This is a genomic window from Aquisalinus luteolus, from assembly GCF_009712425.2.
Taxonomy (GTDB): Bacteria; Pseudomonadota; Alphaproteobacteria; order Caulobacterales; family Parvularculaceae; genus Aquisalinus; species Aquisalinus luteolus.
This window is the reverse complement of record NZ_VCJR02000001.1, coordinates 113,885-229,227: the sequence shown is the minus strand read 5'-3', so window position 1 is coordinate 229,227 and position 115,343 is coordinate 113,885. Positions and strand designations below refer to the sequence as shown.

General features: G+C 59.2%; 79 protein-coding genes (2 of these 79 running past the window's edge). 32 read left to right on the top strand and 47 right to left on the bottom strand.

Annotation, left to right across the window (positions count from 1 at the left end; all coding sequences use genetic code 11):
* A protein-coding gene (locus FF098_RS00935) for a glycoside hydrolase family 95 protein (protein ID WP_166426262.1) crosses the window boundary here: on the bottom strand, positions 1-156 show its start. The gene continues 2,298 nt to the left of window position 1, outside the view; 156 of the gene's 2,454 nt are visible here — the first part of the coding sequence; the start codon lies at positions 154-156; its stop codon lies off the left edge, out of view.
* A 241-nt stretch (positions 157-397) separates the two neighbouring features.
* Between FF098_RS00935 and uxaC the strand changes: the two genes are divergently transcribed.
* The 5 genes from uxaC (at position 398) to FF098_RS00910 (ending at position 6,452) form a co-directional block, all read left to right on the top strand.
* Positions 398-1,816 carry a glucuronate isomerase gene (gene uxaC, locus FF098_RS00930; protein ID WP_155136049.1) on the top strand — a complete coding sequence of 473 codons (1,419 nt, stop codon included), beginning with the start codon at positions 398-400 and terminating at the stop codon, positions 1,814-1,816.
* Between the two features lie 169 nt (positions 1,817-1,985).
* Positions 1,986-3,479, top strand: a complete 1,494-nt coding sequence (locus tag FF098_RS00925; protein ID WP_155136046.1) for a mannitol dehydrogenase family protein — start codon at positions 1,986-1,988, stop codon at positions 3,477-3,479.
* Positions 3,476-4,423 carry a sugar kinase gene (locus tag FF098_RS00920; protein ID WP_155136043.1) on the top strand — a complete coding sequence of 316 codons (948 nt, stop codon included), beginning with the start codon at positions 3,476-3,478 and terminating at the stop codon, positions 4,421-4,423. The genes FF098_RS00925 and FF098_RS00920 overlap by 4 nt, the downstream gene beginning before the upstream one ends.
* Positions 4,420-5,628 carry a D-mannonate dehydratase ManD gene (gene manD, locus FF098_RS00915; RefSeq protein ID WP_155136040.1) on the top strand — a complete coding sequence of 403 codons (1,209 nt, stop codon included), beginning with the start codon at positions 4,420-4,422 and terminating at the stop codon, positions 5,626-5,628. Before FF098_RS00920 ends, manD begins: the two co-directional genes overlap by 4 nt.
* Before the next feature lie 80 nt (positions 5,629-5,708).
* Positions 5,709-6,452, top strand: coding sequence for a hypothetical protein (locus FF098_RS00910; protein WP_155136038.1), 744 nt, complete (start codon positions 5,709-5,711; stop codon positions 6,450-6,452).
* Here FF098_RS00910 and glpK read toward each other — a convergent pair.
* Positions 6,449-7,948, bottom strand: a complete 1,500-nt coding sequence (glpK, locus tag FF098_RS00905) for a glycerol kinase GlpK (RefSeq protein ID WP_155136035.1) — start codon at positions 7,946-7,948, stop codon at positions 6,449-6,451. The two genes, FF098_RS00910 and glpK, sit on opposite strands and share 4 nt — an antisense overlap.
* 87 nt (positions 7,949-8,035) lie before the next feature.
* The gene (locus FF098_RS00900; protein ID WP_155136032.1) at positions 8,036-10,732 is read right to left on the bottom strand and encodes a family 20 glycosylhydrolase; all 2,697 of its coding nucleotides are present in this window, start codon (positions 10,730-10,732) and stop codon (positions 8,036-8,038) included.
* Between the two features lie 273 nt (positions 10,733-11,005).
* On the opposite strand from FF098_RS00900, the gene FF098_RS00895 reads away from it, so the two are divergent.
* Positions 11,006-11,746, top strand: a complete 741-nt coding sequence (locus FF098_RS00895) for a GntR family transcriptional regulator (RefSeq protein ID WP_166426261.1) — start codon at positions 11,006-11,008, stop codon at positions 11,744-11,746.
* An 8-nt stretch (positions 11,747-11,754) separates the two neighbouring features.
* Here the strand turns inward: FF098_RS00895 and FF098_RS00890 are convergent, their stop codons facing one another.
* From FF098_RS00890 to ptsP, 3 genes are read right to left on the bottom strand one after another with little or no spacing between them, the layout of a single operon-like run.
* Positions 11,755-12,888, bottom strand: coding sequence for an acyltransferase family protein (locus FF098_RS00890; protein WP_155136029.1), 1,134 nt, complete (start codon positions 12,886-12,888; stop codon positions 11,755-11,757).
* Positions 12,885-14,636 carry an N-acetylglucosamine-specific PTS transporter subunit IIBC gene (gene nagE / locus FF098_RS00885; protein WP_155136026.1) on the bottom strand — a complete coding sequence of 584 codons (1,752 nt, stop codon included), beginning with the start codon at positions 14,634-14,636 and terminating at the stop codon, positions 12,885-12,887. Before nagE ends, FF098_RS00890 begins: the two co-directional genes overlap by 4 nt.
* A gap of 27 nt (positions 14,637-14,663) precedes the next feature.
* Complete coding sequence (ptsP, locus tag FF098_RS00880; protein WP_155136023.1) at positions 14,664-17,237, bottom strand: phosphoenolpyruvate--protein phosphotransferase; 2,574 nt, start codon at positions 17,235-17,237, stop codon at positions 14,664-14,666.
* Between the two features lie 214 nt (positions 17,238-17,451).
* On the opposite strand from ptsP, the gene FF098_RS00875 reads away from it, so the two are divergent.
* Positions 17,452-18,507, top strand: a complete 1,056-nt coding sequence (locus tag FF098_RS00875; RefSeq protein ID WP_155136021.1) for an SIS domain-containing protein — start codon at positions 17,452-17,454, stop codon at positions 18,505-18,507.
* Positions 18,504-19,655 (top strand): N-acetylglucosamine-6-phosphate deacetylase, encoded by a 1,152-nt coding sequence (nagA, locus tag FF098_RS00870; RefSeq protein ID WP_155136018.1) that lies wholly within the window; start codon positions 18,504-18,506, stop codon positions 19,653-19,655. Before FF098_RS00875 ends, nagA begins: the two co-directional genes overlap by 4 nt.
* A gap of 13 nt (positions 19,656-19,668) precedes the next feature.
* On the opposite strand, the gene FF098_RS00865 is transcribed toward nagA, so the two are convergent.
* Positions 19,669-20,373, bottom strand: coding sequence for a GntR family transcriptional regulator (locus FF098_RS00865; protein WP_155136016.1), 705 nt, complete (start codon positions 20,371-20,373; stop codon positions 19,669-19,671).
* A gap of 179 nt (positions 20,374-20,552) precedes the next feature.
* On the opposite strand from FF098_RS00865, the gene FF098_RS00860 reads away from it, so the two are divergent.
* Positions 20,553-22,112, top strand: a complete 1,560-nt coding sequence (locus FF098_RS00860) for a serine hydrolase (protein ID WP_166426260.1) — start codon at positions 20,553-20,555, stop codon at positions 22,110-22,112.
* A 102-nt stretch (positions 22,113-22,214) separates the two neighbouring features.
* Here FF098_RS00860 and FF098_RS00855 read toward each other — a convergent pair whose 3' ends face one another.
* The 9 genes from FF098_RS00855 to FF098_RS00815 all read right to left on the bottom strand — a co-directional run bounded on the left by FF098_RS00855 (position 22,215) and on the right by FF098_RS00815 (position 41,661).
* Complete coding sequence (locus FF098_RS00855) at positions 22,215-24,221, bottom strand: serine hydrolase domain-containing protein (RefSeq protein WP_155136010.1); 2,007 nt, start codon at positions 24,219-24,221, stop codon at positions 22,215-22,217.
* Positions 24,222-24,330: 109 nt separating this feature from the next.
* Positions 24,331-26,595, bottom strand: coding sequence for a TonB-dependent receptor (locus tag FF098_RS00850; RefSeq protein WP_155136007.1), 2,265 nt, complete (start codon positions 26,593-26,595; stop codon positions 24,331-24,333).
* A 236-nt stretch (positions 26,596-26,831) separates the two neighbouring features.
* Positions 26,832-27,932, bottom strand: a complete 1,101-nt coding sequence (locus tag FF098_RS00845; RefSeq protein ID WP_205967326.1) for a Glu/Leu/Phe/Val family dehydrogenase — start codon at positions 27,930-27,932, stop codon at positions 26,832-26,834.
* Between the two features lie 21 nt (positions 27,933-27,953).
* Positions 27,954-29,501 (bottom strand): amidohydrolase family protein, encoded by a 1,548-nt coding sequence (locus tag FF098_RS00840; RefSeq protein WP_155136005.1) that lies wholly within the window; start codon positions 29,499-29,501, stop codon positions 27,954-27,956.
* A 50-nt stretch (positions 29,502-29,551) separates the two neighbouring features.
* Positions 29,552-30,685 (bottom strand): YkvI family membrane protein, encoded by a 1,134-nt coding sequence (locus tag FF098_RS00835; protein WP_155136002.1) that lies wholly within the window; start codon positions 30,683-30,685, stop codon positions 29,552-29,554.
* Positions 30,682-31,776, bottom strand: coding sequence for a DUF1611 domain-containing protein (locus tag FF098_RS00830; protein WP_155135999.1), 1,095 nt, complete (start codon positions 31,774-31,776; stop codon positions 30,682-30,684). The genes FF098_RS00835 and FF098_RS00830 overlap by 4 nt, the downstream gene beginning before the upstream one ends.
* Entirely contained in the window at positions 31,704-32,741 is a 1,038-nt protein-coding gene (locus FF098_RS00825) for a dipeptide epimerase (RefSeq protein WP_205967325.1), read from the bottom strand. The genes FF098_RS00830 and FF098_RS00825 overlap by 73 nt, the downstream gene beginning before the upstream one ends.
* 269 nt (positions 32,742-33,010) lie before the next feature.
* Complete coding sequence (locus FF098_RS00820; protein WP_155135996.1) at positions 33,011-39,145, bottom strand: autotransporter domain-containing protein; 6,135 nt, start codon at positions 39,143-39,145, stop codon at positions 33,011-33,013.
* Positions 39,146-39,243: 98 nt separating this feature from the next.
* A complete protein-coding gene (locus tag FF098_RS00815; RefSeq protein ID WP_155135993.1) occupies positions 39,244-41,661 on the bottom strand; it encodes a serine/threonine-protein kinase in 2,418 nt (805 codons plus the stop codon).
* Between the two features lie 168 nt (positions 41,662-41,829).
* Between FF098_RS00815 and FF098_RS00810 the strand changes: the two genes are divergently transcribed.
* Entirely contained in the window at positions 41,830-42,357 is a 528-nt protein-coding gene (locus FF098_RS00810) for an ECF-type sigma factor (RefSeq protein WP_155135992.1), read from the top strand.
* Positions 42,358-42,365: 8 nt separating this feature from the next.
* On the opposite strand, the gene FF098_RS00805 is transcribed toward FF098_RS00810, so the two are convergent.
* Together FF098_RS00805 and FF098_RS00800 are read right to left on the bottom strand one after the other, a co-directional pair.
* The gene (locus FF098_RS00805) at positions 42,366-43,445 is read right to left on the bottom strand and encodes a LacI family DNA-binding transcriptional regulator (RefSeq protein ID WP_229714495.1); all 1,080 of its coding nucleotides are present in this window, start codon (positions 43,443-43,445) and stop codon (positions 42,366-42,368) included.
* A 109-nt stretch (positions 43,446-43,554) separates the two neighbouring features.
* On the bottom strand, positions 43,555-44,889 hold the full coding sequence (locus FF098_RS00800) for a pectate lyase family protein (protein WP_155135989.1): 1,335 nt from the start codon (positions 44,887-44,889) through the stop codon (positions 43,555-43,557).
* A gap of 164 nt (positions 44,890-45,053) precedes the next feature.
* On the opposite strand from FF098_RS00800, the gene FF098_RS00795 reads away from it, so the two are divergent.
* From FF098_RS00795 to FF098_RS00770, 6 genes are all read left to right on the top strand, one after another.
* Positions 45,054-45,872, top strand: a complete 819-nt coding sequence (locus FF098_RS00795) for a 2-keto-4-pentenoate hydratase (RefSeq protein ID WP_155135986.1) — start codon at positions 45,054-45,056, stop codon at positions 45,870-45,872.
* Between the two features lie 52 nt (positions 45,873-45,924).
* Entirely contained in the window at positions 45,925-47,508 is a 1,584-nt protein-coding gene (locus FF098_RS00790; protein ID WP_155135983.1) for a carboxylesterase/lipase family protein, read from the top strand.
* Between the two features lie 28 nt (positions 47,509-47,536).
* Entirely contained in the window at positions 47,537-48,100 is a 564-nt protein-coding gene (locus FF098_RS00785; protein ID WP_155135980.1) for a PepSY domain-containing protein, read from the top strand.
* A 12-nt stretch (positions 48,101-48,112) separates the two neighbouring features.
* Complete coding sequence (locus FF098_RS00780; protein ID WP_155135977.1) at positions 48,113-49,765, top strand: family 43 glycosylhydrolase; 1,653 nt, start codon at positions 48,113-48,115, stop codon at positions 49,763-49,765.
* Positions 49,766-49,893: 128 nt separating this feature from the next.
* On the top strand, positions 49,894-51,456 hold the full coding sequence (locus tag FF098_RS00775; RefSeq protein ID WP_413228461.1) for a pectate lyase: 1,563 nt from the start codon (positions 49,894-49,896) through the stop codon (positions 51,454-51,456).
* Positions 51,453-52,847 carry a DUF4861 family protein gene (locus tag FF098_RS00770; RefSeq protein ID WP_155135974.1) on the top strand — a complete coding sequence of 465 codons (1,395 nt, stop codon included), beginning with the start codon at positions 51,453-51,455 and terminating at the stop codon, positions 52,845-52,847. The genes FF098_RS00775 and FF098_RS00770 overlap by 4 nt, the downstream gene beginning before the upstream one ends.
* A gap of 40 nt (positions 52,848-52,887) precedes the next feature.
* Here the strand turns inward: FF098_RS00770 and FF098_RS00765 are convergent, their stop codons facing one another.
* Positions 52,888-54,066 carry a sialidase family protein gene (locus FF098_RS00765; RefSeq protein ID WP_155135971.1) on the bottom strand — a complete coding sequence of 393 codons (1,179 nt, stop codon included), beginning with the start codon at positions 54,064-54,066 and terminating at the stop codon, positions 52,888-52,890.
* Positions 54,067-54,178: 112 nt separating this feature from the next.
* The gene (locus tag FF098_RS00760) at positions 54,179-56,926 is read right to left on the bottom strand and encodes a TonB-dependent receptor (protein ID WP_166426259.1); all 2,748 of its coding nucleotides are present in this window, start codon (positions 56,924-56,926) and stop codon (positions 54,179-54,181) included.
* A 525-nt stretch (positions 56,927-57,451) separates the two neighbouring features.
* Between FF098_RS00760 and FF098_RS00755 the strand changes: the two genes are divergently transcribed.
* Together FF098_RS00755 and FF098_RS00750 are read left to right on the top strand one after the other, a co-directional pair.
* Positions 57,452-58,579 carry an endo-1,4-beta-xylanase gene (locus FF098_RS00755; RefSeq protein WP_155135965.1) on the top strand — a complete coding sequence of 376 codons (1,128 nt, stop codon included), beginning with the start codon at positions 57,452-57,454 and terminating at the stop codon, positions 58,577-58,579.
* Between the two features lie 19 nt (positions 58,580-58,598).
* On the top strand, positions 58,599-60,110 hold the full coding sequence (locus FF098_RS00750) for a UxaA family hydrolase (protein WP_155135962.1): 1,512 nt from the start codon (positions 58,599-58,601) through the stop codon (positions 60,108-60,110).
* A 42-nt stretch (positions 60,111-60,152) separates the two neighbouring features.
* Here FF098_RS00750 and FF098_RS00745 read toward each other — a convergent pair whose 3' ends face one another.
* The 4 genes from FF098_RS00745 to FF098_RS00730 form a co-directional block, all read right to left on the bottom strand.
* Positions 60,153-61,121, bottom strand: a complete 969-nt coding sequence (locus FF098_RS00745; protein WP_205967323.1) for a glycoside hydrolase family 43 protein — start codon at positions 61,119-61,121, stop codon at positions 60,153-60,155.
* Positions 61,122-61,164: 43 nt separating this feature from the next.
* Positions 61,165-63,513 (bottom strand): glycoside hydrolase family 65 protein, encoded by a 2,349-nt coding sequence (locus tag FF098_RS00740; protein WP_205967322.1) that lies wholly within the window; start codon positions 63,511-63,513, stop codon positions 61,165-61,167.
* Positions 63,514-63,659: 146 nt separating this feature from the next.
* Positions 63,660-64,469 carry an IclR family transcriptional regulator gene (locus FF098_RS00735; protein ID WP_155135959.1) on the bottom strand — a complete coding sequence of 270 codons (810 nt, stop codon included), beginning with the start codon at positions 64,467-64,469 and terminating at the stop codon, positions 63,660-63,662.
* Between the two features lie 112 nt (positions 64,470-64,581).
* Complete coding sequence (locus FF098_RS00730; protein ID WP_155135956.1) at positions 64,582-65,343, bottom strand: SDR family NAD(P)-dependent oxidoreductase; 762 nt, start codon at positions 65,341-65,343, stop codon at positions 64,582-64,584.
* A 145-nt stretch (positions 65,344-65,488) separates the two neighbouring features.
* On the opposite strand from FF098_RS00730, the gene rhmD reads away from it, so the two are divergent.
* Genes rhmD through FF098_RS00690 form a run of 8 tightly spaced genes read left to right on the top strand, consistent with a single transcriptional unit; the run spans position 65,489 to position 74,445 of the window.
* On the top strand, positions 65,489-66,673 hold the full coding sequence (rhmD, locus tag FF098_RS00725; protein WP_155135953.1) for an L-rhamnonate dehydratase: 1,185 nt from the start codon (positions 65,489-65,491) through the stop codon (positions 66,671-66,673).
* Between the two features lie 31 nt (positions 66,674-66,704).
* Positions 66,705-67,580, top strand: a complete 876-nt coding sequence (locus FF098_RS00720; RefSeq protein WP_155135950.1) for a fumarylacetoacetate hydrolase family protein — start codon at positions 66,705-66,707, stop codon at positions 67,578-67,580.
* The gene (locus FF098_RS00715; protein ID WP_166426258.1) at positions 67,577-68,323 is read left to right on the top strand and encodes an SDR family NAD(P)-dependent oxidoreductase; all 747 of its coding nucleotides are present in this window, start codon (positions 67,577-67,579) and stop codon (positions 68,321-68,323) included. The genes FF098_RS00720 and FF098_RS00715 overlap by 4 nt, the downstream gene beginning before the upstream one ends.
* A gap of 52 nt (positions 68,324-68,375) precedes the next feature.
* Positions 68,376-69,275 carry an amidohydrolase family protein gene (locus FF098_RS00710; protein WP_155135944.1) on the top strand — a complete coding sequence of 300 codons (900 nt, stop codon included), beginning with the start codon at positions 68,376-68,378 and terminating at the stop codon, positions 69,273-69,275.
* A 28-nt stretch (positions 69,276-69,303) separates the two neighbouring features.
* Positions 69,304-70,455: an FMN-dependent L-lactate dehydrogenase LldD gene (lldD, locus tag FF098_RS00705; RefSeq protein ID WP_155139277.1), complete on the top strand. Its 1,152-nt coding sequence runs from the start codon at positions 69,304-69,306 to the stop codon at positions 70,453-70,455.
* A 15-nt stretch (positions 70,456-70,470) separates the two neighbouring features.
* Positions 70,471-71,595, top strand: a complete 1,125-nt coding sequence (rhaT, locus tag FF098_RS00700) for an L-rhamnose/proton symporter RhaT (RefSeq protein ID WP_155135941.1) — start codon at positions 70,471-70,473, stop codon at positions 71,593-71,595.
* A 51-nt stretch (positions 71,596-71,646) separates the two neighbouring features.
* Complete coding sequence (locus tag FF098_RS00695; RefSeq protein ID WP_155135938.1) at positions 71,647-73,248, top strand: rhamnogalacturonidase; 1,602 nt, start codon at positions 71,647-71,649, stop codon at positions 73,246-73,248.
* Between the two features lie 54 nt (positions 73,249-73,302).
* Entirely contained in the window at positions 73,303-74,445 is a 1,143-nt protein-coding gene (locus FF098_RS00690) for an alpha/beta hydrolase family protein (RefSeq protein ID WP_155135935.1), read from the top strand.
* Positions 74,446-74,454: 9 nt separating this feature from the next.
* Here the strand turns inward: FF098_RS00690 and FF098_RS00685 are convergent, their stop codons facing one another.
* From FF098_RS00685 to FF098_RS00635, 11 genes are all read right to left on the bottom strand, one after another.
* On the bottom strand, positions 74,455-75,849 hold the full coding sequence (locus tag FF098_RS00685; protein WP_155135932.1) for a glycoside hydrolase family 28 protein: 1,395 nt from the start codon (positions 75,847-75,849) through the stop codon (positions 74,455-74,457).
* A gap of 108 nt (positions 75,850-75,957) precedes the next feature.
* Positions 75,958-79,053, bottom strand: a complete 3,096-nt coding sequence (locus tag FF098_RS00680) for a TonB-dependent receptor domain-containing protein (RefSeq protein WP_205967321.1) — start codon at positions 79,051-79,053, stop codon at positions 75,958-75,960.
* A gap of 444 nt (positions 79,054-79,497) precedes the next feature.
* Positions 79,498-80,532 (bottom strand): LacI family DNA-binding transcriptional regulator, encoded by a 1,035-nt coding sequence (locus FF098_RS00675; protein ID WP_155135926.1) that lies wholly within the window; start codon positions 80,530-80,532, stop codon positions 79,498-79,500.
* A gap of 124 nt (positions 80,533-80,656) precedes the next feature.
* Positions 80,657-82,525: a TonB-dependent receptor plug domain-containing protein gene (locus FF098_RS00670; protein ID WP_155135923.1), complete on the bottom strand. Its 1,869-nt coding sequence runs from the start codon at positions 82,523-82,525 to the stop codon at positions 80,657-80,659.
* 41 nt (positions 82,526-82,566) lie between these two features.
* Positions 82,567-83,661 carry a 3-keto-disaccharide hydrolase gene (locus tag FF098_RS00665; protein WP_205967320.1) on the bottom strand — a complete coding sequence of 365 codons (1,095 nt, stop codon included), beginning with the start codon at positions 83,659-83,661 and terminating at the stop codon, positions 82,567-82,569.
* Between the two features lie 88 nt (positions 83,662-83,749).
* Entirely contained in the window at positions 83,750-85,252 is a 1,503-nt protein-coding gene (locus tag FF098_RS00660) for a DUF7133 domain-containing protein (protein WP_205967319.1), read from the bottom strand.
* Positions 85,249-86,685: a c-type cytochrome gene (locus FF098_RS00655; protein WP_155135920.1), complete on the bottom strand. Its 1,437-nt coding sequence runs from the start codon at positions 86,683-86,685 to the stop codon at positions 85,249-85,251. The genes FF098_RS00660 and FF098_RS00655 overlap by 4 nt, the downstream gene beginning before the upstream one ends.
* A 363-nt stretch (positions 86,686-87,048) precedes the next feature.
* A complete protein-coding gene (locus FF098_RS00650; protein ID WP_155135917.1) occupies positions 87,049-87,924 on the bottom strand; it encodes a formylglycine-generating enzyme family protein in 876 nt (291 codons plus the stop codon).
* A gap of 297 nt (positions 87,925-88,221) precedes the next feature.
* Positions 88,222-89,277 carry a galactokinase gene (galK, locus tag FF098_RS00645; RefSeq protein ID WP_155135914.1) on the bottom strand — a complete coding sequence of 352 codons (1,056 nt, stop codon included), beginning with the start codon at positions 89,275-89,277 and terminating at the stop codon, positions 88,222-88,224.
* A gap of 2 nt (positions 89,278-89,279) precedes the next feature.
* A complete protein-coding gene (locus tag FF098_RS00640) occupies positions 89,280-90,359 on the bottom strand; it encodes a galactose-1-phosphate uridylyltransferase (protein ID WP_155135911.1) in 1,080 nt (359 codons plus the stop codon).
* A gap of 503 nt (positions 90,360-90,862) precedes the next feature.
* Positions 90,863-91,906 carry a sodium:calcium antiporter gene (locus FF098_RS00635; protein WP_155135908.1) on the bottom strand — a complete coding sequence of 348 codons (1,044 nt, stop codon included), beginning with the start codon at positions 91,904-91,906 and terminating at the stop codon, positions 90,863-90,865.
* 183 nt (positions 91,907-92,089) lie between these two features.
* Here FF098_RS00635 and FF098_RS00630 point away from each other — a divergent pair, with 183 nt between their 5' ends.
* The 3 genes from FF098_RS00630 to FF098_RS00620 all read left to right on the top strand — a co-directional run bounded on the left by FF098_RS00630 (position 92,090) and on the right by FF098_RS00620 (position 95,949).
* A complete protein-coding gene (locus FF098_RS00630; RefSeq protein WP_155135905.1) occupies positions 92,090-94,546 on the top strand; it encodes a vitamin K epoxide reductase family protein in 2,457 nt (818 codons plus the stop codon).
* A 195-nt stretch (positions 94,547-94,741) separates the two neighbouring features.
* Positions 94,742-95,440 (top strand): cytochrome c oxidase assembly protein, encoded by a 699-nt coding sequence (locus tag FF098_RS00625; RefSeq protein WP_155135902.1) that lies wholly within the window; start codon positions 94,742-94,744, stop codon positions 95,438-95,440.
* Complete coding sequence (locus FF098_RS00620; RefSeq protein ID WP_155135899.1) at positions 95,437-95,949, top strand: CopD family protein; 513 nt, start codon at positions 95,437-95,439, stop codon at positions 95,947-95,949. The genes FF098_RS00625 and FF098_RS00620 overlap by 4 nt, the downstream gene beginning before the upstream one ends.
* On the opposite strand, the gene FF098_RS00615 is transcribed toward FF098_RS00620, so the two are convergent.
* Positions 95,919-96,434, bottom strand: a complete 516-nt coding sequence (locus FF098_RS00615) for a DUF2231 domain-containing protein (protein ID WP_155135896.1) — start codon at positions 96,432-96,434, stop codon at positions 95,919-95,921. The two genes, FF098_RS00620 and FF098_RS00615, sit on opposite strands and share 31 nt — an antisense overlap.
* Before the next feature lie 45 nt (positions 96,435-96,479).
* On the opposite strand from FF098_RS00615, the gene coxB reads away from it, so the two are divergent.
* Genes coxB through FF098_RS00600 form a run of 3 tightly spaced genes read left to right on the top strand, consistent with a single transcriptional unit; the run spans position 96,480 to position 99,918 of the window.
* Positions 96,480-97,121 (top strand): cytochrome c oxidase subunit II, encoded by a 642-nt coding sequence (coxB, locus tag FF098_RS00610; protein WP_205967318.1) that lies wholly within the window; start codon positions 96,480-96,482, stop codon positions 97,119-97,121.
* Positions 97,118-99,598 (top strand): cytochrome c oxidase subunit I, encoded by a 2,481-nt coding sequence (gene ctaD / locus FF098_RS00605; RefSeq protein WP_166426257.1) that lies wholly within the window; start codon positions 97,118-97,120, stop codon positions 99,596-99,598. Before coxB ends, ctaD begins: the two co-directional genes overlap by 4 nt.
* Entirely contained in the window at positions 99,595-99,918 is a 324-nt protein-coding gene (locus tag FF098_RS00600; protein ID WP_155135886.1) for a hypothetical protein, read from the top strand. Before ctaD ends, FF098_RS00600 begins: the two co-directional genes overlap by 4 nt.
* 300 nt (positions 99,919-100,218) lie before the next feature.
* Here the strand turns inward: FF098_RS00600 and FF098_RS00595 are convergent, their stop codons facing one another.
* The 11 genes from FF098_RS00595 to FF098_RS00545 form a co-directional block, all read right to left on the bottom strand.
* Positions 100,219-101,031 (bottom strand): formylglycine-generating enzyme family protein, encoded by an 813-nt coding sequence (locus FF098_RS00595; RefSeq protein ID WP_205967317.1) that lies wholly within the window; start codon positions 101,029-101,031, stop codon positions 100,219-100,221.
* Positions 101,032-101,236: 205 nt separating this feature from the next.
* Complete coding sequence (gene galK / locus FF098_RS00590; RefSeq protein ID WP_155135880.1) at positions 101,237-102,292, bottom strand: galactokinase; 1,056 nt, start codon at positions 102,290-102,292, stop codon at positions 101,237-101,239.
* A 2-nt stretch (positions 102,293-102,294) separates the two neighbouring features.
* The gene (locus FF098_RS00585) at positions 102,295-103,374 is read right to left on the bottom strand and encodes a galactose-1-phosphate uridylyltransferase (protein ID WP_155135877.1); all 1,080 of its coding nucleotides are present in this window, start codon (positions 103,372-103,374) and stop codon (positions 102,295-102,297) included.
* Positions 103,371-104,453: a UDP-glucose 4-epimerase GalE gene (gene galE / locus FF098_RS00580; RefSeq protein WP_229714494.1), complete on the bottom strand. Its 1,083-nt coding sequence runs from the start codon at positions 104,451-104,453 to the stop codon at positions 103,371-103,373. Before galE ends, FF098_RS00585 begins: the two co-directional genes overlap by 4 nt.
* Before the next feature lie 37 nt (positions 104,454-104,490).
* Complete coding sequence (locus FF098_RS00575; RefSeq protein WP_155135874.1) at positions 104,491-106,062, bottom strand: sodium/sugar symporter; 1,572 nt, start codon at positions 106,060-106,062, stop codon at positions 104,491-104,493.
* Between the two features lie 321 nt (positions 106,063-106,383).
* A complete protein-coding gene (locus FF098_RS00570; RefSeq protein WP_155135871.1) occupies positions 106,384-108,411 on the bottom strand; it encodes a sialate O-acetylesterase in 2,028 nt (675 codons plus the stop codon).
* Positions 108,396-109,826, bottom strand: coding sequence for a sulfatase-like hydrolase/transferase (locus FF098_RS00565; RefSeq protein ID WP_155135868.1), 1,431 nt, complete (start codon positions 109,824-109,826; stop codon positions 108,396-108,398). Before FF098_RS00565 ends, FF098_RS00570 begins: the two co-directional genes overlap by 16 nt.
* A gap of 72 nt (positions 109,827-109,898) precedes the next feature.
* The gene (locus FF098_RS00560) at positions 109,899-111,455 is read right to left on the bottom strand and encodes a hypothetical protein (protein WP_155135865.1); all 1,557 of its coding nucleotides are present in this window, start codon (positions 111,453-111,455) and stop codon (positions 109,899-109,901) included.
* Positions 111,456-111,590: 135 nt separating this feature from the next.
* Positions 111,591-113,045 carry a sulfatase family protein gene (locus tag FF098_RS00555; RefSeq protein ID WP_155135862.1) on the bottom strand — a complete coding sequence of 485 codons (1,455 nt, stop codon included), beginning with the start codon at positions 113,043-113,045 and terminating at the stop codon, positions 111,591-111,593.
* A gap of 67 nt (positions 113,046-113,112) precedes the next feature.
* The gene (locus FF098_RS00550; RefSeq protein WP_155135859.1) at positions 113,113-114,927 is read right to left on the bottom strand and encodes an alpha-1,3-galactosidase-related protein; all 1,815 of its coding nucleotides are present in this window, start codon (positions 114,925-114,927) and stop codon (positions 113,113-113,115) included.
* Positions 114,928-114,940: 13 nt separating this feature from the next.
* Positions 114,941-115,343, bottom strand: the end of a protein-coding gene (locus FF098_RS00545; RefSeq protein ID WP_155135856.1) for a TonB-dependent receptor. The gene runs 2,309 nt beyond the window's last position; only the last 403 of its 2,712 coding nucleotides appear in the window; the start codon falls outside the window, past its right edge — the gene reads right to left on this strand; its stop codon occupies positions 114,941-114,943.

The window sequence follows — 115,343 nt, the reverse complement described above, 5'->3', positions numbered from 1 at the left end:
GTACCAGAGCGTCACGTCGCCTTCGCCTTGCGGCGCTGTCTGCGAAGTCGCCGCATCGACGCGTCCATCACTGGCAGCGCCATCGACAGGGCGTTCACCGCATCCGCCCGCCAGACACACCGCGACGGCAAGGCTGAACACTATTTTCGATTTCATTGCGCTCCAGTCCCTATACATGCTGTCAGCTTGAAGCCCTGCGGCCATTTCATTGCCGCCACGATTGCCGATCACACCTTCCCTGTCCAGTCCGCAAAATAGTTTTTACATATGAAACGATATTATTTGATATCGATTGCCCATTTTAGTCGTATTTCTTGCGGACAGCGTGTTGCCTGCGCTAAGTCGGGCCACTAGCATGTGCCAACAGCTTGCAAATGCCAGAAAAGCAGAACCATCAATGGACAATAAACTGACCCTCAATCCGCATCGCCTGTTCTCCTCGGACCCAATCCAGCGGGATATCGCTGCGAAACTCTATGACGGGGTCAAGGACCTGCCGATCATTTCGCCGCACGGGCATACGGATCCTGAATGGTTTGCCAAAAACGAGAAATTTCCCGACCCGGCGCATCTGTTCATCACACCGGATCACTACGTTTTCAGGATGCTCTATTCTCAGGGGATCGCGCTTGAAGACCTGGGGGTACCCCGTGTCGATGGCGGCGAGACCGAGCAGGACCCCCGCAAGATCTGGAAGCTTTTCGCTGAACACTATCACCTGTTCCGCGGCACCCCTTCGCGGGGCTGGCTCGATTACGTATTTGCCACCGTCTTCGACCTGAAGGTCGCGCTGTCTGCCGAGACCGCTGACCATTATTACGAAGTCATCGACGAGCAGCTGAAGACCGATGCCTTCCGCCCGCGCGCGCTGATGGACCGGTTCAACATCGAGAAAATCGCGACGACCGAGATGGCGACCGATCCCCTGACCTATCATGCCAGCATGAAGGAAGACGGATACCTGTCGCGGGTCGTTACCACCTTCCGTCCGGACGATGTCGTCGACCCGGAGAAGAAGGGCTTTCTCGAGGCGCTGGAAAAACTCGGCGAGATCACCGGCGAGGACATCTCGACATGGGACGGCTATCTCGCCGCCCTGCGCAATCGCCGCGCCTTCTTCAAGGCCCATGGCGCCACTGCGACTGACCACGGTCATGTTACCGCTAACACCGAAAATCTCGATACCGCAGCATGCAAGGCGCTCTACGAGAAAGTGCGTACGGGCAAGGCCACCCCGGCTGAGGCCGAGACGTTCCGCGGACAGATGCTGACCGAAATGGCCGGCATGAGCCTGGAAGACGGGCTGACCATGCAGATCCATGCTGGCTCCTGCCGCAATCATAATGCCCAGCTTTTCGAGAAGTTCGGGGCCGACAAGGGCGCGGATATTCCTCTGCAAACGGATTATGTCAATGCGCTGAAGCCGTTGCTGGCGCGCTATGGCAACGAGCCGGACCTGACGGTCATCCTGTTTACGCTGGACGAGACGGTTTATTCGCGTGAGCTGGCGACATTGGCCGGGCATTACCCCTGTCTTCGCCTCGGCCCACCCTGGTGGTTCCACGACTCTCCCGAAGGGATGCTGCGTTTCCGTCATCAGGTGACAGAGACCGCAGGCTTCTACAACACCGTCGGGTTCAACGACGACACCCGTGCTTTCCTCTCCATCCCGGCGCGCCATGATGTCGCCCGGCGGATTGATTGCCGCTTTCTTGCTCAGCTGGTTGCCGAGCACAGGCTGGGAGAAGACGAGGCTGCACAAGTCGCAAAGGACCTCACTTACAACCTCGTCAAGAAAGCCTATCGCTTCGACTAACCGGTTGGCCGCAGGTCGCTGGCAGATTCATTCACACCACTGGAACATGCTGCGCCCACCGGGAAGCGATGCGGGAAACCGCCTATCAGATGAGAGACTTCCCGGTTGATCGCCAACAAATGCATGGTCTATAGCACAGGCATTCTTACGACAGAATGATCGGGATTTCATGAGCCTTTCACTGCAAGATGCTCTCCGCAGCGAGAACAAAACGACAGCGGCCCTGCCCGCCTATGACCGCAACAAGGCAGGTGTCGGCATCGTCCATCTCGGCCCCGGTGCCTTCTTTCGTGGACACCAGGCGGTGTATACGGACGATGCCATGGCTATCGATGGCGAGGAAGCTGATGGTCGCGACTGGGCTATTTGCGGGGTCTCCCTGCGCTCTGCATCGGTCAGGGACGGTCTTGAAAGCCAGGATGGCCTCTATACGCTGGCGACACTCGACCATGAGGTTTCCTATCGCATTATCGGCTCCTTGAAGGAGCTGATGGTAGCGCCGGAGAACCCCGCCGCCGTCATCGACCGCCTTGCCGACCCGGCTATAAGGATTGTGACGCTGACCATCACGGAGAAGGGCTATTGTCTCACGGCCGATGGCGCGCTGAATGAAGACAACAAGGATATCGCTCACGATATCGACAATCCCGAAGACCCGCGCTCGGCCATCGGCTATCTCGTCGCGGGGCTTGCGAAACGCCATTCAAGCGGCGCAGCGCCGTTTGCCTGCATTTCCTGCGACAACCTGCCTGACAACGGGCACAAGCTGCGCGATGCCGTCATTGCCCTTGCCGCGAAGCATGATGCGGCCCTGTCGGAATGGATCAGGTCAAGCGTCGCCTTTCCGCGCACGATGGTCGATTCCATTACGCCAGCAACGGATGACGCGCTGATAGATCGCGTGCGCGAAGAAGCAGGCATCGAGGATGCCTGGCCGATCCAGCGCGAGGCCTTCAAGCAATGGGTGATCGAAAAATTCGACGGCCCCCGCCCTGCCTGGGAAAAGGCAGGCGCGACCTTCACCGACAATGTCGCCGCCTTCGAGCACGCCAAGCTGAAGCTGCTCAATGGCCCGCATTCGGCGACCGCCTATCTCGGTTATCTGGCTGGCTATGAAACGGTTTACGAAGCAGTCAGTGATGACGCCTTCACGCGGTTCATCCGTACCATGACGGACAATGAAACGATACCGGGCTTGCACGCGCCGGAAGGGCTGGACCTTGTCGAATACCGCGATGCCATCATAGGCCGCTTTAAGAACCCGGAGATTCGCCACCTGCTCTCGCAGATCGCGTGGGATGGTACCCAGAAGCTGCCTGTCCGGATCATTTCCACGATACGGGAGAACGTTGCGGCTGGCCGCCCGATCACCGCCCACTGCCTTGCCCTCGCGGGCTGGCGACGATTCATCATCAGGGCGCTGCAGGAAGGCCGGGAGATCGTCGATCCGATGAACGACACCCTGGGCGAGCAGCCCTGGGCAGCCGAGTCCGATCCGGTCGCTGCAACGGAGAAATTCCTCGCCTTCCGCGCCCTGTTCGACAGCGAACTGGCCAAAAGCATGGCCCTGAGAGACAGCCTGCAGCTGGCCATCGAAGCCATCGGCGATGGCTCGACAGAGGCTGTACGCAACGCGATCATTTCCCATGGAGCGGTAGCATGAAACGCGTCCTGGTGATCGGCGAGGCCATGGTCGAGATGCGGCCCGCAGGCGACAAGCCGGACCATTATGCCAGCGCCATCGCCGGGGATGTCTACAACACCGCCGTCTACCTCAAGCGCCTTGCAGGCGAAGATGCGCAGGTGTCTTTTCTCACGGCCCTTGGCGATGATGCCCTGAGCCAGCGCATGCGCGACACCTTCGAGGATGAGGGTATCGATACCGGGTATGTGCGCACCATCAAGGGGGGCACTCCAGGCCTCTACATGATCCATACGGATGATCAGGGCGAGCGTTCCTTCACGTATTGGCGCTCTGCCGCTGCGGCCCGGCGCATGCTGGAATGCGACAGTATAGAGGGACTTGCCGACCTTCTATCCGGTTTCGACCTCGTCTATTTTTCGGGCATCACACTGGCGATCCTGCCGCCGGACCACGCTGCCTTGCTGATCGCCGCTGCCGAGGCCGCGCGACCGAACGGAACGACCATCGCTTTCGACCCGAATTATCGTGCCCGCCTCTGGTCTGCACCGGAACTGGCGATCGCCGCCTTCGACAATGCCTTTGCCGTCAGCGACATCCTGCTGCCCGGCATGGATGACGAACACGACCTTTATGGTTCGCAGAGTCCGAAGGACACGATCAACCGCCTGCAGAATGGGCACCCTGCGCATATCGTCCTGAAGGCTGGAAAGCATGTCCATCTTTACACGAACGGACAGGAAACCGGGATACTGACGGTCACCCCGGTCGAGCGCCCGGTCGATACGACGGCTGCAGGCGACAGTTTTGCCGCCGGCTTCCTGTCCGGCTGGCTCGATGGCCTTGCCCCTGCCGACAGCGTTGCCCGCGCCGCCCGTGTCGCGGCCTTCGTCGTCACCCAGCCCGGCGCCATCTGCCCGAAAACCATTTTTTCCAGCGTACTGAAACAAGAGCAACAATCATGAAAATCACCAATGCCAAGGTCATCGTCACCTGCCCCGGCCGCAATTTCGTAACGCTGAAAATCGAGACCGATGAGGGACTGACCGGCATCGGCGATGCGACGCTGAACGGCCGCGAGCTGTCGGTCGCGTCCTACCTGACCGATCACTGCATTCCGAACCTGATCGGCAAGGACGCGGGCCGAATCGAGGATATCTGGCAGTTCTTCTATCGCGGTGCCTATTGGCGTCGCGGCCCGGTGACGATGTCTGCCATCGCGGCGATCGACACGGCGCTGTGGGATATCAAGGCGAAAGCAGCCGGCATGCCACTCTACCAGCTGCTCGGCGGGCGCTCGCGCGATGGCGTCATGGTTTATGGCCACGCCAATGGCACCGATATCGAGGACACGGTCGATGCTGTTTTGAAATACAAGGAGCTGGGCTACAAGGCGATCCGCGCCCAGTCGGGCATTCCGGGGCTGAAATCGACCTACGGCGTCTCCAAGGACACGATGTTCTATGAGCCTGCCGACGCGGCCCTGCCCAGCGAGAACGAGTGGGACACGGTGAAATATCTCAACCACGCGCCGAAACTGTTCGAAAAGGTGCGCGAGGCAGTCGGTCCGGACATTCACCTTCTGCACGACATTCACCACCGCCTGACGCCGCTGGAGGCCGGCCAGCTCGGCCGCTCGCTGGAACCGTACAAGCTGTTCTGGATGGAAGACCCGACACCGGCGGAAAACCAGGAAGCGCTGAAGCTGATCCGTCAGTACACGACGACACCGATCGCCATCGGCGAGATCTTCAATACAATCTGGGACTGCAAGGACCTGATCCAGAACCAGCTGATCGACTATATCCGCACGACCGTCGTTCATGCCGGCGGCATCACGCACCTGCGGCGCATCGCCGATCTCGCCTCCCTTTATCAGGTACGCACCGGCAGCCATGGCGCGACCGACCTGTCACCGGTCTGCATGGGCGCTGCGCTGCATTTCGACACCTGGGTGCCCAATTTCGGCATTCAGGAATATATGCACCACACTGAGGAAACTGATGCCGTCTTCCCGCATGACTATACGTTCAAGGACGGGTTCCTGTATGCGGGCGAAACGCCAGGCCATGGCGTGACCATCGACGAGGATCTGGCAGCGAAATATCCCTATTCACCTGCCCAGCTGCCGGTCAACCGCCTGACTGACGGCACGATGTGGAACTGGTAGGCAAGTGGAGCACCCGCTCCAGCTGCTGATATTTTTAAGCGAACTCTGTGCGCCTTGAAATTCCTTCCTATATGGATTGAATGAACGAAATCAAGCGCATAACCCTATCCGGCTACATCAGGCTGATGCTTGGCCTGTTGTTGCCGTTTCTGATCCACCTGCCAGCCCATGCACAGAATGTCAGTGGTGTCAGCGGGCCTGTCGTCGATGGCGATGAGCACGCTGTTGAATATCGGTTTGGCATTGTTCCCGACGGTTCGGGATCCGCATACTCGCACCGCTTTCACTATGAAAAAGCGCTTTCCAATGCCGTGAAGGCCCGCGGGGTCTTCATGGCCCGGGACGGCGTCAGCGAGGGCCTCTCTTTTTCATCGGTGCGTGCCGAACTGACATGGCAAGCCACGCCTGATGGCCAGCAATGGCAATCCGGATTGCGAACAGAAATACAATACACCGAGAGCGGTCCGGTCGTGTTTGGCGCACGCTGGCTGAATGAGTTGGCTCTCGGCGACGTGTGGTCAACACGCTTCAACCTTATTGCCCAAACGGAAACCGGAAGCAACGCAGCTGACGGCCTGTTTGTTGAAACACGATCGAGCATCTCCAGAGAGATTGGTGAGGGGAGAGAAATCGGGCTGGAGCTGTTCAATGACTTCGGCAGTGCGGATGATATGCCGGGATTTGATGAGCAGGACCATCAGGCAGGTCCTTATGTAGAGTTCCCTGTGGGTGAGAAGCTCTCCCTGAAGGCAGGCGCCCTATTTGGGCTATCCAGAGCAGCCGACAACACAACTTTCCGCCTGTCTATCGGACGGGATTTTTAGGTATTTCGCCCCTCCGTCAGCGTCCGGCTGACCGCATCGCGCCAGCCGTCGAGGTTCCTTTTGCGTGTCGGCGCATCCATGGCAGGCTGGAACGACCTGTCGAGCTGCCAGCGTCCGGCGATATCCTCAAGCGAGTTGTAGAGGCCGGCCTGCAAGCCCGCGAGGCACGCTGCGCCGAATGCCGTGGTCTCGGCAATGACCGGCCTGTCGGTGCGCATATCGAGTATGCCTGCGAGGAATTGCATCATCCAGTCGTTGGCGACCATGCCGCCATCAACACGCATTGCCTCCGGCATACCGCCATCGGCGACCATGGCGCCGACCAGGTCCGACAGCTGATAAACCGTGGATTCCAGGGCCGCGCGGACCATCTCGGCCTTGCCGGCCCCGCGTGTCAGCCCGAACACGGCGCCGCGCGCCTGCGCATCCCACCATGGTGCCCCGAGCCCGGCAAAGGCCGGGACGATATAGACGCCATTGTTACTGTCGATGCTGCTCGCCAGCGCCTCGGTTTCTGAGGCCGATTTGATGATGCCGAGCCCGTCACGCAGCCATTGCACGGTTGTGCCCGCCGCAAAGATCGACCCCTCCAGGGCATAAAACGCCTTCCCGTCCAGCCGATAGGCTACGGTGGTGAGAAGCTTGTTCCTTGAGCGGACGATATGTTCGCCAGTATTCAACACGACGAAACAGCCCGTGCCGAAAGTGCTCTTGACCATGCCGGGGCTGAAACAGGCCTGGCCGATCAGGGCTGCCTGCTGATCACCGGCGACACCGCAAATCGGGATTTCACGCCCGAACAGGGCTTTTTCCGTGTTGCCGAAATCAGCCGCGCTGTCGCGCACATGAGGCATCAGCGCGGCCGGGATGTCGAACAGAGAGAGCAGTTCTTCATCCCAGTCCTGACGCTCGATATTGAACAGGCAGGTGCGGCAAGCATTGGTCGCGTCAGTGGCGTGGACTTTACCACCGGTCAGCCGCCACAGCAGGAAGCTGTCAATCGTGCCGAAGGCCAGCTTGCCAGCTTGCGCGCGGGCGCGAACCCCGTCCACATTTTCCATTAACCAGTTGACTTTCGTGGCCGAGAAATAGGGATCGAGTACGAGGCCAGTTCGTTCCGTCACCATTGCCTCATGGCCAGCCTCGCGCAACGTCCGGCAATACTCGGCAGTGCGCCTATCCTGCCAGACAATCGCATTGTGAACGGGCTTGCCAGTCTCCCTGTCCCAGACAAGTGTCGTCTCGCGCTGGTTGGTCACACCCACAGCGATGACCTCGAGATCGTCAGCCTCCGCCTTTTCCAGCACTTCGCGGCAGACGGCCACGACCGTCTCCCAGATCTCTTCCGGGTCATGCTCGACCCAACCGGCTTCAGGGTAATGCTGGGTGAATTCGCGCTGGGCGAGGCCGCGTATCGTGCCCTCCCCGTCGAACAGGATCGCGCGCGAACTCGTAGTGCCCTGATCTATCGCCAGGATGCAGGGTGTGCCAGTCATGTCGTTTCCTCGTGCTCCGTGAAGGCGGAGGATAGCACAGGTCAGGCATGGGTCAGGCGAAGATTTTCCGCAGGCAGGGCCCGCTCGCTACTCCTCGCCAACAAGGATGGCACGTCCGGGGCGGCTGCCATCGGCAGAACGCGCCCTGACCTCGACAGGAGCCGAGACGTCGACCGGTCCGTCGACATGCTGCCACGCCCCGCCGGGCTCGCGCATCTCGACCTGCAGCCCCGGGAAGATCGTGTTGGTCTCCAGGGTGCCCTCGTCAAGCGTCGCACCCGCCGTGGGAATGCGATACGGGATACCGGCAAGGTCGAGCTTGGGCAATTCCTTCTGCCCCAGTACCGTGGCGAAGCGGGCCCAGTCTGCCTCCAGTGACGCTCGCATGTCGTCGGTAAAATTGCCTGTGTCCGGCCCATAGACGGCGCCGTCATACTGGTAGGGCACCTCCCAGTCCGCCTTGTGCCATGCCCGTTCGGCAAGCGCGATCAGGCGCGGGAAGATCATGTACAGGACCATGTCATCACTGGACAGGGTTTCGCTCCATACCTGCCCCTGCATACCGGCGAACGTCACTCCGGCGTCGAGCGGCGCATGAGTGACAGTGCCATTTTCGTCTGTCTGCAGACGATCATCGATGGTAAAGGGCTGCTCATTCGGATCTTTCCAGAGTTCGGCGTGGGCAGGCAGGTTTTCCGGCATGAACTCGAACACCTTGCGCGTATTCAGGCGCCGCGATGCCCAGTAATAGCCGCCTTCCTTCGGATCGGCCTCGTAAGGGAAATCGAAATAGAGCGCGTCGGGCGTCGAGAGGACGACCTCCCAGCCATAATTGGCCTGCTGGTGCGCTGATGTCGTCCCGCCCCATGGCAACACACCCCAGGCATTGGTTTGTACCCGGTCCGGCATGTTGTCAGGGTTGGTGTGCCCCATCCCGTCATTCCAGCCACCGGGGATGACGCCCATATCCGCGACCATATTAGCGACACGCTCGATGAAGTACCCGCCAAGATCGCTGGCCGAGTCCAGCCCGTTGCCGGGTTCGTCGAACAGCTGCTGGCAGATCGGCGATTCCACCCATGCCCCCGCGGTCTCATCAGCACCGATATGATAGCGGCGCAGCGGAACGCCTGCCGCCTCGTGCATCTGCGCGATTTCAGTGACCACCTTGTCGATGAAGTGATAGGTGGAATCCATGCACACATTCAGCGTATTGTCCGTATAGAACTGAATGCTCTCATACTCTGTCGTGTCGTCGAAATCCGTCAGGAGGTAGTCGCGAGCTGCTTCCGGCTCACCCGCCTCCATGAGACGTCGATAACGCGCTTCCATCGACTTGATTGCTGCGCGCGAATGCCCAGGCATGTCCAGCGACGGAATAACCTCTATATGACGAGCCTTTGCGGCTTGCAGGATCGTCGTATAGTCCTCGACCGAGAAATAACCATCGACAGCCGTCTCACCCGTCGGGCCGCTGCCAAGCTGCATCAGCAGGCACTCATCCTCGGCAGGGTCGTGACAACGCCGTGCGCCGACATCCGTCAGTTCCGGCAGGCCGGGTATCTCCAGCCGCCAGCCTTCATCATCAGCCATGTGCAGGTGCAGCTTGTTCAGCTTGTACGCCGCCATCTGGTCCATGACGGCGAGCACCATGTCGAGCGAATGGAAATTTCGTGAAAGGTCGATATGCATGCCGCGGAAGCCAAAGCGCGGCGCATCTTCCACGCGCATCTGCGGCACGCTTGTCTCGCCTGGCGTGACGAGCGATGCCAGCGAATAGAGGCCATAGGCAGCACCGGCTGTATCAGTGGCATTGATAGCAATGCTGTCTGCACCGATATCGAGGATATACGACTCTACGGCCTGCGATGGATCGCCAGCCACCTCGATGGAAACGGGCACACCGCCGGTCGCCTCTGCGATACCAAGCTCGGCAAGTCGCTCGAGTGGCGCATCGAGCATGTCGCGCCCTGCACCGTCAATCGTGACATTCAGGCCACGGGCCAGATCGAGTGCACCATCGCGAAGTGTCATGCCCTGAGGCGTGGGAATGATCGCGGCATCGACGACATCATCAGCCACAGGATCGATCCCGCTGTTCGCCTCATAAAGAAACCCTGCCGTGGCCAGCGGCGTTGCATCGCCCTGCCCTTTTCTATAATGCGTCACTTCACCCGGAAACTCGACGATCCATGGCCGTACCGGCAGACCGGTCTCATCATCGACTTCCATGCGTGTACTGTCGATCGTCTTCGCATCGAGGCCATCAGCGACGACATACCAGTTCGGCATCAGCTTGGCTTCGCTCAGCACCTGTCCGCGTACCACGAAGTCGATACTCACCGCCACGCCGGCCTCGAAGCCTCCGAACGCAGTATCCGGTCGCAGAACGTGCAAGTCGCCATTGATATGCTCGAGGGTCAAGGGCCCCGGAGCGGCAAAGGCAAGCGGATCCGGCTGGCTGAAGTAGATCTGCCAGCCTGTCGCATCCAGTGTTTCATCCGTCTCAAGAGTGATACTCGCCTCGTAACATGACATACCCCCGGCTGAACTGTCGCCTGCTTCGCAGTCAGCGGATTTATTCGCGATCACCCGGTAGGTGACGTCAAGGGACCGGGCGAGCGTATCAATATCGCTCTGGCTAGCCTGACCGGCACCCGCTGTCTCCGCCGCCTCCGATGCTTGCTCGCCGGCCGAAACGACCGGTTCATTTCCACAGGCAGAAAGTGCCAGGATGGCTATCAGGCTCGCTGTCGTCTTGATTATACCGGTCGTCTTTTTCATGATTCTGTCCTTGAGGTGTTCACGCGATAGCCACGATACCAAATGTCTTATTGGTATTAATACTCACATATCCAATAGTTCAGTCAACATCGAACGATAGCTTTCCCACTCTTTCCCAATTCCCCGATTTCACTGGAATATACAATATTAACGAGCGACGGGCTTATCGGCTTGCAGGAATGGCTGAATGGTATTATCAAAACCTATCCGCCGCCATGTTCCCTCCAGTGCAATATGGCTTTGTTCAGAGCATGTTAGCAGGGCAGAACCATCGTGCAGCAGCTTTCGGAACTGATTGGTCCGCTCGATCCGGAGGATCGCACGGCGCTGTATCTGCAACTGCAGAAAAAGCTGCGCACTGCGATCGTGGAAAACATGCTGCCCCCTGAGAAACCATTGCCGGCCGAACGCGACCTTGCGGAGGAATACGGCATTTCCCGCATCACCGTTCGCAAGGCGTTGCAGGCGCTTGTCGATGAAGGGCTGCTCAATCGCCGTCAGGGCTCGGGCACTATCGTTGCCCGCCGGGTCGAGAAGGTCTTCTCGCAGCTGACATCCTTTTCGGAGGAGATGAAGGCCCGCGGCCAGACGCCCGGCAGCCGGTGGCTGCGGCGGGCGGCGAGCCGCATCACGCCCGATGAGGTCATGAATTATGGTCTGAGCCCGGACCTGAGGGTCTATCGGTTTGACAGGGTGCGCCATGCTGACGGCGCACCGATGGCACTGGAATATTCGATCGTGCCTGCCTTTGCCCTGCCGTCACCGGATGCTGTCGAGGACTCCCTCTATGTCGCGCTGAATGAGGCAGGCTACCGGCCCGTCCGGGCGTTGCAGCGCCTGAGGGCCGTCTTGTTTGAACATCAGCAGGCAGAGCTTCTGGGTGTGCCGGAGAAAAGCGCCGGCCTGCTGGTCGAACGGCGCGCCTTCCTGCAGGATGGCAGGATCGTCGAGATCTCTCGCTCCTTCTATCGCGGCGACACCTATGATTTCGTTGCCGAGTTGACCGCCGGCTAGAACCGCCATCAGATCTTGATGAAGATCTGCCGCTTCCACAGCCACACGGCAAAGACCCAGTTCATCGCAAGATAGACCGCCACCGGCACCAGTGAGGCGAGACTGTCCGGCAGCACATGCCCGCCGAGATTATACAGCCCAACGCCAGTTGCCGAGACGACCAGGAATGACGTGACGAAATGGAACGTATAGGTCGCAATGGCATTCACCCCGAAAACCCGGAAGAAATGGGAGACAGGCCCGTAGCGCTTCGCCACATCATTGACCAGCCATGCGACCGACAGGATCAGCATGGCGATCCCGGTCGAAACGAAGACGAAAGTCACCGTCCACAGATCCTTGATGATCGGATGCACGAAACCGAGCACGACACCGAGGACAAGCAGGATCACGGCGGCCGCCGCCAGCTTGCCCCCGACCGCCATCGTCCTGTCCTGCCGCTTCAGCCACAGGCCGGTCAACACGCCCATCAGGCACTGCGCAACACCGGGCAAGGTGGAGAGGATGCCCTCCGGGTCATATCCCAGCTCCCGGTCGTAATAGGCATGGCTGCCCAGCACCACATGATCGACCCAGGAGACGATATTCAGTCCGGCGACAGACAGGTCCGCCGCCTGCCCGTCGGGCAGCGGGACGTAAAGCAGGGCGGTATAGAGCACGAGGACTGCACCGGCAACGATCGCCATCGTGCGGGCTGATGCGTAGAGAAAGATCAGTGCCGTGAGGAAATAGACGATACCGATGCGCTGCAGGACACCGAAATAGCGCGCTTCAGACCAGACAATCTCATTGTACCAGAGATTGATATTGCTCAGGAAAAAGCCGAGCAGCACCAGTTTCAGCGCGCGCCAGCCGATATGGCGGATCGTGCCACCCTTTGCCCCTGCCTCTGCGGCGCGCCCCAATGACAGGGCAATGGAGATGCCGACAATGTAAAGAAACGCCGGAAAGACGAAATCGGCCCCCAGAAAGCCGTCCCAGTTCGCATGCAACAGGAATGGCGGCACCGGTGCGGGCATGGCGTAGTGCACATAGGCCGTGGCATTGACGAGGATCATGCCGAAGATCGCCACGCCCCGCGCGACATCGACCGACAGCATCCTGTCATTCAGGGCCGTACCACCTGTTGCGTCATGCGTCATGGGTTTTTCCTTCCCTCGAGAATATCGCCGATCGCCGTGCCGACCGCAGCGGCCTGCGGGCCCAGCAGCAAGTGGACCGTATCCGGACCAGTGTCCACGACGCCGCGAGTAGCCAGCGCTTTCAGTGCCTGATCGTCAGCACGGGACCTGTCGCTCAGCGAAACCGTGATGCGCGAGGCAAGCGCCTTCACGGCCCGGACATTATCCGCCCCACCCAACGCAGTGAGGATCGGATCGACAACCGCGCGGGGCACTGCCCCTGCCTGCTCACTTTCTGCCATGCCTTGCAACTGATTATCCCTCTGCATACCGAGTTCCGCACGAATATCGGAGGCTGTCTGGTCGGCTATCGGGCCAAGAACCACCTGCATGGTGGTCGCAGACGGACGGATAACACCCTTTGCGCCCAGCGCCTTGAGCTGGGATTCATCGACCTTCGAAGGTTCCGCCAGCACCAGCCTCAGCCGTGTCATGCAGGCATCGACACTGACGAGATTGTCCGCCCCGCCAAGGGCCTTGATATAACCTGCCGCCTGTCCCGCCTTTGACGGTGTCGCCGGACCCGCCGGCGCTGCTATTGTCGCATCGCGCCCCGGCGTTTTCAGGTTGAAGCGGGCGATGCAGAAACGGAACATGCCATAGTACAAAAGCCCGTAGGCCAGCCCGACCGGCAACAGCAACAGTGGCCGGGTCGAGAGGTTGAAGTTCAGCACATAGTCGATAAGCCCTGCGGAGAATCCGAAGCCGAGCTTCACGTCCAGAATATCCATGATCACCATGGACAGGCCGGTCAGCACCGCGTGAATGGCATAGAGAACCGGTGCCAAAAACATGAAGGTGAATTCGATCGGCTCGGTGACGCCCGTCAGCAACGAGGTCAGGCCGAGCGACAGATACATGCCGCCGACTTCGGCCCTCCGCTCGCGCGGCGTCGCGTGATACATGGCAAGGCACGCCGCCGGCAGGCCGAACATCATGACCGGGAAGAAGCCGGCCATGAAGCGCCCTGCCTCCGGGTCACCGGCAAAGAAACGGTTCAGGTCACCCGTCACACCCCCGAAATCGCCGACGATGAACCACGCGACGTTGTTGAGGATATGGTGCAGACCGGTGACGATCAGTATACGGTTCAGAACACCATAGATGAATAGGCCGATTTCGCCCGACGCGACGACAGCGCGCGAGAAGGCATCCATCGCCCCCTCGATCCCGACCCAGCCGAAGCCGACAATGGCCGCCAGCATGACGCCGACGCAGCCGGCCGCGATGGGCACGAAGCGCCGGCCGCCGAAGAAGGCGAGGAATTCCGGCAGGCGGATATCATGGTAGCGATTGTAGAGAATGCCCGAGACGATACCCGCCAGGATACCGACCGGCACGCCAAGCTTGCCGATCTCACGATCGAGCCAGGCATTCTCTGCCAGCACACGGGCACTTTCCTCGACCCCGGCAAGCACGTCGGGGGGCACGGCGATCAGCGTGCGGGCACCCTGCGTCGCGACGAAATAGCAGACGGCCCCGGCAAGACCCGCTGCGCCGTTGTTGTCCTTCGCGAAGCCCACGGCGACGCCAATGGCGAACAAAAGCCCGAGATTGGAAAAAATCGCCGCCCCTGCCGCCGCGATGAAGGGCACATCGAACAGGTCCGGCTGGCCGAAGCGCAACAACAGGCCCGCAACGGGCAGGACAGCAATCGGCAGCATCAGTGTACGACCGAGATTTTGTACATTCGCCATCAGGGTTGCCATTGAATTCTCCTCATCACGGCGTCCATCTCATATCCAGTCCTGCAGGTGTGGCCAGGTTGCCATGAGATGCTTTCGCACCGCGTCGGCACTCTCCATTTCCATGGCCGTTTCCGCCGCTTTCCTGCAGTCTGCCATGGTGACGGAACGCAGCACGGCCTTGACCATCGGCACGGCACTGGCAGTTGCCGATAGCTCCGTGACGCCAAGCCCCGCCAGCAAGGGGGCTGCCAGCGGCTGGGAGGCCATTGATCCGCACACGCCAACCCATTTTCCATACCCGGCCCCTGCCTCGGCCGTCATGGCGATCAGGCGCAAGACAGCCGGGTGGAAACTGTCTGCTTTCGCGGCCAGCTGGGGGTTCCCCCTGTCCATGGCGAGCGTGTATTGGGAGAGGTCATTCGTGCCAATGGAGAAGAAGTCTACATGCGGGGCCAGCGTTTTCGCGGTTACGGCGCTCGCCGGTGTCTCCACCATGATGCCCAGTGGCAGACCGGCGCTGACGCCCATCTCTTCACCAAGCCTGCCGAGCATGGCCCTGACCGCGATGACTTCATCGGCCGAGGTCACCATGGGAAGCATGATAGAAATCTGCGACTGCGTCTTCACGCTAAGAATGGCCCGCAGCTGTGTCTCGAACAGGTCCGGTCGGTGCTGCATGAGGCGGATACCGCGCATGCCCAGCGCCGGGTTTTCCTCCTTGTCGAAGTGTACAAACGCCGCCGGCTTGTCACCGCCGATATCCAGCGTGCGGATCACGAGCGGCCGGCCTGCGAGACTGTCTGCGATTGCCTGATAGATGGCTGTCTGCCCTTCCCGAGAGGGCGGCGTGGCACGACCGATATACAGAAACTCCGTACGCAGCAGGCCACAGCCCTCCGCCCCGTTGCTGACGGCCTGCTCGGCACCCTGATCGCCGCCCAGATTGGCGAAGACCTCCATTGCCGTGCCGTCCTGCAGGTGCGCAGGGTTGGCCGCCTCTGCCAGCGCTGCTGCATAGTTTTGCTTCCGGCGCTCAACGGCCTTTCGTGTTTCTGATACAACTTCCGGCGCGGGGGCGACATGCAACTCGCCCCTGTCAGCATCAAGGATGACAGGTGTGCCGTCGGCAATGGTCATGGCACCCGGGCTCACGGCGACCAGAGCAGGCATGCCCTTTTCGGCCGCCAGGATCGACACATGGGACGTCGCTCCGCCGCCGATCAGGCAGATGCCGGCCGCGCCTACCTCTGCCAGCCGCAGGAATTGCGACGGGTAAAGCTCGCGCGCAATGATGATGGCACCTTCGCAGGACAGTTCTTCATTTGCTTCACCGTTCAGCCGGGCAATCACCTGCCGCTCCAGGTCAGCAAGATCGTCCGCCCTTTCTGCGAGCAATGGCGCGTCCAGCGCCTTTAACGCGCTGATTTGCTGCTCGATCGCACGCTGCCAGGCAAAGCCAGCCGACTTGCCCTGCCCAATCAGCTGCATTGCGTCGCCTGTCAGCGTCTCGTCTTCCAGCAAGACCAGATGTGCACGGAGGATTTCTTCTTGTTGTGATTTGGCCTGCCCCTGCGCCAATTCCAGCTTCCGCTTTATGTCGGCCTTTACTACGGCGAGGGCCTGCGACAGGGCAGTGCCTTCTTGCTGACTGCCCTTGCCGTCTTCATCGAAATCGCCCATTGCCTCATCGAGACGCATTACAGGGCCTATGACGAGGCCCGGCGCCGCCGTGACGCCTTCCAGACGCGCGCTGCCATCCAGCGCGATCGGCTTGATCACGCCTTGCGCGCTCGCATCAGCCTTGCTGGCGGCAGCGCTCCTTACGGGAACAATCTCCTCCCCCAAACCTGCGGTAATCGCCTGCATCAGGGAAGTCAGCAGCCTCTCGGCATCCTCGCCTGATGCCTCGACTGTCAGGGTGTCGCCATGGCGCACGCCCAGCGTCATGATCGCGACAGGGCTGCGGGCGCTTGCCCGCTTGCCACCCAGACAAAGCCAGCCAGTAGCATCGAACTGTTTTGCCAGATCGGCGAGGCGCGCTGCAGGTCTGGCGTGCAGGCCATTGCCCAGCAGGACCCGGACCTCGCTTGTGACGCCTTCGCCGCCAACCATATCCGGCGATGGCACAACATCCGGCGCATCGACAGCGACGACCCTGAAAAGCACCTCGCCAATGGCAACCGGCCCTGGCTGCCTCAGGTCGGCGACGCGGTAGCCCTCACTGGCGACGATCACAGGCGTTTGCAGGCTGGTCGCCTGATCGGCCAGAATATCGAGATCGAAAGAGAGGAGCAGGTCACCTGCGGCGACGACACTTCCTTCCTCGACATGGGCAGTGAACCCCTTGCCCTGCAATCCCACAGTCTCGATTCCGACATGGACCAGCACTTCGGCACCATTGTCCGCCCGCAGGGTGAGGGCATGCAGGCTGCCGGGCAGGTTGAGGATGACGCCATCGCAGGGTGCCCGCAGCTCGCCAGCGACCGGATCGATGAGCCCGCCCGGCCCCATCATGCCACCAGCGAAGACTGGATCGGGTGCTTCTTCCAGCGGGCCGAACCACCCGGCCACAGGTGACAGCACCGTCAGGCCTTCACCGCCTTTTGCCTCGACCTTGTCCATCCAGTCTTTTCGCCCCTCGCCAAATTGGTATTATACCTGTTATAGATTATCCTGAAATTTATGGGAATATAACCCGAAATGTAGACATTTTCAAAAAAATAAGATACCATTGTATAACTTTTTGAGTTAAGGGCTCATGGCGTTCTCCGCGGAGAGACTCTGAAACTCTCCGGCGCACGCAATCTGCCGGACCAGACCGTATGGACAGTACCTGATGACTTTCCCCCTGGAACAGACCGATCCTTCGATCCGCAATAGCCTGATGTACCGGGAGGCAGGTGAAACCGCCCACGTCGTCAGCGCGCAGTTCGCACGCAACGCTGATACAATAGGCCGGCTTGGCGGCCTGCTGCGTGATCTTGACCCGCCGCTTGTGTTCACCTGCGCCCGTGGCAGCTCCGACCATGCGGGAGTGTACGGAAAATACCTGATCGAGACACGCCTCGGCATACCGGTCAGCCCTGTCGGCCCATCGGTCTGCTCGCTCTATGGCGACAGCCTGAGGGCCAAGGGGACTGTCTGCATCGCCATCTCCCAGTCAGGACAGAGCCCGGACCTGCTGGCATCGGTCGAAACGCTGAAGGCGGGCGGTGCCTATGTGATCGCGCTTGTCAACGCCGAGAACTCACCGCTTGCCGCAATGGCCGATACCACCTTGCCCCTGTGCGCCGGCGCCGAGAAAAGCGTTGCCGCGACGAAATCATATCTCGCTTCCCTTGCGGGGCTCGCAAGCCTCGTTGCAGCGTGGTCGGAAGACAAGTCGCTGGCCGCATCGCTCGAGCTTCTGCCCGAGCAGTTCGCACAGGCATGGGACCTTGACTGGTCGACCGCCGCAAAGGCCCTGCAACCGGCAGGCAGCACCTTCGTTCTTGGCCGCGGCATCGGCTATGGCTGTGCGCGGGAGGCAGCGCTGAAACTGAAGGAAACATCCTCTCTTCACGCAGAGGCCTATAGCGCCGCAGAAGTTCTGCATGGCCCGGCGGCACTGGTCCGGCAGGGCTATCCGATCCTCGCCCTGTCGCAGCGCGACGCGACACAGGGCGCGATGAGGGACGTGCTGACGCGGCTTGCAGGCTATGGTGCTACCGTTTTCGCGGCAGGCGTCAGCGGCGAAGGGATCACAAGCCTGCCCTCGATCAAGGCTGATCCGGCGATAGAGCCCATGGTGATGATCCAGAGCTTCTATCGCATGGCCAATACGCTCTCCATCCTGCGCGGCCATCACCCGGATGCACCGCCCCACCTGTCAAAGGTGACGGAGACGGTATGATGCAGGCGCTGATCAACGGCACGATCCTCGCCGACCGGGAGTTTCTCAGCGGCATGGCGGTTCTGGTTGAGGATGGTGTCATCGCGGCAATTTTGCCTGAGGGCGAATTATCGCCCGGTATTGAGCGGCATGACCTGTTCGGAGCAACGCTCTTGCCGGGTTTCATCGACATTCAGGTCAATGGCGGCGGCGGCGTCCTGTTCAACGATGCCCCAAGCGTAGAGACGATCCGCCAGATCGGTGCTGCGCACCGCCAGTTCGGGACCACAGGCTTCCTGCCGACACTGATCAGCGATGACCTCGACGTGGTTACGGCCGCCCTTGCCGCAACGGAGAAGGCCATTGCCGATGGCGTGCCCGGTGTTCTCGGCATCCATCTGGAAGGCCCCTTCCTCAGCAGCGACCGCAAGGGTATCCATGACCCGGACAAGTTCCTTGTGCTGCAGGAAGACCTGCTGGATGTCCTCCCCCCCCTGACCAATGGCGTCACAATGATGACTGTGGCACCGGAACAGGTCAGTCCTGCCCTGATCCGGAAATTGACTGAACGGGGCATCATCGTCAGCCTCGGCCATACCAATGCCGATCATGCAATGACCCGCGCGGCCATCGACCATGGCGCGACGGGCTTTACCCATCTGTTCAATGCCATGTCGCCCTTCACGGCGCGGGAACCGGGGGTCGTCGGCACCGCCCTCGACGACCAGCATTGCTGGTCCGGGCTTATCATCGACAATGTCCATGTCGCACCTGCCATCCTGCGTATCGCGTTTCGCGCAAGACCGTTGGAGAAATATATCCTCGTGACCGACGCCATGCCCACTGTCGGCATGCCCACAGACAAGGAAAAGACTTTTGACCTGCAAGGCCGCACGATCCGTGTGCAGAACGGTGTCTGTGTGAACGCAGAGGGTACCCTCGCCGGCTCCGACCTGTCGATGGACGTCGCCGTTCGCAATTGCGCGGCCTTTGAGGAGGTCGGGCTGGTCGAGGCGGTGCGGATGGCTTCGTCAAACGCGGCGGCATTTCTCGGTATCGCCCGGCAGGTCGGCACCATCGCGACCGGCAAGAAGGCCAGTTTCGTCGCCGTCGATGAAGACCTGAATGTCCTTGAAACCTGGATAGACGGCGTACCGGTCGGCACCTGATACCGCCTACGAACTAGTCCTTTTTTCCGGTCGGCAAGCGAAGGTCCTGCGTATAAAGCTGGTCGTGCATGAACAGCGCCTTCATCACCCGTTCTTCGGATGCCGTCAGGATGGTCAGGGTCTGTTTTTTCACATCATCCGCCTTGTCCTGACGCAACGCCTCGACCAGTTCACGCTGGTGATCCCAGGTGTAGGGCATTGCCCGCATCATCTTGATATAAAGCCAGTAGATGCGCATCGTCGTGTCTTCCAGCTGGCGCACCCACTGGATCAGCAACGGGTAATTCACCTTTTGTGCGACGTATACGTTGAATTCCTTGTTCGCCTTCAACAGGCGCAGCGCGGTTTCATCGTCATCGATCGGACCCTTGTGCGACACGGCCTCGTTCAGATGGGCGATCTCCTCATGGTCGATCTGGGGAGTGGCCATGGAAAAGATGGCCGGCTGCAGGATCTTCCGCATGGCAAAGTTCTGCTTCACATCGATCAGCGTCAGCGGCGCAACGCGCGTCACACGCGGCGACAGCGACACCAGGAATTGCTGGACCGTCAGCTGCTCCATGATATTGCGTGCCATGGTGCGGCTGATGTCGAACATGTCGGTCAGAATGTTTTCGGAAACCTTCTGGCTCGGCTCCAGCCGCTGGGTGACGATGGCATCCATGAGTATTTCATAGGCCGCCGCAGAGTCCGATCCGTTTACGCCTTTTCCTGTCATTTCCGGCTTCGCCCTTATTGTTTTTGAGACGCTTAATGTGATCAGAATCTGATTTCGTGTCCAGAAAGAAGAAATTATGGATGCCTTGCTCTATAATAAGGCTGTTATGTATGGTTAAATACGAAAGAACACTGTGTTCTTTCCCCGTCGCAGGACGGGTTAACCGGAGGGAAATCATCATGAAACCAGGACATTTGCTCTTGTCGGCCTGCATGGCCTGTTACGCCACCGTGGCCTCCGGCCAGGAAGCAAGTATTTCACCGGACTATGAAACACGGGCGCAGGAAGCGATCGAAGCGCTGGGCCTGACGGGCCTTGCAGTGACAGTCGTAAACGGCGACGAGGTCCTGTACCAGGAGACGTATGGTGTCCGCGATATCACCACCGGCGAGGCGATAGACCAGGAAACGCTGTTTCCCTTCGGCTCCATCGGCAAGGCCTTCACCACCACGGCATTCGCCATGCTGGTCGATGAAGGCACGGTTGGCTGGGACGATCCGGTCAAGGACTTCATCCCGGATTTCGAGATGTCCGATCCCTATATCACGCGGGAATTCACCATCAGGGATCTGGTGACCCATCGCTCCGGCCTGCCGCTCGGTGCCGGTGACCTTCTGTTCGTGCCTGATGGCGACCCGGATATCGACAGCATCCTCGCCGTCTTGCGCACGATCCCGCCATCGACCAGCTTCCGCGCCGACTACGCCTATGACAACCTGCTTTATATTCTGGCGGGCGAAGTCCTGTCACGCATCGAAGGCAAGCCATGGGACCAGGTGATCCGGGAGCGGATCTTCTCACAGGTCGGCATGGACGACTGCGAAGCCCTGCCCTCCAAAGGGGCAGCCGCGGAAAACTCGATCACCCAGCACATGCGCACGCCGGGCGAACCGACACCGAAACCGGTCGATCCACGCTATGTGCTGTCCGACCTGTCGGCACCGGCAGGCGGGCTCAGCTGCTCCATCACAGATCTCGCCAAATGGGCGCAGTTCTGGCTGAACGAGGCGACAACCGCCGACGGCGAAAAGCTGCTGTCAGACGAGCAGTTGCAGGAAGTCTGGTCGGGCGTGACCATCACCAATGTCAACCCGATCTATGCTGAGCAGGGCGGCAGCAATTTCTCACAATATGCGCTCGGCTGGTCGCTGACGGATATTCACGGCGAGAAGATGATAAGCCATGGCGGCGGGGTGCTCGGCTCCGTTGCCCATTTCGCCCTGGTGCCTGAAGAGGATATCGCCGTCTTCGTCATGGCGAACGATTACGTGCCGGGCATCAGTTCGCTCGCCCTGCAGATCCTCAGCGATACGATCGCGCCGGAAGATGATGCCAGATGGATCGAGGCGATTGGTGCCTTCTATGATAATTACATCCAGACCTCTGTCAGCGACAACGCCAAGGACGTCGAGAACGAAGATACCTTCGAACCGGTCCGTGAGCTGACGGCCTATACCGGCACCTATGAAGACCCGTGGTATGGCACCTCGACAGTCTCGATGAAGGATGGCGCGCTTTATCTGGACATGGGCCGGTCGGAAGTGCTGGACACAGCCCTGATACCGGTTGCCGCAGACAAGTTTGTCGCCCGCTGGCCGGACAGCACATTGAACGCCGATGCTTATGTAATGTTTGAGGTAGAGGGCGATGCTGTGACAGGCATGACGATGGAGGCGGTCTCCTCGACCACTGATTTCTCCTTCGATTTCCACGATCTCGACTTTACCCGTACGGAGTAATAAAAAACCGCCCGGCATTGTCAGGTGCCGGGCGGAAGTCCATGGGTGAACAGAACCGATGGAAATTTCAGGCCCCGGCATGACCGCCGGGGCTTTTTAGTGTCAGAAATCTGCCCTGAAAGTCAGCATGCCATTGACGGCAGCAAACCAGATGAAGATCACGAAGGCGACCGGCAGCAGGACGCTCCAAAGCCTGGCAAACCAGCTGCTCTTGCTGGTCCAGACCGTCGCCACGTTCCACAGCGAGATGGCAAGCCCTGCATAGAGAAGCAGCTGGCTGAGTTGTGCCATGCGTAGCTGGACCGTAAAGGAATCCGACAATGCCGTCAGATCGCTAGTCAGGGTCATGAAGGCCCATAGCCACAGGACCATCCAGACGACGACAAATACGGTTCCGAGCCGAACGAGGCGATAACTCAGCGCCTCTTTGCCGGACAGAGGGAAAGTGCTGCCATAGCGCCAGCGGACGACCGCCCGCACCGGCCAGAACAGCAGCGTCAGCAGGATAATACCAAGCGCCAGCATGATCAGCGGATTGAGAAGTGCCGAGGACTTCCATGCCGGTACCGGCGTATAGACCGTAAACGGAGAGATGAACTCGAACGCCAGGATCTCGACATTGCCGTCATCATCCAGCCTTACCGACAGGCGTTCATAGCTGTCTTCCTTTTGCCAGACCCATGGCTCGACCTCGCGCCAGACGGCCTGTCCGCCCATGAACGGGAAGGTCAGGTCGTTATCGGCATCGAGAGCGACCGTCAGCTGACCTTGAAACCGTAACAGGGCAATGAAGTTCGTGATACCTGCCCGCGACGTCTCGTAAACGCCAGCAACCTTCGCGCCATGCTCGGCCGCCGTATCGAGACGTGGTGGCAGCTCGCCGCGAGCCTCGGGGAAGTAGCGCATGGCAAACTCATTCACGACCTCCAGACGGATGGGAGAAGCGCCCTCGCCGGAACTGTTCACCGAAACATAGATACCAACATCCTTATCGAGGAACAGCGCCAGGTTGGAATGGAAATACATCGTATCCCCCGCATGACCGAGGCTGCGCAGTCCACGAATATTCTGCTCAAAGAAGCCGAGCGCCATGGCGTTGAGCGGCGGGGTTTTCTGGTCGAGAGTTTCCAGCATCTGCCGAGAGGTTTCCGGCTGCAACAGCGGACCACCTTCGTTCAGATGGGCGATCATGAACCGACCCATATCAGAGCCTGACGCGGCGAGGGAGCCCGCCGGGCCAGCCGGGATCAACTCATATCCTTGCGCTGTGCCATCGGCCGCATTGGTATAGCCAACAGACATGTTGGCCTGGAACTCTTCGGGCAGCGGCTGGGCAAATGTCGAGCTCTCCATACCAAGGGGCTGGAAGATGTTCTCATTCACATAAGCCTCGAACGACAAGCCTGAGACACGCTCGACGATGTAGCCAGCAAGACCGGTTGCGTAGTTCGAATAGGCGGGGATCGTACCCGGCTCAAACACGACACCGGGTACGGCGCTTTTCAGATAGTCTTCGAGCGACATGAACATTTCTTCGTCTTCAAGAATCAGGTTCTTGACCACTTCCTCAAAGCCCGCCGTATGCGTCAGAAGGTGGCGTACCGTGATCGGTGTGTCGAAATCGTTCGGGATGTCGTAATCGATATAGGTCGCAACCGGTTCGTCCAGGTCGACCTGCCCCTGTTCCACCAGCTGCATGATTGCCGTCCAGGTAAAAAGTTTGGACACGGAACCCGGCCGGAACAGTGTTGCATCGCCGTCGACCTTCACGCCGTTTTCAATATCGGCATAGCCGAAACCACGGGAGGTCAGGATTTCACCATCGGCAACCACTGTGACAACCGCACCGACGATACCGCCATCCTTCAGGGCATAGGGCATGAAGCCATCAAGCCATGTATCGACATCCGACTTTGTCAGAACGCCGGTACCGGGATCGAGCGAAACAGGGGCAGGTTCCTGCGCGGCAGGAAGAACGTCTTCCATCACCGCCTCAGCCGGCAGGTCCGATACAGGGTCCACCATTGGATCCTGAGCGAGTACCGTAGTCAATCCAAAGCCGACCAGTGCGGCTGCAATGCCGGCGACAGCATGTCTCATCATATTCATAAGCCTCGCCTTACCTTCCTCTATCTACGCCCTCTATTACGAAGGGATCAGGCGAAGCCACAAGGCATCCCCCGATCCCGGTATTGTCGTCACTCTCTGCGCAGTAGCGTCAGAACCGTGCCGTCAGTGTCGCCCCGATCGTGCGTGGACGGATGACACCGGCATTACTGATGCCCGGAGGGGCAGTGGTCGACGGGTTACCGCCATTGGTCAGGCCTTCCGAGTTTGTAGCGTTATCGACATAGACGTCGATCGAATAATTATCGAACAAGAGCCCGGCCCTCAGGTCCAGCGTCTCGTAATCCGGCAGTGTGCGGCGGCCAAAACCGAACGCCTGTGCCGTCGGTGCGGAGACATAATTGCCTTCCATCTCCGATTGATAACTCAGTGTCGCCCCGACGAAGGCCGTCACCTGAGGCGACAGCGGCCATTGATAGTCGCCATTGAGCGCAAGTGTCACCTCCGGTGTGAATGGCAGGGAGTCGCCCTCTTCGCCACCGACAGCCAGCGGATCAGTATCTTCCGTCAGCTCGGTGTCGGTGAAGGCACCATTGACAGAAAGGCTGAGCCCGTCCAGCGGCGTCCAGTTCGTGGCAAATTCGATACCCTTGCTGGTCGCGCCGCCGCCATTGGTATTCAGGCCGAAGTCGTTGATAACAGCCAGCAGCTGCACATCCGTCCAGTCGATATAGAAGACCGCTGCATCGAAGGTGACGTTGTCCAGTTCCGCCTTGATGCCAGCCTCGTAGTTGGTGGTGGAGTCGGACTCGTATGTACGCGGTGTATCTGCCGGCACATCAGGTGGCAGGATATTGGGACCACCGGGGCGATAGCCCGTTGCGACGCGTGCATAGGCCGTCACCTGATCGTTTATCTCGTAACGTGGTGCAATCGAGTAGGTGAAGACACTCTCGTCGGAGGACACTTCAGGCAGCTCTTCAAACCCGGCAACGAACAGCCCCGGCAAACCGTCAGTGATCTGGATGGCGCCCTGCTCGTTCTGGCTGAGGCGCCCGCCAAGCGTCACATCGAACCGGTCACTGAGATAGAAGGTGACGTTACCGAATGCAGCATATTCCTCATAGTCGGACGTGATCGAAAGATCGGCCAGCACCGGAATGCCGGCAGGCGTCGCGGTGCCAGGCTCGACCGCCTGGACCAGCTGGTGAATGACACCCTCTTCCTTGGTATAGTAACCACCGATCAGCCAGTCGAAGCCTTCCCCGCTGGAGGCAACACGCACTTCCTGTGTGAACTTCTCGTTGTTAGTTTCCTGGTCGAGATTGATCTCGATAGGTGGCAGCGACAGGATGCTGGAGATCAATGGTCCGTAAGCGAATGTATCGAAATCGGAATAGATCGTCTGTTCCAGCGTCGAGTAACTGGTGGAAGACGTCAGCTCCCCAAAGCCGAGATCCCAATCGACCGTGCCATTATAGACACGATACTCAACGTCATTGGTTGCATCGGTAAATCTGCCCCGCGTCAGGTCGCCATCAATCGGCTCGAGAGTTTCAGAGTCGACATTGATCGTCGTTCCCTCTTCCGTTTCCAGATCCTGCGCAATCGCAGAAAGACGGATCGACAGCACATCGCTCGGCGTATAGAGCAGCGATACTCGCGCCCCGGATGACGTCGTCCCGTTGATATCTTCAGCCATATCAGATCCAAAATTCCCGACAGAGTCGATGAAGCCCGGAATCTCGCGGTAGAACCCGCTGCCGCGCACGGCCAGATTGTCACTGAGCGGAATATTGACGACACCGGCTGTAGAATAGCCTGTCTCCCCGCCATCGACGCTTTCAACACCTGCCCGGACCTTGGCCATGAAGCCTTCAGTCGACGGTTCGGCTGTGACGAATTTCAACACGCCACTCAAGGAGTTGGCGCCATAGAGCGACCCCTGCGGCCCGCGCAGCACCTCGATTCGCTCGACATCGAACGTATCGAAATCGCCTGCCAGGATCGCACCATTGACGAGACCGGAGCTGGAGCCGAACGGCGTCTCGTCGATATAGGTGGACACCGTGGAGGCAACGCCACCGGTGTTCACGCCGCGCAGGATCAGGCGGCCCACACCCGGCGTGCTCTGCTCAAGCTGCAGGCCGGGAACGAGGGCGATATAGTCCTGGAAATTCGTGGCGTTCAGGCGTTCCAGCGTTTCACCGCCGACCACGCTGACCGATTGGGGAATATCAAGCAGCCCCTGTTCGCGCTTTTGTACCGTCACGACAAGAACGTCGCATCTCTCATTGGAAGCATCCCGGCAGCTCTCTTCTTCCGCAGGAGCCTCCTCGGTTTGGGCATAGGCCGGTGCCGTCAAGGCAATGGCCGCAGCACCGGCAAGCAGTAATTTCAGATTGTAACCAGACATAGAATGTCTCCCTCTTTCCCAAGCCCTGAAAGCTAACTAAACAGCCTTAAATTATAATAAGACACTTTTATGAATCTTGAAACCTGCCAAATTACCCCGAATATCATGTTGTATTTTTGTGTTGCGACAAAAGCACATGACTGCATGCAACTGCCATGCGCATTCCCGTGACACGGAACATTCGCATACTGCAGATTGCGCTTTCATTGTCTGATAACTCAACGTGGCACGTACCATCAACGCCTCGCCAATCGTTGTTCGACCATCTCATTGGCGACCGCGACAGTGGAAACATCCCTGCGCAAGGCAGTCGAGACTATTTCCTCCGTGCGCTGGTAAATCCTGTCGATTTCATGTCGTACATAGGTCGGATCGAACTGTCCGCGATACTCCGCGGCGACCATGATGATCCCGCCGGCGTTGATCACGTAATCGGGTGCATAGGCGATATGCCTGCGCCGCAAGATGTCTTCCACCTCCCGGCTGGCGAGCTGGTTGTTCGCTGCCCCGGCGATGACTTTTGCCCGCATGTTTTTCGCGACCATGCCTGTGATCGCCCCGCCAAGCGCACATGGCGCAACGACCTCGACATCTTCCAGCAAGATCGTTTCCAGCGATGCCCTGCTTGCACCGTGCCGGGCCTGCAAGCGGGCCGCTCGCTCCTCATCGATATCGGCGACGACTAGCCTTGCCCCTTCCGCGGCGAGAAGATCGCACAGCTTCGCCCCGACGCTGCCCAGCCCCTGAACGGCAACACGGGCCCCTTTCAGGCTGCCGGCCTGATATCGCACCTTCATTGCGGCCTTCATGCCCTGCAGAACACCGCGAGCCGTAAAGAGAGACGGATCGCCACCGATACCGTTCTTCTCCTTCAGCCCACAAACGAATTTCGTTTCGCGCGAAACCTGTTCCATGTCGCTGACGGCGACGCCGACATCCTCTGCCGTGATATACTTGCCGCCAAGCATGTTCACCGCCCGGCCGAAACTGCGGAACACATCCTCGCGCCGCGTCTTCGGTACAGGCCCCAGGATAACAGCCTTGCCGCCCCCGAAACCAACATCGGCCAGCGCATTCTTGTAAGTCATGCCACGTGACAGGTTCAGCACATCAGCAATTGCCTCCCCCTGAGACCGATAGGTCCACAGGCGACACCCACCACCAGCAGGCCCGAGGGCCGTCGAGTGTACGGCGATGATCGCCCTCAGACCGGACCGGGTGTCTTCCACCCGGACCACCCGCTCGTGGCTGTCATATCCCTCCAGCCTGTGCAGGCGCAGGCGGGACGCGCCATCACGAACGCCTGTCGGCTCTTGCACTGTGTGATGCTGCATCATGTCAGCCTTCCTCAACTCGCCTTATTCACTGGCAACAGTGCCGCGGATCGGTTGCCCCGGCATGGCATCGACATCGAGCTCGCCATCGCGCACGACGATCTCGCCACTGACGATGACGTAATCGAACCCGACCGAGCTCAGTCCGGGCGTCTCGAATGTCGCCCGGTCTGAAACCGCTTCAGGATCGATGACGATGATGTCGGCAATCGCGCCTTCCTGTACCCGGCCGCGTTCGCGCATTTGCGGCACGGACTTGCCGAGAATTTCCGCCGGATAATAGCTTGCCTTGGCAATCGCCTCCGGCCAGGTCAGCATGCTCCGTTCACGAACATACTGCCGCAGGAACCGGCCATAGGTCCCGGCACTGCGCGGGTGGCCCTTGGCCCCCTCCGGTAGAGGCCATGTGTCGTCGAGGATCAGCTCTCCATCGACAGCCCAGTCACCGCCATCGGACGCGATCACGCCACCGGGAAACAGGATCGACCGGTCAAGGAACGCCTGATGCTGTGCATCGTTTGCCGGGTCGAGAAAGTGGATGATGATCTCCGTACCCGGTGCCTCGGCCTGCAGGCGGTCGAATGTCTCCTTGTCGAGCGGCTTCCCGGCAAGGGTGAAGTTGGAATAATCGACGCCACCGATACGCTCCTTCCAGCCTTCGCCGCGGAACATCGCTGCACCAACGCCGGTTGCCCCGGCGCCATAGGGATAGGCCTCGACAGACAGGTCGACACCCGTTGACTGCGCCTCGGCCACCATATCGGCGATCAGCTCGATATCGGTAACACTGAGACTGTTGAGATGGCTGATATGCATCTGCGCACCGGTTGAGGCGGCAACGGCGATCATCTCCTGGAAGCCTTCGAAAGAGCTGTGCGGCTCCAGCATGTTCAAATAGCGGGCATGGGTGAAGGTCGGCACGCCCTTGTCCGCTGCCAGCTGGTTGACCGCATAATACTCCTTGTGCCCCGTTTCCGGTGCATAGCCGAGCAGTACGCCGATGCCGATGGCGCCTTCATCGAGGCCCTCTTCCAGCCGGGTGAGGATGGCCGCCGTCATGTCCTCATCGGCAATCGTCTTTTGCCAATCAGGCAGGGAAAACTGTTCCAGGAACCATTCGACATTGGCTGCCGGGTCGACATCCTCCAGCACGGCGATACGGGCGTGGGCCCAGCCCGCCGCCGCGCCGTAATTGATCGGTCGGCCCTCGGCGGCGATATCGTCATAGAACTGGGCGACAGGCAGCACGCCTGATTCCAGCTCCAGCGCTGTCGTCACGCCATCCAGCGCCTTCATCCGCGCAGCCGGGATATTCTGTCCGTGGGCATGCAGGTCGATAAAGCCCGGCGCGACGATAGAACCACTAACATCGAGTACCGTCTCGCCGTCCAGCGCCTCTTCGGAGATTACAGCAATACGATCGCCGTTTATGGCGACATTGCGCACGGCATCGAGGCCCGTTTCCGGGTCGATCACCCGACCGCCGGTGAGCACTATATCGTAAGGCTGGGCGCAGGCTGCCGCCAGAGCGGTTATCGCCCATGCAATTGCGGTATGGATCAGGATCTTCATCAGTCTACTCCTTTTCCGCCGCTCCCGCGGCAGCACTTGTCATGTCAGTCTTATGCCGTCTCGCCAGCCCCGTCTGTGCTACCACCTTCTCGCGAGCGCAACCGGTAGAGCTGCCAGGCGCCCACCGTGAACAGCGGCAGGATGAAGACGGCGATAAACGTGTACCCCAGGAACCTGTAGCCGCTGGCAATCAGCGCGATCAGGCCGAACCGCGTTGCGACGACCATGGCGAATGCGATCAGTATGACGGTGATGCCGGTGCGCAGGCGCGGCGTCATCACCCTGCCCTTGCTCTCCATTGCCTTGGCGATGCGTTCGTTGAGCGCGTTGACGCAACCGACACTCGTCTCCAGCAAGGCCAGCAGGATCATCAGCTGGAAGGCGAAATAAAACAGCGGCTGGCCCAGCTGTGCGAGGATATATTCCGCGGGCAGTGCTTCATCAGCAATGGCCGGATAGAAGGCAGTCATCGCGGCAAGGAAGATCATCGCCGGTATCGCCGCCAGCGGGCCGGAGAGCATGCCCGCCACCACCGCGTCGCGGCTCTTCGTGAAGTGACGCACTACCGGCAGGACCACGACCGCGCCGACCACATTATAGCCGGCATAGGTCCAGGCATCGCCCAGCCAAGGGCCGGTCGTACCGGCACTCGACAGGGCGTCACCCACTTCACCCCCGAACTTCATGTAAACGAGAACTGCGAAAACAACGTACACCGCATACAGAAAGAGCGCGGCATAACGAAACAGCCCCTCGACCGACTCATTGCCAAGTGCCGTGATACCGAGGATCATGGCGGCAAACACCGCAGTGCCGACCCAGACCGGCACCGGCGCGAAGCTCGCGCCTATCTCGCCCGCCGCCGCGCCGAACACGGCGAGGATCAGCAGCAGGAAAAGGATGTAGGCCAGCTCGAATACCCGCCAGAACGGCCCGAGCATTTTCTGGAAGAAGGACTTGTAATCATAGGTCCGCCACGCATAGGCGAGCAGGAACGTCATGGTACAGATGACACTCCACAGCAGTGCCACGAAGGCGAGCGCATAAAGCCCGCCGCGCGGCCCGGCATCGAAGAAGAACTCGATCAGCTCCCGCCCCGTTGCATAGCCACCGCCGATCACCACCGCCTTGAAGGCGAGACCGGGCAGGACAAACCGCCTGAAGGGGGAAGCGCCGGTGTTCATGATGTCAGGCAAGCCTCCACCAGGGCGTCGAACCGGGCACCGCCACGGATCGGGTCAGCACAGGGCAATCCCGTTTCCTGGCTGACCCTCTCTATAGCGGCGTCCGCCTCCCCGTCGGAGAGGTGGGCCGTATTCAGGCTGATCCCGGCACAGCGTGCGGCTGCATTGGTGCGACGGGCATGGACAAGGTTGAGGTCGATGACGCTGGCAAGGTCCGGCAGCAGGAAGTCTTCTTCCAGCCCGAGGATCTTCTCGCGTCCGGCCTGATGACAGAGGACCAGCACATCCGGTTGCGAGCCATGCAAGAGGCCGAGCGAGACGCCGGCAAAGGTCGGATGCAGCAGGGAGCCCTGCCCCTCGATGACATCCCAATGGTCGTCATGGGCATCGGGGCTCAGCACCTCGGCTGCGCCTGCAAGAAAGTCGGAGACCACCGCGTCCATCGGCATGCCGCCGCCACCGATGATGATGCCGGTCTGCCCGGTCGCGCGGAAATCCGCATCGAGGCCTTTTTCGGTGAACGCCCGCGTCAGGGCCAGTGCCGTATATTTCTTGCCGAGTGCGCAGTCCGTGCCGACGGTCAGCAGCCGCTTGCCGCTGCGCTTGCGCCCGGTCGCCGTAGGCAAGTCCTTCGGTGGTGTCCGGATATCGATCAGCCTGGAGCCCTTTGCGGCGGCAGCATCGGCAAGGCCCGGCACGCTGGCCAGACGGTGATGCAGGCCGTTGACGATATCGAGCCCTGCCTCGACCGCCTCGAACAGTTGCGAGTGCCAGGACTGCTTGATCCGGCCGCCCATGGAGGCAACACCGATCACCAGCGCCCGAGCGCCCTTTGCCCTTGCCTCCCGCGGCGACATGAATGGCAGGTCCAGCGACAGCGCGTTGCCTTCGCAGGCATACTCGCCGACGCAGCGCTCCGGCGCCCAGTCGCGGATGCCGAAGGCGGTCTTGGCGAACGGCTTCTGGTCGACATCGCCCAGAAACAGAAGATAGGGCGATGGCAGGTCCAGCGCTGTCGTCAGGTCGCTGTGAGTGTCGCGGGGGCGGGCTGATTGGTCGAGCGGCGCGATCCCCAGATTTCCGGTGGGCATATGACATATCCATCTTTGTAAAGAACAGGTGGTTTTCGGTCGGACCCGAGCATGAACGGGCTGTCGAGATCGACGACATCGCAAAGCTGGCCGAGCAGATAGGCAGGCCCGACCGACAGGGCCGTGCCGACCATATTGCCGACCATGACCTTCATGCCGCGCTCGCGCGCAGCCCCTGCCATTTTCAGCCCCTCGGTCAGTCCGCCGCATTTGTCGAGCTTGATGTTGATGTAATGATAATACGGTGCAACGGCTGCGATATCCGGCAAGCTCTGGACGCTCTCATCGGCAGCCAGGGGGATCGGGCACTCAAGCCCCTCGAGGTCCTGGTCCTGCCCCATGGGCAGCGGCTGCTCGACCAGCGCCACACCCGCCTCGGCAAAGTGAGGTAGCGCCTTTTCCAGCGAGGCGCGGGTATAGCCCTGATTGGCATCTACACCGATCCACACATCCGGGCAGGCCTGCCGCACGGCGTTGACCCGATCGACATCGACCGGCTCGCCGGTCAGCTTGATCTTGATCGCCTGCGCACCCTTGAAGGAGAGCGCGGTCCTGCCGACAGTCTCCGGATCACCGGCGCCGATGGTGAAGGTGGTGACGAGCGGCTTCGGCTCATCCAGCCCGGCCAGCTGCCAGGCAGATTTGCCGAGGCGCTGGGCATCGAGATCCCAATAGGCGCTGTCGAGTGCATTGCGGGCACCGCCCGGCGGCAGGATAGACTGGATCTCCTCACGCCCCGGATCGGCCTCGACGGCATCGCGGATGGCGTTGAGCGTTTTTTCCATGCCCGCCGACGTATCCTTGAAGTAATAGACACCGACGCCTTCGCCACTGCCGGTATGTGTGCCGTCACTTAAACGTACAACGACGATATCGATGTCGACAAAGGTGTGCCCGGTGATGGCGAAGGGCTCGCGCAGGGGCCACTTCTCCCGTTCGACAGTCATGGTCAGTCGTGCTGGCACTCTCCACCTCTCTCAAATCCCGCGGCGCGATCGCTGCCGCTGAGGACAGGCAATCAAGCTTTTCATGTCGTCGAGGATTTGCCACTTGGCCTAATTAGTCAAGCCAATTCATCAATTATAACAGCCTTATTTTCGTTTTTGATATTCTTGCCACAGGCTTCCGCACGCATGGGCGCACAATTCCGGCCTCACAATCCGAAACTCGCGCACAAAAAAACGGAAGCGGGGGATGCCCGCTTCCGCCTGTTTTTCCCGATGAGAAGACCTGCCTATCCGCCAAAATCGACGGACAGACCGATCATGGCGCTGGTGGAGCGTGTGTCGTCTCCCATACGCGTCTTGACCGATCCAAACAGGTTCGCCCGTTCGCTGACCTGCATGCTCAGGCCGGCAGAACCGACAAAGGCACTCTTGGGTTCAGTGATACCGCGATTGAGATAGATCGCCCCTTCCACCGGCGCGATACGCGACAGGCTTTCCACGGCCCGGTCACCGAAGCCATGTTCGTAGCGGGCATCGACATAGGTCGTCACCGGCCCGTTGCGGCCTGTCGAGGCATACTCGACGCTGGCACCGGCACTGACGAAGGTCGCATCCATGTCGGCATCGTCGAAGGTATGGCTGAGGATACCGAGGCCGGTTTCCTCATAGCCGTCGCGCTCGCCCTTCACGGTTTCCACCCCGAAGACCGGCCCGGCGCGCCATGAGGATGTGCCGTTCTCCCCGGCCGGAACCAGGTTGATCGCCGCATCGATACGCGCCGTCATCGACTGGCCATCCGCCTCACCGTAGCCTTCGACGGTATAGGGCGCGATCGCGACGCCCCGCACGAACTCATAGTCGTCGGCACTGTAGACAGCTGCCGCAGACAGGCGCAGGCGCGGGGTGGTCATGCTGCCATAAGCACCAAGACGCAGGCTCTCGACATCAGCCTCGCTCAGGCCGGACGAGACCTCGTTCGACCCGAAGCCGAGGGCGACACCGGCAGTCAGCGTCTGGCCGGGCCGTTCACTGGAATACTCAACCCCGAGGGTCGCACCGTAATTCTGCGACTCATAAGGGCTCGTCTCCTGCGCATCGCCATTGCCATCGGCATTGATCTGCTGAACCTCACCCTGTGCCCATGCCGTCACTTCTGCACCATCTGCTGTCTCGTAGGTCGAGACCGTGCCGGGCTGGACAAGCCCTTCGCGGGTGCGCTGGATCAGCCCGTCGGAGAAGGCACGTGCCAGCGAGACCTGGGATTGCAGGGCGTCTGCAACGATCGAGGTGTCGGAGAATTTCGGCTCGTTCTCCACTTCCGTATCCGGCTCTTCGCCTTCCGGGTCTGTGTCCGGATCGGGATCTGTATCCGGATCCGTATCGGGGTCCGGATCAGTGTCCGGATCGGGATCGGTATCCGGGTCCGGGTCAGTATCCGGATCTGGATCGGTGTCCGGATCGGGATCGGTATCGGGGTCTGGATCAACGTCCGGATCAGGGTCCGTGCCTGATGCCCTGAGGGCCAGAAGCACGGTGTTTGCAGTGCCAAGATCCACGACGGCATCAAGATCGGGCAGGTTGTCCATGATGCTTTCGAAGGCACCGGAGATACCGCCGGCACTTTCGATGATCGTGTATTCGGTATCCGCCATGTAGGAGGTCAGGATATCGATCGCATCGACCTGCAGCATGCCGCCCAGGCTCGTCTGGCCACCGGCGGAGATCAGGTCCGATGTCCCATCGGCGGCAATCTCGATTTCCAGCGTGCTGCCGCTTTCAAGGACCACATCGCCGCTCACCGTCAAGGTGCCGATGGAGTTGCCCGGTGCCAGCACGCCACTATTGGTGATGCTGCCGACAGTGCCGGTCCCCTCCAGTCGGCCATCGGGTCCGATGGAGATGGAGTTGCCGGCTGTCGCGTTGAACCGCATTGTACCGGACTGGACCATCATCATCAGGCCCGCCAGCGGCCCCTCCATCCCGTCGAGGATATCGAGGCGGCCTTCCCCATCGAACATGAAATTCTCTGCACCGGAAACTGCGGTGGCGGCTGTCAGGAACTGGTCCAGCATCCGCGTTTGCCCGGCGCTGACGGAAACGGCGATCGTGTCATCGCCATCGCCAAACTCGATCGGCCCGGTGACGGAGCCGTCATCGACAAGGGTCAGCCTGTCGTCACCACCGCCAAAATCGATGGAGCCTTCTGCCGTCCCGGCCATCCACAGATGGTCGTTTCCAAGCCCGCCAATATAGGCCTTCCCGGATTCTGCGTTCAGGACCGAGCCGTCATCGAAGCGGAAGATAGCCGCCGACCCGGCTTCGCTGAGGACAGTGGTGATGCCAGCCGCATCATCGCCGGTACCACCGCTGACAGTCGCGCCGGTGATCATAAAATCCGCCGTTACGCCTTCAGCGTTGGCTACCCTGATACCGGAGCCGTTCGTGCCGGAACTAATGATGTCTCCTGTAGTGGAGATAGTCGCGTTCGCCGTGTTCAGCTCGAGCCCGTCAACCTCGTACGCATTCTCGCTGGTTGTGCCGATGTAGAGACCATGGGCGTCCTGCCCGCCAGCGGTGATCGTACCGCTATTGTCAAAAGTGATCGTGCCATTGGTGCCGGTATGCCCTATCTGAACGCCGCCGGACGTTGGCGAGAATCTGCTGGGAACAGGCGGCGTTCGCGTAATATCGCCAGTATTGATGACCACGATGTCTGTCGATCCATCCTTGGTCTCGGATTCGCCGGAAGACGTAATCTTGAATCCGAAATCATCAGCTGTGCGGGTACTTTCCATATTGCCGGAATTGGTGACTTCCACGCGGCCATCAGCCTCGATCTTGAGCAGTTCGCGGAAGCCGTAGATGTCGGCTGTATTGGAGAAGGTAACATCACCGCCTTCTCCTGCCTCGTTACGCTCTACACGAAGCCAGATTGTGGTTCCTGTATGACCATAGATGTCGCCACTATTGTCGAAGCTTATGTCACCGCCATTGATGCCCATATAGATTGCACCATCATCGCCGGTAACGAGTGCCGAATTCTCCAGCGTGGCTGACCCGTTCGCGGTTCTGAGTTCGATAGCTTGACTGAAAGCTCCCCAGGCCGTTGCATCGAGTGCTGATTCATTGATGATTCCGGTATTGACGATATCGATATCCCCGGTGCCGTTGACGCGGGTATATATCGCCGTACCGTTCGTCTCGAACGTGGCGGAGTTGTCGACGTTTATATTGCCATTTCCATCGATGATGAATTGCACCGCCCCATCCTCGAAACCGAAATAAGCGTCGATTTCGTTCGAAAGAACGGCATCTATATTGCCATCACCCGAAACGAGTGCATCGATGGCGATGTCATTGTCGATAAAGATGTCGGCATTACTGTCGAGATTGATGTCTCCATTGACCGTGCGCAGATACATGCCGATGGTCTGGACACCCTGACCGTACAGCGTGCCGTCGGCATAATTGATATTGATGTCACCATCGTCGGTTTGCGCCCTGATACCGACGGAGCCCTGATACTCCATCGTGATTGCACCGGACATGTCGATGTTCACATCGCCATCCTCGTAAGCAAAGCCTACAATGCCGAGGCTGTCAGGATTGGCCGTGTAGATAGAACCATCATGGGAGATGCTGACATTGCCACCTTCGCGCGACGACGCGTTGATGGCGCGACCGGTCCGGTTCATCCGGATGTTGCCGGACGAATTGACGGTGACATCGCCATCGGAAATGGCGCCGATCCCCCAACTGCTATTGCCCTGCATCGTCAGGCTATTACCGCCAAGATCGATATCGAGGACCAGTGGATCAGACTGCCTCAGGTTCAGGCCGAGACCGACAGAACCCGCAGTCGCAATCGAAATTGGCGCAGCCAGGTCGCTGATGGTGAGCCCATTCACCTCATAGGCAGTCGTATTCCGGTTAGCGCCGAAGTTGGTAACACCGCCATTCAGAGTGCCGGCACAAACGATGATCCCGCCAGAGGCTGTACAGCCGACGGGTGCCGACACGGCGTCCTGCGGCGCAAGCAGCCTCAGGATGACGGCAGTACCGTTATTGGCAGAGATCGGCAGGAAGTTCAGGTCGGGGATATTGTCGATAATGTCGAGAAAGAACCCGTCAAATCCTTCCGTTGTCAAGATGATGCCGAAGTCGGTGCTGGCCGTGTAGTCAGTCAACAGGCTCAAGGCGTTGATGACGAGTGTACCACCGAGCTGGATACTGCCGATAATATCCAGAATATCAGCGGTGCCATCGGGCATGATGTCGACGAAGAGAGTCCCTTCCGGCTGCAGAACGAGGTCGCCGCGCATGACGCTGGTGCCGATCACGCCATCACCGAAGGGTGACAGGGTGCCGAAATTGTTCAGCACGCCTTCATCGCCCAGATCGATTGAGTCGCCGGGCTCATAGCGCGCACCGATCAGGTTCTCCAGCAGGCTCTCGCCATCGCTCATGATGATGTTGCCAAGGATCGTGCCCCGGTTCGTGATCACCTCATTGCCGCCTTCGCCATAGATGGCGAGCCCTGACAGGGCAGAGACCGTGCTGCCCGTTCCGATGCTGATGAGAGCATCGGGATCGTCATTGTCGGCATTGCCATAGACGGCGATGGCCGAGCCGGTGCCGCTGCCGCCTGTGACCGTAACATCCGGACCGACGCCAATGCTAACCATGGCACCCTCACTGGCCTGACCGACAAGGGCGTCTGTGCCATCGCCCGTCGCCGAGATATCGCCACTGGTGTAGATCGTGATATCACCCCCCAGTGACGTCGCATCGATCGCTGCGGCATTGGCACCGGTCGTGGTTATCGTACCGTAATTGTATCCCAGTATCTCACCGGTGCCATTCTGAAGGAGCAACATGCCCTGAAGGCCGTCATTGCCTGAGGTCAGTGTGCCCTGATTGAAAACGCCGACCAGACCCGCACCATTGCCTTCTACCCCGGCCAGCGCAGAGGCATTTGCCCCGGGCAGCGAAGTGATCGTGCTGTCCTGCGAAATATCGACGACCGCACTACCCTCACCCCTCGCAACTGCCCCAACGACGTTCTGCCCTGATCCCGCTGATCCGGTGACAGACCCGTCGAGCAGGATGGTCGCATCGCCATCGCCAGTGTTCGTCGCAAACAGCCCATAGCCATCGGCGACGGATACTTCGCCGGTCTGGTTGATATAGGCGAGATCACCGCCGCCCTCGACCACGATGCCACCCGATGCGGATCCTGACACTGTCACGTTCCCGGTCGAGACCACAGCGGCCTGACCCACGGCGCTGTGGGCAAAGATGCCAGCGGCCTGATCGCCGCCAATGGTGATGTCTCCTGTCGATACGACACCGGCATCGCCGCCATCGCCTGACCAGGCATAGATGCCAAAGCCTTGGGTACCGCTTGTACTTATGTCGCCCTCGGAAATAATGCCGACGCTGCCGAACTCGGTATCACCATAGAGACCGGGGCTTTCCTCGCCCTGTGTAGTCACATTGCCGATGGAATTGATATTGATGCCACCGCCCCCCAGTCCGGTTGCATAAATCCCGGCAGATCTGATGCCGCTGGTATTGATGGTGGCGGTGCTATCGATATCGATCAGGCCGGAATAGATCCTGGAGAAAATACCGACGGAGTCCTCGCCATACGTCGTGATGCTTCCATCGAAAGTGATCCTGCTTTCGCCATTGCCAAGTTCGGACATGACCGCATGGCCGTTATCGCCGTTCGTCGTTACCGTTCCGGTATGCTTCAGGGTGATGTTCGCATCGCCCAGCGGGAACCGGTCCGGCGAGATGATGGTAATGGTGTCGCCGTCGACCTCGACATATTCGAAGGTACTCATCGCGACACCATAAATACCCCTGCTTCTTTCACCGGTCACATTGATCAGGCCCTCTGAGACCAGATCGATATTCCCGCTTTTGGCCGTGCCCAGGACGATACCGTGGCTACCAAGGAACGAGCCGGCAAAGATGTCCGCCTTGATATCGGCGAAGAGGTTGCTGTTCTCCCCGAGAAAAATAACACCATTGCCGGGCCGGTCTATGCCGTTCGTGCGAATGGCGAAGTCGCCTAGATCGACGGTCAGATAGAGATTTTCTGCACTGCTGAAGGGGGCGTTGAACTCGATGCCCTCGCTGGCATTACTGCCATGCAGGTCCGTATCAGGGGTTATATCACCCGTGACATCCCTGATGACCAGCCGCTCGACCGGCGGCACCGTGAAATCGTTGGGGTTTCGCACCCCCCGGGTCAGATCGCCGGTACAGACAAGCTCGTTGTCTACCAGTTCGCACTCAGCCCACGCCGCACTGAAACCAGCTGGCGCCGATAGTATACTCATCGCTGCAGCGCTGGCCCCTGCCAGCAGCAACCGGCGCATCGCGCCTTGTCTGTTCTCGGTCGAGATTGTCATCCCCGCCTCCTCAATGGTCCGACAGAGGCGCCTGAATGCTCCCCCTACTGTAAAGCACGGGAATTCAGGACGGGACGGGTCAAAAAATCCGGAAAAAGTTACTCTTCAGTGACCGGCATATCCGGCGCATCCAAAGACACACCGGGACATTTGGCGTACTCGGCATAGATCACCTGAAGCCCGGCGCGATCGATATCGGCAAGAACGCCGCCGGCTTCCATCTCGTCGGCAAGCCGCTTGACCTCCGCCATGGTGGCGCAGCGCTTCTCCTGTTCATTGAACATGCCGTAGAGGGTCTGCAGGTTCCAGTGACCGACCATAAGGTTGCGTTTCAGGTTTGCCTTTTCCGGCGACGCCGCGAGGCGCGCCTCGGCCTTTTCGATGCCGATCAGTGCCGTTGCCTCTGACTTTTCGAAGTCGCCATTGACCGCATAGGCGACCATGATCCCGCTTTCGACGAGATCCAGCGCCTGCCTGAAATGCTCGTTGTTCGGGTCGCGGCGGGTCAGGTCCCGAACGGCATATAGCGCCGCCTCGTAATCGCTCACCGATTGCGGGCCATTGCCTGCATTGCCATGGGCAAAGCCACGCAAGTCATGGGCCATGTAATAGGCACGGGCGATATCGATCTCGTCGGGGGAGGTTTCATACAGCGCGTCGATCCGGGTGACAGCATCGTCACAGGTCGCGATCGCCTTCTCATACCCTTCGGTAAAGGCGTGGTTACGGCAAAGCTCCGTCAGGGTCGCGACCATCTGGAGGTCTCCGGCCTGTTTGTCCGACGCATTTTCCTCATGCATCGGCCAGAAGACGAGCAGGTCATCGCGCAACTCCTCAAGCCCCGTGATAGCAGCCTCGTGCCTGCCTTGATGGCTCTCCAGTGTCGAGGCCAGCAGCCGGGCCTCGAACAGCGCTTCCTGAACCACCGCCTCACGGGAGAACCGGGCCCCCGTCTGAGGTTCCAGCACACCGATAGCAGAGGTGATGGCAGCCTCTGCAGCCTCATAATCCTGATCGATATAAGTGTAGATCCGGCTGAGGTCGGAATAGGCCCGTCCAAGGTTCAGCCTGACAGCATCATTGCCGGGGTCCGTGTCCTGCAGCTCCGTCAGTAAAGTGATGGCCTGATTGAGGTTCTCCTTGGCTTTTTGCGCATCGAGTCGTGCGCCGCGGCTGGGGGAGCCCTGGATTTCAGACAGACGGATCAGGCCTTCGGCGGTCTCGAGGCGCAATCCCCGATCCGCCGCGCTGCTTGCCGACAGATCGTCGAGATATCCCTGCGCCGCCGTCGCGAGTTGCATCAGCGCATCGGAGCTGCCGGGCACATCCTCGATCGCATTATAGATATCGAACATCATGGTGTTGGCCAGATCACGCACATCACCGAACCGGCGCTCCGCTTCCATGCGGGCCGCCTCGGCTTCGCGGTAAAGATTGTTTGTCACGACGAGGCCGCCGATCAGCCCTGCCAGCACCACCATGGCTACGCCCGACATCCACTTGCGCTTGGTGATGACGCGCCCGGCCCTGTAGCCTAGCCCTCCATTGCGTGCCTCGACCGCATCCCCGGCCAGCAAGGCCTGAACATCCTTCGACAGGGCGTTGACGGCCGGATAGCGCTCTTCCGGCGCTGCCGCCGTTGCCCTTTCCACGATGGCGGCAAGATCGCGATCGGGCCGCCAGCGGCGGCTCATCGCCTCCAGCACACGCCCGAGGGAATAGATGTCCGACAGGGTGGTCGTCGGTTGGCCTGCCCGCCGCTCCGGCGCGGCAAAGCCGGGGGTAAAACTGAGCGATTGCACGGAAAAATGGGCCGGCCCGGCCCCGTCCAGCTCATGCGGCTTGGCGATGCCGAAATCGATCAGCTTCACGCTTCCCGTCTTCGTCACCAGAATATTTGACGGTGTCAGGTCTCGGTGAACGATCAGGTTCTGGTGGGCATGGCTGACGGCATCGCACAGGTCGAGGAAGAGGCCGAGCCCCACTTTTCTGCCGATGTCATTCTGCTTGCAGTATTCCGTGATCGACTGACCATCGACATATTCCATGATGATAAAGGGCGATCCGTCCTCCAGTTCGCCACCATCGAAAAGCCGGGCGATATTAGGGTGATCGAACCCGGCAAGGGTCTGGCGCTCGCGCTTGAACCGCTCGATCAGGGATTCCTTCAGCAGCCCCGGACGGATGATCTTTATCGCGACCTTGTGTTCGAAATCACCGCTGTCCCGCTCACCGGTAAAAACCGTGCCCATGCCGCCCTCGCCGATGATATCAACGAGGCGATAGGCGCCGATGCGCTCCGGATAGACGATGTCTGTCAGCTCCGACCCGGCACCGCCCGTTCGGAACCGGCCTGTGACGCTGGTTTCGGAGCTGGCCAGCCGCAAGACCCTGTAGCGCAGCTTGTCCCGGCCCTGTGTCCGGGCCTTGAGCCACTCATCCCGCTCCTGAGACGGCTGGTCCCAATAATCTTGCAATAATGCCAGAGCTTCGCGCTCTTCATGTATGGTGGTCATTTTCCCTCCCCGAACGGCGGGACATCTGCCCGGCCGCGCCACAGACCATCTCTTGCGCCATGCAAGCAAAAGGATACACTATTCTAAACGTCAATCGATCCGGAAACGGGTCAATTCGGAACCCCGGGGGTGAGTGTGCCGGATCAGATAGAGACCGAAGAGAGGTCGATGGAGCTGATGAGGCGGTGGCGCGAAGGCGACGCCGACGCAGCGCACGGCCTTATCGACATCTTTCATGACGACCTGCGCTCCCTGTCCTCTTCCATCCTGCGCCATGACAGGCGCAACTCGCTTTACGCCGATGAACTGGTCAACGAAATCGTCCTCAAGCTCGTCCAGCAGAAGCGCCTGCGCATCGAGGACCGGTCCCATTTCATGGCGCTGTCCGCCACGATGATGCGGCAGATCCTGGTCGATCACGCCCGCCGGCGCATGGCTCAGAAACGGCATCATCACAAGGTCACCCTCGTCACCGAGCATCATGCCGCCGACGAGGAGGCGATGGATATCGAGGAGCTTCATGCCGCCCTCGAGCAGCTGGCCCAGGTCGATGCCGATCTCGCCGATATTGTGGAGCTTCGCTATTTCGCCGGCATGACGGTGGAGGAAATCGCCGAAATCAGGGACTGTTCGCCTTCAACGGTGAAACGACGCTGGCGGGCCGCGCGCGCCTGGCTGCTCGACAGGCTAAGCTAGAGCAACGCTCACTTGCGCCTTGAGGTCGAGCTGCGGACGATCAGCTCAGGCATGAAGGAAATCTCCCTGGCAGCCTCTTCAGGGGCCGCGACCAGCTTCAGCGCGGCAGCCGAACCCATCTCCCGGATCGGCAGTCGGACTGTGGTCAGGGCCGGCCAGACGCGCGAGGCAATCGGCGTGTCATCGAACCCGACAATGGAAAGATCCTCCGGCACGCTGTAGCCCTTGGACCGGGCGACCTGGTAAATGCCGATGGCCATCTCGTCATTACCGGCAAAGATCGCCGTTGGCGGCGTACCGAGAGAGAGAAGTTGCTCGGCGCAGCGCACACCGGAATCATAGGTGTAGGCCCCTTCGCGAATCATTTCCGACGGCAGGTCCAGCCCATGCTCCTCCAGACCGCGGCGGAAACCCTCCAGCCTTTCATGGGCTGAACGGAATGACAGCGGGCCATGAATATGGGCGATGCGCTTGTGCCCCAGCGACGCGATATGGCGTGCCGCCTCCGCTGCGCCCTCGCTGTCATGGGTTCTCACCATGCGGTCCGACGTATCGAGATTGACCGAGGCAATGCGGATGCACGGGCAGTCGTAATCGTTCAACATGGTGACGAGCTTGTCGTCCTCGGACACGGAAGGCGGCAGGATGGCACCGAACAGCGTATTGCGCTGCATGAAAGCGGCCATCTTCTCGAAGAACTTCGGATCGCTCCGGTCGCACGGCTTGATGACCAGCTGCAGGTTCGTCTCTTCCAGCACATCCAGGATGCCGCGCTGCATGTTGACGATATATTGCGGGCTTGGGTTGTCGTAGATCATCGCGATCAGGAAGGACCGGCGAAAGGCAAGGGACTGCGCCTGCGTATTGGGAATATACCCGTACTGCTCGATCAGTTTCATGATCCTGAGCCGGGTATCCTCGCGCACGCGTTTGGAATTGTTGATGACGCGGGAGACGGTGATCTTGGAGACACCGGCCATACGGGCGATATCCTGCATCGTCACCTTGCCGGCAATCGCATTGCCTTCAGGTGCCCTTTCAATGGCGTCATTTTTGCCACTGCCGCGTTTTGTTGTTTTTCTTGTCACTCACACCTTCTGAAATCTCGAGATACAGAAAGGCTATGTTTAGCAAGATTTCCCACCGGCGCACCCCTGAAATAGGGTGCGACCGGCCAGATGTGCGGAAATTGATTGCTCAGGTCCCCTTGGCCTTGTTGCCGGAATCAAGGACGTCCGGCGATTTCGGCTCCATCGTATTGAGGTTCCAGTCATCGGGATTAAAGGGCTTGCGGGTCATTTCCTGAACCGGGAAACCGCCAACCTCTGATTCATTATCGATGATTTCACCCCTGCCCTCGGCGCTGTCCGCCAGGATCCGTACATCGTTGTAGTCACGGTCCCAGGGCCGCGCGCCGACATTGCGCAGCACATATTCTTCCGTTTCGTCAGCCGGCAGCACGGTTGGCAGGTTCGGTATTTCAGGCTGTGCATCCAGCTCGATGAATTCCGCCGTGCCCGTGGTGTAACGCCCGAGCTTGTTGATGTCATATCCCGCACGGTCGACGGCGATATTGTCTTCCATGTAGATCTCCAGGTCACCCTGCCCGCCGAGCATGACGAGCGCGAGCGAGTCCTGCGTATCCGGGCCTGCCCGCATCGCGTTGCCGATTACAGCCATCCGGCCGTTTTCCGGTGGCACATCGCCCCATTCCAGCCCCTGCAGGTTATAATGAATGGCGCGCGAGCCCGGATTATAGATGAAATTGTTCACGATAGCGCCGCGAACGCCGCCCTTGAACAGGGGGTTACGCTCATAATTATGCGCGTACAGATTACCGTAAATAAGAATATTGTTCACATTGTCATGGATGAGAGAGCCCTTGGAATGCTCGCCCTTTGCATGGCTGGCATAGGCCAGCCCCTCGGCGATGATGTTGTGGCTGTATGTAATGTCATGGGTGGTGCCCAGACGCCATTCGTCAGGTGTGTCGCCATTGAAACGGCTGCCTGATGCGGAAAGATTTTCATCCGTTGCCCACGTAAACGAGCAATGATCGACAATGATATTATAGGCCCCGTCTGCGGTGGAGATATTGTCGACATCGAAACCGCTGCGATAGGCATGGTCGCCCTGCCCCGACCGTATGCGGATATGCTGCATGATCACGTCATTGGTGGCGAAGGTGATGCCGCCCTTGATGATGGTGATGCCCGGTGATGGCGCCGTCTGTCCGGCGATCGTCACGAACGGATTGCTGACGCGAATGGTCTCGCTGTCCAGATCGATGACCCCGCCGACTTCGAAAACGACAATCCGCGGCCCCTCAGCCTCAAGTGCCGCGCGCAGCGACCCCTCGCCTTCAGCATCGAGATTTGTGACACGGATAATTTCGCCGCCCCTGCCACCGGGAGTGGTTGCCGCCCACCCCATCGCACCTTCGAATGCAAGATTGTCTGTTTCCTGCGAATGGGCGCTGTTGCCGCAAGAGGCGATTAACAAGGTGCCGAAAAGCACGGCCAAAAGGGTCATCGTGCTTCGTGTCATAGTCTGTTGAAAAATCTGCATTATCCTCAACCTTCCTGTGTCTCCAAAATATCTTTTTTGTTTTTGTAACATCTTGCGCAGCATTTTTGTATTGAAAATGTTACCGGTTTCCAATATTTTTTCCTCGTGAAATCAACAAGGTGTGCAAAGTGAATATTCCCCAGAAAATGCAAAATCCGGACAGGCTGAAACCGATAGCCCAGGCTTTCGTGGAGTCCCGTCGCGATGCAAAACACCTTGCACAATACCCCGGGGAGCATCCGGCCGACCTGCCGACTGCCTATGCGATTCAGGACACGGCCATCGATCTGTGGCCTGACGAAATCTCGGGCTGGAAGGTCGGGCGCATCCCTGACGCGATCGCGCCAAAATTCGGCGAGGACCGTCTGGTGGGTCCGATTTTCGCCAGAACCGTACAATATGCAGATGGCCGCTCTATCGAGCTGGAAGCCATCGAGGGCGGCTTTGCCGCCGTTGAGGGAGAGTTCATCCTTGAGCTGTCCGAGGATGCGCCTGCTGGCAAGACCGACTGGACGGTCGATGAAGCCCGTGCGCTCGTTGGCGAGGTATATTGCGGCATCGAGCTTGCCGGCAGCCCCTTCACCGGCATCAACGATCACGGCCCTTGCGTCACCGTTTCCGACTTCGGCAACAATGCCGGGCTGATCGTCGGTTCTCCCTTCTCCGACTGGCGTGACAAGCCGATGGAAGACTGGGGTTGCGAGACCTTTATCGATGAAGAACTGATCGGCAGCGGCACTGCCGCCCCGATGCCTGGCGGAGTCTTTGAATCCCTGCGTTTTGCCCTGATGCGCAATGCAGAAAGGGGCCTGCCGCTGAAGAAAGGACACCTGATCTCTTCAGGTGCCATTTCCGGCGTACACGAAATAAAAATAGGCCAGAGCGCCAGGGTCGTCTTCTCAGACGGCACGACCCTGCACTGCTCGATAAAGGCCAGGACCAGCTAGACCATACGGTGCTGCCCACATTTGCACCGTTGACCCTGACGGGAGGAACGGAATGCCAAATCTTGCCACCCCATCGCGGCGGCTTGTACTGAAAGGCACGCTCGCTGCCGGTGCAGCCGGACTGTCGCTGGGCACTGCTGCCCATGCCCAGACAAGACCGGTGGTCGAAACAGCCCACGGGAAAGTCCGTGGACGGCGGCAGGGCGGGGTCAGCTCCTTCCTCGGCATTCGATACGGTGCCTCGACAGAGGGACGCCGGTTTCAGGCGCCCATCGCACCTGAGGCCTGGGATGGCATCATGGATGCCACAGCCTATGGCCCATCGAGCCCGCAAGGCCGCACCGATGAAGAGACGAGCGAAGACTGCCTGTTCCTGAATGTGTGGACACGCGAGACCCGCACCGGCCGCAACAGGCCTGTGCTGGTCTATTTCCATGGCGGCGCCTATGCGCATGGTTCAGGCTCCAGCCCGCTTTACGACGGCACCAGCCTGGTTGAACGCGGCGATGTCGTCATAGTCACCGTCAATCACCGGCTGAACGTCTTCGGTTATGGCTATTTCAACCGCCTCGGAGCACCGGAAAGCTGGGCTGACAGCGGCAATGCCGGGCAGCTCGACCTCATCCTCTCCCTGAACTGGGTACGGAACAATATCGCCCGCTTCGGCGGGGACCCGGACAAGGTGACGGTCTTCGGCCAGTCCGGCGGCGGTGCAAAAATCGCAACGCTGATGGCGATGCCCGATGTCGACGGCCTGTTCCATCATGCCTGGACCATGAGCGGCCAGCAGGTCACGGCGTCTGGTCCGCTCAACGCCACACAACGATCACGTGCCTTCCTCGACGAGCTGGGCCTGGCCGTCAGCGACATCGACAGGCTGTCCGCAATGCCCATGTCGGAGCTCGTCGGCGCGCTATCGGCGACGGATCCGGTCTTTGGCAATGGCTCCGTCTATTTCGGTCCGACCCTCGATTTCAGGTCATTGAAGAGGCATCCCTTCTATCCGGACGCGCCGCAACAATCGGCGCATATCCCGATGGTCCTGGGAAATACAAAGGACGAAACGCGCGCCTTTCTCGGCGGCAATCCGGATAATCACACCCTGACATGGGAAGAATTGCCGGATGCCCTCGCCCCGCAAATGCGTGTCGATATCCTGCCTGAATATGTGGTCGAGAAATATCGCGAGCTCTTTCCGGACTATACCCCATCAGAGGTTTTCTTCGCGGCGACGACGGCGGGGCGGTCATGGCGCGGTCAGGTGATTGAGGCCGATGAGCGGGCAAAACAGGACACGGCTACATGGGTCTACCAGCTCGACTGGCCGGTCGATGACAAGGTCCGTGCCCCCCACACGCTGGATATCCCACTGGTCTTCGACACCACCCATGTGGAGGGTGCCCTTTCAGGCAACAGCCCGGAAGCACGAAAGCTGGCCGCACTGATGAGCGAAAGTTTGCTCAGCTTTGCCAGCGCTGGCAATCCGAACCACGCGGCACTGCCCGAATGGGGCAAGTACACCCTGCCCGATCGCCGGACCATGGTGTTCGACCTGCCGCCGCACGCAGAAGACGACCCGCGCAAGGCTGAACGCGAGCTGTTCGACACCGTCCCATACGTCCAGCCCGGCACCTGAGAGCCGGGAAGCTGAGAGGAGAGAGACCATGACACATAAACTATGGCTTGGCGCACTGGCAGGCCTGTGCCTGTCCGCTTGCGCTGAAGACACGACACCCGCAGACGCTGAAGTAGTAGACGCTGGCGAAATAGAGACTGGCGATAGCGAAGAGCGGATCGAAAAGGGTGAAACCTCGCTCGATGCCGTACCGGCGGAAGTCATCGCCCTTGCGCAATCGGCCAATCCCGGCGGCACCCTCACCGCAGCTGAATACGAGGTGAAGAATGGCCGCGAGATCTATGACATTGGCGGCGTGACGGCAGATGGCAGCGAGGTGGAATTCGACATCGGTCGCGAACCGGGCGGTGAGTGGGCCATCCTCGAAACCCAGAAGGATATTGCACCTGAGGCCCTGCCCCCGCTGGTCACTGCCGAGCTCGCCCGGTCCCACCCGGACTTCACCGTCAACCGCGTGATCGAAGGCGACCTGCCGGACGGTACGACCGTATACGAAATATATGGTACCGATGCAGACGGTGCGCAGATGCAGATCGAAATCCTCGTCGAGAATGGCGAGGCAAGAACACTGGAAGAACTACTACCTTATTGATTGGAGGAAACCATGACCGACCTGACCAGACGAACTGCGCTGGGGGCCCTGCTTGCCAGCGGAGCAACCGCTTGTGCCAGCAATCCGACCCAGGCACGCGCCACCACGCAGGATACGACCGGCACACGCGCTGGCGCCACCGGGGACTGGCAGGGCCTTGACTGGGCCCGTGGCGTCGAAAACAAGCGCCAGGCCGATCTCGGCAACGGGTATTTTCTCAACCCCGTCATGTCAGGCGACCATCCGGACCCATCCATCCTCAAGGATGGCGATGACTACTACATGACGTTTTCGACATTCGATGCCTATCCCGGCCTGATCATCTGGCACTCCATGGACCTGGTGAACTGGCAGCCGATCGGCCCGGCCCTGACCCGGAATGTCGGCTCCATCTGGGCGCCCGAACTGACCAAGCATGGCGATCGCTACTATCTCTATATCCCCAGCAAGCAGACGGCAGAACCCGGCTCCAGGACCACAAGCTGGGTGATCTACACGGATGATATCAAGGGCGGACAATGGTCTGACCCGATCGATCTCGACCTGCCGGACCACATCGATCCCGGCCACGCCGTTGGCGAGGATGGCAGCCGCTGGCTGTTCCTGTCCGGCGGCGACCGGATCAGGCTGTCCGACGACGGGCTGTCGACCGTCGGCAGCGTGGAACATGTCTATGACCCGTGGCGCTATCCGGAAGACTGGATCGTGGAAGGCTTCGCCCCTGAAGGCCCGAAGATCACCCGCTATGGCGAGTACTACTACCTTATCACCGCCGTTGGCGGCACCGCCGGCCCGCCGACCGGGCACATGGTCATCGCGGCGCGTTCAAAGTCGATTAACGGCCCGTGGGAAGATCATCCGGACAACCCCCTTGTACGGACGGAATCCGCAGAGGAAAAATGGTGGTCACGCGGCCATGCCACGCTGGTCGAAGGACCGGGGGGTGACTGGTGGAGCGTCTATCACGGCTATGAGAACGGCTTCTGGACGCTTGGCCGCCAGACCCTGCTGGCGCCGATCAGCTGGAGCGATGATGGCTGGTTCCACTATGGCGGGGGCGACCTGTCCCAGCCTATCGCCATGCCTGAAGGCGGCAAGAGCCAGCCGCACAACATCGCCTTTTCCGATGATTTCAGCACGGACAAATACGGCATCCAGTGGCACTTCTTCAAACCGACGCCAGAGGAAACCGCGCGCATCACCCGCAAGAACAACACCTTGCACCTGAAGGGCAGCGGCGAATCCCCCGGCGAAGGATCATCGCCCCTGCTGTTTGTCCAGGGCGACCTTGCCTATGAGATCGAATGCGACATGGAGCTTGTCGGCGATACCATGGCAGGCCTCCTCCTGTTCTATGACGAAGAACTGTATTGCGGCGTCGGTTTCGATGCGGAGCGTTTCGTCTCCCACCAGTACGGGCTGGAGCGTCACCGGCGCACCAACCCGCATGGGCGGCGGCTGATCATGCGCCTGCGCAATGACCGCCATATCGTCACATTCCATACTTCCAGCGATGGCGAGAACTGGATCAAATACGACCGCGGCATGGAAGTGTCCGGTTATCACCACAATGTCCGCGGCGGCTTCCATATGCTCAAGCCCGGTTTTTACGCATCCGGCGATGGCGAAGTCCGTTTCCGGAACTTCAAATACCGGGCACTCTAGCGTTACCGGTTTCAAGAGAGCCGCGCCACAAGAGCGCGGCCTTACAATAGTGGAGAAAGATGATGAAACCTGCCTACCTCCTGGCGGGGGTGTGTACCCTCGCCTTACTACCTTCAGCCTTGCCGGTTATGGCGCAGGCTGAGCAATCGCAAACAGCACCCGAAGTCTCTACCGTCGAAGACACGATGAAAACCGCGACCCGTTTCATGGTCGAGGACGTCGCGACCAATGGCGGTTATGTCTGGGCCTATCTGCCGGACTTCTCGCGCCGCTGGGGCGAGATGGAGGCCTATCCCAGCATGGTCTGGACCCAGGCCCCTGGAACGCCGGAGATGGGCGAGATCTTCCTCGATGCCTATCACGCCACCGGCGATGAGTATTACTACGACGCCGCGATGAAGGCCGCACAGGCCCTGATCGATGGCCAGCACCCAAGCGGCGGCTGGAACTATGTCATCGACACCGCCGGCGAGGAGTCCATCAAGCGCTGGTATGACACGATTGGCCGCAATGGCTGGCGGCTGGAGGAGTTCCAGCACTATTATGGTAATGCGACATTCGATGACCACGCTACCGTCGAATCCGGCACTTTCCTGATGCGGCTATATCTGGAAAAACGAGACCCCGAGGTGAAGAAGGCCGTCGACAAGGCAATCTCCTTCGTTCTCGACAGTCAGTATGCGAATGGCGGCTGGCCTCAGCGCTGGCCAGATGCCCCGGATTTCGAAAAGCACGGCCAGCCCGACTATACCGGCTTCATCACGCTTAACGATGAAGTCGCCCAGAAGAATATCGATTTTCTTCTACTGGCCATGCAGCAACTGGACCGCCCGGAGCTGGAAGAACCGATCCGGCGTGCCATGGACCTGTTCATAGAACTGCAACAGCCCCAGCCGACACCAGGATGGGCCCTGCAATATACGATGGAGCTGGAGCCGGCCAGCGCCCGCACCTACGAGCCTGCCGCGATTTCTCCGCATACGACGGATGCATCTATCAAGTCCCTGTTCCATTTCTATGAGCTGACAGGCGATGACAAATATCTGGCACCGATTCCTGCCGCCCTTGAATGGCTGGAGAAGGTCGAGGCCCCGGCAGAGGCACACACAGACAGCGGCCGAAACTACTACCGTTATGTCGAAGCGGGCACCAACCGTTTCATGGCGGTGCGCCGGCGCGGGTCCAACGCCCAGAATGGCGAGTACTACGTCAATTACGACATGACCGGTGAAATGGCCGAGAAGCGCGTCGACACTGACGCCTTGTGGCAACGGTATGAAACGCTGCAGGCAACGCCCGCGGAACAGCTGATCGCGCAATCGCCACTTTATGGCAACGGCCCATCATTGATGCCCTATTATGTCGTGACCGATGACATTGTCGGCTCCGACCTGAACACCCAGAGCGATGACGGGCGCGACGTGACCGAAGCGCGCATTCACGATCTCGTCCAGTCGCTGGGCGAGGACGGTTACTGGCCGACAGAGCTGCGTACGACGAGCCATCCCTACAAGGGCCCGGGGCCTGACAGCCCGCCGGAAGGGTTTGTCGATCGCGGCCAGGTGGGGGACGAGTGGGACACCTCGCCCTTCACCATGGAGAGCGGCCCCATGGGGATTTCCACAGGTACCTACATCCGGAACATGAGCTTCCTGATCGAGTATGTTGATGAGAGAGGTGATGACCAATGAAGACAAGATCCATTCTGATGGCAACGGCGGGCGCAGCGATTGCCTGCCTGCCCTGTGCCATGGCCCAGCCATCCAGCGACAGTTCATCTGCCAGCGGATGGTATGTGCAGGATGACTTCGTACCTGACCAGCGCCTGCGCATCGTTGTCCGCAACGATCTGGACAGGCCGCGAGAGAATGCGCCGGTCACGATCACCCGCACACAGCTCTCTGCCATGCCTGATGTTCACGAACTGGCCATGACCCTTGTCGACCCTGCCTTGCCGGGTCGTGAGGAGCCTTCCTTTGAGTTGCTCCAGCGCCAGGGTGGCCACGAAGCCCGGGCAGAGGAGAACGGCGCGTGGATTCCCTATCAGTTCGATGATCTCGACAAGGATGGCCTGTGGGACGAGCTGTTCTTCATGTCGGATTTCGAGGCTGGCGAGGAGAAAGTCTTCTACATCTATCTCGGCCAGCAGGGCCGCGGCTGGCAGGCGCATGAAACCCATGCCGGTATCGGGTCCTATGTCCGCCACACCGTGCCCTTCTGGGAATCGGGGAATATCGGCTGGAAACTGTGGTATCCGACCGACATCGATGTCTTCGGCAAACGCGAGCCGGTACTGATGTCCCAACGTCTGTATATGGACAATCTTGACGGCTATGGCGTCAACCATGTCGATCCGGCGTTTGGGTCGGACATCATGCAGGTCGGCAGCTCCTTCGGTGGTGGCGGCATTGGCGTTTTCGACACGCCCGGTGAACCTGACACCGTCTCCCGCCCCCGCTTCACCGGACGCGCCCCGGATTCGGTTTTCAACGCCGGTCCCATTGGTGATACGCGATACGCCTTCGAGGTTGTCACCAACGGTCCGGTTCGCTCTATCATTCGCGCACATACTTTCAACTGGGACAGTGGCAATGGCCAGTATGCGGCAGAGCAGCTCTATACCGCCTATGCCGGCGAGAGCTATTCGACCGCCTCGGTGCGGTTCACGGAATTCGATCCAGAAGGAAGTGCCGCCTTCGCCGTCGGCATGCGCCGTCACGTCAACGAAGAAGACTATCTGCAGGAAGACGGCATCGTCATCAGTGGCGGGCCGGAAGCGATCCGCAATGTTGACGATGATGGTCTGCGCGAGAACAGCCTGATCGTCGATTATGTCAGTACGGCACTGGTCGTGCCTGAACGGTTTGACCCGGAATTCGTCACGACGGAGGATTTCGGCGGCAACCACATGTTCAGGATCACTCCCGGCGATGACCTGACCTTTGACTATCTTATCGCCGCGGGCTGGAGCGAGGGAGCGGTCAACACCAATCAGGAAGAATTCCGCGCCTATGTCGGGGAGGTCGCCGAGAGCTTCAACTCGCCAATCGAATTCGTCTCGGGACAGATGGAGTCGAAATAGTCACGAATGCGATCAGCTGCGGGGGCCTTCCCCGCAGCGATTATTCCTGCACCAGGTCCTGCCAGGGTACGCGGGTAATCTCGACATCTTCCTTGTTCGTTGCATAGGCGACGAAAAGATAATCTCCCCACACGATACTTTTTGGATAGCTGTAGGATGGCCGCTTGTAGAGCCCTTCCGAACGCATGGGCTGCATGTCTTCCCCGCCGGCGCGCAAGAGCCAGGCGCGATCGAACAGCGCACCATCCTCGCTGAGGCTGACAACCAGAGGATAGCGGGCCCGGTTCGGTACCGGATTGTTCACACGGAACACTGTCCCGTCCGGCAGATTGCCAGCACTTTGCTTGGACCGTGAATCCGGAAAAGCGGAAAGCTCGGGCGTCGTCCAGCTTTCACCAGCATCACGGCTGACGGAATAAAGCGTCTGGAAACTGCTGTCCTGGTCGCGGAACAACATGACGACGGAGCCATCTGGACGCGAATACAGGCTGGGCTCGATCTCACGGCTGACATGGCCGTCCGCCTCGAGATTATCCATCCTGCCTCTCTGCCAACCGCTTGTCGCCAGTGGATCATCGGTGAAATAGGGAGCCACGGTCAGGCCCGGCTCGACATGGAAAGCCGTAACGATGCGCCCGCCTTCTATCGTGTGCGGATCCTGCTCGATGACACCCGGCACGGGCTCGCCATCCTTGCCGGTAACGGCTTGCGCACGCGACCACGCGCGGCCGTCCTCACTGGTCATGTGGAGGGTATAGCCTTGGCGGATTTCATCCTCCCGCTCCGGCCAGACATTGATAAAGGCTACGAGCGTCTCTTCATTGACCCACCAGCCGCCGCTGGTCGCGATGGCATCTTCCTGCTCCTGATAGAGAACCACGGGTTCTGACCATGTTTCCCCCTCATCCTCGCTCCATGCATAGACGACATGAGTATCGGCAGAGTCTTCATCTTTCAGGGATGTCTGCCACTGGGCGTAAAGCACGCCCTGGAAGGGGAAAAGGACGACACCGTGATTATAGGCGTTGTCGCCGTCCCGGGGTTCGTAAACCGTAAAGGTCGCTAGCTGATCGGGTTTTTGCAGGCCCAGCGTATCAGGCTGTCCTTGGTCAAACAGGTCATCGGACACACTGATAGAGACATTGTCTTCGACGCAGGCGGTCGCCAGAAGGATGACAAGCAGGCTGGAAGCCAGTCCGATATGCAGTCCCGATTTCATCCCTTGCCTCGCCATTTCTCTGATTGGTCCTTACACGTGCTGAAAATAAAAAGGTCCAGAGCCACCGGGGCTCTGGACCAAGGTTTGGACAATAACGCCCAGGGAAATAACCCTACATCTTGAAGCGGGCACCGACCAGGAAGACACGGCCTGTGTGCTCCCAGGAGTAACGGCGCTGATCTTCCCGATCGATATAGACGTCGGAGAATTCGTCGGTCAGGTTGAGAGCCTCGAAGGAGACTTCAAACTGGTCGTTGATCTCGTAGCTGGAGGAGAAGTCTACGAAGAACGACTCACCGACTACCTCGAAGTCATTGTCACGCGTACCTTGCAGGTAGTCGTCGCGATAGGAACCGGAAACCCGTGCCTCGAACGGACCATTCTCATAATAGACAGTCGCGTTGTAGGACACGTTGGACAGGCCGATCAGGCGCTCCGTCAGCGTACCACCATAATATTCCACGTCGGAGTCGACATAGGTATAGTTGGCGATGAAGCCGAGGCCCTCGAGTACTGGCGGAACATCCACGATCTCAGCCAGCGGTGTCTGCATGGAGATCTCGAAGCCTTTGATATCAGCACCCGGGCCGTCATCGAGGGAGCGGATTTCCCAGCAACCGGAACCGCCATTGGCCGGGTTACAGGATTCCAGCGGACCACCTTCAGGGTTTTGTGCCGTCGGTGACGTCGGCAGAAGAACGCTGGTCGGCAGACCCGTCGAGGCGAATGTATCCGTCCGTGTGGAGTTGATCGGGAATGATTCGATATCCTTTGCGAAGACTGCAAGGGAAAGCAGCGATTCATCCGCGAAGTACCATTCCAGGGACCCGTCCAGCGTGGTTGCCCGTGTCGGCTCCAGGAACGGGTTGGAATAGCTGACCCGGTAGTTGAAGCTGTCCACCGAACCGCCCGGAGAAAGCGAGCCGAGACCCGGACGCTTCATCACCTTGGCAGCTGCACCACGCAGCACGAGATCGTCCGTGATCCACAGTGCCAGGTTGGCCGCAGGCAGGAAGTCATCATAGGGATCGCGATCGACTTCTACCTGGACACCGGAGTTTACGCCAGCGGACTTCTGGTCAGTCTCGACATAGCGCCCGCCGACATCATACATCAGCTCCATGGTTCCGACCGGGAAGGAGCCATCCAGCTTGAAGAACACGCTGTAGCTTTCTTCCTCGACCGAGTTGAAGTTGTTTGCGTAGGTACTCGTGAATGGCAGGTTGAACAGGTCGAAATACTCGGTCCATGCATCGCCATTCGGGATCGCCCAGGTCAGGGTCGAACCGTCGCCAGCCGGACCGCCATAGGTGTAGATATCCGACAGGGCATCCGTTGCCGGTACGCCGAGCAGGTCGTCGACACCGTCATTGTCCGTGTCGCAATCGAAATAGCCTGCGGCACAGACACCAGTATCGCGAGCAGCGTTCGTCGCTTCATAGGTGAAGCGCTTCCACGCACCACCGACGCTGACGGAGTGATTGTCGAAGTAATCCCACTCGACCTCGAAATTGGCCGTGTCGTAACCGTGCTCGATCTGCTCGGGACGGTCGCGCAGCTCGGTCATCTGGAAGTTGGCGGGGTCCGATACATCCGGACCGTTGAAGGCGAGGACCGGCTCTTCATCGTCGGAATAATCGTAGAAGTAACCGTTATAGTCACGGTCATCATACATGAAGGTCAGCTCGTACTCGCGATCCGTTTCGGATTTCGAGGTACCGATCATGCCGTTCAGGCGCAGGCTGTCCGTGAAATCATGTTCGATGTTGGCGCTGAACTGGTGGAAGTCCGTGGTCCACAGGTTTTCGAAGTATTCGTTCCGTACCCATGCATTGTTGACCGTCATGGACGTCAGCAGGTTCAGGTCCGGGTCATAGGTATAATCGACAACATCCATGCCGCCTTCGTTACCGCGGAACAGTACCTCGCCATAGATTTCCGAACGGCTCGCCTCATAGGTCGAGTACAGGGAATCAATGGTAATGAGCGTGCTCTCAGCCGGCTTGAACTGCAGGCCAGCCGTCAGGCCAAGGCGGTCGCGGGATTCGGTCTGAACACCATAGCGCGGAATACGCGGGTGCCAGGCATTGGTTACTGTTGAGCAATCTGCAGGCTCCGGCGTCGTCGTACAGCTCTGGCCACCGACGGAAGCAAAACGGGAACGCTGCCAGCGAACCGTGTTCTGGGTTTCCAGCTCGGTCTCGTAGTCGGACAGGGCAGCCGACAGGGTGATGCCGAACGTTTCTTCCGGGTTGTTATAGGCAAACAGGCCGGAAAGGCGCGGCGCGATTTCCTCGTTCAGGTCATTGTACTGGGCCTGAGCGTTGACAGCGAAGGTCGTGCCTGTCGGGTATGCGAAAGGACGGCCAGTGTTCAGGTCGACAACGGCACCGAGTGAACCTTCGTCAACATCTGCGGTCGCCGTCTTGCGGATGATGATGTTGTTGAACAGCTCCGATGCGAAGATGTTGAAGTCGAAACCGCGACCACGGTTGCCGTTGGTCGAGGCGATCGATTCCATGCCGTTGATCCGGACACGGGTATATTCACCGCCGAGGCCACGTACGGTGATCTCACGACCCTCGCCGCGCTCGCGCGTGATGGCGACGCCTGGCACGCGGCCCAGCGCTTCAGCCAGGTTCTGGTCCGGGAAATCGGCGATATCATCGGCGACGATCGCGTCAACGGCGGCCGTCGATTCGCGTTTCACATCCAGGGCCTCTGCAAGCGATGCCCGGAACCCGGTGATGGTGATAACGTCTTCACCTTCAACCTCGGCATCCTGCGCAAATGCCGACGGCGCCATACCCGCAGCGCACAATGCGATGGCGGAAACGGCCATAAATTTGTTGGTATTCATTCTCATTCGAACCTCCCTACTGTCTTTGACAGCCTTGTTTACTGTTCTGACGCTGGCGCGCCCCCCGTGTGGAACTTTTCGCTCCTTATCGTGGAACCGGTTACATCAAATGTTACCGGTTTCCCAAAACGCTAGATCAAGTTTGCGTGTTTGGCAACTCGTTTCCACTGCAGAAAGAAAATTTGCCTGCAAACGCGTAATCATTTGGTGCAAAAACGTCACATCGATCACGCCAACACAGGAGCGTTCATGCTGAAAGTATCGCATTAAGTGTTACCGGTTTCACAAACCAGGTAATTCCGTTGTTCAGCAGGGTTGAACAGGCATCCATCAAAGCTGACATCGGCAGGCACCCCCTGGATGATAGCGATCACAGTCATGTCACGACATACGCCAGACCGAACAGGCGCCCGTGCCAGACTGGTCAGATTTCGCACATATTCGATTCAGTGAACGTCAAGAAAACCCTTCACAAATATCCATTATGTGAGATGATGTGTCAGATAATACAAAATTGGAGGAAACATGTCCCGGATCTCACGTCGCAACATGCTCGCCTTGCTGGGTGGCACAGCTCTCATGCCTGTACTGGACGCCAATGCCGGCTTTTCACTGAGTAATGCTGGCTCCGCCTTGCCGAGCCCGTCCCTTGGCGCTCTTGCTGCACAGAAGGGCATACGCTTCGGGTCCGAGATCAATGCCAACCAGCTCGACGACCAGGCCTATATCGACATCTTCACCCACGAATGCGCGATCATGGTGCCGGGCAACGAGCTGAAAATGTACACGATCGAGGATGAGCCGGGCGAATGGAATTTTGCCCCGGGCGACGCCCTCGTCGCCTTCTCGAAGAAACACGACATCGGCATGCGCGGCCACACCCTGCTCTGGAATTATCCGCGCTGGCTGCCGGACTGGGTCAATGCACAGGAATTCGCGAGCGCCGACGAGGCAGCGCAGTTCCTGACCCGCTATATCAGCCGGGTCGCCTCCCACTATTCCCCGCACATCTATTCATGGGATGTCATCAACGAGAGCTTCAATGACGAGACCGGTGAAATCCGCGAGTCGGTCTTCAACAATGCCATGGGCTGGGATGTCGTCGATCACTGTTTCCATGTCGCGAAGGAACATGCCCCGCAGGCAGACCTGGTCTATAACGACTACATGTCCTGGGAAGACAAGAGCGCCAACCACCGCGATGGCGTACTGCGCCTGATGGAGCGGCTGCTTGCAAACGATGTCCCCATTGACGGGCTCGGCATCCAGGCCCACATCATGCTCGACCCGAAAATTCCGTTCACCACGAAGAAACAGACAGAATGGGCGGATTGGCTGAAGGAAGTCTCCGACATGGGGCTTGACCTCCTGTTCACCGAGTTCGATGTCAATGACCGGCTGTATGAGGCCGATGACGCGACCCGCGATGCAGCGATCAATTCCTACGCCAGGGACTATATGGATATCGCCTTTGAAAATCCGAACACGAAGGAATTCCTGCTCTGGGGCATGGTCGATCATTACAGCTGGCTGCAGGAGTTCCGCAAGGAAGGCCAGCCGCCGGCCCGCCCCCTGCCCTATGACACACAGTATAAACCCAAGCTGCTGCGCGAGACGATTGCCGACGCCCTTCGCGCCGCCCCTGTACGATAGAACCCCAAAGAGACCAGCAATGCCCGCCAGCACGCTTTCGCTTATTGTCATTCATCCCGACGACACGGTCGCCGTTGCGATCGAAACCGTCGAGGCAGGGCATGACGTGTCGGCGGGCGAGACTGCCCTGAAGACGCTGTCGGAGATACCCAAGGGGCACAAGGTGGCACTGAAGGATCACCAGCCCGGCGATGCCGTGATCAAATATGGCCACCCGATCGGAACGATTACCGAAGCCGTCGCCAAAGGCGGCCATATCCACAGTCATAACCTCTCCACCGCTCTCGGCGCGGGGGACAGCTATCATTACGAACCCGTCGCACTTTCACCGGCACCGGACGCTCCCGAGGAGACATTCCAGGGCTATGCCCGTTCCTGGGGCGAGACGGGTACCCGTAACGAAATCTGGGTACTGAACACTGTCGGCTGCGTGAACCGGGCCGCTGTGTCCGTTGCCAAGGCCGGTAACCACATCATCGCAGAACGCGGCATCGACAATGTCGATGGCGTGCACGCCTTCTCCCACCCGTTCGGCTGCTCCCAGCTGGGCGACGATCTCGACCAGACGCGCGATGTCATCCGCGCGCTGGCGCTGCATCCCAATGCCGGTGGCGTCGTCATCATGGGGCTGGGCTGCGAGAACAACAAGCTCGCCGCCCTGCTGGAAGGCATCCCGGAGGAACGGCGCGAGCGCATCGTCTCTTTCAATGCTCAGGAAGTCGTCGACGAGGAAGAGACAGGCCGCGAAGCGATCGAGCACCTGCTCGAGGTAATGAAGGATGACAGACGCACGCCCTGCCCCGTCTCCGCCCTGCGCCTTGGCATGAAATGCGGCGGGTCCGATGCGTTCAGCGGCATCAGCGCCAATCCCGTCGTCGGCCGTATGACCGACCGCCTGTCGGAGCGCGGCGGCACGGTGTTTCTCACCGAGGTGCCTGAAATGTTCGGCGCCGAGCAGCAGCTGATGAACCGCGCCGCCGATGAGGGGACATATCGGCAGATCGTTTCCCTGGTCGAGGACTTCAAGGACTATTTCATCAGCCACAACCAGCCGATCTATGAGAACCCCTCGCCGGGCAACAAGGATGGCGGCCTGACGACGCTGGAGGAAAAATCCCTCGGCGCGATCCAGAAAGGCGGCAAGGCCATTGTCAACGGTGTCCTTGCCTATGCCGAGAAAGGCGCACGCCCCGGCCTGAACCTGATCAATGCCCCGGGCAATGATGCCGTCTCTTCCACGGCGCTGACGGCGGCTGGCGCGACAGTGCTCCTCTTCACCACCGGTCGCGGCACACCGCTGGGCTTTCCCGTCCCTACACTGAAGATTTCTTCCAATACCGGCCTGTCGGAGCGCAAGCCCGGCTGGATCGATTTCAATGCCGGCGCCCTGATCGATGGCGAGAAGGACATGGACGCGCTGGCTGACGATCTGTGGCAGAAGATCCTGCGCACGGCCTCCGGCGAAGAGGCGCAGAACGAGCGCAACGACTATCGCGAGATCGCGATATGGAAACGGGGCGTCACCCTGTAAGGCGACACCCCGCTACCGTTCTGCGCATCTCTATGGTCAACCCTATTCGACCGTCTTCAGCCCCTCTAGCGTCTCGCGATCGATCTTCAGGACCGTACCATGGCGCGACCCTTCCGGAAAGGTCAGCTGGTCGCTGATGTCTTCCCAGTGGATGAGATCGTCCGACTTCGCACCCATCATGCGATGTTCCATATAGGCGTCGTAATAGACATAGAATTCATCGCCGATCTTGGTCGCGGTCGGCCCTTCGACCCAGACACCGTCCGGGGAGAAAGGCGGCGAAGACGGGCCCCACGGGCCTTCCGGGTCTGCGGCAATGGAGATACGGATATTCTTTTCCGGCTCCGGGCGCTTGGTCTCGTCCTTTATGAACATGATATAGCGCTCGCCATCCTTCAGGATCGACCCGTCGATCGAGACATAGCCGCCATCATAGAACAGGGCCGTATCCGTGTACGTCTTGAAGTCCCTTGTCTTGACGTAATAGACGCGGTGATTGATGCCCTTGCCGATAGTCGAGCGGATGTCGCCGCGATCCTCGGTCTCCGGGAACTTGCCCGGCACGGCGGATGACCAGAAGATAATGTATTCTTCCGTCTGGTCGTTGAAGAAGATCTCCGGCGCCCAGCTGTTCATCACTTCAGGCTCATGCGCCATGACCGGCAACATGGTCTGTTCGCTCCAGTTGATCAGGTCCTCTGAATGGGCAATGCCGATATTGTTTTCCCACCAGCCGGTCGTCCAGACCATGTGATAGGTACCGTCAGGTCCCTGAATGATGCACGGGTCGCGCATCAGCTTGTTGCCGATCTGCGGCGTAAGGAAGGACTCGCCATCCTTCAGCGCGGTCCAGGTCAGCCCGTCCTCGCTATAGGCCAGGTGCAGGCCGGTCTCGCCATCATTGCGGAAGGAAGAGAACAGCAGCACCTCGTCTTCATCCAGCCCTTGAGCGGCGGCAGCGGCCGGCAACATCGCGGCCAGTGCCGCCGTGATCATCAGTTTCTTCATCATCCTCTCCTGTTCTTGTCTCTGTTTCTCACCGTTCGAAAAACGATTACGGCAGGGGCGTTATGTCCTCATACCTGATGACCCAGCTGCCATCGTCCGGGAACCCCGGCGTTTCCGCCTCGGCACCATCCCAGCCGGCGACCATCAGCGCGACGGCGGCAAGCAGGGAGCCGTTGGACGGGAAATAGGTATCGGCATTTTTCACATAGCCATCGTCACCGAGATGATAGCGCGGGGTCATGCCGGTCAGGCCATACTGGTTGTTGGCGGCATCCATCATCAGATAGTCCAGCGCCTTTTCAGTTTCGCCGAGCCGTGCCGCCGTCATTGCCATCATCGGGAAGTCCCAGCCCCATGTCTGACGGAAATCCCAGTGTTCATCCATAACCATCATGGTACGGCGCATCATGTCATCGTCGACACGCTCACCGCCGGGAATCAGTCCCGTCGCCATCAGGAAGGACGGGTGATCGCGGTTCAGGCAGTCATGGTCTGCCGGATCATCGCCTGCGGCATCGACGCCGCCCACCGTGCCCTGCCCACCGGCGCATTGCGGCCGCATGGCATCTGCCCAAAAATCGGGCATGTCATCGACCGGCAGGTAGAGCCCGTCGGCTGTCGGTAGCGGCGACAGGCCTTCCAGCACCTCGTCCCACTCTGCGTTGCGCTCCATACCCAGCCGTTCGCGCCAAACCTGTGCCGTCTCCAGCCCCCAGGCAAAATAGGCAACTTCGAAGGTCGGGTTCACGGTCGTGCCGGCATCATAGGCCTCCTGCACTGGAATGACCGGCGGGCCCAGCACATAGGCGCCTTTTTCATCATCCCAGACAAGGAAGGTTGCCAGCAGGTCGGCGGTCTCGAATACCACCTCGCTGTATTGTTCAAGCAAATCCGCTGACTGATCGTTCCGCCACGCCAGTTCGGCCAGATAGATTGGGTGCGGCTGCTGCCACATGATGAAAGGGTTGATGGTACTGGGGCTCTCCACCGCATCGTCAGCGGTCATCTTGGGCCACCACGCCCCGTCACGACCGTAATGCTCGGCGCGGGCCTGAGCCTTGTCCAGTGTGCGGTTATACCAGTCGAGGCTGGCTGCGACCTGCTGATCCCGGTTCCACAACAGGAAATGCGCCACATGCCAGCCATGCATTTCGTGGTGGAACTTGCCATTCCAGCTGTTGGAATAAAGCCCTTCTTCCTGGGGAATGAAATCGCCGCCGGTATTCACGCCGGTCAGATATTGCGACAGCACCACGCGGCGCTCCAGTTCCTCCGCGCGCGGATCGGTACTGCCGGAAAAGTCGACCATGCCGCCTTGCTGCCAATAGGCCGCCCAGCTTTGCGCCGCGCCCCTGTTCGCTGTATCGAACTCGATGGCCGTCTCCAGAGCACTCTCTTCCGGTGCGTATTCAAGCAGCAGCCGAAGTGTATCCGTTTCGCCCTCAGCCTGCAGGACATAACGATGCGCCCCTGTCTCGCGCAGGGTGCTGCCATCATCATAGGTGGCACGCGCGACATAGGTCATCTCATCGAGTGATCGCCGGAACAGCGCCGTATTGTCGCCAGCCATCTCAAGCGCGGTCTGGTGGCTGTCATCGGCGTTCCACTCGGCAGGGTCAGGCTGCAACGACTGGCTGACATAGGGAAACGCGATCTCGACTCCGAGATCACCAGAGGCAACCAGCGGCGACGTAATCTCTACGAGCACCATGTCCCTGTTACGATGTGCGCTCGTAGTTACACTGACCGGCTGGCCATCGATCTCGAAGCTGCTGTCAGCCTGCCCGTGCCACAGGTCGAGAGTCTGGCTGGTATTGCCGACCTCGGAAAAATCGAGCGGCGCAACGCCCTCCCCGTTCGCAGTCACGAAGGACAGCCGCCCAAGCGAAATGCGATGCGGATTGCGGCGCATATAGGCGATTGCCGGATTTTCATCGGCCACCGCCCAGTCGTTGAAATACGGGTACTGATAGGTTTCGCCATGCGCCTCGATCGGGCGATAGGTGTCCTCCAGTGTATAGCCTTCAGGATTGGGGAAGCTGTGCCAGGCCCATTGCGCCTGTGTCATCAGCGGCGAAAAGGCGGAATATTCATCGCGAAATGTCTGCAGCCCTGTAATGTCCAGCGCCATCGCCAGCGAGCCATTGCCGACCATCACCGGCGACTCCGGATCGATCCTGTCAAGCGTCACATCGTGCCGCGACACCAGCGCTTGCCGGTCGATAGCTGCCGTCTCCGCTGGCGCAGAACTTTCCTGAGGCTGATTACCAGTCGGCGTCTGCGCCGGCGCTGGTTCTGCGGCACAAGCCGACAGTGCAAACAAGGCGCTCGCCATGATGGTCGTCGCGCGCAACCCGGTTTTCAGGCAACCCTGATGAAACGGATATCTGGTCATTGGCAGTCCTCCCGCAGCAGTGTCGAGCCGTCGGCATCGTTATCGTTACCGATACTCTATCGCTGCCGGAAGAAAACGCAACCACAATCCCACATTGCGGAATATTATTTCATTTTACAAGATTGTACGCCGTCAGCCTCGCTTTTTCAGGCGTCAGGGTCCTGCCAGCCCAGCTCGCGGCTGATCTGCCGGGTCGCATCCTGCACAACGGGCACCAGTTCCTGCATGCGCTCGTCACTCATATATTGTGCGGCACTAGACAAGCTGATTGCCGCGACCACCTTGTTCTCGACATTTCGAATCGGGGCTGCCACGCAGCGCACGCGGTCTTCGTTCTCTTCAAGGTCGAAGGCGTAGTCACCCTTTTGATAGGAGCGCATCCGCTCCATCCATACGGGCATTGAGTTACCGGCATCGGCGGCGGCCATTTCATACAGCCTTTTCCAATAGGCTTCGCTTTCCTCGAGAATCAGCGCCTTGCCCAGGCCCGTCGTCGCGATGGGCTGTCGTTCGCCGACATGGGAGCTGATCAGTATGCGGCGCTTGCCGGGAATTTTTTCCAGATAAAGCACCTCATCCCCGTCGATGACGCCCAGATGGACGATGTCGTCTGTCTGCTTGGCAAGGTTCTCAAGCACCGGACGGGCGACCTGCGCCAACTGGATCTGCAACCTGGCGCAATGCCCCAGCGCGAGAATCACCGGCCCGAGGCTGTAACCGCCGCGCGGCGTGAATGACAGGAACCGCCGCTCGACCAGCGCCGCAGCCAGCCGGTGCGCCGTACTGCGCGTCAGGCCCAGCTCTTCGGAGAGCTCGTTCAGCGATACCGGCCCGTCGCGCACCGTTTCCAGCACATCGAGGCCGCGCATCAGGGTCTGGGCGCCGCTGGAGCCTTTTTCCTTCGGCGCCTTGGACGCCGTGCCCTTTGTCGAGGTTTTTGCTTTTGGTTCAGCCATGAGGTCGCGCCTGCTTTTTCCTGAAGGAGGCCTTATGTGTTACTACCGCCCGCCCAATCCCGCAATGTGGGAATTTTACCTGTTTTCCGGCGCGAGAGGTGCCCCACGCGCCCTATTGCAGGTTCACATACATGCCGCCATCGACCAGCAGGGCCGCGCCGGTAACGTAGCGTGCCATGTCCGAGGCGAGGAAGATTGCCGGTCCGGCTAGGTCTTCCGGTTCGCCAAGCCGGCCCAGCGGGGTGCGCGCTTCCATATATTTGCGCTTTTCCGGATCGGACAGGTCGTCGCGATTGATGTCCGTCTCGATCGTGCCCGGCAGCAGGGCGTTACACCTGATCTGGTGCTTGCCCAGCGCGATAGCCGTCGACTGCATCAGCGACAACACGCCCGCCTTGGTCGGGGTATAATGTGTCTGGAATTCACCGCCGACCAGCGCAGAGATCGAACTGACCGCGATGATCGAGCCACCACGCCCCTGCTCCACCATCTGCCGCGCACCAGCCTGCACCATATAATAAGCGCCGAGCAGGTTGACCTGTACGGTTCGCTCAACTGTTTCCTGCGGCATGTCGAGAAAGGCATGGAAAGGACAGATCCCGGCATTGCTGACAAACACGTCGACACCGCCCAGCGCTTTTGTCGCGGTACTGACGAACTCTTCTGCGGTTTTCGGGTCTGCCACATCGCCCTTCACGGCGATGCCCTTGCTGCCAGCCTGACGCACCTGGTCGAGCGTATGTTCCGCGCCCTCGTCATCTCCGTGATAGTTGATTGCAACATTGGCACCCTGCCGTGCCGCACCGATGGCGATCGCCTGGCCAATGCCGGCAGATCCGCCGGTAACAAGTACGCTTCTTCCGTCCAATAACATCTCTTGTTCCTCCATTTTTCCTACACCCGGCCACGACCCTGTCGGTACCCGGGAAGGGTGTTGACCCTCAAAATCTTATAATCTAAGAAGTAGTCTCATATTATAAACAAGAGTTCCATACAACGGGCGGGAGCGAAACAATATCATGGCATCTGCAAGGATAGTCGATATCAGGGCATTCGTCCTGCGTGGCGGCGGTGCCGATTATCATGACCAGTCCGACGGGCACTGGATCGATGATAATATCGCAACGCCGATGTCCAGATATCCGGCCTACAGAAAAAGCCGCCGCAGTTTCGGCATCAACGCTCTCGGCACGCTGGTTGTCGAGGTCGAAGCCGATGACGGCACGATCGGCTTCGCGGTCACCACCGGCGGCGAGCCTGCGGCCTATATCGTCGAGAAGCACCTGTCCCGTTTCGTTATCGGCCAGAAGGCATCGGATATCGAACTGATCTGGGACCAGATGTATTTCGCCACACAATATTATGGCCGCAAGGGCCTCGTGGTGAATGCCATTTCCGGTGTCGATCTCGCCCTGTGGGACTTGCTCGGTCGCCTGCGCCAGGAACCGGTCCACGCGATGATCGGCGGTCCCGTGCGCGACGAAATCCAGTTCTACGCCACCGGTGCCCGGCCTGACCTCGCCAAGGAAATGGGCTTCATCGGCGGCAAGATGCCCCTTCGTTATGCGCCGGTCGAGGGCAATGAGGGCATGAATCAGGCGATTGCCGACCTCGCAGAGATGCGCGAACGCGTTGGCCCTGATTTCTGGCTGATGCTCGATTGCTGGATGGCTCTCGACCTCGACTATGCCACTCGCCTTGCCCATGCCGCTGCCGCACACGGCCTGAAATGGATCGAGGAAGCGATCAGCCCTGACGATTACTGGGGCTATCAGTCTCTGAAAAAGGCTGTTCCCCCCGGCATGCTGGTCACCACCGGCGAACACGAAGCGACCCGCTGGGGCTTCCGGATGCTGCTGGAAATGGAATGCTGCGACATCATCCAGCCCGATGTCGGCTGGTGCGGCGGCCTGACCGAGCTGTTGAAGATCTCCGCTCTTGCCGACGCCCATGGCAAGCTCGTCATCCCGCACGGTTCGTCGGTCTACAGCTACCATTTCGTGGTCACGCGCCATAACAGTCCGTTTGCTGAATTCCTGATGATGGCACCGAAGGCTGACGAGGTCGTGCCGATGTTCTCACCGCAATTGCAGGGCGAGCCGGTACCACAGAATGGCAGGATCGCTGCTTCCGCGCTCGACAAGCCGGGCTTCGGCGTAGAGCTCGATCGCAGCCTCGACCTTGCCCGTCCCTACAAACCATAAATTCCTTACACGCTATAAAGAAAGACCTGTCATGAAGCTCTGCCGCTACGGCCTTCCGGGCAAGGAACAACCCGGCCTCCTCGACACTGATGGCCGCATCCGCGACCTCTCAAAACATATCGACGACATCACGCCCGCCGTGCTGTCACCGCGCATGATGAAACACCTGTCCGAACTTGATATCGACACGCTGCCACTCGTCGAAGAGGGCGTGCGCTACGGCATCCCGGTCAACGGCATTCCGAAAATCGTTGCCGTCGGTCTCAATTACGAAGACCACGCAAAGGAAGCCGGCTTGCCCGTCCCGACCGAGCCGATCACCTTCATGAAGGCCGTCTCCAGCCTGACCGGCCCGAATGACGATGTGATGTTGCCGCAGGACTCGACGCACTCAGACTGGGAAGTGGAACTCGGCGTCATCATCGGCCAGCGCATGTCTTACGTTGCCGAGGAAGACGCCCTGTCCCATGTCGCCGGCTATGTTCTGGCCAATGACGTCTCCGAGCGATTCAACCAGAAGCAACGCGGCTCGCAATGGAGCAAGGGCAAGGGGCACGACACGTTCTGTCCGGTTGGCCCTTGGCTCGTGACCGCTGACGAACTCGGCGATCCGCAGGACCTCGCCATGTATCTCGACGTCAATGGCGAGCGCAAGCAGACCGGCAATACAAGGACGATGATCTTCACGGTCGCCGAAGCGCTTTCCTATATCAGCCGATACATGACACTGATGCCGGGTGACCTTGTCATCACTGGCACACCTCCCGGCGTCGGCGAAGGACAGAAGCCTAATGCCCAGTATCTCGCCGCAGGTGATATCATGGAGCTGGGGATAGACGGCCTCGGCACCCAACGCCAGACTGTCATTGCCTGGTCAAGAACTGCAATCGAGGGAGACCTCTCGTGATTTATAAAGACAGATTTTCCGGCAAGACGGCCGCCATCACCGGCGGGGCTTCCGGCCTCGGCCTCGCCAGCGCAAAACGTATCGCCGAAGAAGGCGGTAATGTCGTCCTCTGGGACATGAACGAGGAAGGGTTGCAGCAAGCGCAGGAAGATATCCCCGGCGCCCGCACCATCCGGGTAGATATCACCGATGCGGACGCCATCCAGGCTGCTGCCGAGGAGACGCTCGAGGCTTTCGGCTCCATCGATATCCTCATCAACAGTGCAGGCATCACCGGCGCCACCGTGCCGGTACAGGATTTCCCGCTCGACAGCTGGCGCAAGGTTATCGACATCAATCTCAACGGCACCTTCATGTGCTGCCGCGCCATCATTCCCTACATGCTCGACAATGGCTACGGGCGGATCATCAATGTCGCCTCCGTCGCCGGCAAGGAGGGTAATCCGAACGCGTCGGCCTATTCCGCGTCAAAGGCCGGGGTCATCGGCCTGACTAAAAGCTTGGGCAAGGAACTGGCGCAGACAGGCGTTATTGCCAACTGCATCACGCCTGCCGCGTTCGAGAGCCCGATTTTCGACCAGATGCCGCAGAGCCAGATCGATTACATGAAGTCGAAAATCCCGATGGGACGCCTTGGCACGGCCGAGGAAGTCGCCAGCATGATCTGCTTCATGGCGAGCGAGGATTGCTCCTTCACCACCGCCTCCGCCTTCGACACGTCAGGTGGCCGTACAACCTATTAGCCAGGCAGGAAAAGGCCCGCAAAGAGGCCCTCAGCTCCCGGAGGAAATGATCATGCACGATATACCATTTGTCGACGCCCATGTTCATTTCTGGGATCTGGACGCGATCGCGCATCCGTGGCTGACACCGCCCTTCTCCACTGACGGGCTGATGGGGTCGGTCGAGGCAATTGCCACGGATTACGGCCCCGAGGAATATGCTGCCGACGCACAGCGCTGGACTGTCGCGGGCACGGTGCATGTCGATGCCGGGGCCGCACCTGAGCTGGCTGTTGATGAGTCACGCTGGCTCGACGGTTTACGCACGCAACACGGTGCACCGACTGCCATGGTCGCCTTCGCCGCCCTGAACGCCCCCGCCGTTGAAGAAACACTGGCCGCCCATGCAGGATACTCGGCTGTGCGCGGCATCCGCCATATCGTCAACTATCATGATGATCCGTACAGGACTTACACGCCGGTCGACCTGACCGTCGATCCGCAATGGCAGGCCGGTTTTGCAAAACTCGCCGGCTATGGCCTCGGCTTCGACCTGCAGGCCTATCCATCGCAATTCGCACCGCTGGTACCGCTGTTGTCTGCACATGAGGATATTCCGGTCATGATCAACCATGCCGGCATGCCATTTCATGACGAGAAGGAAGAGTGGCGCAAGGGCATGGCCGCCCTCGCCGCGCTGCCCCATTGCGCGGTCAAGGTTTCCGGCTTCGGCATCACCGACCACGACTGGACCGAAGAGAGTATTCGCCCCTATGTGCTGGAGACGATCGACCTGTTCGGCACGGACCGCGTGATGTTCGCCAGCGATTTCCCGACCGACAAGCTGTACGCCGACTTTGATCGGTGCCTGTCATCCTACGCCAACATCATTGCTGCTTTCAGCGACGACGAGAAACGCGCCATGTGGGGCCGCAATGCCGACAGGCTGTACCGGATGGGGCTATCGCTATGAGACACTATCAGGACTGGACCTTGCACGGATGATTACGGCCTCAACACATGACTTTCGAAAGAAGGCGCAGGCAAAGCTGCCGCGCTTCCTGTTCGAGTATGTTGATGGCGGCTCCTATGACGAGGTGACCCTGCGGCGCAATGTTGCCAGCCTTCAGGATATCGCCTTGCGCCAGCGCATCCTGCGCGATGTCTCGAATATCGATCTCTCGACGACGCTCTTCGGCCAGGACACCCGCCTGCCCGTCGCCCTCGCCCCCGTCGGGCTGGCCGGCATGTATGCCCGGCGCGGCGAGGTGCAGGCGGCGCGCGCGGCCGAGAAGGCAGGCATCCCTTTCACGCTGTCCACTGTTTCTGCCTGCCCGCTGGAGGAAGTAACCAGCGCCGTTACCGACCCGATCTGGTTCCAGCTCTACATGATCCGCGACCGCGGCTTCATGAAGGACCTGCTACAACGCGCCACCGATACCGGCTGCAGCGCGCTGGTCTTCACCGTCGACATGCCCGTGCCGGGTTCGCGCTATCGCGACTATCACTCAGGCCTTGCAGGCAGCCCGGGCCTTGCCGGGGATATGCGCCGTGTCTTCCAGGCTTTGCAGCACCCCGGCTGGGCGTGGGATGTGGGCATTCATGGCCGCCCGCACCAGCTCGGCAATGTCGCGCCGGTTCTCGGCAAGAATACAGGCCTTGAGGACTTTTTTGCGTGGATGCGGAATAATTTTGACCCGACCGTTACGTGGAAGGATTTCGAATTCATCCGCTCGATCTGGAAGGGGCCTATGCTGGTCAAGGGCATCCTCGACCGAGAAGACGCAGTTCAGGCCGCAGATCTCGGCGCTGACGGGATCGTTGTCTCCAATCATGGCGGCCGCCAGCTCGATGGCGTGCCCGCCTCCTGCGAGGCGCTGCCCGCGATTGCAGAAGCGGTCGGGGAGCGCCTGACCGTGCTCGCCGATGGCGGCGTGCGCTCCGGCCTCGACGTCGTGCGGATGCTGGCGTTGGGCGCGCGCGGCGTACTGCTCGGGCGCAGCTGGGTCTATGCCCTGGCCGCCGAAGGCGAAGCCGGTGTTTCAAAAATGCTGTCTCTCATCGAGGCGGAAATGAAGGTCGCCATGTCCCTGACAGGCGTCACAGATATTACGCAGATCGACCAGTCGATACTGGTACGGAATAAAATATAAGAGAGGAAATCTGACATGGGTGGCAATCCACTTTTCGGCGTCTTGTTTCACTGGCTGGGTGGCCTGTCCTCAGCCAGCTTCTACGTCCCCTACAAGCGCGTAAAGCTCTGGTCGTGGGAGATTTTCTGGCTGACAGGCGGCATCTTCTCTTGGGTTCTCGCACCCTGGATTGCCGCCTTTATCGGCACGGAGGATGTGCTCGGCGTCCTTTCCGGTGCCCCGGCCTCGACGCTGCAATGGTGCTATTTCTTCGGGGCGATGTGGGGTTTTGGCGGGCTGACCTTCGGTCTGACCATGCGCTATCTCGGCGTGTCGCTGGGCATGGCGGTCGCCCTCGGCCTCACCACCGCCTTCGGTACACTGGTGCCACCGATCTTTGAAGGCGAGTTCGCCGAAACGCTGCTGTCTTCTACCAGTGGGTTCGTCGTGCTGCTCGGCATCCTGCTGACGTTAGTCGGCATCGCCGTCGTCGCCATGGCCGGGCACGCCAAGGAACAGGAAGTCCCGCAGGAAGAGCGTATCAAGACGATCGCCGAGTTCGATTTCCGCAAGGGCATCATGGTCGCCATCTTCTCAGGCATCATGTCGAGCTGCTTTGCCTATGGCCTTGCCGCCGGTGAGCCAATTCGCGAGGCATCGCTGGCCGCGGGCACGGGCATTCTGTGGCAAGGGCTGCCCGTCCTTTGCGTCGTCCTTGCCGGTGGCTTCACCACCAACTTCATCTGGTGCACGGTCATGATCGTGCGCAACAAGTCCGCAGGCCAATGGATCGGGCGCCAGAATGCAGCAACCAATGTCCCGCCGGCAGAACCCGGCGCTGCCGCCATCGGCGCTGATGGCACGCCAGCAGTGCAGGGCAAACCGCCTCTCCTCTTGAACTATGGCCTGTGCGCTGTCGCTGGCGTGCTGTGGTACCTGCAGTTCTTCTTCTACACGATGGGTGAAAGCCAGATGGGCCGGTTCGGCTTCTCCTCGTGGACGCTGCACATGGCGAGCATCATCATCTTCTCCACGCTGTGGGGCTTTGCCCTCGGTGAATGGCGCGCCTCCAGCGCAAAAACGAAGCGGCTTGTCTTCCTCGGCATTGCCATCCTCGTCGGCTCCACCGGCGTCATCGGCTACGGCAATTTCCTCAGCTAGGAACAGGCACGCTTCAGTACACGAATTGACCAGAAGGAAGGAAACAAGGACATGCTAGACAGACGATCGATGCTTTTCGCCGGCGGGGCCGGCCTCGCGACCGCGGGTTTTGCCGGTGCGGCAAACTCGCAGGCCATGGCGCAGCAGGCAGGCCAGCCCGGCACGGGCATCCTGAATGTTCGCCATTTCGGCGCTACCGGCGATGGCACCACCATCGACACGCCTGCCGTCAACAAGGCAATCGACGAAGCCGCCTCACGCGGCGGTGGCACGGTCTATTTCCCGGCTGGCAAATATGCCTGTTTCACCATCCGGCTGAAAAGCCACGTCACCCTCTATCTCGATCACGGCGCGACAATCTTCGCCGCCCCCGCCCCGCCGGAAGGCTCCCCGGGCGGCTATGACCATCCCGAACCGATGGATGCATCGTATATTGACTATCAGGACTTTGGTCACAGCCATTGGGCAAACAGCCTGATCTGGGGCGATGGCATCAGCGATATCACCATTGCCGGTGATGGCCTGATAGACGGCACCAATCTGTCTCGCGGTGACGGCAGCTATAATTACATGGACGACCCGCACTATAACGGTACAGGCAACAAGGCGATTGCCCTGAAGAATTGCCGCAACGTCGTCATGCGCGACTTCCGGGTCTATCGCGGCGGCTGGTTCGCCCTGCTGGCAACCGGCGTCGACAACATGACCCTCGACAATCTTATCATCGACACGACGCGCGACGGCTTCGACATCGACTGTTGCCGTAACGTGCGTGTCACCAACTGCCATATCAACTCGCCATGGGATGACGGGATCTGCCTGAAATCGAGCTTCGCGCTCGGTTATCCGCGCGCGACCGACAATGTCATGATCGCCAATTGCTATGTCACCGGCAATTACGAGATCGGCTCGCTGATCGACGGCACATGGCGCAAGATGCCTGCCTCCTTCGCGCCGCAGGTACACGGACGGATCAAGTTCGGCACCGAGTCCAATGGCGGGTTCAAGAACATCACCATCACCAATTGCACGTTCGAGGACAGCCAGGGCTTCGCGCTGGAGACCGTCGATGGCGGTGACCTGGAAGACGTCACCATCTCCAACTGCACGATGCGCGGCAACTATTCCTCGCCGATCTTCCTGCGCCTCGGCCGCCGTATGCGCGGGCCGAAGGATGCGACAATCGCAAAATGCCGCCGCATCCTGATCAACAACATCGTCAGCTCCAGTTCCGCGCCGCTCTTGCCGTCGATCATCGCCGGCATTCCGGGCCATCCGGTCGAAGACGTGAAGATCGCCGACTGCTATCTGGAACAGGAAGGCGGTGCCCCGGCAGAGCTTGCCGACCGCCTGCCGCCGCTTGAGGAACTGGGCTATCCCGAACCGAACATGTTCGGCGACCTGCCCGCGACCGGCTTCTACATCCGCGATGCGAAGAATGTGGAGATGAGCAATATCGAGGTCGCCGTGAAGAAGGCGGACCCTCGCCCGGCCTTCTGGCTGCGCGACGTCGAAGGGGCAGACTTCTTCCGCCTGCGCGTGCCGAGCGGTGCCCCCTCCTTCCATCTGCACAATGTCAGCACCTTCCGGACGTTCGGCAGCCTGACCATTCCGGACAGGCAGATGGAAACGGTCGACACGACCAAATTCTGATCCCGATCGGGGCTGCAGCATCCACTGCAGCCCTTTTTCTTGTGGGAGTTCTCAATGGCCCTGACATCCATCCGTCTAGCCGCCCTCATCACTCTCGCCTGCGCTGTCCTTGCCATCCCCGGAACGGTCCTCGCTATGCAGGAGCCTGTATCGGACAATCCCGACGAGCGGCCTGTTATCGGCACGATGCGCGACGGGCGTCACATCAAGATGATCGGGCCGGATACTTTCTTCACGTCGCAAAAGGTGGACTTCACCCGCTTCCCCTCCTCGATCACCGAGGGCATCGAGATCGCCGCGGCTGTCTACAAGCCGGAACGCCCGGGCCCGATCCTGCTGATGTCCCATGGCTGGCATGGCAGCGTCGAGCATCCCGGGCCGGAGACACCAAACCCCTATCCCGGCTTCCTGACGATACAGGTCGATATGCGCGGCCGTGCCTATTCCTTGGGCGAGCCCGATGCAAACGGCTATGAGCTGTATGATTTCTACGACGCGCTGACCTATGCCAGGCATGCCTATGCCGAGCATATCAGCGATCCGGACCGCGTTCATTTCCTCGGCGGCAGTGGCGGCGGCGGCAATGCGCTGGCCGTCGCCGGGCGCTTTCCAGACCTGTTTGCAAGTGTCGTCGCCAAATATCCGATGAGCGATTATGCCGCTTGGTATGAAGGCGACGCGGTTGGCGAGTTCCGTGACGAGATGGATATCTGGATCGGTGCCTCACCGGCTGAAGCACCGGAGGCCTATGCGGTGCGCAGCGGCCTGACTGCCGTGCCAAACATCCTGTCACCTCTGTACATCGTGCACGGAGAGACCGATATCCGCGTCCCCTCCTCGCATTCGCGCAATTACGCTTCAGCCGCGAAAATGCTGGACAGGCCGGTCACCTATCTCGAACTGGCAGGTGTCGGCTCGATGGCGCATCTTGGCAATATAACGTCAGCACAGGAGGCAGACCTTGCCGGCTTTGTCGACACGGCCCTGACGCACCACGCACAAGCCCCGCAACTGCCTCGAAAAGGCCTGCTAGTGGTGCCGGGCTATATCCGCACACGGTATTTCGAGGTGATGCTCGGCTCCATCGACCAGGTCGGACTCCTCGCATACGATCTCGATGCCGGAGAGGCGCAACTGATCAAGGGGACTGGGAGGATCCGGTTCCTGCCTGAGCATTCGCAACCGACAGAACACTGACCTGACCGGTCAGAGACTGCTCACCTGCTCGCCGTTCACCCGCACGTTTTCCAGTTTCAGGCGCTGGGTGTAGGTAATGATACTCACCTCTTCCACGCCATCGAAAGTGCAGTCTCGCAGGGTGATATCCATCACCGGCGCACCGGGCAGGCCCTGGGCATCCAGCACCATGCCGGCGTGCTCGACATGCAGGCGTTCAACGGTCAGGTTGCGCAGCACCGGCGTGTAATCCCCGTTCGCGCCTTCCTCGTAATTGAAATCGCAGGTGATCGCGGCGCGCCCGACCTGGCCGACCTCGATATCGCGGACATGGATGTCCTCGACCACGCCGCCCCGCACGGCATTGTTCTTGAACCTCAGCGCATACCAGAGATCCGGACTGCTCATATAGCAGTTCTCTGCGTACACATGGTTGACACCGCCGGAGACCTCACTGCCGATGACGACACCGCCATGGCCTGCCTTCATCGTGCACTCGCGGATCAGGATATTGCGCGCGGGCGTATCGATGCGGCGGCCATCGGCATTGCGGCCTGACTTGATCGCGATACAGTCATCGCCGGTGTCGAAATCGCATCCCTCGATCACCATGCGGTCAACGGATTCCGGATTGCAGCCGTCATTGTTCGGGCCATGACCGAACACGGTGACATTGCGCACGGTCACATCGCGGCTCATGACCGGATGAATGTTCCAGAACGGCGAGTCGTGCACATGCACACCCTCGACCAGCACGCGGTCACAGTTCTGGAACTCTATGAAACACGGGCGCAGGTAATGCCCCAGACCGAATACGCGCTTGCTGACAGGCACACCTTTGTCGGCCATCTCGAACAGGGCTGTCCGGTCCGGCGTCTGATGGCCGACGCCTTCTTCCCAGCCGAACCGTTCAGCGCCGCACCAGGGCCACCAGTGCTCGTTGCTCGCCTGTCCGTTGAGCAGGCCGCTGCCGGTGATCGCGACATTCTTCGCATCACGGGCGTAGATCAGAGGCGAGTAGTTCCACAGCTCCACCCCTTCATAGCGGGTCAGTGCCAGTGGATAGTCTGCCGGATCGGTGCTGAAGAGTAGTTCAGCGCCCTCCTCGACATGAAAATCGATATTCGAGGTCAGGTGGATTGCACCGGTGAGATACCGGCCGGGAGGGACGATGACACGGCCACCGCCCTTCGCGGCACAGGCCTCGATCGCTGCGGCGAATGCCCCGGTATTCATCGTCTTGCCATCGCCAATTGCGCCAAAGGATGTCACATCCGTCTCGCCGGAGGGGATCTGTGGCATACGGATCGTTCGATCGATCCAGGCTGCCCTTGTCCAGGCATCCCTGCCGGTCGGAACCGCTGTACACGCGGCAAGCCCGCTCGCCGCACCCAGTAGCAATATCCGTCGCCGTGAAAGTTTCATCGTGATCTACTCCTGGCTTCCTTCAGGTGAAATCTGCCTTTGTTCTGCTCACAAAAAAAGGTGCAGCCCGGAATGGGCTGCACCAGTCATGCTCCTGGGAGGGAGACATCAGAACCTTTTGTTGACGCTGGCGAAGAACACACGCCCCTGAACGTCATAGGTTGCTGGGATGGTGTTCGCGCCACCTTGCTGGAATGAACCAAGCACCGGCGGCTCTTCGTCGAGCAGGTTGCGAATACCGGCGGTGAAGCGCGTATTCTCACCCAGCTCATACCCGCCGGTCAGATCCCAGTAGACATAGGAATCGATGGTCGGCGTGGTCATCGTGTCGGCAGATGGCGGGGTCTCGCCACGCTCGCGCGGAACCACGATGGAGTCGTGGGTCAGCTCACCCAGATACCGGGCACGGACCGACAGGGTCGACGGACCGGAGTTCCAGGTCAGGCGTGTCGTGCCTTTGAGTTCCGGCAGCGGCTGGCCGCAAGTGCCACCCCATGCGCCGACGCAGCTGTTCTGGATTTCCGGCAGGTCCTGGATCGGCGTGACGACGAACTCGTCCGTATAGGTCCAAGATGTGCTCAGTTCCCAGTTACTGCCTTCATTGCCAAGGCCCCAGTCGGTATCGAACGTGTACCGGCCCTGGAAATCGAAACCTGATGTCTCGATGCCACCGATATTTGCGTTAGTGGTGTAGACAAAACGCGGCCCGGTGATCTCACCCGTCGATGCATCGCGGTTGATCGCCTGGCAATAGACGCTGTCTGCGTCCTGGATAGTGTTGTAGCAGAGGTCGAGAACCCCTTGAACGCTACCACCACCAAGCGGTGCAATCGCATCTTCCAGCTCGATATCGAAATAGTCGAGGCTGAGGGACAGGCCGGAAATCTGGCTCGGTTGCCAGATCACACCGAAAGTCTGGGTGTCTGATTCTTCCGGGCTCAGCTCCGGGTTACCACCGCGAACCTGGGTGATGAACGGCGAAGGCTGGACGGAGATATCAAACACTGACCCTGCGGGCACACCCGTCGCCTCGCAGAGCGCACGGACAGTGGCCGTCTGGTCAGACGGGGCTGCACGACTGGAGCACGGGTCGACCGCAGTCGGGCCATCCGTACCCTGACCGCCATACAGCTCACCGACGTTTGGCGCACGTATCGCATGCTGGAACTGGCCACGGAAGGACAGGTCGGACGTGACTGCCCATTCGACGCCTGTGGAATACGTCCAGACGCCATCGACACCTTCCAGGTCATACTTGGAATAACGGAAGGCACCGTTCAGGTTCAGTTGCTCAACGAAAGGCTGCGCCGTGATCAGCGGCACGCGGGCCTCACCGAAGATCTCGGTGACAGACTGGCTGCCCGATGTTGCCTCGGCTGCGTTCCAGCCCGACACGTCGCCGGAGCTGAGATACTCATCCGGCGTGTAGGAGGCTGACGCATCTCGCCATTCCACACCGGCGGCAAAGTCGACCGGGCCTGCCGGCATGTCGAAGGCGACACCGGTCAAGCTGGCTACGATGACTTCCTGTTCGGCATCGATCTTGGATACCGAGCTCAGGCCGATGGCATCGGCAGCGGCTTCGGAGATGTTCTGGCCGAACGGGTTGAGCAGCGGGTCATTGCCGTTCTGCGACAGCATGGAACGCTGGATGGCGCTCAACGAAACAGAACCGGTCTGGACGATCGTCTCCGACGTTTTCGCATAGGTGTAATAGGCGTCGTAGGACAGTTCGCGCAGGAACGAATCCGACAGGTCGCCCAGGTCACCGCGGGCACCGATTGCTGTTCTGAACACGGAGTGATCGGAGTCTGCATAACGCGTCGGCAGGTCGCTGAAGCGGCGGTTGTAGTTGATGATGGCAAGGCCGTCATTCGGCGTTGTCGTCAAGGTCAGCGTACCGCGGGAGATATCGCGCGGGCCTGTCTCGCGTTCGTCCAGAAGCTGGAAGATGTCGCGAACTTCCTGGCTGACATAGGGGTTGTCGACATCGACAAGGAAGTTGCCGGTGGCGTTGGTCGGGGCGATCTGCACATTGGCAACGTTGTTGCTGTAGTGCGCCTCGATATAGGCTTCCACCTTGTCATTGACTTCGTAGCGACCGAAGACGTTACCCATCCAGCGCTCCTGCGGCGTGACGAGGAACGAGTTCGGGCTGAGGTCGAAACGGTCATCCGGGTCAAGGAACGGGCGCAGGTCCTGGCCGTTGTCACCAAAGATGGCACCGATAGAGCCCATGTTCTGCAGCCCCGCAGCTGCGAGCGCTGCGTCGAACTGAGGATCTGACTGGGCAGAACCGAATGTCGGCAGGCCACCGATACGACCGTTCGGGATCGCACTGGAACCACCTGTAATAAATCCGAGGCGGCCACCAGCCTGCTCGCAGGTCTGGCCGGCAGGCACCGCAAGCGGCGTACCCGGACCATTGTCGCTGTAGGATGCCGTCGTGACGCAGCCATCACTGAGGCCCGGCACGGCGAAACCACCGCGTTCTTCATAGGTCATGCCACCGCGGTTGAGATAGCCGATAGAAGCCGTCAGGTTACCACGGCCATTGTCGAAATTCCCGCCCATGGTCAGGTCGATGTTATATGTCGGGGTGCCGGTCGGCTCATCCCAGGTGCTCTGGGCGTTCAGCTCGATACCCTCGAAATCGTCCTTGAGGACGAAGTTGACGACGCCCGTGATCGCATCGGAACCGTATACGGCAGAAGAACCGCCCGTCACGACTTCCGTGCGCTGGATCAGCGCAGCCGGGATGGTGTTGATATCGGTTGTCATCGCCGGACCGGAGATCGCAAAGCGGCGGCCATTGACGAGCACGAGGTTACGGGTCGCGCCGAAATTGCGCAGGTTCAGCGTCGAGACGCCAACGGGCGAACCCGCCTGAACCGTGTTGGCTTTCGGGCCCTCCAGCTGGTTACCGGTGAATTGCGGTGTATCCAGCAGCAGGTTCTCCGGGTTCTGCGTACCCGACAGGACGTATTCTTCCTCGTCGACGGTCGAAACCGGCGTCGGCGTATCGAACCCGCGCGTTGCGAGACGCGAACCGGTAATCGTGATGACGTCGCTGGAAGCGGCTGTTTCGGTGTCGCTGTCTTCCTGCGCATAGGCTGTCGAACCAAGCGCGAGACTGGCGATGATCAGGGCGCTGCCCCCAAGCAGCACCTTGCGGTAATCGGATGTGTGGGAACGTTGATTCACGGCTCTACCCCTCATGATTGTTTCCTCCTTAATCAGGGATTTCCATTCACTCCGGTCCTGACGCAGCTGCCCCTGTTCTTGTTATTTCAGGCTGGCTGATCGATTTGCACCGGAGTGGCTTGCTGGCGGTTCAGGACAGACGCGTATCAGGCCGGACAATCCGCCTGGGATGCTGTCTTGTGTCTCCCGCCGTCATCTTGTTTCGCTTAACACCAGTCCTTTCCGCGGTCCTTTTTCAAAATCCCGCATTGTGGGATAAGTTTCAAGATATTGGAAATATGCCAGCGCTGGCATCTCTTGTAAAGGCAAATCCTTGCGCTAGTGCTCAAACGGGCAAACATCCACAACGGCGTGGTCGCGCTGCCACACATGCGCCGAGCTCGTCTCTGTGTACAAATGAAGTGAAATCATGCGCGCACCATCTGTGGTGCGCCGGGTTGCGGGTCAGCGCCTGGCGGCTGTGGAATTGCGCAAGATCAGCTCTAGCGGCACAACAGCCTGCATCCGGTTCGCAACATCGTCACGCCCCTCGATCAGCGCAATGAGCTTTTCCGTCGCCAGCGATGCCATGGCCAGGGACGGCCGGCGGATCGTGGTAAGGGAAGGCAATGTCCGCTCGGCGAAAACCACATCGTCGAAACCGCAAACCGAAACATCGTTGGGAACACTCATCCCCGCTTCAGCCGCAGCATTGAAAACGCCGAAGGCCATTTCGTCATTGCTCGCAAAAATGGCTGTGGGCTTCTGGCGGCGGGAGAACAGCGCATTCCCGGCGCTGTATCCCGAGTGATAGCCATAGTCTCCCTTGAGGATCAGCTCTTCGTTCAGCGCCAGTCCGGCTGCCCTGAATGCATCGCGGAAGCCTTCGAGCCGTTCTCGGGTAGAGCGATAATCCGATGGTCCGCTGATGAAGGCGATATCCCTGTGCCCGAGTTCGATCAGGTGACGCGTCATGTCCTCACAGGCTAGCCGCTCGGCCGATCGCACCAGGTGAACCGGGTCCACCAGATCGACAGAAGCCAGCAGCACATAGTCGACACCAGCCTCGTCCAGCGCTGGCGGCAAGGCCGCCATTTCCGAGACAGGGGGCAAGACGATAAGCCCGTCGATATTGGACCGGCGCACGAACGAGAGTGTATCGGCGATCACGGTATCACTGCCTGTGCTTTCGCAGGGATGGATCACCAGTTCGTATCCGGAAGAGCGGCATGTGCCCGTGATGCCGCGCTGGATAGTGTCGAGATAGAGCGCGTTGGGCATGTCATAGACGAGACCGAGCAGGTAGGAGCGGCTGGCGGCAAGCCCGCGCGCCTGTGGATTGGGGCGGAACTTCAGCCGCTCGATCTCCTGTTCGATCTTCACGCGGGTCGCGGGTTTGACGTTTCTTGCACCGTTGATCACCCGGGAGACCGTGCGCATCGATACCCCGCATGCCCGCGCAACATCGGCTATGGTCGGCAGTCTCTCGATTTCAGCCATCAGATTCCCTGCCAGTAAACAGGCCGGACAGTAACGCCCCAGTCCGGCACCTGGATCGGGCAAGGATATAACAACTTTCAGGAGTATGTCGAGAAAGCCACAAACCCGCAGATCCGCGGCAATATCAGTATGCGATATCGAGCCTGATGCCCAGACGTCGCCCCATCGGGGTGAAGCCAGGCTGCGCTTCCGTCTCGCTGTCGAGCAGATTATCCGCAGTCAGCGCCAGCTGAAGCCCGTCGGTCAGCTCATAGCCCGCATACAGATCAAGCCGTTGTGACGGGTCCAGAGTGACGATGCCGGTCGGCACTGACGACGCCTCGATCTCGCCGCGAATGCGATAAGAGGCATAGGCGTTGATCCGGTCCTGCGACCATGCCCATGTCGCACCGGCGCGCCAGTCTGGCCGCAACAGCACAGCGCCGTCGGGCGCTTGCGTGTTCATCTGTGTGCCGAAGGCCGAGAACGCATGCGCACCAATTTCGTGGGTGAGGCTCGCCTCGATGCCCGTCACCTCGACCTCTGCCCGGTTGACGAGGCTGAAGGTGGCACCGTCGAAATCGATCAGATCCTTGTAGCTGGAATGATAGACCGACAGGTCAACTGCCGTGACTTCGCCAATCGCATGGCGCAGGCCGACTTCACCAGTGATGCTGGTCTCGTCTTCCAGATCGGGATTGCCGACCAGCGGGTCGCCAACGGCGTAAAAGCTCGGCGCCTTGAACCCTGTGCCGATGCTGGCATAGACGGAAGTGCCATTGTCTGGCAGGTGATACTCGCCGCCCGCCCGAACGGTCGGTACTAATTCTTCCGTATCCACATAATCGGCTCGGATACCGGCATAGAGATCGAAAGCCCCGCCATCGCCGCGTGCAGCGCTATCCCGGCGCACCTCCGCAAAGACGGACGGCGTCGTGCGCTCCAGCTCGAAATCGACCGGCAACGGAAACCCATAATCGAGGCTGCCGGTGGTCTCGCCTTTTTCCTGGACGATTTCCGCACCCGCCAGTGCCTGCCAGTCCTGTGACAGGGATCGGGTCGCCGTGCCGACCAGTGTCATGCGCTCGAACGTGCTGTCGCTTGTGCCCGCCGGCACTTGTGGCGGCGCGGCTGGTGTGTCGCGGTCTTCTGTCCGGTGCAGATAGGTGAAGGCGACACTCGGCGACCAGCCAGCCGTCTCACCCGCGCCATAGCGCAGGGAGAGGGTGGATAACCGTGCATCGCGCTGCTCAAGATCCGGCGTTGCCGCGAAACGGTTCCCGCCACTGGCATCGGCGAACGCTTCGCGCGAGGTTTCTCCCACGCGAGCAGAAGCGACCCAGCGGCCACTGCCTGCCGCGCCGCTCATCTTCACGCCAAGGCTGGATCGTGAGTATGTCTGGCCTGCAGGCCCGTCGCCGAAATCGAACCACGTGCCTGTCACCGACAGCGCCAATGCCTCGTCCCGCAAGGGTGACCACCGCCCATTGACAGAGCCAAGGCCCTGATCGGCTACGCGCAGCATCGCCTCGGCGCGGGGCCCGTCGCGCGGGTCATCCGTTTCCAGGGCAATCTGGCCGGACAGGGCGTCGCTGCCTTCGAGCACCGAGACAGCCCCCTTGTAGATGTTGATCCTGCCGATCTCGAACGGGGCGATGGCACCGACATCGACGGCACCGCCACGGCTGTCGGTCACATCGTTGAGACGCACGCCGTCAACCGTGACCGCCGTGAAGTTCGCATCACCGCCACGCAACAGGATTTCCGTCGCGCCGGCCGGGCCAGGGCTGACAATGCTGACGCTGGGCGAGGTTTCCAGAACGCTTTTCACATCGCCCAGGGCGTCAATGCCCCGAACATCGATTGTCTCTACACTGACCGCTGCCGGATCGACGAGGCGCTGGGCGCGCACGACAATCGTGTCGCCATCATTGGCTGTGTTGCTCACGTCAGGCGTTGCATTGCTGGCAGGCTGGATGGCAAGCAGCACCATCACGGCAGTGGAAATAGACATCGATACTCACTTTTACAGTTTACGGAATGATTGTATTTGGGTCAGTCGTTGGAATCGAGATCGAGTTCCCTCACCCAGATATTGCGATACTCCACCGGATTGCCGTGGTCCTGCAGGCGCAGCGGCCCCTGCGGCGGATGCGCCTCATAGGGAAGGATGTTCTGATAGCCTGACGATCCGAGGAAATTCTGGCGATACTGGGTCAGGATGCCGTTATGAAAAACGGTGACGAATGCGGGGCTCAGCAGCTCGCCGGCCTCATCGAAGCGCGGTGCCTCGAACACGATGTCATAGGACTGCCATTCGCCCGGCGGCAGCGTCGCGTTGTTGAGCGGCGGCTTCCAGCCATAGATCGCGGATGCCTGACCGTCGGCATAGGTCTCGTTCTGATAGGAATCGAGCACCTGCACCTCATAACGCCCCATCAGGAAGATGCCGCTATTGCCGCGCCCCTGCGAACCGCTGACCGGCTCCTGCGGTGAGCGCCACTCGATATGATATTGCGCGTCCCCGAATTCCCGGTTGGAAATGATATCTGCACTGACGGTGTGGGGAATGTCGCTGGGCACGCGCAGCGAGCCATTTTCCACTACCCAGTCCGGCGCACCGTCATTGGCTGTCCGGAACCCGTCAAAGCTGGTGCCGTCGAAGAGGACGACAGCGTCCGAGGGTGGCGGCACGAAAACGCCCCCTTGCGGCTCCACGACCTCGGGCCGCGGGCGCTCCGGATCATGCACCCGCCATTTGCCGTCCGGCAGGGTCGGCGTACCGGAATAACCGATGGTAAACTCGCTGTTGGGTCGTTGCACGGCGGACGGGCTGTCCGGGAACTGGGCCTCGGCAGCGACAAAAATCTCCGGGCCGTTGATGACCGCAAATTGCGAGCCTGCCTGCGCAACCGCGTGGCTCTCGACGGGGGCACCGCCCCCCGCCACATCGAGATCGGCGGTTTTCTCCGCCTTTGTCGGCGCTACGGCAGGTGTCCCGCTCGGCACAGCCTGAGTGCTGTCCTCAACAGGTGCGGTCTCGGCAGCATCATCAGCATTGCCGCAGGCGCTGACACCCAGGCCTGCCAGAAAGGCCATCATCCCCACACGGAATGTCACGCTGTCCTTGCGGTTTCTGGTTATGGTCATATCGTCTCTCGCTCCCTGATCAGCCGCTTCAGGCCCATTGGTTTGTCGTTACTCTATTCAGGCACCATGGGTGCCGGACACGCATCACTCACATCGTCGTATTCACGGTATAATAGACCTTGGATACGCTCGCCGACCGGCCATCCTCGCTGCGCAAGGCAGAGAAGTCGATGGACATGACGGTGCCCGGCGTCTGCTCCACCGCGATCGAGACGGACATACCATCCTCTGCAATGTCGACCGACTGGATGTCGACAGCGGTCAGGTCGATTTTTCCTGAGCCATAGGCGTCGCTATAATTATAATGCCATTGCTCGGCGGCAAAGGCTGACGGCGACAGGCTCTCCGGATCGACCGCCCCGGTGAAATCGAGGCGGAAACCGTCCGCCGTCATCGAAATATCATGCAGTTCGAAGGGCTGCGTTTCGCCATCCCAGACAACCCGTTCGATCCCGAACGGCTTCGACCCTACAGCGCCCCAGCCCCGGGCCGTCTGCCCGACCCACAGCGCGCCACCGGGATGAAACGCCAGCCGGATATTGCCGCTCTGAAACTTGTTGGCAAAATTGATGACCGCGCCCTGGCGCTGGCCATTGACAGTTTCCAGCAGCACACGGAAGACATTCGATTGCGTCTGGTCGCCGACGAAAATCTGCCCCTCGAACGGGCCGAACGCGCCACCGGTCGTATCCCACTCCGGATTGCCGGGCGAGTTAGCCACTTCCTGATGAGGGATCCAGACGACCGGCGTTTCGCTCATCTGGGCGAAATCCTCGACCGACATGGCATCCAGTTTTTCGATCGTATAGTCCGGATGATCGCGCAGCGAAGACGGATGGCCGTAGAAGCCCCCCTCCTCCAGGATATGGAGTTTGGAGGTCGGCACCCAGTCGCCCTGGTTATCGGTATAATAGACGAGACCGTCCGGGCTTACCCCAACGCCTGCCGGCGATCTCAGCCCGGAGGCGAAAAAGGAGAACTCGCCCTCTGGCGTGATCCTGTAGGCCCAGCCGCGATGCCCGCCCGCCGAGACCATGACCGGTCGATCACCCCATGAATAGCCATTTGGCACGTTATGGCCCAGATTCAGTGTACCGACGAGATTGCCCTCGCCGTCACGCACCGGCGAGAAATTGTATTCATGATAATTGTCGTGGAATTCCCAGTCGCTCGCCAGGTTCAAATAATCATCGGCGCGGCCATCGCCGTCCCGGTCGACAAGACGGGTCAGTTCCGACTTCTGACCGACCAGTATTGTTCCGTCCGTGTCCCACATCAGGCCGGTCGGCTCGTTCAACCCCTCGGCAAACAGTGTCCAGTCGCTAGGCGCAGGTGTGCCGGCGGCCGCCTCTGCATCGAGTATCCAGACATCACCGAGACGCGTCGCAACGGCCACGGTGCCTGCTTCATCAATATCCAGCCCGGTTGCGTGGAACGGCACATCAGCCGGCAGGGCGATGGCCTCCAGCCTGTACCCGTCGGGAATATAGGCCGGATTGCCGACCATATCGTCCTGGGCCAGCACGTTGCCGGAAAGGATCGGGAGCACCAGTGCTGCGCCAGCCAGCATTTTCATCTTGATCGTTCTCATTGCGCTCGTGTCCTTTCCAGCAGGACCCGCGTCTGCGCGCCCGCCTGTTCGACCCGCATCTCGACACCATCGACCTCGGGCATGCTCACCGCACCAGCAGAACGGCCTTGCGCAGCGGCATAGACGAACGCCATGCCGCCATCGGTGGCTTGCCCGCTTACGGTATAGGGTACGCCGCCGAGTTCGAAGGCAAAGACCGGCGCGCCGTCATCCTGCAGGGACGTTCCAACATAGCGGCAGTCGCCCTGTTGGCTCAGCGCAATCGCTTGCGGCTCATGGAACATCCACTCCCCCAGGGGAACCGAGGGCGCATCGCCGCGGCCGTCGATATTGGGTCCGATATCGAGGAAGTCCCCTTCCCATGCGCCGACAATGGCGCAGGATTTCGTGTTGAAGCCGAAATTCATGCCCGATGGCAGGCCGACCGAGATCGTCGATGACGGCAGGTTATTCACTACACGGCGGATCACGCGCGGTCGCTGCTGCGCGTCGATTACGAAAGATGTATCGTTGAGGAAGCTTTTCCCCGCCTCGCTCAACGGGAAGGCCCGCTCCCCGGTTTCCGGGTTGAGGACGACAATATTCAGGTTGCCGGAGTACCAGTTCGGCTTGTCGGCGGTGCTGTAGGCAATGGTCAGGTCATGAACCCCTTGATCGATCGGATAGATCGCCCCTGCCAGATCGTAGACCGGCTCGACCGGCTCTCCATCGATGGTGACCTCTACGCCGCCGCCGCCACCAGCCTGCACCCACACGCCGGCCGGTGTACCAGCCGGAATATGGATCGTGCCATCGACGACCATCGCGAAATTCTCCATCTCGGGAAGGCCGTAATCGACAAGGCCTGCGCCGAAGCGGCCAGCCTTGGTCGGCTCGTCCTGCATGACCTGTTCAAAGGAAAAGTCATCCCGCGCAATATCCGCGGCGATCGGCCAGATCGCATAGCGTCCGCTTTCCCAGCCCTCGCGGCGCGAGCGGATGTAATCGACGACATCCTGAAGCTCTTCGTCGCTATAGAGGCTCTCGAACCCGACCATGCCGCGGTCGGGGAAGCCTGTCTTGATATTGCTCAGGATCGCTTCAGGCGAGGCGCCATGCACCCATTCGCCATCGACCAGGTTGAACCCGACACCACCGCGCATGTTCTGCCCATGACAGGCGACACAGGCCTGGGCGTAGATCGCCTTGCCCCGGGCGAGGGAGGCATCGTCGAAAGCGACTTGCTGACGTTCAGCAACATCGGCCCCGTCCGTCCGCGCCATCATCTGGCCACCGGCTGAGCCGGGACCCGATGGGCCTCTTGAGCCTACATAACCAAATAGCATCAGGAAGATGCCGAAACACACTATCGCCCCCAGCGCGCATGCGCCAAGCGCCCAGACGACAGAACTGCCTGCAGTGCTTGCAGGTCGATCAGAATTATTGTTCGACATCCCTACCCTTGCATCCCCTTGCCACTGTCAGGTTCGACAGCCGTGATACGTTTTTTATCAGACCATACTTACCGCTATCACGCCGGGCAAATCAATTGACTGCGGTTCGCATCACCCTTCCTTTTTGGCAGAACCATCTACTGCCCGGACAAGGCGGCTCTCAGCAGGCACGAACCGGTATCCAACCCGCACCAGCAATCGTACAAGGAGGCGTTCTTGCGCAAGAATATGATGGCGGGGAAAGAGCCGGGCTGACCGATCCGACATCTCAGATCACCCTGAAGAGAGTATATCTGCAAGGAGGTTTGGTGGTTTCAGAACGAAAAAAATCTGCTTCAGCTGCCAGCAACACAGCTAAGTCTATCATTCATTCACGACGGTCCTGAAGCCAATATGGCTCGTGCCGAGACCTGTGTCCTGCGCATGGCGCGCTTCCGGGCGATAACGCTGGCAGTAATTGCGTGCGCACAGATAGGAACCGCCCTTTATAACACGGGATATGGTATCCGGGTTGTTAGGGTCATAACTGTCGCTTTTCAGGGGACCGGCAGGAGCCGTACGATCGATGTTATCATGGCCCGGCCTGTACCAGTCACCAGTCCACTCCCAGACGTTACCGACCATGTCATAGGCTCCTTGCGGATTAGGCGCATAGCAACCGACCGGCGCCAGCCCCTCGAAGCCGTCATCGGCATTGTTCATGACCGGAAAAACGCCCTGCCAGAAATTGGCTTGATATCGCCCCGCCTCATCCACGGGCTGTTCAGCCTCATTGCGCTGCTGATTTCTGGCAGCATACTCCCATTGCGCTTCCGTCGGCAGGTCACGCCCCATCCAATCGGCATAGGCCTTCGCATCCTCATAGGCGATATGCACGACCGGATAATCTTCCTTGCCATGTATAGAGCTTTCCGGCCCTGCGGGATGGCGCCAGTCGGCACCCGGCACGAATGACCACCATTGCAGGAACTGGTCGCCATTGACTGCATCAGGCGCCCGGAAGACAGCAGAGCCGGGCATGAGTAAAGATGGATCGATGCCCGGATAATCCTCAGGGTTCGGGGCTCGCTCAGCGACGGTCACATAGCCGGTCGCTTCCACGAAAGCCTCATACTGCCGGTTGGTGACCTCATATTTGTCGATCCAGAAATCTGGCAGGGTCACGGTCGACTCATAGGCTTCCTCGGGATAACCGTCATTGCGCCCGAATATGAACGCGCCCCCCTTCACAAAAACCATATTGTCCGACTGCTCCGCCGGCGCTCCGACCACTGGCGCGGAACATTGCGGAAAACTATTTGCGGCAACATCCGCTGCATCGTCACAGCCAGCGCAAAGACAGATGGCCAATATCAAAGATAAGTATTTCATAGGATCTCGATATGCTACCTCCATACTGCGATGGCCTTGACGGGCGCATCAAGGGGCGCAGCGTAAATCATCGCCATTTGACTCCCACTGCCTTGCCACTTCTGAAATTACTTTTCCGCGTCAATGACGACCTTTATGAGCCGCCCGAAAATAGGTACATGCTCATCAGATGATCACGATGTCCGAAAATCTGTTGCTCATCCTCTCCTGCCATTTGCGCAGATAGCCTTCCGGCACAAGCGAAACGAAACAACCACCAAAGCCGCCGCCGGTCATGCGCGATCCCAACGCACCGTATTGCCGTGCCTTTTCAACCATTTCATCGATGACGGGATGGGTAATCTCGAAATCATCCCTCATGGAAACATGGCTCTCGTCCATCAAATGCCCAAGTGTTTCCACATCACCGGACTTCATGGCATCCACAGCCTTAAGAACGCGGTGATGCTCCGTACGCTGATGGCGCATTCTCCGGTTAATTGGCTCGGGCAGCACCAGTGCCCTCTCGTACGTTTCATCATCCATATGGCATGGGTTGGGCTCATTGAGAAGGGTCTTGCCCTCCTCACACTCCGACCTGCGCACAGCATAGCGCCCTTCATCGAGACGGCGCTGTATGCCCGAATGGCAAACAGCCAGGATATGATCCTTCGGCAAGGGGACCTGTTCGGTTTCCAGCGTCAGTGTATTAAGAAACAGCGCATTGTCGGACTGCGCCAGGGCGACAGCCATCTGGTCCATGATGCCGCAGGGCACACCCAGATACTCATTCTCGATTTTCTGTGCCCACAAGGCAATCGTCTTGTCTGGCTCATCAAACAGGGCGAGATCGCGCGCGCCTTTCAGGCAGGCAACCAGGAGCGCCGCAGAAGACGACAATCCGGTGCCTGCAGGAATATCACTCTCCAGGGATATCTCTGCACCGCCTGAAAACAGGCCCCTGTCGGACAGGAATGCAAAGACGGCAGCGACATAATCGGACCAGTGGCCATCGCGTGAAAAGCAGACCGACCTGTCTTTCGATTCACCGAAAGTGGATGAGTGGATGCTAAGCCTGTCTTCTGCAGTTAGCGACAAGCAGACCGTGATCGACCGATTGACCAGCGCGGGAAGCACCGCGCCACCATTATAATCCGTATGCTCACCGATAATGTTGACCCGGCCCGGAACAGTCTGGACCGTCTGGTACTCAATGCCTGCCTTTTGTTTAGTCAAAACCATGCCTATAGATCCTTCAGGGCTGCTGCCGCTTGTTCCGGCATGATGTCGATGGTGAAAAGGCCTGTCGATTGCTCGACTGAGGCAAGGTACTTCACCTTGTCCGGAGAGCGAAGCAGCGGGTAGAACTGCGCGGTGAACTGGAAAGTCCGCTCCTCCCCGGCCGGTGCCGCATGGAGGGAAAGCATGTAAGGGGTCGGTCGGCCGAAAAGGGCATCATAACGCCTTGTCAAATCACCAAGCAGGTGGGCAAAGGCATCTGCCTGTTCCGCGCGGAACGCCCACGGCCCGGGCACAGCCTCTTCCGCGATGATCCATGTCTCGTATGGAAAGCGGGCAAAGGGTGGCGCGACGGCGCGTAGCCCCCCTTGCCTGGTCACTTCATAGCCTTCGCCCCAGGATTGCATCTCGGCAGAGAGATCGTACCCCTCGCGGAAAGCCGCCGCCATCCTTGTCTGTACAGGTGGCAAAACATCGAACGCATAAATTTGTCCGTGCGGGTGGTGCAGGGTAACGCCCACTTCTTCGCCGCGGCTTTCGAACGGCAGCACGAATTTATGACCTTGGGCAAACAGCGCCTCATACCGGTCGATCCATGCTGCGACGAGCAGACGCCGCCTGTCCTGTCCGATGGTTGCAAGGCTGCCTTCCAGGGCCGGGGTGTAGACAACGACCTCGCACTTGCCACCGGGTCGGTGCAGGGCCATGCCGGGTATGCTCTCAGTCGGGGCGGAAGCATCTGGATGGAAACTGGGAAACTTGTTGTCAAAGATCGCCAGCTCGAAATCCGCAAACGGAATTTCCGTCATCGCGCCACCCGGCTTCGAAGGAGCAAGCGGATCGTTCGCCGCTGATGGCTTGAATGTGCGATTCTGCCGATGCGAGGCATAGACGTTCCATTCCTGACGCAAAGGGTGCCAGCGCAAGGAGCCACCATGGATAGGCTCGCCTCCCTCCTCGGCCAACGGCTCCAGTTCGTGCGCCTCATAGCCGTAGAGCCAAAGCGAGCGGCTGTCCGCCTTGACGAAATGACGGCGGTAAAGCGTGCCGGCCACCGTTTCAAGCTTGCTAATGTCAACTGTCATATAACTGCCTCCCCTCGCTCGGCACTCAGGCCATGACCGTCGGGATTGCGGGACTGCCACGCCCAGTGGTCCCGGCACATATCCTTCAGCGTGCGTGTCGTTTTCCAGCCGAGCAGGTCCGCGGCGAGCCCCGGATCGGCATAGATTTCTGCGACATCGCCGCTGTGTCGTGGCGCAATCCTTAACGGGTGGTATCGCGCAAATAAAGTGGCGGTGGATGGCGACGGAAGCGAACGGGTCTCAGTTCGAATTTCGCTGATAACTCGGAAAATACAGGGAAAAACGCGAAAATGGAGAACAAACCACCCCTATCAGAAGGGTTTTTCACGTATTCTCAGCCCCTTAAGCAAAATTTCCCTGCAAAATCAAACAGGGAAAATCTGGCTGGATTTCAGGGAAGGAACCTTAGCATCACTGAAAAATGACGTTCTACAGTCAGAAGACACAGCGCCTCCAAACCTTCCGCGTTGGTAATGGACTGATCCTTCGGCTTGTGGCTTCGCTTATCCTTCACACCTCATCATGAACAGGAAGGCGAGGCCACCGGCGTAACAGACCAGTACAAGCAGCGAGTCCACCCCCATGCGCCAGACGGTCCGGTCGCGCCGCTCGGCCAGCCCCACGAGGAAGAGGCCGGTCAGCACCACGCCGAGAAGCGCGACAGCTGCGGCGAACACCCCGACCCGGTCCAGAACCGGACCACCCGGCGATACCGCATCGACGCCAAGCAGCAGGGAAATGTTCAGAATGTTCGTGCCAAGAATATCGGATATGGCCATGGTGTACAGATTGCGGCGCATGGCAGCGAAAACGGTGCTGAGCTCCGGCAGCGACGTCGCAATCGCCACGAAAGCAACACCCATGAAAGACGACCCCAGCCCGCTCTGCACCGAGATCGTCTCGCCGGCCCTCGACACGATGAAACCGGCGATGAGGATTGCCAGCGCGCTCGCCACCGTTTTCACGCCAAGCACAACATTGCCGTCATCGGTGCCGGGCATGCTGAGACCGTGAAGTTGTTCATGATCCTCGTCATTCGGGACCCATGGCTCTCGTCCGCGCCCTTCTGCCAGCTTGTAAAAGCTGTAGATCGCGGCCACCAGCAGGCCCCAGGTCCAGGCGCCCGCGAAGAGGACACTCACATCGCCGATCATTACAGCAAAGGCCACGACACTCAGGAGCACGACATTCAGAGCGCCCTGGAGGATCACAACCGGGTCGGGCACGATGGAGGTCAGCGCCCGTTTGCCATAGACGAGGTCGCCGACGGCCAGCACGGCGATCTGCATGGCGATACTGCCCAGCAGATTGTTGACCGCAAGCGGGGCATTGCCCGAGGATGCCGCCGTGAAACTCGTGGCGATTTCCGGTAGTGACGTAACCCCTGCCAGCAAGAACAGACCGATGACCGCCTCTCCCAGCCCGGTCCGCTCCGAGATCGCATCGGCATATTTCGCGATCTTGGTGCCGGCATAGCCGACGATGCCAGCCGCCACTGCGAAAACGGCGATGTTGACGGCGAGACTGAAAGAGGAAAAGCCGGGCATAGCTTACTCCGGTCGGTTGCCCTGACAACGAGACAGTGCGCAGACCGTTCTGGTTCGAAAACCGGGGCAAAACGCAAGAAGGGAGCATCGTCCACGAGGCGAAGGGAGGCATGTCTTCGGAACCCTCTGCGCCACCAGCCCGTTGGCACGGCAAGCGGACCACACTCAACGCGGGGAACCGCCATGCAGCAAAAACAGGATGACAGGCCACTCGTTGTTATCACGGGTGCATCGGGAGCGATAGGAGCGGGGCTGATCGGCATCCTCAAACAGGATTACCTGGTGATCGGTCTCGACCTCGATTGCGGCGATCTCGATATATCCTGTATCGAATTTGACATCACCGATGAGAAATCCGTACACGATGCGTTATCACGCCTGAGCGAAGAGCATGGCACGCACATCGCTGCCGTGATCCACCTCGCGGCCTATTTCGATTTTACCGGAGAGCACAGCCCGCTTTACGACAAGGTGAATGTGCAGGGCACGCGTCACCTGTTGCGGGCACTGCAGGATTTCGATGTCGACCGTTTCTTCTATTCCGGCACGATGCTGGTGCATGAAGCGACGACGCCCGGTCATCGCATAGACGAGCAAGCACCGATTGCGCCGAAATGGGCTTATCCTGAATCGAAAGCGAAGACAGAACAGGCAATCCGCGAGGAACGCGGTACCATCCCTGTCACACTGTTTCACCTCGCGGGTCTCTATGACGAGGAAACCGCCGTTCCGACACTCTCGCATCAGATCGCCCGCATCTATGAGAGCAATCTGAAATCCCATATCTATTCCGGCGAGACCGATTGCGGCCAGTCCATGATCCACCGCGACGACCTGCTCGAGCTGTTCCGTCGCGGGATCGAAAACCGGGATGCGGTGGCAGAGGAAGAGGTCATACTCGCCGGCGAGCCGGAAGGCGTCTCCTACGCGGCGCTACAGGATGAAATCGGCTGCCTCATTCATGGCAAGGAAAAATGGCTGACCCTCGAGGCGCCAAAACCTCTGGCCAAAGCTGGCGCGGCGCTTCAGGCCGCCAGCGAGCCGGTGGTACCCGATGCAATCGACAGGGGCGAAAAACCGTTCATCCGTCCGTTCATGATCGATATGGCCGAGGACCATTACGGTCTCGATATCTCCAAGGCCAAGAATCTCCTTGGCTGGGAGCCGGCGCACGACATCCGCGATGAACTGCCGGCCCTGATCGCGACGCTGAAGGATGATCCGCTCGCCTGGTACGAGGCCAATGGCATCACGCCGCCAGACTGGCTGGAAACCGGGGCAAGACATACGAACGATCCGGAAGACATGCGTGCGCATTATCAGGAGACCTATCTGCGTGAGCATACCGACAATCGCTGGGCCCATCTCATCAATGCGGCCCTTGGCTTGTGGCTCATCGGTTCTCCTGTAAGTCTCGGCTATGAATCGACCCTGATGGCCTGGAGCGATGTCACGGCCGGCGCCGTCATCTTAGTCTTCGGCCTTTTGTCCGCATCTTCGAAACTCGAGCCTGCGCGCTGGGTCGTTGCCGCAGCGGGCTTATGGCTTCTCGCAGCACCACTCCTGTTCTGGGCACCGACTGCAGCGGCCTATCTCAACGGCACGCTTGTCGGCGCGCTGACGATGGGCTTTGCCCTGTGCACCCGCCCGAGCCCCGGGGTCTCCATTCATGCGGCGGAGACAGGCCCCGACATACCCCCTGGCTGGGATTTCTCGCCCTCCACATGGACACAGCGCCTGCCGATCATCATCCTCGCCGTGATCGGTTTCCTGATTTCCCGTCACATGACAGCCTACCAGCTCGGTCATATCGACGGCATCTGGGATCCGTTTTTTGCAGGCGGCCCGGATCCGAAGAACGGGTCGGAGGAAATCACCACTTCCTCTGTGTCCGAGGCATGGCCGGTTCCGGATGCCGGGGTCGGTGCCCTGACCTACATGCTCGAGATCATCACCGGCATCGTGGGGAGCCGGCGGCGTTGGCGCACAATGCCATGGCTGGTTCTGCTGTTCGGCATCATGATCGTGCCGCTCGGCGTGGTTTCCATCAGCTTTATCATCATCCAGCCAATCGTGATCGGAACCTGGTGCACGCTGTGCCTGATCGCCGCTGCGGCGATGCTCCTGCAAATCCCCTATTCGCTCGACGAGCTGGTTGCCACCTGCCAGTTCCTCATCCGCCGCAAGAAACAGGGGCGCCCGCTTCTGCGAATCTTTTTCACGGGCGATACGGATGAAGGAGAAAACGTGGATGCCGATGACTTTCACCGGCATCCGCTGGCAATCTGGAAAGACATGTGGACGGGAGGCGTCGCCTTTACCTGGAACCTGTCGCTTTGCATCCTGATCGGCATCTGGCTGATGTTCACGCGGCTCACTCTCGGCGCGGAAGGCGCAATGGCAGGGGTCGACCATGTCGTAGGTGCACTGGTGGTGACCACGTCTGTCATCGCCTATGCCGAGATGGCCCGTATCCTGCGTTACCTGAATATGGGATTCGGGTTGACCCTGATGATTGCCCCGATGGTTCTGGAAGCAACACCGGTGCAGTGGGTGGCAGCCTTTATCGCAGGCACTGCCCTGATTGTCCTCAGTATACGGCAGGGGCCTGTCAATCATCAGTATGGAGGGATAACTTAGCTGTATTCCGTACCGGTTGATCGCAAGCTGCGCACGGGACAAGTGCCGTCACTTGCAACAACGATGTAAGGGGGAACTTTCTGGCAAGTGTCGCTGTTGTGCAAGGTTGCCGGAGAAGGTTATCTTGTGTGGACCAGGTAATCTGGTCACCCGCGCCTGTCACGCAGTGAACCCCTCAAGGAGGTCACTTCATTTATGGACGGAATCTACTGCGGCGCACCGCCCTTGCCGGGGGAGATATGGACTGAATGGAATTTCGATCCAGTTCTTCTCGTTGCCCTGGCTGCCCTAGGCTTCGTCGTCCGGCATGATCGATGGCAGCTTCTGGCGGTATTCGTTCTGGTGATAGCCTTCGTGTCGCCCCTTTGTGCGCTTTCTTCGGCGCTGTTTTCGGCACGGGTCGTCCATCATGTGCTTCTTGTCGCTGTCGCGGCGCCGCTTTTCGCGCAGGGTTTCCGTACACGGCTGCGGACAGGTCCGGCTTTGCCATTCACCGTTTCGACACTCATCCTCTGGGCCTGGCACATCCCGGCCGCCTATGACCTCGCCCTGTCTTATATCCCCGTTTACTGGCTGATGCAGTTGACGCTGCTCGGCAGTGCCGTCTGGTTCTGGCGATCCGTACTTGGCGATACCGGCTCCCCTGTGGAGAGTGTTCTCTTCATCATCGCCGGCTTTGCGGCGATGGGCATGCTGGGCGCAATTCTCACCTTTGCCCCCGCCCCGCTCTATGCGGCCCATGCCGTCGCGCCCCTGTCATGGGGGCTGACGCCACTGGACGATCAGCGTCTGGGCGGGCTGATCATGTGGGTGCCCGCAGGCATACCCTACGCGATTGCCACCGCCGTGCTGGTACGGCGAAGCTGGGCACGCCTGTCGGTCGGTGCGGCATGATCGAATGGCTTCTGTCGACAGTCCCGCTCCTGAAGGGTGTGCACATCGCCGCCATTTCGATCTGGTGTGCCGGCCTGATTGTCCTGCCCCTCATGCTGACCCGCCATCATCCGGCAGTCTCTTCTGAAGATCATCGCCTGATCCGCAATGCCACGCACCTGACGTATACCCTCTGTGTCACGCCGGCGGCGGTCATCGCGGTCATTGCCGGAGCCTGGCTCATCTTTCTGCGCGAGGCTTACATGCCCTGGTTTTATGCCAAACTGGTCTTTGTCGCGCTGCTCGTGGCCGCGCATGCCCGGGTCGGGCATCTTGTCCACATGATTGCCGAGAAACCGGGACGGCGCTCTGCGCCCTGGCCCTATCTGCCCGTAGCTTCCGTACTCGTGCCCGTCGTGGCAATCCTCTTTCTGGTGCTGGCAAAGCCGACATTCGACTGGATCAGTTTTCCCGAATGGCTGCTGGAGCCACGGGATGGTCAGTTGCTTTTCGACGTCCCGAGCCGATAGTCAAAGACGAGTTTGCCGCCATGCCAGCCCGTAAAAGCCACGACGATGACACACAGGCCCGACAGGAGGATCCCATAAGGCAGAACCGCGGACTCATAACCATAAAGCCGGTGACCCCAATTCGCGCCGAGAAGGGAAATCAGGGTCACGGCGATGATGAAATGCGTCCAGGCCGCCGCGCGCACGCGGATGCCGGATACGAGCAGCAGTTCAGCCGTCCCCGAGAAACCGGCGAGCATGCCGAACAGGAACCCCGTGCCGGCCGCCCACATCGCTGCCCGAGCCCAGAACGGATCGCCCGTCCACCAGTACAGCACATCGGCGCCGAAAATGCAGAAAGTCAGCGCAACGGGAAAGGCGACACTCATCGCGTGGATCGGATGGCCGAGAACGGCGATGCGCGACTCCGTCTCATCGAAGCCGGGAATTTCCTTGATCGGATCGGTCAGGTCTTCGGTTTCTGTTTCACCATCGTCGGACGCCATCTTGTCCCGCTTTCCCGTTCTGTCGTCGCATGCGCAACACTTCTCGTGCTGGTTGGTTGCGACGGCGCGTTGTCCATCGTCGACCCGGCCGGCCCGGCAGCGCGCAGTATCGCCCTGTTGTGGTGGGTGATGCTCGTCGGCGGTGTCCTCATTTTCGGCCTCGTCATGGTGCTCATAGCTCTTTCCTTCCGCAAGCGGGCCGCGTGCGAGGATGACGCCGGATCGGCGCGGCTGTGGATCGTGAAACTCGGGATCGCCTTTCCCGTAACCGTTCTGCTGGCACTGCTCGCCTATGGCCTTGTCATCGGCGAGCAGTTGCTGCCGCGCGAGAGCGGCGAAACCGTGATCGTGCGGGCCGAGGCACGGCAGTGGGCGTGGAACTTCTCCTATGACGACCTGCCGGGACGGACTACACAGGACGTGCTCCATATCCCCGCCGGCCGTCCCGTCGACATATCGATCACCAGCACCGACGTCATTCACAGCTTCTGGGTGCCGCGCCTCGCGGGCAAGCTCGACGCGATCCCCGGACATGTCAACACGCTCAGGATCGAAGCCGACCGGCCGGGCACCTATCAGGGGCTTAGCGCGGAATTCAGCGGCAGCGGTTACGACCGCTTCACCTTCCAGGTGATCGCCCATGACGAAACGGGCTGGCAGGCCTTTCTGACAGGAGAGACGGAGTGAAAGCGCTCGAACGGCACCGGGAATTCAGCCGGATCTGGGCCTCGGCGCCCGGCTTCAAGGGATTGTTCTCGACTGTCAACCATACTGACCTGGGGCGGATGTTTCTCGTCACCGCCTTCTTTTTCTTCATCGTCGGCGGCATTCTGGCGATGCTGATCCGCGCACAGCTCGCGACACCGCACTCGGCCTTTGCGGAGCCGGACCTCTACAACCAGATTTTCACCATGCACGGGACCATCATGATGTTCCTGTTCGCCATCCCCACTTTCGAAGGGCTGGCCGTCTATCTTCTGCCAAAGCTGCTTGGCACCCGTGACCTCGCCTTCCCCCGCCTCACGGCCTATGGCTACTGGTGTTATGTCTTCGGCGGCGGGATGCTGCTGTTCTCGATGCTTTTCGGGATCGCGCCCGACAGCGGCTGGTTCATGTATCCGCCGCTCACCGGCGCCATCTCCTCACCCGGCATCAACACCGATTTCTGGCTGATCGGAATCACTTTCGTCGAAATATCGGCGATTGCCGCCGCCGTCGAGATCACCGTCTCGATCCTGAAATTCCGTGCACCGGGCATGTCGCTCGCAAGAATGCCGATCTTTGCCTGGTATGCGCTTGTCACGGCACTGATGATCCTGACCGGCTTTCCGCCGCTCATTCTCGGGTCGATCCTGCTCGAAGTGGAACGCGCTTTCGGCCTGCCTTTCTTCCAGGCCGAGTTCGGCGGCGACAGCCTGTTATGGCAGCATCTGTTCTGGCTGTTCGGGCACCCGGAGGTGTACATCATATTTCTGCCGGCCGCCGGCGTAATCTCGACGGTATTGCCGGTCATGTGCCGGACTACCTTGCTCGGCTATGGCTGGATCGTCGCAGCAGCGGTAGCGCTCGCCTTCCTGTCTTTCGGCCTGTGGGTCCATCACATGTTCACGACAGGCATCCCGCATATGGGGCTCGCCTTCTTTTCTGCCGCATCGACGCTGGTCGCTGTGCCGACCGGGGTACAGATCTTCGCGTGGATCGGCACGATGTGGAAAGGACGCCCCGACCTGCGCCTTCCGATGCTGCACATTCTCGGTTTCTTCGTCACCTTCGTCATTGGCGGGCTGACCGGCGTCATGGTCGCCGTCGTACCGTTCGACTGGCAGGCCCACGACACGGCCTTCGTGACCGCTCATCTGCATTATGTTCTGTTCGGCGGCTTCGTCTTTCCGATCCTCGCCGGTCTTTATTACTGGTTACCGCATTTCACCGGCAGGCAGCGTTTCTTCTATCTCGGCGAAGCCGCCTTCGCGCTCATCTTCACCGGCTTCCACGTGACGTTCCTCGCCATGCACTGGGTCGGCTTGCTCGGCCAGCGCCGGCGCATCTCGACCTATATGCCGGAGGACGGATGGACTACGATCAACCTGATTTCCTCCATTGGCGGGTTCATCCTCGCGATCGGCATTGCCATGGTCCTCATCGAGGTGATCCTGCATATGCTCACATCGCGCCGCTCCCCGCGCAATCCGTGGAGTGCTGGGACGCTTGAATGGGCGATGATCATTCCCCCAGCGCCCTACAATTTTGCGAGCCTGCCACATGTGACCAGCCGGGAACCGTTCACGGACGATCCTGAATTGGCTGTCCGCCTCGCCAGCGGGGAAGGTTATCTCGGCCGGCCCAATGACCTGCGCGAGACATTGACTGTGGAGATCACCAGCGGAAAGCCCGACTATCACGTCATCTATCCGACGAATACGCATCTGCCAATTATAATGGCGGCGGTGACCGGGACTTTTTTCCTCTCGCTGCTGCTGAAAGCATACTGGTGCATTCCGATTGCCGTGATCGGGGTTGCCGCTCTCGCTTGGCGATGGGTCTGGGTGCTCGGTCGCAAGCAGGATCTGCCCGTGCAGGATATCGGGCATGGCATCGAGCTGCCCAATGCAAGCACGGTCGAGCACTCGCCGGGCTGGTGGGGGTCGCTGTTTCTCCTTGTCGCCAATGCAACATTTTTCGGCTCGCTTCTGTTCGGCTTTGCCTTTCTATGGACTGTCGCCCCGGGCTGGCCGCCACCCGCTTGGTTTGACGCCTCGGCAGTGGAACTGGCGCTTGGGACCACCGGCGCCATGGTGGGCGCGGCGGCAATCCGCCGTGCACGCCGCGCCAATGCTCTCCGCCAACCCCCGCTTGCCTGGCTGGGTCTTTGTTTCGCCGGCACGCTGACGGTCGCGATTGCCGCGGCTGCGATCACCCTGCGAGTGCCGGCACCCGTGGAACACGCCTATGCAGCCACCCTGCTCGTCCTGGGCTCTTATGCCTTATTCCATGCCTCGCTGGGCATGCTGATGGTTGCCTTCCTCGTCAGCCGGACGGCCCTGGGCTTCACCTCGGCGGCCAGAAAAACGGAATTTCCGGTCGTTCAACTGTGGATCGACTATCTCGGCGTCATCGCGATACTGGTCTTTCTCGTCGTGCATCTGACGGGCTGGCTCTCATGACAGACATACTGAGGATCGTCATCGCCCCGCTGGTCTGGCTCGCCGCCTTTACGACCGTTTACGCTTTACACGGACTTGTCTGCGGTCACGCGATCGGCGGCATGCCATTTGGCACAATATCCGTGCCTCGACTGCTGCTGGTTTCGGCCTACGCTCTCGCCATTTGTGCACAGATTATCCTGCTGATCTCGCTTTATGCCCGGCGCTTCGCCACACAATCGGAGTTCGTGCGATTTGTCAGTCGCGCCACCGGATGGACCGCTCTGGTCGCAACCGTATGGACATTGCTGCCGACGGTGACAATGTCTCACTGCCTATAGATCGCAGCAATGGGTGCGGGGAATTCGGGCTGTCGACTGTTGTCGCAGACAAAGCGAGGCATGCGCTTGGTTGGCCCCTTGACCTTAATCCTCGCCTGCCACAATCGCACCCGTCAAAACCTCTTAGCCAGCGCCCGATCGGAATAGCTTCATTCGAAACGCTTAAAACGAAGTTGGTAAGCAAGTCGAGTTTTGAAAAAGTGGCCCAAATCCAAAATATCAGCTCCAAATTCCTGCAATTCTTTACAGGGAATTTAATTCAAGTCTCGGAAGTCCATATAGTAATCTCAAAACTCCCCGTCAGTCATAAACCACACGAAAACCGATGTGCGAAGCGGAAAAGTCGGTTTCCTGATCGTGTCGGGCGGCCGGGCGATAGCGGCGGCAGTAATTCGGCGCGCACAGATAGGACCCGCCCTTTACCGTGCCGACCCGGCCGTCGGCACTGACACTATCAGCCACCCATTCCCAGACATTGCCGGTCATGTCGTACAGGCCGTAACCGTTCGCCGGGAAGCAGCCGACCGGAGCGAGACCGGCGAAACCGTCGCGCTCCGAATTCTGCGCCGGGAAGACCCCCTGCCACGTGTTTGCCTTCGGCGTGCCTTCATGGGGCGCCTCCTCACCCCATTCGTAACGGGCACCTTCGAGGCCGCCGCGCGCAGCATATTCCCACTCCGCCGCTGTCGGCAGGCGGCCACCTGCCCAGTCGGCATAGGCCGCGGCATCTTCATAGGCGAGGTGCACCGCCGGGTGGTCCATCATCATATCAGTGATCGAACTGTCCGGTCCTTCCGGATGGCGCCAGTTCGCACCCTCGACGAAAGACCACCACTGGCCGAAATTCTCCACGAGATCCGGGGTAAAGACAGCTGACCCTGGCACCAGCTGCTCTGCGGGGATGCCTGGATAATCGCCCGGATCTGGCTGGCGCTCGTCGACGGTGACATAGCCGGTCTCGTCAACGAAGGCTGCAAACTGCCGGTTGGTGACTTCGTGCCTGTCAATGCGAAAAACACTGACGGTCGCCTGCCGGGCAGGGCCCTCGTCGGCATAGCCCTCATCCGAGCCCATGGTGAACGTGCCGCCGGTAACGGAAACAGGCTCACTCAATTCTCCTGCCCCGCACGCAGCCTGTTGCGGCGCCTTCGATGCGCCCTCCTCCTGCGAACAGGCAGAGATGAATACCAACCCGGTTAGGGTCATTGCCAGCGATCTTGCCTTGGTAAAATTTTTTTCAGGTTTCACTTTTGAAAATTTAGCTCCCAGAAGGCCTTCAAAAATTTGGTTCAAGAGAAAACACTCATCATGTACGTGGCTATATCAAAGTGATTTGTGGGAAATCGTCGTTCATCAATTGCTGCCATCGCGGGAAAATATTATCAGGTACCAGTGAGACGAAACACCCTCCAAATCCCCCACCGGTCATCCGTGAACCAAGCGCACCGTGCTGACGCGCTCGAAGAACCATTCCATCCAAAACTGGATGGGTAATCTCAAAATCATCTCGCATAGACACATGGCTTTCATCCATGAGGCGTCCGAGAGTATCGACATCGCCCGCACGCATTGCGTCAACTGCTTTAAGAACGCGGATATGCTCCGTACGTTGATGTCGCATCCGCCGATTTATCGGCGTGGCCAAGGCCAGAGCGCGCTCGAAGGTTTCGTCTCCCATGAGACAAGGGTTGGGTTCACCGAGTAGCTTCTTGCCTTCCTCACATTCAGCGCGGCGAATGGCATACCGCCCCTCATCAAGGCGGCGCTGAATGCCAGAGTGACATACGGCGATAGTGTGTCCGTCAGGCAGAGGCACTTGCTCGACCTGCAGCGTCCGCGTGTCGAGAAAGAGCGCGTTACCGGGCTCTCCTAGGGCCACCGCCATTTGGTCCATTATGCCGCAAGGCACGCCGAGAAATTTGTTCTCAATCTGCTGTGCCCACAGCGCGATAGTCTTGTCCGACACGTCAAAGACCGAAAGGTCGCGAGCAGCTTTGAGGCATGCTACCAGGAGCGCGGCAGAGGAGGACAGTCCTGTGCCCGCCGGAATATCGCTCTCAAGCGAAATATCTGCCCCGCCTGAAAAAAGGCCGTTATCGGATAGAAAAGCGAAGACAGCGGCAACATAATCGGACCAGTGACCGTCGCGTGAGAAGCGCGTCGGCCTGTTTTTCGTTTCACCAAAGGTGGAAGAATGGATGCACAGTCGCTCACCCGCATTTAAAGACACAGTCACAGTGATCGATCTGTTAACGAGTGCCGGCAGCACCGCTCCGCCATTATAGTCTGTATGTTCGCCAATGATATTCACCCTGCCCGGTACAGTCTGAACGGTTCGATAGTCTGTGCGCTCTTTTTGTTTTGTCATAACCATGACTAGATATCCTTCAGGGCTGCTGCCGCTTGCTCCGGCATGATGTCGATTGTGAAAAGACCGGTCGATTGCTCGACAGAAGCGAGGTACTTCACCTTGTCAGGCGATCGCAGCAATGGGTAAAACTGTGTCGTAAACTGAAATGTTAGCTCCTCTCCAACGGGTGCTGCCTGCAGAGAGAGCATATACGGGGTCGGTCGGCCGAACAGCGAATCATATCGCCGCGTCATATCGCCGAGCAAATGAGCGAATGCATCAACCTGTTCAGTACTGAATGCCCAAGGACCTGGCACGGCGTCTTCTGCAACTATCCAAGTCTCATAAGGGAAGCGAGCAAATGGCGGCGTTACGACGCGCAGCCCCCCTGCCCGTGTCACTTCATAACGCTCTCCCCACGATACCATCTCGGTCGCTAAATCATATCCTTCCCGGAAGCTCGCCGTCATATTTTGCTGGACCGGAGGCAGGACATCGAAAGCGTAAATCTGTCCATGCGGGTGATGCAGCGTGACGCCGACCTCCTCGCCACGGCTTTCGAATGGCAGCACGAACTTATGCCCCTCGGCAAACAGAGCTTCATATCGGTCGATCCAGGCTGCCACCAGCAGCAGCCGGCGCTCTTGACCAATGGTGGCAAGGCTGCCTTCCTGAGCTGGTGTATAGACGACGACCTCACATTTCCCGCCAGGACGATGCAGAGCCATTCCGGGTATGGTCTCCGCGGGTGCTACCACATCGGGGTGAAAACTGGGAAACTTGTTGTCGAAGATCGCCAGTTCAAAATCCGCAAACGGAATTTCTGTCATTGCGCCGCCCGGCTTCGAGGGAGCTAGCGGATCGTCCGCTGCCGATGGCTTGAAGGTGCGGTTCTGCCGGTGAGAGGCATAGACGTTCCATTCCTGACGCAGGGGGTGCCAGCGCAGCGAGCCGCCATGGATCGGTTCGCCCCCCTCCTCGGCAAGCGGCTCCAGATCGTGCGGCTCATAGCCGTATAGCCAAAGCGATCGGCTGTCCGCCTTGACGAAATGACGCCGATAGAGAGAACCAGCCAAAGTATTGAGGTGAGCTATGTCCGCTGTCATGTGCAGGCCTCCCCGTTTTCGCCAGCCGGGCCATAGCCCTGCGGATTGAGAGACTGCCAAGCCCAGTGGTCCCGGCACATATCGGCAAGGACGCGAGTGGGGTGCCATCCAAGCAGGTCTGAGGCCAGGCTTGCATCGGCATAAATTTCTGCAACATCTCCACTTCGCCGAGGTGCAATCTCGTATGGAATGGAGCAACCGGCCGCCTCTCCAAACGCGTCCACAACCTCAAGGACAGAATTGCCACGCCCTGAGCCAAGATTGATCGCCTGAACAAATCCTTCTTCGCGTGAAAGCGCATGATCGAGGGCCATCCTATGTCCCTCGGCAAGATCCATGACGTGAATATAATCACGCACGCCAGTGCCGTCTCCGGTCGGATAGTCCCCACCAAAGATTTTTAGCAGCTTACGGCGACCGACAGCAACTTGAGCGACAAACGGAAACAGATTGTTGGGAATCCCCAGCGGATCCTCTCCGATACAGCCTGATGGGTGCGCCCCGACAGGATTGAAGTAGCGGAGGTTCACCACCTTCCACGCTCCGTCAGCCCGAGCCTGGTCCGCCAGTATTTGCTCGTTGAACAGTTTGGTCATGCCATAGGGGTTGGTCGGCCCCGTCAGGGCACTTTCTGCCACCGGACTGTCGTTTAGCTCCCCATAAACGGTCGCTGATGATGAAAACACTACAACAGGCGCCTGACAGATCTTCAATATCTCAATCAAATTGAGCGTTGAGTTGATGTTCTGGTCATAATAGCGGGCTGGTTGCTCTACCGATTCGCCAACCGCCTTTAGCCCCGCCAGATGGACGGCACCATCAAGGCCAGTGGCCATTATCTGTGCTGCGATCGCTTCCATACTGTCCCGGTCGCTTAGGTCGGCCCTGATCAAATGCGGCTTGCGTCCTGCGATTTCGCTAATGCGCTCAACCGCAACCGGAGAAGAGTTGGCGAAATTGTCGAGGATGGTAACGTCATAACCCGCCTCTAGCAGGACAACGGCCACGTGACTGCCGATATAGCCCGCGCCCCCCGTCAACAGGATATGTGCTCCGGAAGATTGCTTATCCGCCATCATGACTTCTCCGCATTTGTGTACTGATTTATCCCCACGTCTACCACCAGACGCCATAGAGGATGACTAGCGCGATGACGACGATGACCGCGCCGATATTGAAGCCGAGGCCGGTCTTGAACGAGATGTCGCCGAGGCGGACCACCTTGTCGTCGCCATCCGGCTTCTGCAGGTAGGACACCAGCATGCCGAGGCCAAGGCACAACAGGAAGACAAAGCCGACGCGGTTCATGAACGGCATGTCGGGGAACATCATCGGCCAGGCGAAGGACAGGACGCCCGATGCGATCACGGCGGCAAGGCCGCCGATCTCCGTTGCCCTCTTCCAGAACATGCCGAGGAAGAAGATCGCGCACACGCCCGGCGTCACGAAGCCGGTCCAGTTCTGGATGTTCTGGAACACCTGGCCCGACGCGCCGAGCAGCGGCTGGGCGAGGAACACGGCGATGACGAGCGCGGTGAAAGACGCGATCCGCCCGATCATCACGAGGCGCTTCTCCGGTGCATCTTTCGCCAGCAGCGGCTTGTAGAGGTCCATGGTGAAGATCGTCGAGATCGAGTTCATCATCGAGCCGACGGACGAGACGATCGCCGCGACCAGCGCCGCGAAGATCAGCCCGCGAATGCCGACAGGGGCATAGGTCATCATCGTCGGATAGGCCTGGTCCGGCTTGCCGATATCCGGCGCCAGCATGACGGCGGCAATACCCGGCACGACGACGATGAACGGCACGATCAGCTTCAGGAAGGCAGCGAACAGGACGCCACGCTGGGCTTCCTTGATGTCCTTGGCGCCAAGGGCACGCTGGATGATGTACTGGTTGAAGCCCCAGTAGGACAGGTTCATGATCCACATACCGCCGATCAACACGCCGATACCCGGCAGGTTCTGGAAGTCCTCAGGCCGGGTTTCGCGGTCGATGATCATGTCGAAGCGCTCAGGCAGTTCGGCCATCAGTGTCTGGAAGCCGGCAACGGCACCTGCGTCCCCGCCCAGCTCGCCGAGCACGATCCACGTGATCAGCGCGCCGCCAAAGATCAACAGCACGACCTGGATGATATCGGTCAGGGCAACGGCTTTCAGCCCGCCATAGATGGAGTAAGCCGCCGCGAAGGCGGCAAGCGCCAGCATGCCGTAGAACATCTCGAGCCCGGTCAGCGTGTTAATCGCCGTTGCGCCAAGCCACAAGACGGTGGTCAGGTTCACGACGGTGTAGAGGACCAGCCAGAACACCGACATGACGTATTTGACCGATGAGCCGAACCGGCTCTCCAGGAATTGCGGCATGGTATAGATGCCGCGCTTGAGGAAGATCGGCAGGAAGAACTTGCCCACGATGATCAGCGTGATCGCCGCCATCCATTCATAGGAGGCGATGGCCATGCCGATGGCAAAGCCGGAGCCCGACATGCCGATGATCTGCTCGGCAGAGATATTCGCCGCGATCAGGGAGGCACCGATCGCCCACCAGGGCAGCGCCTTGCCGGCGAGGAAGTAGTCCTCGGTATTCTTCTCGTGGCCCGCCTTCTCGCGGGAGACCAGCGTCGCCATCGCAATCAGCGCCAGCGCATAGCCGGCAACGATCACCAGATCGATGATTTCAAGATACATTTATGCCTCCCTGTCGCACTCAACAGGCATTTATTTTCTGGTTGCCTCAGGAGATGCCGGCACCACTCAAAAAGAGTCCTCGGGCCGAAGCCCGAGGAAGGGAGGTGGGAACATGGAAACATTCCTGAGGGAACATGTACGCCAAAGGTCATCAAACCATTATATGCGCAACTTGTTGCCTTTCAGATAATTATCACGACGCCCATTCTATCTCAAGTTTATTTTCCAGCATCATACAAAAAAGGGGAATGGAACAACTTGTTGCACGGTCTGAATGTCGCGCAGATTGATTTAAGAATAGACTTGGACTTCAAAGCAGACTTACTCGTCCGGCATGGCGAAGCGGAATGGCGAGACAGGTATGTCCTCTTCCTCATAAAGATTTGTCAGGGGAGAGGCGGACCATCCATAGCGCAGGTAGACATCCTCTTCACGCAGGCCCGCCACACGCACCGTAGCTCCATCCCCCAGCAAGACCGCCCTTGCATAGCGGCACTGCCATTGCGCATTACATGTCTCGAATCCGATAAGCGCGTTTCCACCGATGGCCCGCAGTTGCCTTTCCCCGGGACCAAACCGGATTAGCAGGGCACCGCCGTCGCGCTGCCCACCAACGGGCATGGCAGGTGGCTGAATATCTCCCCCGTATGCGATACGCAGCGCTTCTCGCCCCAGCCTGAGTCCAACTTCCTCCTTATGAGCCGGATGTATTTCCGTGCGAACTCCCAGATCAAGCAACACAGCAAGGCCAACATTATCTCTGTTCAGATAGACCTGACGCTGCGCTTCACGTATGTCAGCCCAGCCACTATCCCCGGACCTGTCAACGAGGCCTCCATAAACAGGCAATTGGGCGATGATGACTGGCATGTCCTGACTATCAAACCGGCCTCTCCAGCTATCGACGAGCGCAGCGAGAAGACTATTGTAACTTTCCGGCGAGCGAGAATTACTCTCTCCCTGATACCAGGCAACGCCCTTGATACCCTTGTCCGTAAGCGGAGCGATCATGCCATTCCAAAGTATCTGTATTCCGCTGCGCGGTGCCCAAGGGGGATTGTCCAGTTCCCCCATAGCGCGCCGGTCCGCCCCGATACGATAACGCCAGAAGCCTGCAAGGCTAGAAAGCTGCCCGTCGACTTCGATACCGAAAGCCTGCCCGGCGCCTGGAAAGCCCGACCGTCCAGCATCATCAGCAACACGAACGGTAATTTGGTTAGCCCCATCACGCAAAAGATTACCGGGAACCTCCACCCTGAAAGGCACCGCTCCGGAATATCTACTACCAACAAGCTCCCCATTAATCCACACAGCGCCTTGCTTGTCGATGGAACCCAATTCCAGATAAATCTTGGCGTCATCGCTCAGGGCGGGCATGTCGAAACTGCGCCGAAACCACGTTACGCCGATATACTCGTTGGCTGGGGCACCCGAGCGCGGTGAGCCTATCCAGGTTGTGGGTAGCTTGATCTTTTCCCATCGCGTATCATCAAACCCTTCCGCATACCAATGGGTATTGATCAGTCCCTCATCGTAGGCCGCCGCCCCCTTCAAGGCATTCTCCGTAAATGCCCTCAGCGCCTGCTCCGGAGCGCTCGAATACGATGCAAGCACCGAAAGCTCCTCATCCATGCCACCAACTCGCTTCAGTGCATCCGCGCTTAACCACTCTTCAATCCTGGTAGCTCCGAGCGCCGCCTGAACCAACCCGATGGGACCATCGACATTCTGATCCAGATATTTACCGAATGCCCAACAGGATGCCGAGAAACTGGCGAGACTCCGCTCGTCGGGAACGCTCCAGGGTTTGCCAACTGGTACGATGGATGACTCCGAACCACGGGGGTCAAGGTCGATCTGCATTATACGGATATTCGTTTCCTCTGCAGCGCTGTATTCCTTGTCCCGCGTGGCAGAAGACTGTACCGGCCAAACCATGTTGGATTGACCTGAACAGAGCCAGACGTCACCGAACTCGACATTGCGCACCGTGACACCTTCTGCATCCGCCGCCTGAACCGTCAAAGTATGCACACCATCCGGCCCCATTGGCGGAAAGGTTGTCTGCCAACGCCCCGACTCTGACGCTTGCGTTCTTTGCGATTTGGCGGCCAAAGTTACTGTAATATCAGTTCCCGGGGGAGCTACACCGGTAATCGTGTTGGCCTTGCCCCTTTGCAAAACCATGCCATCGGAAAAGTATGCATCGAAGGCTACATCCTGAGCCGCAGCCGTCGAGAAGCTGCCAGCTATAACGAACATAAGGCCGAGCGAAAGACAAAGCAGAGACTTCATTGCGTGCCGTGCAGGAATTTCCACTCGGTTTTCAGTATTCAGTTTTTGATGCACTCATTTCCTCCATTGCCCGGCTCGCCGGACTGCGCGCCATGTTGATAGGGATCGAAGGCAGCGTTTGATTGGACCCATTCGCGGAACCTGCGCTCCATACACATCCCGATTTCAGGATAATCCTTGATAAGATTGTTCGCCTCTCCGGCATCGGAACTGAGATCGTAAAGCTCATTCTGCCCGGCTAGACTGGCGATGAATTTCCAACGAGGAGTTATCAAGGCACCGAATTTGTCCTCGTAATGACGATACAGAATAACTTCGCCTTCTTGGTCAGGAACCTTCATGAACGAGGACACAAGGCTCTCACCGTGAAGCTCTTTGGGCACCTCTCCTGTAACCAAGTCCATGACTGTCGGAACGATGTCTATAAGAGATACTGGCTGCACCCTTGATATGCCCGCAGGAATTCGTTTGGGGTAATGAAATACCAGAGGCACTCTCGAGCCCCCCTCATACAACGCTTCACCGCCCCCCTTGCGGCCACGTAAGGGGGGCGTTTCAAGGAAGCCACCCTGATCGGATGCAAAAATAATCAGGGTGTCATCCAGCTTATTACCCTCTTCTATCATGTCGATCACCCTGCCGATCGCCTGATCCATGGACTCTATCATCGCATGAAGGTTTGCTCTTTCTTCGGCGACTCCTTGATCGATATAAAACTCGACGCGCTCCTGCTTGCCCTCCAGAGGCGTGTGCACACCGTAGAACCAAAGAGACAGGAAGAAGGGGGTATCATCGCCTTTCAGAAAATCATTCAACAACGCTGCGGCATCATCAGCGATGCGATCTGTAAGATAATAATCGTTATCAGCATCTGCGTACACGTCACTGTTGGAGAAGTAAGGCGGGTAATAGGATTTGGGATGCCCCGCATTGGTGACACCGAACTGCACGTCAAAGCCCTGATTTACGGGATGGTATGGTTCATGTCCCAGATGCCACTTTCCGACAAAGCCTGTAGCATAGCCCCTCTCCTTGAGGCGCTCTGCCAGCGTCACCTCTTCTAGCGGAAGCCAATTGCGAGATGGTGCCTGTGCAGGGTCCGCTTCAAGCATTGCATGCGATTGTTCCGTACGCCCGAACTTGTCGATACCGGTATTCTCCCCGGAACCTATGTGACGAAAGAAACCTAAGGCGGCCGGATGGCGCCCGGTGATCAGGCCCGCGCGACTGGGGCTGCACGTTGGTGAATTGGCATAAGCCCTTTCGAAACTTATTCCGGCATGGCGCAAACGGTCTATGTTGGGGGTTGGGACAGCTCCCCCATGAAAGCCGACATCGACCCACGCCAGATCATCGACAAAGATAAGAACTATATTTGGCCCGGACGGATTACTCTCCATCGCAGTGGCCCCGTGGATCGGAAAAGCAACCATGAGTGACAGGAGAATATTTCTTACAGCCGTGATCACAGTTCATATCCTCGCTGACTTCTGACTTTAGGGACTTTCCAGCAAGCCCGGACATCCGCATCCAGCAAAATGTTAGGGAGTTATCGTTACGCTCGCTGCGGAGGAGCGGTTTCTGGATGTATCAAAGGCTTCAATTTCATATGTGTACTGAACACCTGCTTCTGCTGAAATATCCGTATAGGATGTTCCGGACACGCCATTGGCAATCTCGTACGGACTGCCTCCCGCCTCGGTTCGGGTAATGACATATCCGTCAAAATCCATCGGCGGAGTATCTGTCCAGCTTAAATCAACTCCGGCAGTTGCCGCACTTGCTGTCAGGAAGGTTACAGCAGAGGGTGGCGTGCTGTCGCTTTGACACCCCCAGGCATAAGAGGGATTTTCTGGCGCTATGGGTGCCCGCTCCACCAATGTATCTGTTATACAAGGAGTGGTCGATGTGTCATCCAGCAAGATACCGCGAGCGAATGAATCGCTGAAAGTCGAAGATGTAACAAAAAGGCCGGTTACATCGAACGCAGCAAGAGGGTCGTCTCCGGTACCGAACGCCTGCATGTCTTCGACCACGATATTCGTCAAAGGACCTTCATCGGGCTGGCCCATCTGTGGCCCCCCTTCGGCGGTAGAGAGAAATGGTATCCGGCCTCCGACACTGGCTTGCCGCTCGATTGACACGTTGCGGAAGGTAATATTATCCACTCCGCCGCGGAACAACATACGGCTGGCGCGCGTGACTCGAATATTCTCTACAGTGATGGAATCGCCCTGATTGAAGAAAAAGGGCTCACCGGCGAGCTTCGACTTGATGGCAATCGTATCGCCTATCTCATAACCTGGATCATTATACATACCCAGAACCCAGCGCCCGCTACCGTAATCGGCATACTGCTCCCACGGGGCTTGCTGGTCATCCTGAACACGGTACGGCTCGCCATTGGCATTATAACGCCAGCGCTTGGTGTAACGCCCCTGGCCGAAGTCATCATTGTAAATGTCTGCAATGGTTGGGAAACCAGAATGCAGTTCCACCACCGGAAATTCCGAAGTTGTTCCACTCGTATCAAACGTCCCGGGATTATCCAGTGTTTCATCACCGTACACATCCGGATCCGGATCGGCTGACCATGAAGCCCCTTGCAGGTATCCGACGATCTCCCCTTGCGATACCGTTTCCTGATCTCTGGTAATATGAAAATTACAGAAATGAACGCGATAGGCATTTCTGCCAAAGAACCCTCTCGCCTCTATATCCGTAAAATTGAGTGTTGTGAGAGCCATGCTCTGACCTTTGAAGATCAGCCAACCATCATCATTCTGGCGTGTGCTGTTCAAGCCGATCAACCGGATCGCGGGGCTGCCTGCTATATCCCAGGTGCCAGCATCAATTTCGAGGACTATATTGGCGTCGGGATCGGTCGTGTCCCAATAATCCTCGGCTGCATTGATTGCACTGATGATTGCACTGCGATTGACGTTACCGCTTCCGAAATCATCAGCAATATTGTATGTGACCACATTCGACGTATCGTACGTGCAACTGGTTCTGTACGGATCAAAATCGGATTCGAGCATAGCTGCGGCAGGCTGAGCAGACAATAGCAGCACACTAACCGCAGCGGACGCCATCAAGGATCTATTCCTGCTTCCAATTAAATCGTTTGTCATATTTTATCCATCCCTTTTATTTATTGTCCAAGCCTTATGAGCCCGCCTCTGCATGCTGATAGAAATTCAGTAACTCGCGCATCATGCCGGATAATAGAATTAATTCTGATCCTGCTTCATCTTTCTAACGGATATGCACTCTGGTGAAACACAACGCTCACCCCAACGATCGATGATTGACTGAACCTCTTCGGTATCGGGTGGCACGCTGGAGTTGTCCTTGCCTGCAGCCGCCCAGGCATCCAGTATACTACGTAACCGCTTTAGTTCATCAGCATACTCAGGGTCAGCCGCCAGATTGTGCACTTCATGAGGATCATTTCGCAGGTCGTACAACTCTTCCATCGGCCGCACAGGCTGCATGAACAGGGCTTGCTCCCGGGTCAGGTCACCGGTCGCAAACATTTCCTTCCACTCTTTCATGGCTGGCCAGTTATCGCGGTACTGAGCCTGTAGATAGGGCCGATCCGGATAATAGTTCCTCAGATACTTGAAACGGTCCGTCCGCACACCCCTGATATAGTCGAAAGTGTAGTCCGCACGATCGCGGGCGAGGATAAGGTGGTCGCGCTCGACATAGTCGGCAGACGAAAGGTCCTCGCTGTAAAAATACTCGGGAATATTGCCGCCGGCCATGCTCAGTGTCGTTGCCGCGACATCGACAAGGGAGATGAGGTCGTTTGAACGCGTCCGTAGGGTCGAGAGCCTTTCTTTATCAACAGCACCGGATATGACGAGCGGAACATGGACCCCGCCATCATAGAGGAATTGCTTGTGACGAAGCATTCGCATTCCGTGGTCGGCAAACACGAATACGATCGTATTGTCAGCAAGCCCGGCACTCTTGAGTTTCTCAAGTATCGCACCCACCTCGCCGTCTGTAATTTCGATGGTCTCATAATGCCTGGCTATGTGAGACCTGAATTCTTCAGTCTCTGGATAGTAAGGCGGCACCGTAACGGACTCAGGGGAAATCGTGCGCCTTGCCGTCCCCTTGTGCTTATCGCCTTCCAGCTGGATTTGGCCGAAAAAAGGCTTGCTGCCAACGGCTTCGGGCCAGTCAAAGTCGGGCCCATCCAGCGCACCTATATGGCCTTCAACGCCATCCGGACCGAGAGAGTATAGATCTCTGCGATCGTACACAAAGTTATAGTCGTCCTTGCCGATATTAAACGTTTCATAGCCTGCGCGCTGCATCAGCTCAGGCAACGTCGCCCACTCTTCCGGCAGGAATACATCATCACGCCCGCGCTCATCCCGCGACGAACGATGGTTGTTGACGTCGATTTCCGCCGGATGCCCACCGGTAATCAGGGCTGACCTGGTCGGTGAGCAGATGGGATTTGGAGAGAAAACATTCGTAAAGGCGACGCCGGACGAGGCCATTTCACTAATGGCTGGCGTCTCTACAGTGTCGTCGCCATAGACAGGCATCCAGGGTGAAGTATCCTCGATAAATATCCATAGAATATTTGGTTTATCCGATGCATTCGCACCAGCGATCGACAAACACAGTGCGCTGAGAAGAGACAGGATTCGTATTGAAAGTTTCATGCTAACACTAACCTTTATACTGAGTTCTCTTGCAGGCTTGGCGAACCGCCATCCTTTCTGAAACGCCTTATACTTTCGACAAGGCCGCTTTGTATCCGGGATCGAAGCCACGAACGGTATTCGATCTTAGGTTTTGCGTACCGACGTCCTTTGAAAGGATCGGCTGCTCCACATCCCTGAAAGCTGGATAGGCATCTGTCTTCTCGACTATATTGCCGACAAAGGAAAAAGCCTTGACTCGGTAAAGGTCCGCCAACAGGCCATCAAAGGTCGAAAATGTGTTGTCACGCATTTCCAGTTGCCCATGATAAGGTGACCGGTCTTTATTCTCGGAGGCATCGACTGCAACAGCATCGACGACCGCATTGCCCCATACGCCGTACTTGCAGTTATCAAAATGATTGGACGTCATGCTGACCCGGCGCACAGGGCCGGACTCATACCATTTATCGATGCCGCCAGAGATACGTATGGCAGTCCCAGGTGTGTGGAAATAGCTGTTCTTGATGACTGCGTCCCCTGCCGTACTGACGAGAATACCGCGCGCCCGGTTCCTCCCTGTACGGATACGGTTAACCTTCATATCAGGCTGAAGGCTGAGATTATTGACGACATCGCCAACCGAAACCTTGTTACCTTGCAGGCCATAGGTCTTCACCTCCAGGAAGCGCGCATCAATTCGTTCCAGAGAAGCGACCTGCCCTATTTCCTTTGGATTTAGTGAGTACTGGTCATCGATAGAGATGATATCGTCTGGCCGCAGCATGTCCACGCCCTGCTGCTGAAAATGCATGTGCTCCAAGCGCAAAGTGCCATCACTGCGCACATCTGCAATCCGCAAGTAAATCCCATGTACGTTGATAGCATCGTCAATATGATTGGAAAACTCGCAATCCTTGAAGGATATAGCCCCACTGCAATTTACAAAATGCGTAGCGTCGACACCCGTCGAAACATAATATTTTTCCGAACGCGGAATTATCTTCAGCCCTCGCAGATCAAGATCGTGCGAGACCTGCGCGATGACACCCATCGCACCAGCCGAATATATGGAGGTATTATTCAAAGAGACACTACGGCTGTGTTGAATTACAATCGCTGGTATATTGCGTGAAGCAGGCATGATCAGCATGCGGTTCCCCTGCAGAGGGGTGGATTTGAAATCCATCTCAAAACGCACACGACGGCTACTCAAGGCCGTAACTTGATATGGCCGCGATATCATTTCCCCTGAGGGGCTGTAGCCTCTCAGGAAATTATCCCAGACCTGAAATCTTGTTTCTCGGCGCTCGGCATCATATTCGAGCATGTTCTTGACAATATTCGAGGGCGTATCCTCATTGAGGAAATGAAATTTACCTTCGCGCACCTCGTAGTCGAACTCCTGCGGAATGGAGAGCGTACACCCCCACTCGCCGACATCAATTACGTCTCCTTCGCAATGGAAAGGCCGGTCCCAGAAGATCGTCAGATCCTCAACAGTTACATTCTCTGAATTCAAGATGACAAGCGGCACAACCTGACCGCTCATCCGCCATGAGGCGTTGTTTCCCTTGATGAGTAAGTTGCGCCTTCCCTCTATCAGCAGAGCGATGGATTTCTCTCCATCATCATTATTGCTGACGTGAAGATATCGGGACGAGGTTCCAGTTGCGTCTACGACATATTCGCCTGGCTCGAAATCGATGACGACCGGTCGATCAAGCGGAACCGCTTCAAGCTCTCTCGTGAGAGAGGGCAGGAACGACCCGCCGCCCTCGTTTCTGACATGGATCATGACAGGCTCGGGTGATGCGAAACCTCCGGTTGCGGAACCGGCAGCAAGGCCAGCACCCGCAACAAAGAGATCACGTCTGGAAGGATCTAAAGACACCTTGAGCATAATGACTCGACTACTAATTTTGGAATGTAATACCGACAAAGAAGTTTTGGCCCGTTTGCTGGTTTCGAACCGAGTAATCTTCGAAGAAATAGTAAGCGCTGCCGTCATTGTAGGTAAGGTTCGATGCCTGGAAGTCGAGGCTCACCCTCTCGTTGATATCAAAACTTGCAGAGATATCCAGAATGTCCTTTGCCCTTCGGACCTGTGGAGCAACAACCGAACCGCGCCCGGCGATATCCGAGGCGATCTCACCGGCAGTCTTGTAGCCGGCCCGGATCGACGCCGGCCCAGACTCGAAATAGAGGATCGAGCTGAATGTCGTCGGCGCAAATCCGTCTACAGAGTACTCCCGATCGGCCGGGTCGAAGACGAATTCACCTTGAGCGTCAGTTTCCGTCAAAGCCGGATACTGATCC

Bases quoted from the DNA above. Each gene is read 5' to 3' on its own strand.
- uxaC (WP_155136049.1), top strand. From the start codon at position 398: ATGGACAATAAACTGACCCTCAATCCGCATCGCCTGTTCTCCTCGGAC.
- FF098_RS00925 (WP_155136046.1), top strand. From the start codon at position 1,986: ATGAGCCTTTCACTGCAAGATGCTCTCCGCAGCGAGAACAAAACGACA.
- FF098_RS00920 (WP_155136043.1), top strand. From the start codon at position 3,476: ATGAAACGCGTCCTGGTGATCGGCGAGGCCATGGTCGAGATGCGGCCC.
- manD (WP_155136040.1), top strand. From the start codon at position 4,420: ATGAAAATCACCAATGCCAAGGTCATCGTCACCTGCCCCGGCCGCAAT.
- FF098_RS00910 (WP_155136038.1), top strand. From the start codon at position 5,709: ATGAACGAAATCAAGCGCATAACCCTATCCGGCTACATCAGGCTGATG.
- glpK (WP_155136035.1), bottom strand. From the start codon at position 7,948: ATGACTGGCACACCCTGCATCCTGGCGATAGATCAGGGCACTACGAGT.
- FF098_RS00900 (WP_155136032.1), bottom strand. From the start codon at position 10,732: ATGAAAAAGACGACCGGTATAATCAAGACGACAGCGAGCCTGATAGCC.
- FF098_RS00890 (WP_155136029.1), bottom strand. From the start codon at position 12,888: ATGACGCATGACGCAACAGGTGGTACGGCCCTGAATGACAGGATGCTG.
- nagE (WP_155136026.1), bottom strand. From the start codon at position 14,636: ATGGCAACCCTGATGGCGAATGTACAAAATCTCGGTCGTACACTGATG.
- ptsP (WP_155136023.1), bottom strand. From the start codon at position 17,237: ATGGACAAGGTCGAGGCAAAAGGCGGTGAAGGCCTGACGGTGCTGTCA.
- FF098_RS00875 (WP_155136021.1), top strand. From the start codon at position 17,452: ATGACTTTCCCCCTGGAACAGACCGATCCTTCGATCCGCAATAGCCTG.
- nagA (WP_155136018.1), top strand. From the start codon at position 18,504: ATGATGCAGGCGCTGATCAACGGCACGATCCTCGCCGACCGGGAGTTT.
- FF098_RS00865 (WP_155136016.1), bottom strand. From the start codon at position 20,373: ATGACAGGAAAAGGCGTAAACGGATCGGACTCTGCGGCGGCCTATGAA.
- FF098_RS00860 (WP_166426260.1), top strand. From the start codon at position 20,553: ATGAAACCAGGACATTTGCTCTTGTCGGCCTGCATGGCCTGTTACGCC.
- FF098_RS00855 (WP_155136010.1), bottom strand. From the start codon at position 24,221: ATGAATATGATGAGACATGCTGTCGCCGGCATTGCAGCCGCACTGGTC.
- FF098_RS00850 (WP_155136007.1), bottom strand. From the start codon at position 26,595: ATGTCTGGTTACAATCTGAAATTACTGCTTGCCGGTGCTGCGGCCATT.
- FF098_RS00845 (WP_205967326.1), bottom strand. From the start codon at position 27,932: ATGATGCAGCATCACACAGTGCAAGAGCCGACAGGCGTTCGTGATGGC.
- FF098_RS00840 (WP_155136005.1), bottom strand. From the start codon at position 29,501: ATGAAGATCCTGATCCATACCGCAATTGCATGGGCGATAACCGCTCTG.
- FF098_RS00835 (WP_155136002.1), bottom strand. From the start codon at position 30,685: ATGAACACCGGCGCTTCCCCCTTCAGGCGGTTTGTCCTGCCCGGTCTC.
- FF098_RS00830 (WP_155135999.1), bottom strand. From the start codon at position 31,776: ATGCCCACCGGAAATCTGGGGATCGCGCCGCTCGACCAATCAGCCCGC.
- FF098_RS00820 (WP_155135996.1), bottom strand. From the start codon at position 39,145: ATGACAATCTCGACCGAGAACAGACAAGGCGCGATGCGCCGGTTGCTG.
- FF098_RS00815 (WP_155135993.1), bottom strand. From the start codon at position 41,661: ATGACCACCATACATGAAGAGCGCGAAGCTCTGGCATTATTGCAAGAT.
- FF098_RS00810 (WP_155135992.1), top strand. From the start codon at position 41,830: ATGGAGCTGATGAGGCGGTGGCGCGAAGGCGACGCCGACGCAGCGCAC.
- FF098_RS00800 (WP_155135989.1), bottom strand. From the start codon at position 44,889: ATGACCCTTTTGGCCGTGCTTTTCGGCACCTTGTTAATCGCCTCTTGC.
- FF098_RS00790 (WP_155135983.1), top strand. From the start codon at position 45,925: ATGCCAAATCTTGCCACCCCATCGCGGCGGCTTGTACTGAAAGGCACG.
- FF098_RS00785 (WP_155135980.1), top strand. From the start codon at position 47,537: ATGACACATAAACTATGGCTTGGCGCACTGGCAGGCCTGTGCCTGTCC.
- FF098_RS00780 (WP_155135977.1), top strand. From the start codon at position 48,113: ATGACCGACCTGACCAGACGAACTGCGCTGGGGGCCCTGCTTGCCAGC.
- FF098_RS00775 (WP_413228461.1), top strand. From the start codon at position 49,894: ATGGCGCAGGCTGAGCAATCGCAAACAGCACCCGAAGTCTCTACCGTC.
- FF098_RS00770 (WP_155135974.1), top strand. From the start codon at position 51,453: ATGAAGACAAGATCCATTCTGATGGCAACGGCGGGCGCAGCGATTGCC.
- FF098_RS00765 (WP_155135971.1), bottom strand. From the start codon at position 54,066: ATGAAATCGGGACTGCATATCGGACTGGCTTCCAGCCTGCTTGTCATC.
- FF098_RS00760 (WP_166426259.1), bottom strand. From the start codon at position 56,926: ATGAATACCAACAAATTTATGGCCGTTTCCGCCATCGCATTGTGCGCT.
- FF098_RS00755 (WP_155135965.1), top strand. From the start codon at position 57,452: ATGTCCCGGATCTCACGTCGCAACATGCTCGCCTTGCTGGGTGGCACA.
- FF098_RS00750 (WP_155135962.1), top strand. From the start codon at position 58,599: ATGCCCGCCAGCACGCTTTCGCTTATTGTCATTCATCCCGACGACACG.
- FF098_RS00745 (WP_205967323.1), bottom strand. From the start codon at position 61,121: ATGATGAAGAAACTGATGATCACGGCGGCACTGGCCGCGATGTTGCCG.
- FF098_RS00740 (WP_205967322.1), bottom strand. From the start codon at position 63,513: ATGACCAGATATCCGTTTCATCAGGGTTGCCTGAAAACCGGGTTGCGC.
- FF098_RS00735 (WP_155135959.1), bottom strand. From the start codon at position 64,469: ATGGCTGAACCAAAAGCAAAAACCTCGACAAAGGGCACGGCGTCCAAG.
- FF098_RS00730 (WP_155135956.1), bottom strand. From the start codon at position 65,343: ATGTTATTGGACGGAAGAAGCGTACTTGTTACCGGCGGATCTGCCGGC.
- rhmD (WP_155135953.1), top strand. From the start codon at position 65,489: ATGGCATCTGCAAGGATAGTCGATATCAGGGCATTCGTCCTGCGTGGC.
- FF098_RS00720 (WP_155135950.1), top strand. From the start codon at position 66,705: ATGAAGCTCTGCCGCTACGGCCTTCCGGGCAAGGAACAACCCGGCCTC.
- FF098_RS00710 (WP_155135944.1), top strand. From the start codon at position 68,376: ATGCACGATATACCATTTGTCGACGCCCATGTTCATTTCTGGGATCTG.
- lldD (WP_155139277.1), top strand. From the start codon at position 69,304: ATGATTACGGCCTCAACACATGACTTTCGAAAGAAGGCGCAGGCAAAG.
- rhaT (WP_155135941.1), top strand. From the start codon at position 70,471: ATGGGTGGCAATCCACTTTTCGGCGTCTTGTTTCACTGGCTGGGTGGC.
- FF098_RS00695 (WP_155135938.1), top strand. From the start codon at position 71,647: ATGCTAGACAGACGATCGATGCTTTTCGCCGGCGGGGCCGGCCTCGCG.
- FF098_RS00690 (WP_155135935.1), top strand. From the start codon at position 73,303: ATGGCCCTGACATCCATCCGTCTAGCCGCCCTCATCACTCTCGCCTGC.
- FF098_RS00685 (WP_155135932.1), bottom strand. From the start codon at position 75,849: ATGAAACTTTCACGGCGACGGATATTGCTACTGGGTGCGGCGAGCGGG.
- FF098_RS00675 (WP_155135926.1), bottom strand. From the start codon at position 80,532: ATGGCTGAAATCGAGAGACTGCCGACCATAGCCGATGTTGCGCGGGCA.
- FF098_RS00670 (WP_155135923.1), bottom strand. From the start codon at position 82,525: ATGTCTATTTCCACTGCCGTGATGGTGCTGCTTGCCATCCAGCCTGCC.
- FF098_RS00665 (WP_205967320.1), bottom strand. From the start codon at position 83,661: ATGACCATAACCAGAAACCGCAAGGACAGCGTGACATTCCGTGTGGGG.
- FF098_RS00660 (WP_205967319.1), bottom strand. From the start codon at position 85,252: ATGAGAACGATCAAGATGAAAATGCTGGCTGGCGCAGCACTGGTGCTC.
- FF098_RS00655 (WP_155135920.1), bottom strand. From the start codon at position 86,685: ATGTCGAACAATAATTCTGATCGACCTGCAAGCACTGCAGGCAGTTCT.
- FF098_RS00650 (WP_155135917.1), bottom strand. From the start codon at position 87,924: ATGGTTTTTGTGAAGGGGGGCGCGTTCATATTCGGGCGCAATGACGGT.
- galK (WP_155135914.1), bottom strand. From the start codon at position 89,277: ATGGTTTTGACTAAACAAAAGGCAGGCATTGAGTACCAGACGGTCCAG.
- FF098_RS00640 (WP_155135911.1), bottom strand. From the start codon at position 90,359: ATGACAGTTGACATTAGCAAGCTTGAAACGGTGGCCGGCACGCTTTAC.
- FF098_RS00635 (WP_155135908.1), bottom strand. From the start codon at position 91,906: ATGCCCGGCTTTTCCTCTTTCAGTCTCGCCGTCAACATCGCCGTTTTC.
- FF098_RS00630 (WP_155135905.1), top strand. From the start codon at position 92,090: ATGCAGCAAAAACAGGATGACAGGCCACTCGTTGTTATCACGGGTGCA.
- FF098_RS00625 (WP_155135902.1), top strand. From the start codon at position 94,742: ATGGACGGAATCTACTGCGGCGCACCGCCCTTGCCGGGGGAGATATGG.
- FF098_RS00620 (WP_155135899.1), top strand. From the start codon at position 95,437: ATGATCGAATGGCTTCTGTCGACAGTCCCGCTCCTGAAGGGTGTGCAC.
- FF098_RS00615 (WP_155135896.1), bottom strand. From the start codon at position 96,434: ATGGCGTCCGACGATGGTGAAACAGAAACCGAAGACCTGACCGATCCG.
- FF098_RS00600 (WP_155135886.1), top strand. From the start codon at position 99,595: ATGACAGACATACTGAGGATCGTCATCGCCCCGCTGGTCTGGCTCGCC.
- galK (WP_155135880.1), bottom strand. From the start codon at position 102,292: ATGGTTATGACAAAACAAAAAGAGCGCACAGACTATCGAACCGTTCAG.
- FF098_RS00585 (WP_155135877.1), bottom strand. From the start codon at position 103,374: ATGACAGCGGACATAGCTCACCTCAATACTTTGGCTGGTTCTCTCTAT.
- galE (WP_229714494.1), bottom strand. From the start codon at position 104,453: ATGATGGCGGATAAGCAATCTTCCGGAGCACATATCCTGTTGACGGGG.
- FF098_RS00575 (WP_155135874.1), bottom strand. From the start codon at position 106,062: ATGTATCTTGAAATCATCGATCTGGTGATCGTTGCCGGCTATGCGCTG.
- FF098_RS00555 (WP_155135862.1), bottom strand. From the start codon at position 113,045: ATGAAACTTTCAATACGAATCCTGTCTCTTCTCAGCGCACTGTGTTTG.
- FF098_RS00550 (WP_155135859.1), bottom strand. From the start codon at position 114,927: ATGCTCAAGGTGTCTTTAGATCCTTCCAGACGTGATCTCTTTGTTGCG.